The following is a 112,646-nucleotide window of genomic DNA, read 5'->3' as shown; positions in this document are numbered from 1 at the left end:
CAGCTCCTGTCGGCGTTCTGGATGACCATCAAGCTGGCCGCGTTCTCCGCCGTGATATCCCTCGTCGTCGGGACGGTTGTCGCCATCATGCGGCTCTCGCCGGTCAAGATCTTCCAGTCGGTCGGCACTGCCTACGTCACGCTCCTGCGGAACACGCCCCTGACCCTCATCGTGATCCTCTGCAGCCTCGGCATCTGGGGTCAGCTCAACATCGACCTCGCCTCGAGGGAGTCGAGCACCTTCCTGGTCGACAACAACTTCCGGTGGGCCGTGGCGGGCTTGTCCGCCTATCACGCGGCCTTCGTCTGCGAGGCCCTGCGCAGCGGGGTGAACACGATCCCGCTGGGACAGGCCGAGGCGGCACGGTCCATCGGGCTGACCTTCGCCCAGAGCATGCGCCAGGTGATCCTCCCCCAGGCGTTCCGGGGCGCGATCACACCACTGGGCAACGTGCTGATCGCCCTGACCAAGAACACCACCGTCGTGGCGGCCATCGGCGTCGCCGAGACGGCCTACCGGATGAAGGCCCTCGCCGAGTTCGAGCCCGCCCTGCTGATGGTGGGCTTCGCCATCGTGGCGCTCGGCTTCGTCATCCTGACCCTGCCGATGGGCATGCTGACCAGTTACCTCTCCGGCCGACTGGCGGTGAAACGATGAGTGACACCACGCGGGTCCTGTTCGACGCCCCGGGCCCGAAGGCTCGGCTCCGTTACCTGATCATGACGGTCATCGGCGTCCTGCTGGTCCTGGCCTTCCTCTATGTCATCTACGGACGGCTCGAGGAGAAGGGCCAGCTGTCCGCGGCGCGCTGGGACTGGGTCCTGACCTCCAGCGCCTGGACCAACTACCTCATCCCGGGGATCTGGGACACGGTCCGCGCAGCCGCCATCTCGATCGTGCTGTCGATGATCCTGGCGCTCATCCTGGCCATGGCGCGGATGTCGGATCTCGGTCCCCTGCGCTGGGTGGCCAGCGTGATCGTGGAGTTCTTCCGGGCCGTCCCGGTCCTGATCATGATGCTGTTCGTCTTCTACTTCCTGGCGCACCGTGGCTGGTTCCCGGACACGCTCAACCCGATGATCGGCGTGATCTTCGGGCTGACGATGTACAACTCCTCCGTCCTGTGCGAGGTCATCCGGAACGGGGTCGCGTCCCTGCCGGCAGGGCAGCGCGAGGCAGGCCTGTCGATCGGGCTCTCCCCCGCGCAGGTGCGTCGCTCGATCCTCATCCCGCAGTCGTTGACCGCCATGCTGCCGACCCTGGTGAGCCAGGTCATCGTCATCACCAAGGACACCGCCCTCGGCTACCTCATCCTCTATCCCGAGCTGGTCACCCGTGGCCGGCAGGTCGGCTCCGCCGAGTCCGCGACGCTGCCCGCCTACATCGTGGCGGCGCTGCTGTTCATCATCATCAACTACACCCTGAGCAAGGTCGCCGAGGCCCTCGAGAACCGCCAGCGTCGGCGCAAGCGCACAGCCGGCCCCGTGGCCCACGCCGACGAGACTGTCGACCCGGGCGCGGTCGCCGTGGGTCGCGGCGCAGCCTGACGGTCAAGGGCGGCAGGCCAGTCACGGGGTGCTGCCCGCTCAAGGACGTGCTTTGCAGAGAGAAGAACGGCCCGGATCTAGAGTCCAGATCCGGGCCGTTCTCGTGTCCGGGAAGGGGCCCGGTCGGCTTGCTCCCCCGGTTGGACTCGAACCAACAACCTGCCGGTTAACAGCCGGCTGCTCTGCCAATTGAGCTACAGGGGAATGTGCACACCCCGAAGGTGGCAGCGAGGAGAGACTCTATCACGCACCCAGGGGTGGAAGGCCAGTCTGGTCCCGCAGGGTGGTGCGGGCCACGGCGACCTGATCACGGAGCTCGTGGTCGTCCGGGCGGACCCCACGGCCCGGCACGACCTGGTCGACCAGCTCCCGGGTCGCGAGGTCCTTGCGGATGGCGACGCGGGTCCTGCGCCCGGGTCCCAGGTCGACCTCGCGCACCAGCACCACGCTGGCGTTGACCCGGTCACGGAAGACGTCGGTGAACGTGTGCGCCCCGGGGCCGGTGAACTTCCAACGGGTCGGCGTCGTGCCGTCCACCCAGGTCACCCGCAGCACGTCGGAGTCGGGGTCCCACGCGCCGCCGTCGACCTCCAGCCAGCGCCGTGACTGCCGCACCTCGCCGTCCTGGGCCACGACCGCCAGCCTCGTGCGGCTCGCCAGCACCCACGCCTGGGTGAGCTCGTCCCACGCCGCCGCCGCGAGTCTGTCGCGGGCCGGCACCCCGGCGGCCACCACGACTCCGGGCGGCCCCTCCTGCGTCTTCCTGCCCCACGCCAATGTCCTCACTCCATCCCGGCGCGCAGCCGCGCCCGCTCGCGGAACAGCACGGTGAGCTGCTCGTTCAGGGCCCGCTCCTGGGAGCTGCCCGGCTCGGCGCGCTGCAGCGCGCTCATCGAGTCCGAGATGCGGCGCGCCAGCCCGGCCTCCAGCACCCGGTCCACCAGGGAGTCCACGTAGCGACGCGGCGGCTGCCCTGTGCCGGCGTCGAGGGTGACCGGCAGGGACGCCACGGCGAGCTCATTGACCAGGCCGCGTGCCTCCTCCCGGGTGGCACCGGACACCGCGGCCGCCCAGCCCTGCGTGCTGAGGGTGCGAGCGGTCGCCAGTCCCCCGCCTGCCAGGATGCCCTCGAGCACGGCACGGTGGGCCGGTGCGCGGAGCCCGTCCGGGGGAAGTGCGGTCAGGGCCTGGTCGTCGAGCGTGGTGGGGAACTGCAGGGCGACCTGCAGGAGCTGGCGCTCGGCCGCGACGAGAGGGTCGCGCAGGTCGGGAGCGGGCAGGACCGGTGCCTGGGGTGGTCCGTCCGGAGGCGGCGGGCCGCCGTGGGACGGCTGGCCGTATGCCGGACCGTGGCCGCCCGAGGGTGCGTGCCCGTTCGCAGGTCCCGCCGGGGGCATCGGCCCCCTGCCGTTGGTGCGCCCCTGGGGCGCCCGACCGGCGCGCGCCACCTCCGCCCCCACCCGCTCGACGGGCATGCCGAGCCAGCCGGCCACGGTGCGGACGTACTCCGGGCGCAGGGCCGTGTCGCGGATCCCCGCGAGGATCGGTGCCGCCGCCCGCATCGCCGAGACCCGCTCCTCGGCGCGGTCCAGGTCGTAGGGCCGGATGGTGGAGCGCACCGCGAACTCGAACAGCGGCACCGCGCTCTCGACCAGCTCGCGGACCGGCTCGTCACCGCCCGAGAGACGCAGGTCGTTGGGGTCCTGCCCGGCAGGTGCGACGGCCACGTAGGACTGGCTGGCCCACCGCTGGTCCTCGGCGAAAGCGCGCATGGCGGCCTTCTGACCGGCAGCGTCGCCGTCGAAGGTGAACACGACCCGCGCGGGCGACAGGCTCGGCTCATCGCGCAGGATCCGGCGCAGCATCTTGATGTGGTCGATGCCGAAGGCGGTGCCACAGGTCGCGACCGCGGTGTCGACGCCGGCCAGGTGGCAGGCCATGACGTCGGTGTAGCCCTCGACGACCACCGCCCGACGCTGCTCGGCCATCGACTTCTTGGCCAGGTCCAGGCCGTAGAGCACCGAGGTCTTGCGGTAGATGGGGGTCTCGGACGTGTTGAGGTACTTCGCGGCGATCCGGTCCTCGTCGAAGATGCGCCGCGCACCGAAACCCACCGTGTCGCCGGTGATGTCACGGATCGGCCACAGCACCCGCCCGCGGAACCGGTCATAGAGGCCGCGGCTCCCCCGGGCGGACAGACCGCCGATCACCAGCTCGTCGTCCGTGAACCCCTTGGCGCGCAGGTGGCGGGTCAGGGCCTCGCCGGACTGCGGGGCGTAGCCGACCTGGAACCCGGCCGCGTCGTCGTTGCTGAAGCCCTTGGCGTGCAGGAACTCCCGGGCCGTCTGACCCTCGGGACTCTCCGCGAAGGCGGTCGCATAGAACTCCGCGGCGGCGCGGTGCGCCTCCACCAGTCGCGCCCGTCGCCCGAGCCCACCCTCGCCGTCGCGACGACCACGACCACCGGTGCTCTCGTCATACCGCAGCTCCATGCCGAGCTTGCCGGCGAGCCGCTCGACCGACTCGGCGAAGCTCAGGTGGTCGATCTTCATGACGAACGAGATGACGTCGCCCCCCTCGCCGCAGCCGAAGCAGTGCCAGGCGCCGACCGCAGGACGCACGTTGAAGGAGGGACTCTTCTCGTCGTGGAAGGGGCACAGGCCCTTGAGGGAGCCCGTGCCCGCCGTGCGCAGGGTGACGTGCTCGCGCACCACGTCCTCGATGGAGGTGCGCTCCTTGACGGCCTGCACGTCCTCGGGCCTGATCAGTCCGGCCACCGACCCTCCTTCACCTCTGCCGTGAGTCTAGGCCGTGCCGCCGTCACTCCAGGAAGCCGTGCACATCCTGCACGAATCGCACCGGGTGCTCCAGGTGCGGTGAGTGGCCGCAGTCCTCGTAGACCAGCTCGGTGACCTCGCCCGCACCCTCCAGCACGGAGCGCAGCTGGCTGACCATCGGCTGGGGCGGTGCCACCTCCTCACCCGGGTAGCCGGGAACGGCGCCCAGTGCGCCGAGCTGGGCGAGGTCGAACATCGAGGTGTCAGAGACGATCTGGTCGTCCGCGCCACGGATCCACAGCACCGGCGGCGCCGGATCCAGGTCGGCGAAGGCGCTCTGGTCCAGATACTTCGGCGACAGCGCGTTGTTCATCCCGGTCGTCCCGGGGGCCGGGCCGGGCCAGTTGTCGGACGGGGTGCTGTCACCCGGGTAGACGTCGTCACCCACGCTGGTCGCCAGCATCCCGTCGAGGTAGCGCTGCTCCACCTCGGGGTCGAAGGTGAAACCCGGACGGACGTAGAACGACCGCAGCGTGGTGAGCGGGCTGGCCGGTTCCTCGCCCCGGTCGCCCGCCGCGAGCCGCTGGCAGAAGTCCGGGTTGGCGGTGCCCCCACCGCTGCCGGCGAAGTCCTCGGCGTTGGGGGTGCCGTCGGTGCCGTGGGTGCCCCCGAAGCCGTAGGGCGAGCCGCACGCCTCCAGGACCAGCCTGCGGACCCGGCCGGGGTGGTCGATGGCCAGCTGCAGCACGATGTTGCCGCCGGCGGACCAGCCGAGCAGGTCGACCGGTCCGGTGATCTCCAGCGCGTCCAGCAGCGCGACGAGGTCGTCGGAGAAGTCCGCCATCCCCCGCGTCGCGTCGATCGTCCGCCGCTCCGAGCCGCCGTAGCCCCGGTAGTCGGGCGCGATGACGCGGTAGCGGTCCGACAGCTCGCTGATCAGCGCGTCGAAGAACACCGAGGAGCTCACGTTGCCGTGCACCAGCACGAGCACGGGCGCCGTCGGGTCACCGGCCTCCCGCACGAACGTGTTGAGACGATCGGTCTGCACCATGCGGGTGGTTGCCTTCATGGTGAATGATCTTGGCATGGCCGCGTCGTCCAGGACACCCTCCACCGAGCTCCGGGTGGGCGAGCGCACGGTGCGCATCTCCAACCCCGAACGGGTCTACTTCCCCGAGGGCGGGCACACCAAGCTCGACCTCGCGAACTACTACCTGTCGGTCGGCGACGGGATCGTCAACGCGCTCCGGGAGCGGCCCTGCATGCTGCACCGGTTCCCCGAGGGCATCGAGGGAGAGAAGGTGCACCAGAAGCGGCTCCCCCGCGGGGCGCCGGACTGGGTCGAGACCGCGCACGTGACCTTCCCCCGGTGGAACCGCACGGCCGACGAGCTGTGTGTCACCGAGCTGGCCAGCGTGATCTGGGCGGTGCAGATGTCGACGGTCGAGTTCCACCCGTGGAACAGCCGGCGCGCCGACGTCGAGCGGCCCGACGAGTGGCGCATCGACCTCGACCCCGGCGAGGAGTGCGACTTCGCGACGGTCCGGCGGGTGGCCGGCGTGGCGCAGGAGGTCCTGGACGAGCTGGGCGCGACCGGCTGGCCCAAGACGACGGGCAGTCACGGTCTGCACGTCTATGTGCGGATCCCGCCGGACCACGGCTTCGGTGACGTGCGGCGGGCCGCCCTGGCCTTCGCCCGCGAGGTCGAGCGGCGCGCCCCCAAGGACGCCACGACCACGTGGTGGCGCAAGGACCGCGACCCGACGGCGGTCTTCGTCGACTTCAACCAGAACGCCCGGGACCACACGATCGCTGCGGCCTACTCCGTGCGTGGTCGGCCGGACGCCCGGGTCAGTGCACCCCTGACCTGGGACGAGGTGCCGGACGTGGACCCGGCCGACTTCACGATCACGACCATGCCGGAGCGCTACGCCGAGGTGGGTGACCTCCACGCCGGCATCGACGAGGCGGTCTTCGACCTGGCACCGTTGCTGGAGTGGGCCGATCGCGACGAGGCGGCGGGGGCCGAGCCGGCCCCTGACCCGGAGGACTGACAGGAGGTATGCCGAGGGCCCCGGGCGCGTGCGCCAGGGGCCCTCGTCAGTGGTCCGGAGACTGCGTCAGCAGTTCTCCTCCTCCCAGGCGGTCAGCTCCGCGACAGCGGTGTTGAGCGCGTCGACGTCGATGCTGGTCGGGTCCTCCTCCACGAGCCGGAGCTGCTCGATGATCACGTCGACGTCGTCCCGGATCTCGTCCGGCGCCTCGTCGGCGACCTCCTCGAGAGCGGCCTGCATGGCGGCCGGGTCGTTGGTGTCGACGTCCTCCGGCGCGGCGTCGCAGAAGCTGTTGCCCCCACCGCAGGCTGTCAGGGCGGGCACCAGCAGGGCAGCCGCCAGGACACCACTCATCACACGCTTCATGTTTCCTCCCACGTGAGCCGGTGCGGCGACGAGATGCCCCCTGGAGCACCGACTCCCGGCGAGTACTTTAACGACAACTGGGAGCGCGGTGCGAGTTCGCTGGACCCAGCCCGCCCCAGGGCAGCCCCGGTCCGCCAGGCCCGCAGGGCCGGGCCCCTAGGGACGCAGCGCGGTGTGCAGCACCAGCGCCCGGGCGTCGGAGAGGGAGGCCACCTGGTCCACCACGGCACGGAACTCCCCCGAGTCGTCGCCCGCCGCACGAGCCTGGTCACGGGCATGCCGGTGCAACGGGTCCATCGTCTCCGGCTGCTCCAGGAAGTGCCGCACGAGGTCGCCCACGATCTCCCGCTGCCGGTCCATCAGGTCGCGGCGCTCGTGGCTGCGCATGACGAAGTGTGCGGCCGTGGCCTTGAGCACCGCCGTCTCGGCCCGGACGCCGTCCGGCACCACCAGGTCCGCGGCATACCGCGTCAGCACCCCGCTGCCGTGACGGGCCCGGGTGCTCTGCTCGACCGTGCGGACGAATCGACCGATCAGGCGGCTGGTCATGTCCTTGAGGGCAGCGAGGTCAGCGCGGCTCCCGTCGTGCGACTCCGGCACCCATCCGGACCCCAGCAGTCGCTCCAGCGCGCCGCCGAGCTCGTCGGTGGACAGGTCCGACGCATACGTCTCGCGGGCGACATCGAGGACGGCCTGCTGCTCGCGTGCCGAGCGCAGGGCCGCTGGGTCCACACGACCGGACGCGATCGCGTCCTCGACGTCGTGCACGCAGTAGGCGACGTCGTCGGCCCAGTCCATCACCTGCGTCTCCAGGCACCGCCGCCCCGGCTCACCGGGGGCGCCGGCACGCAGCCACGTGAAGACCTCCACGTCGTCGGGGTAGACGCCGAACTTCGGCGTGGGCCGCGGTCCGGCCCCGCGCGGCCAGGGGTACTTGGTCGCCGCGTCCAGGCTGGCCCGGGTCAGGTTCAGGCCGGCCGGGCGCCCGTCGGCGTGTGAGCGCTTGGCCTCCAGGCGGGTGAGCACCCGCAGGGTCTGGGCGTTGCCCTCGAAGCCGCCGATGTCGCGGGCCAGCTCGTCCAGCGCCGCCTCGCCGTTGTGACCGAAGGGCGGGTGCCCGATGTCGTGCGCCAGGCAGGCAGTGTCGACCACGTCCGCCGAGCAGCCCAGTGCCTCGCCGAACTCACGACCGATCTGGGCGACCTCGAGGGAGTGCGTCAGACGGTTGCGGACGAAGTCGTCTGAGTCCGGCGCGACGACCTGGGTGGTGGCCGAGAGCCGGCGCAGTCCCGCCGAGTGGATGACCCGGCCGCGGTCGCGGGCGAAGTCATCTCGGTCGAGCCGCTTCTGTGCCGGGTCCTCGGCGACCCAGCGCTCCCGGTCGTGCGCGGTGTAGCCGGCGATGCTGGCTCCGGTGCCCTGTGCGCCGGCGTCACCCTGCGGCATACCGCTGCCCGGTCTCCGTTCCTGTGCTCCCACGGACGCGAGCCTAGGCACCCGGGCGCACCACGCCCGACTCGTAGGCATAGACCACGGCCTGGGCCCGGTCACGCAGCCCCAGCTTGGCGAGCACCTTGCCGACGTGGGTCTTCACGGTCTGCTCAGCCACGAAGAGCCGCTGCCCGATCTCGCTGTTGGACAGGCCCGCTGCCACCAGCTCCAGCACCTCGCGCTCCCGCGGGGTCAGGGTCGCCAGCTCGGCGGTGGGGCGGACGTCGGACCGGCGCCGGGTCACCTCCTCGATCAGCCGCCGTGTCACGGAGGGCGCCAGGAGCGCCTCCCCCGCCGCGACCAGCCGGACCGCCCGGATCAGCTCCTCGGCCGGCGCGTCCTTGAGCATGAAGCCGCTGGCGCCGAGCCGCAGTGCCTCGTAGACGTAGTCGTCGATGTCGAAGGTGGTGAGCATCAGGACGCGGGGGGCCGGGTCCAGCCGACGGCGGAAGATCTCGGCTGCGGCGTCCAGCCCGTTGAGCTCGGGCATCCGCACGTCCATCAGCACGACGTCCGGGCGCAGCCGCACGACCTCGCGCACGGCGGCGGCGCCGTCCGGAGCGTCGCCGACGACCTGGATGTCCGGCTGCGCGGACAGCAGCGCCCCGAATCCCTGCCGCACCATGGCCTGATCGTCGGCGATGAGCACGTTCACCATGACCTCACCCTACGGCCGGGACGAGAACGGGGCGGACGCCGTGAGTCCGGCGACCGCCCCGCTTCCCAGATCGGCTCAGCCGACGAGCACGCGCTCCTCGGAGCCGGTGGTGGCACCGGTGCGCTCACCCGCGCGCAGGACGAACCCGTCGACGCTCCAGCGACCGGCGCCGAACGCCGCGACCGCGACCAGGGCGGCCGCAATCGACAGCACCAGCTCGTAGCCGTTCGCCGTGACGAAGACGCCGTTGGCCAGGTGCACGAGGAAGAACGCGCCCACCATGCTCAGCAGGTTGAGCAGCGCGAAGACCGGCGTCAGCACGCCCAGGACGAGCGCGGCGCCGCCGATGATCTCGGCGAGCATGGTGTACCACGCGACCAGGCCGGCGGCCGGGACGCCCATCTCACCGAAGGCACCAGCCGTGCCGGCCGGGGTGAACTCGTAGGCCTTCTGCCAGCCGTGAGCGAACAGGACGACGCCGACGGCGACCCGCGCGACGAGCAGCGCGAGATCGGTCAGGCCGGTGAGGTGGCGGGCGGGGGCGAGCAGGCGGGTCATCGAGATCTCCATTAGTTGACGCAACAATAGTTGATTCGGCAATCAGTATGGAGGGTAGCCGTGGCCCGAGGCAAATCGCGCACATCGGACCGCACGGGTTCTGTCCGGCTGGGTGGCGCTCAGTCCGCGTCCGGTGCCCCTGCCCGCAGGGTTGCGCTCAGCCCGTGACCGGCGCCCGTGCCGGCAGGGTGGCGCTCACGACCCACGTGCCGTCGGGGGCCGGCCCCGCGCTCAACCGGCCGCCGACCGCTTCGGCGCGCGCCGTCATACCGGGTATGCCGTGTCCCCCGGTGCCGGAGACGTCCCGCGGACGACTCCGGCCGGGCCCGCTGACCACCCGCACGTGCACCTGCTCGCCGTAGTCCAGCTCGACGCGGACCGGCCCGCCCGGCGCGTGGCGCGAGGCGTTGGCCAGGGACTCCTGCAGCACGCGGTACAGGACCATGGCCGTGGCCGCCCCGCACGGCGTCTCGCCGGTGACCGACCAGGTGAGGTCGACGCCGGCCTGGCTGCTGGACCGCAACAGCCGCAGCACGTCCTCGGCCCCGGGCTGGGGTGCCTGCTCGGGGGCGTGCTGCTCGCTGCGCAGCACGCCGAGCATCACCCGCACCTCGTTGAGGGCCTCGCGCGCCTGGCCGGCGACGGACTCGAACTCCGCGGCCACCTCCGGCGTGACGCCGCCGAGCCGGTACTGCGCGGACTGGGCCTGGACGACCACCATCGACATCCGGTGTGCCACCACGTCGTGCAGGTCCCGCGCGATCCGGGTCCGCTCCTCGGCGAGGACCGCCCTGGCCTGCTCCGTCTCCGCGCGCAGAGCCTGCTCCGCGGCCTCCCTGCGCGACCGGAACAGACCCCGCAGCAGCAGGCCGAGGCCGAGGAAGGCCGCCGCCCCGAAGACCCAGCCCGGGGTGATGTCCGGGGGCAGGTGAGCCAGGAACAGCAGGACCGTGCCCACGAAGGTGACCCCCACCCGGGCGGGCGTCTCCCGCACACCGACGGCGACCAGGAGGGCCAGGAGCACCAGGAAGGCCGTGACCTGCCAGGGAAAGGCGTCCTGGGTGCTGGCGAACTGGGCGGACGGGTCGACCCCGACGGGGCCCAGCGGGCTGTCGACGCGGACGGTGCTCTCGACCGGCCCCGACCGGCTCGGCCGGGGCTGGAAGACGAGCGGGACCACGGCGTTCGGCACCACCCACAGCAACCAGCCCAGGAACGGTGCGTTCCGCAGGCAGAGCAGCGGCAGGACGCCGAGGGCCGCGACGACCGGCCACAGGCTGCCTGGCACGTCGTGCGTGAGCCCGACCGTGGGCCAGGCGATCGCCATCATGACCGCCGTCGCCAACCAGACGAGCAGCTCGCCGTGCCGGGTCGCAAGGTCGAGGGACCGCGTGCCGAGCCAGCGCGCCGGCCGGACCGCGAGCCACCTCACCGGGCGCACCGTGACCCAGCTCAGGGCACGCCCCGTGCCGCGCGCTGCGCGCCCCAACTGCCTCCGCATAGACCGACGGTAGCCCGGGCGACCCGGCGGCGTGTCATACCCAGGAGTGAGTCCCGACCGCACCGACCGGGTGAGGTCCCGCCCGGTCCGCACCGGCGCGGCGGGCACAGATTGGCTCCCTCGGGGGACCCGTTGCAGCACAGCGCGTTCCTAGCGTCGGAGCATGCTCACCAGGACCCCTCTGCTCACTGCCGGCCCCGGCCGGGACCGTGCCGCCCTCGCCGCTGCCGGGCGTCTGCGCGACCGCCTCCCTGCACCGCCGGTCGGCGCCACGCTGACCGTCGGATCCGCACTGGTCCTGTCCACGATCCCCTCCCTGCTCCCCCGCCCCGCCCTGACCCAGGGGCTGCTGACGGGCTCCCTCGTCCTGCTGGCCCTGGCCGTCCTGGCGCTGACGCGGGTGATCGTGACCCGCCGAGCGCGGGTCGTCTCCCCGGGGAGTGCGCGAGCACGCTGGACGGTGGCGGCCGGGACCGCCAGCGCCGTGGCCGGCACGGCCTGGTCCGCCCAGCTCGGCCTCGGCCAGCACGCGGCGGGCCTCGCGATGGCCGTGCCGGGACCCACCTACTGGCTGACTGCCGGCGGCTGGGCACTACTCGTGGTCGGGCTGGGGCTGACTGCCGCTGCCGGTGCCCGCCGCCTGGGCGGGATCACCTGGCGCCGCTCCCCGCTCCCGCTCGCCGCCGCCCTCCTGGCCGGCGTGACGGTGACCAGTGCCGCGGCCGGCCCAGCGGACGTCCTCGCTCCGCTGCGCAAGGACCTGGCGGCCGACCACGTGATGCTCACCGAGTCACCCCTGGGCGCCTCGCGCTCCTTCGCCCGGGCCGGTGAGTCGCCGACGCCCGAGGCGGGTGCGGAGCTGGCCGTCGACCGGTTGGTGGCCGAGGGCGGGCTGCGTCGCTCCGCGATCGTCATCGCCCTGCCGACGGGCAGCGGCTGGGTCAACGGCGAGGCGGTCTCCGCGTTCGAGGCCCAGCTCGACGGAGACGTCGCCGTGGTCTCGGCGCAGTACGGCGACCTGCCCAGCTGGTGGAGCTACCTGGTCGACCAGGAGCCTGCCCTGCGTTCGGCGGAGGCGCTCCTGGACGAGGTGGTCGAGCGGGTCGGACAGCTGCCACCCCCGGACCGACCGGACGTCTATGTCTTCGGCGAGTCCCTGGGGGCCCTCGCAGGACAGGCTGCCATCGCGGGTGCCACCGCGAGCTCGGTATGCGGTGTGGTCTGGTCCGGCGCGCCCGGCGGCGCGGTCTCGGGGCACCCGAGGGAGCGGAGCCTGCACAACGTCGACGACCCCGTCTACTACCTCGCCGCCGACACCGCGCTCCGACAGCCGGACGACTGGCCGACGACGTGGCTGCCGGGCCTGAGCTACGGCACCACCGTGCTCGACCTGGCCGTGTCGCTCGCCCCCGACGACGGGCACGGCCACACCTACGGGCCGGAGCAGGACTGGACGCTGCCCGCGTGCTGACCCGGTGCCGGGTCAGCGCCCGGTGCCGACGTCGCCTCCGGTGTCCGCCGTGCGGCGGCCGACGACGAACGCCACCGCGCGACGAGCCCCCGCGGCGATGACCGGCATCAGCGGCCGCGGTGGGACGTCGTCGTAGCCACCCTTGACCAGGTCGGCGCTGCGCTCGAAGAAGGAGTAGGACGCGCGGTCACCCGTGCGCAACCACGACCAGCCCACCGAGGCGAGGTAGAGCGGCAGGAACGGCAGCCCGAGGCAGGCCATCCACTGGCGGCTGTGCGCCTCCTCGTGCTCCAGCAGGTGGGGGCGTCGCGCACACAGGTCGTCGATGTCATGACGCGTGATCACCACGTCCCCCACGGTGAAGGCGCTGCCGGTCGGGAACCGCCAGCGGTAGTGCTCGGCCAGGTAGAGCTTGCGCGGACCGCGCCGCACGTCCGCGCCGCCGAGCGTCGCCACCCCCATGCCGAGGAGCGTCGAGAGGTTCAGCCAGTTGAGCTGGTGGCGCACGCGCACGGCGGTGGGCAGCTGGTCCGGCGGCGTCGGTGTCAACGGGTCCGGCGCCGACGGGTCACTGTCTGGCTGCGGGGCACTCATGGTGCTCACGCTAGCGGCCGACCACCGGCCCGGGCGACGGATCCGTGGCCCCGGCTCCACGGCATACGGAAGGGGTGCGCCAGTCTGACGCCCGTGGCATCGTGGACCCCATGTGCCGCAACATCCGCCCGTTGAACAACTTCGAGCCGCCGGCCACGACCGAGGAGGTCCGTGCCGCCGCCCTGCAGTACGTCCGCAAGATCGGGGGCGCGAGCAGGCCCTCGACCGCCAACCAGGCCGCCTATGACCGCGCGGTCGAGAAGATCGCGCTGGCCAGCCAGGAGCTGCTGGACTCGCTGGTGACGACGGCCCCGCCCAAGGACCGCGAGGTCGAGGCGGCCAAGGCCAGGGCACGCTCGGCCGCCCGGTTCGCCAGCTGAGCCGCGGGCCGTAGGCTCTGGCTGTGTCCGACCTGCTGATCGACCCCGCCGAGCTCGCCGAACTCCTCGCCTCCGACGACCCCGAGGAACGGCCCGTGCTGCTCGACATCCGGTGGAGCCTCGGCACCCCCACGGATGAGCACCGCGCCGAGTACCTCGCCGGTCACCTTCCCGGCGCCGCCTTCGTCCCGATGAAGGGCGGCCTGGCCGGGGAGGAGGCCCCCGACGGACGCGGCGGCCGGCACCCGATGCCTCGACTGCTCGACGCCCAGGAGGCGTTCCGCGAGGCTGGTGTGACCGCCGTGCGCCCGGTCGTGGTCTATGACGGGGCCACCTCGGTCGGTGCCGCGCGGGCGTGGTGGCTGCTCACCTACTACGGCAAGAGCCAGGTCCGCGTCCTGGACGGCGGGTATGCCGCGTGGCTGGCTGCCGGCTTGCCGACCGAGACCGGTGAGCCCGAGATCGAGCCCGGCGACATCGTGCTCACCCCGGGCGGACGACGGCTGCTGGACGCCGACGGCCTCGAGCACTACCTCGACCGGCACCAGGTGGTGGACTCCCGGCCCGCGGAGCGCTTCCGCGGCGAGCAGGAGACTGTTGACCCGGTGGCCGGCCACATCCCGGGTGCGATCAGCATCCCGGCGCTGAAGAACGTCGACGAGTCCGGGAGGTTCCTGCCGGCCGACGACCTCGAGCTGCGCTTCACCGCGCGGGGGATCCAGCCGGACAAGCGCACTGCGATCTACTGCGGTTCGGGGATCCAGGCGTGCCACATGGCGCTCGCCATGGAGGTCGCCGAGGTCGGCGTCTACGACCCGGCGATCTACATCGGGTCCTGGAGCGACTGGATCACCGACCCCGAGCGGCCCATCGCGACCGGTCCCTGAGTCGCGTCGAGGTCACCTGGACGAGGGTCAGGCTGTCCCGCTCGTCTGGCTGGCACCCTGCCGCGTGGCGCTGGTCCTGCACGAGGGCTGGTTCATGTTGGTGTGGGCGTGAGTCTGCGTTCGTGCCAGGTGCCGTCCTTGCCTCCGAGGTGCCCCGGATCGGCGGGACCGACTGCGACAAAACCTGCCTTGAGCAGGACGCGACGCGAGGCGGGGTTCGCGTGGGACACGGCGGCACGCACCGTGTGCAGCCCGTGACGGGTCGCCGCCAGCCGGCACAGATCCCTGACTCCAGCCGTCGCCACGCCCTGCCCAGCGACCTTCCGCGCGACCCGGAACCCCACCTCGGCACATCCCTCAGCCAGGTCGACCAGGTTGAACCTGCCCAGGACCGAGCCGTCCTCGTCCAGGAGCACGTAGAACGCACAGGTCCCGTCCCGCTGCTCCTGGAGGAGAGCCTCGAAACGGTCGGAGAACTCCGCGAAGTACTGGTCTCCCCGGTCCGAGACCGTCCGGGCGAAGGAGGCACGGTTCGTCACCTCGAGATCCAGCACCGCGTCGTGGTGCCTCGGATGGAGAGGAGTGAGCTCGGGCATGGGCCAACCCTAGGCCGCTCATAGGATCCGGTCAGCCGGTTTCCCGTGGGTGACGGGGGGCACAAATGCCGTTTGCGCTGGTCAGCACACTGTCGGTGGTCGCACGTATGTTTGATTCATGGAGCAGCAGAGCAGTCTTCGTGGCGGTGGGTTGACCGCTGCCGAGCTGGCTGCGCTCGCGGGCGCTGGCTCGGGGCGGGCGCGGTATGCGCCGGTGATCGGGTCGGGGCCGTTGCGGGAGGTTTCGGTGGCTTCGGGGCCGTTGGTGCCGGAGCCGCCGGAGGACGCGCCGTGGGCCCAGACCGGTACCGCGGACCGTGCGGGCACCGCGGGTGCCGCGGAGGGGGCGGCAGTGGATCGGGGGGTGGTGTTGACGGGGTCGGGGCATGAGGTCCCGGAGTTCCTGGCCGGTAGTGCGCACATGGTGCAGATGCTCGCGGCGGAGTTCCCGCTGGCCACGCTGCCGGAGCAGGCCCTGGGTGAGACGGTCGGCGCGGCGCAGGCCCTGGTGGCGGCTGCGCAGTCGTTGCTGACCGCGGCCACGCACGAGGCGATCGGGCGGGGCCTGCCGGCCCAGTCCGGGCACAGTGTGCCGGACTGGCTCGGGACGTGGGCCCCGGGCATCGACCGGCCCGAGGCGTTAGCGACCGCCCGGGTCGCCGCGGGCCTGGATGATGCCCGGTTCGAGGCGCTCAGCGCCAAAGTGCTCGACGGGAGTGCGCGGGTGGCCCGGGCGAATGTGATCGTGCGGATGACCCAGGACCTGACCCCGCTGGCGACGCCGGAGTCGTTGCAGGCGGTGACCGACCTGATGACCGACGTGGTCGAGACCACCGGGCTGGCCGGGTTGTCCCGGATCGCTGCGGCCGCCAAGGAACGGCTGGTCGAGCCCGACGAGGACGAGAAGGACGACCACGCCCAGGCCTCACGCCGGTTGCTGCGGCGGGTCGGGACGGTGGCCGGGCTGGCCGAGTGGCAGCTGCTGCTGGATGAGGAGGGCCAGGCGATCCTGACCGCGGCCCTGGATCCGCTGTCCGCGCCGCAACCCGGCGCCGACGAGCACGGGGCCCACCGGTTGGACCACCGCACCGCCGGGACCCGCCGGGCCGACGCCCTGTTGGAGATCATCGGCCGGGGCGTGGCCGCCCCCGAGGGCACCACCCAGACCGAGAAGGCCAAGATCGTCATCACCATCGATCACGACGCGTTGGCCGGGAAGGTCTGCGGCGGCGGGAGCACCGACACCGGGCAGCACCTGTCCGCCGGGGTGATCCGCCGCCTGGCCTGCGACGCCCAACTCATCCCGCTCGTCCTGGGCGGGCCCTCCGAAGCCCTCGACGTCGGGGCCACCCGACGGTTGTTCACCCCCGCCCAACGCCGGGCGGTCCTGCTGCGGGACAAGGGCTGTTCCTTCCCCGGCTGCACCCGCCCGGCAGGATGGACCGACATCCACCACGTCATCCACTGGATCTTCGGCGGGGCCACCGACCTGTCCAACGCCGCCGCCCTGTGCCGGCGCCACCACGTCATCGTCCACCGCTACGGCTACACCGCCACCATCACCCCCACCCGGGTCATCTGGCACCTGCCCGGCGGCACCACCGAACCCCTGGACGACACCTGAGCACCACGCCCCACACCCCGCCCACCCGGCCGGGGCCACAAGCACGCCCCGACAGGGTCCACCCACCAGGCCACACGCACACCCTGAGCCTGCACCACGCAGGCTCAGAGGCAGGAAGCACCCTCATTCACCGATGGTCCTCGGACAGGGGGACTGCTCCACCGAGGCGCCCTCCCCGATGACAACGGCAGCCGCGCGCGCTCGTCCCAGATTCCATCCGAGAGCGTCGTCCTGCTCAGCAGGCACGCCCCCGCGGAGGACGCACTGCGCCAGGTCGTTCGGCAGGTTCTCGGCGATGACGGGGGCGGCGTCGTCGCCGAGCGAGGACAGGTAGGCGAGGTCCAGCCGCCCGGACTCGTGGTATCGCTCGATGTTCTGCTCAGCCACCCAGGCCTCAGGGTTAGCGAGCCCGATGACCAGCAGGAACGCCGCACCCGAGAGCACAGCCGCCCGCGGCAGCCAGCGCCCTCGCAGGCGGACCCCGGCGACCATGACGAGGACGACGACGAGGCCGAGCCACAGCTCGAAGGCATCGACCAGGAGCCGGAGCACCGTGTAGCCGTAGGCTTCCTGGTACAGCGACATCCGATAGAGCGCAGAGCCGACGACCACCAGCGTGAGCAGGCAGAGGGCCCCCAGCATGAGGCGGAGCACCCGCCGCTCGTGGACGGTCGCTCTGGACGCCTTCCGCACGGTGGCCGCGATGGTCACCAGCGTGAGGATCGTCGCCACGACGAGCTGCCCGAACCCCTGGTGCACATACTCGGCGTAGGTCAGCCCGGTGGTCCGCTGGAGGTAGTCGTGTCCGCCCCACATCGCCGTCGCCTGGGCGACCAGGAACGCGGCGAAGACGGCGATGACGACCCCCACCGGCACCTGCCACTCCCAGGACCGCCGGACCGGGCGGGGCTCGCCCAGTGCGACGGCCTCGACGCGTGGCGGGTTCAGCGCCAGGTAACACGCGGCCAGGACGATGCCACCGATCATGAACCAGGTGAACACCCGGAGCACCAGCGTGTCCGCGATCGTGATGTCGGGGAGTATGCCGGACACCCAGCTCCCGAAGAGAGCGTCGCCGGAGGCGAACAGGCCGACGAAGACCACGAGCAGCACCAGGGAGAGTGCGGTGGTCCGCAGGACCGGCCACAGGACGTGGTGTTGGCTGGTGGCGGTGAGCGTGCGGCCCAGCAGCGGCAGGCCGCGCAGCCCGCTCAGCACCCAGGAGACGGCGCCCGCGGCGATGGCCAGCGGTCGGCGCGCATCAGTCAGTGCCGTGGTGACCAGGAGCCCGGCTGCCAGGATCCCGAGGAGCGCCAGCCACTCGGCGGCACGCAGGAACAGGAAGGCACCTAGCCCGACACACAGGGCGGCGGAGACGAGGGTCCACGGCCGGGCGCGGTGGACGGACATGCGCAGGACCAGTCCCCCGGCGAGCAGGAGCACGAGGAAGGTGCCGATGCTGAACGCTCGGTCGGGGACCACCACAGCGCCGATGAACCCTGCAACGACAGATCCGAAGAGTGCGACCGGTGCGGTCCGGAGCTCGTCCCGCTCCGGCCACAGGCCACCGAACACCGCCTCGATCATGCTGGCGTTGGAGGCTGTGGCTGCTGGACGCTCGGTGGGCGTGGTGGTGTTCACCATGGTCTCCTCGGGTGGGCGCGGTGCGCTCGTGGCTGGCGTCATGGCGACGGTCTCTCCGGGATCGTGGGGAGAGCTGGTCGGTGCGGGACGGTTCGCCGAGCTGGTCGGTGCGGGACCGTCCGGCGAGCTGGTCGGTCCGGGACGGCCGGTCCAGTCGGCCGGGTCCACCGGCAGGACGGCGCGGATCCGGGCACCCGTCTGCCCGTCCTGCGGAGCCAGGGCTGCGATGGTGCCACCGTGGAGCTGGCACACCCAGTTGGCGATCGCCAGCCCGAGCCCGGTGCCCCCTCCGGCAGAGTCGCCGGCACCGAAGCGCGCGAAGAGGGTCGCCGCCTGCTGGGGCGGGATCCCGCTTCCCTGGTCGGAGACCTCCAACGACCAACGACCCTGATCGAGCATCGCCGCGGCGCTGACGGTGACCACTCCCTCGGCAGGGCTGTGCCGGGAGGCGTTGTCGAGCAGGTTCGCCACGACCTGGTGGAGCCGTGCGGAATCAGCGCGCACCTCGAGATGCGGTGGGCTGACGGAGACCGCGTACCGGACGTTCCGCCCTCCGACCTGCGCCTCCCCCACGGCTCGCTCCAGCAGGTCCGAGACCCGGATGGTGGCCAGATCGAGCGGCACGGCGCGGCCATCGATCCGACTGACGTCGAGCAGATCCTCGACCAGGCTGCTGAGTCGCTCCGACTGGGCCAGGGCAGCCTGCAGGGTGGCGTCGTCCGGACGAATCACTCCGTCGACCAGGTTCTCCAGCAGGGCACGCTGCCCGGCCAGCGGGGTGCGCAGCTCGTGGGAGACCGTGGCGACAAGCTGTCGGCGCTGCTGGTCAGCCGTGGCAAGATCCTCGGCCATCGTGTTGAAGGCCCGACCGAGCTGCCCCACCTCGTCCGCCGAGGTGGCCGTGACCCGCACGTCGTGGTCACCACGTGCCATCCGTCCCGCAGCAGTCGTCATCTCCCGCAGAGGCGCCGTCATCCCGCGGGCCAGCCACTGGGTGACCCCCAGCGCGGCCGCCACCGTCACCGGCAGGGTGAGCCACATCGGCACGCCTGACCGGGTGCCGATCTGGAGCACCAGAGCGGCCGCGAGGATGCTCAGGGCCACCAGCAGACCGATCTTGATCTTGATCGAGCCCACCGGGTCCAGGGGTCGCTCACGGTCGAGGTCAGCCACGGCACGCCGCCTGAACAGGGGCGATCCGGGCGCCATGCACGTCGAGGTCAGCCATGGCTCAGGCCTCGAGGGCGTAACCGACGCCGTGCACCGTGCGCACGCGCTCGGCGCCGATCTTGGCGCGCAACGACTTGATGTGGCTGTCCAGCGTCCGCGTCCCCCGGGCATCGGCCCAACCCCACACGCCGGACATGAGCTCTTCCCGCGTCCGGACCGCGCCGGGCTCGGCAGCGAGGGCGGCCAGCAGGTCGAACTCCAGTGGTGTCAGGTGGACCTCGTCCTCCCCCACCCGCACCCGTCGGGCACCACGGTCGAGCTGCACGTCACCGACACGAAGTAGCGCCTCGGGGGTGTTGACCAGCTCCCGTGCCCGCTCCACCCGACGCAGGAGCGCGCGCACGCGGGCGACGACCTCTCGCATCCGGAACGGCTTCGTGACGTAGTCATCGGCACCCACGCCGAGCCCCACCAGCACGTCGGTCTCCTCGACTCGCGCGGTGAGCATCATCACCGGCACGGGGCGGTCTGCCTGGATCCGTCGGCACACCTCCAACCCGTCGTAGCCGGGCAGCATGACGTCGAGCAGGACCAGGTCGGGTTCGTGCTCGGTGAAGGCCTCGACGGCGCCGGGGCCGTCGAACGCGCGGACCACCCGGAAGCCCTCAGCGGCCAGTCGGTCGCTGAGGGCCTGGTTGATGGTGGGATCGTCCTCGACGACGAGCAGGGTGTGCCCGGCAGGAGGTCCCGGCGGGGTGGGTGCGGTCATGACACCGAGCCTAGGACTCCGGTGCTGGTCAGCGAGGGTGTGACGTGTGCAGAGATTGTGAAGATCTGCTCAGCCAGCGCCGGCTCAGGCACCACTGCCGGGTCATCACTGTCCAGACATCACTGCCTGCGTGGCCAGAGGAGGAGGGCAGCGGGCACCAGACCGAGCAGGAAGCCGCTCGGGCCGACGATCCAGACGCAGAGCAGCACCCAGCCGGTGAGCAGCCGACCGACATACCGCGGCATCACCTCCCCGCGCCGTCCCGCGCCGATCATCAGCAGCCCGAGGACCGCGAGAGGGATCACGAAGCCGCCGGGGAGCGCCCAGAAGATGGTGGCCGCCTCCTGAGGGAAGACCTCCGCTCGCGCCGGCCCTGCCAGCCACAGTCCCCAGTAGGGGTGGAACGCGAAGTAGACCGTGTGCAGGACGGCGATCGTCACGGTGGTCCAGCCCGCGGCGAGCGTTCGCCGGTCGGGACGCCGGTGGGACGCGGAGAGGGCCTCAGTGGCCCCGGTGGCCCCAGTGGCCCCGGTGGCCGCGGTGGCCGCGGTGGTCCCGGTGGCCGCGGTGATGGTGTCGGTCGTGTCGGAGGTCGTCATGTTCCGATCCTCGGGCGGGACAGACGTCCCCGACTCCTCCGCGAGGGGGGACGCGGCCACCCGCACGGGTGATCCTGGGCCGCGTCCGGGAGGGAGCCGGGCTGCCCGGCACCCACGACCCGGCCGGCGTCACCGGCAGATCAGGCGCGTGCTCAACCGCCGTCGGTGACCGAGGTCTCGGCCGCCGCGACGGTCGCCAGCTGGGTGTCGTCGAGCTCCTGGGAGCGCAACCATCCGTCGGGCAGCGCGACGACCCGCGCGGAGCCGGCACGTCCCCGCTGGCCCTCGGCCGCCTCGCCGGGCCACGGCATACTGCCGTCGAGCCCGCCGATCAGGTCATCGAGCGCGGCCAGGGAGTCGACGAGGGCCAGCGTGTTGCGGAAGGCACCACCGACCGGGAACCCCTTGAAGTACCACGCGATGTGCTTGCGGATGTCGCGGCAGCCCTTGCCCTCGTCCTGGTGGAAGTCCACGAGGTACTCCGCGTGGCGGCGCAGGGTCTCCCCCACCTGGCCCAGGGTCGGGCGGATCCTCAGGTCGGACCCAGCGAAGGCAGCGGCGAGGTCGGCGAACAACCACGGCCGGCCCAGGCAACCGCGGCCCACCACGACGCCGTCGCACCCGGTCTCGGCCACCATGCGGACCGCGTCCTCGGCCGACCAGATGTCACCGTTGCCGAGCACCGGCACGCTGGTCACCACCTGCTTGAGCTCCCGGACACGGGACCAGTCCGCCTGACCGGAGTAGGCCTGGCTGGCCGTCCGGGCGTGCAGCGCGACCGCTGCCGCCCCCTCACCCTCGGCGATCCGCCCCGCCTCCAGGTAGGTGATGTGGTCGGCGTCGATGCCGACCCGCATCTTGACCGTCACCGGGACGTCGTAGGGCGTCGCCGCCCGGACAGCGGCGGAGACGACACCGCGGAACAGGTCGGTCTTCCACGGCAGCGCCGCGCCGCCGCCCTTGCGCGTGACCTTGGGCACCGGGCAACCGAAGTTGAGGTCGATGTGGTCGGTGCGGTCCTCCGAGACCAGCATGTCCACGGCCCGTCCCACCGTCACGGGGTCGACGCCGTAGAGCTGGATCGAGCGGGGCTGCTCCTCCGGGCCGTGCTCGATCAGCTTCATCGAGACCGGCGTCCGCTCGACCAGTGCGCGGGAGGTGATCATCTCGCTGACGTAGAGCGAGGTGGCTCCGCTGGCGGGCTGGCCAGCTGCCCCCGCCTCGCGACAGAGCCGACGGAAGGCACGGTTGGTGATGCCGGCCATCGGCGCCAGGACCACCGGTGAGTCGATGGTGTGACGTCCGATCCGCAGCGGGGGCAGCAGGCGCTGCCCCGTCTCGGGGGCAGCGGTCTCGGGCAGGGCGGACGTGGTCGTGGCAGTCATGTCGCCACAGATTGTCCCACCACTCACCGAGAGCGACGGCATCCGTGGCTCACGTGCCACCGCTCCCGGGCCGCGCCTATGCGGTCTGGGCCTCGTGCTGTCCCTCGCCGATCTCCTCGACCAGCTTGGCGTTGAACGCCGGCAGGTCGTCGGGCGTGCGGCTGCTCACCAGCCCCTGGTCGACGACGACCTCCTCGTCCACCCAGTCGGCGCCCGCGTTGCGCAGGTCGGTCCGCAGGCTCGGGTAGGACGTCATCGTGCGGCCACGGACCACGTCGGCGTCGGTGAGGATCCAGCCGCCGTGGCAGATCACGCCCACCGGCTTGCCGGCCTCGAAGAACGCCCTGGTGAAGGCGACCGCGTCCTCGTTCATCCGGAGCTTGTCACCGTTCACGACGCCGCCGGGCAGCACCAGGGCGTCGTAGTCGCTGGCCGAGGCCTCCGTGACGCCCAGGTCAACGGTCGCCTCGTGGCCCTTCTTGCCGGTCAGGGTGCCGGACTCGGGTGACACGAGCACCGCCTGGGCGCCGGCCTCCGTGACCGCGCCCCAGGGTGAGGTGAGCTCGCTGTCCTCGAATCCGTTCGTGAGCAGGAATGCGACCTTCTTGCCGTCGAGTGCAGTCATGGTTTCTCCTCCTGAGGTCCGGGGATCGGGGTCATCTCCACCCTAGGTGCGCACCGTCAGGTGGGCACGCTGGGCCGTGCGGTCGCGCCCGAACAGCTCGCGCTCCTGTGCGGCCCACTGCTCCCAGTGCGGTGCGAAGGTCTCCCCGTCGCGCTCGATGCCGCGCCGGTGCCGCACCTGCTCATCGGCATCGACCCAGACCCGCAGCGCGGCATACTCCCCCGCACGTCCGACACTGCTGCCGCAGCCCTCCAGGACGATCAGATCGGCGGCCGGCACGGTGGCGGTGCGGCCCCAGTCCCCCAGCGCCCAGTCCCAGACCCGGTATGCCGCGCGCTCACCTCTCGCGAGCGGCTCCAGCACCTGGTCGGTCACCAGGTCGACGGCCGCAGCCAAGCCGTCCCAGCCGGGGTAGAGGTCATCCATGTGAACGACCGGGCAGCCGAGGTCCTGGGCCACGGCCTGCGCGAGCGTGGTCTTGCCCGAACCACTCGGCCCGTCGATGGCGACGATTCTGGTGGCACCGCGCACGGGCGCGGCGGGCACGGCGTCCACGATGCGACGGACGGTCTCCTCGTCGACGGGGGCCTCGTCCACGAGGGGTCCCTCGCGGTGCTCCCGGCGCTGCAGGTCCAGGGCGAGGTCGACCTGCCGGCTGCAGGGCAGGCTGGGCAGGTCCTCCAGCGGAACCCACCGGACGTCCTCGGTGCTGCCGTCGAGCTCGGGCACCAGCTCGCCACCGGTGATCTCCGCGGCGTAGACCAGGTGCACGAGCAGCAGGGGACGCTCGGCCGTGACGAGGCGGTCCGCGGTGGCGACCACCGCGGTGCCGGTGCCGAGCAGACCGGTCAGCCGCACCGCATACCCGCTCTCCTCGGCGACCTCGCGGACGGTGGCCTGCTCGCAGGACTCGTGGGCCTCGAGGCCGCCGCCGGGCAACGTCCAGCAGGGCCGCACGTGCCGGCCGTCAGACCCGGTCCACCCCGCTGCCAGCGCGAGCAGCACCTGACCGTCCTGCTCGATCCAGGCATAGCAACCCACGCGGGTGTCGTAGTCCACCGACCAACCTTAGGTGAGGGTCATCTGTGTCAGGCATCCTCAGGGTTCCGACCCTGAGGATGCCTGACACAAGCGCCCGCGCTGCGGTGGATCAGCGCAGCTGGTCGCCCAGGAGCTGCGCGAACGGGGTCAGCGACTCCTCACTGATCCGGTCGACCTTGCCGACCTCGTCGACCGCGGGGGCCGTGAAGCCGGGGACCGCGCCGGACGTGGAGACCAGGAGGGCGCCCAGCTCGCCAGCGGCTCGGGCCACGCGCCGGTCCAGCCCGTCCTCGCCGTCCCGGCCGCCGGAGCCACCGAAGTCCTCGGTGGCGGCGAACACCCCTGTGGGCACGACGACGGCCCGCAGGTAGCTGAAGAGCGGCCGCAGGGCGTGGTCCAGGACCAGCGAGTGCCGCGCGGTGCCCGCGGTCGCCGCGATGAGCACCGGCTTGCCGGTCAGCGCGTCGGTGTCGAGCAGGTCGATGAACGACTTGAACAGACCGGAGTAGGACGCCGTGAACACGGGCGTCACCGCCACGACCGCGTCCGCGGACGACACCGCGGCGAGCGCCTGGCGCAGGGCGGAGGGTGGCATGCCGGAGACCAGGTGGTCGGCGATCTCCCGCGCCAGGCCGCGGAGCTCCACGACCTCCACGTCGAGGGCCTCGCCGCGGGCGGAGACCTCGCGCTGCACGGCGCCGCTGATCCGGTCAGCGAGGAGCCGGGTGGAGGAGGGGACGCTCAGGCCGGCGGAGATGACGACGAGCTTGCGGGCCATCAGTTGCTCCCTGCCTGGACCCGGCTGACCGGGCCATGCTTCGCGTTCGGGTGGTCGTCGCCGGCCTCCACGAGGCTGGCGTGGGTGGGCGGGTCCGAGGGCACACCGGCGGGGCGACGGGCCTCGAACTCCTTGCGCAGCACCGGGACGACCTCGGAGCCGAGGATCTCGAGCTGCTCGAGCACGACCTCGAGGGGCAGACCAGCGTGGTCCATGAGGAACAGCTGGCGCTGGTAGTCACCGACGGCGTCGGCGAAGCCGAGCGTCCGCTCGATGACCTGCTGCGGGCTGCCGACGGTCAGCGGCGTGGCCCGGGTGAACTCCTCGAGGCTGGGACCGTGACCGTAGACGGGTGCCACGTCGAAGTAGGGGCGGAACTGCTTGACCGCGTCCTGGCTGTTCTTGGCCATGAAGACCTGGCCGCCCAGGCCGACGATCGCCTGGTCGGCGCGGCCGTGCCCGTAGTGCTCGAACCGACGACGGTAGAGGTCAACCATCCGGGCGGTGTGGTCCATCGTCCAGAAGATGTTGTTGTGGAAGAACCCGTCGCCGTAGTAGGCCGCCTGCTCGGCGATCTCCGCAGAGCGGATCGAGCCGTGCCACACGAACGGCGGGATGCCGTCCAGGGGCCGCGGCGTGGCCGTGAACCCCTGGAGGGGGCTGCGGAACTTGCCCTCCCAGTCCACGACGTCCTCACGCCAGAGCCGCCGCAGCAGGTGGTAGTTCTCCACCGCCAGCGCGATGCCGTTGCGGATGTCCTGACCGAACCAGGGATAGACCGGGCCGGTGTTGCCGCGCCCCATCATGAGGTCGACGCGCCCACCGGACAGGTGCTGCAGCATCGCGTAGTCCTCGGCGATCTTCACCGGGTCGTTGGTGGTGATCAGCGTGGTCGCGGTAGACAGCTGCAGGGTCGTGGTCTGCGCGGCGATGTAGCCCAGGAACGTCGTGGGAGAGGAGGCGAAGAACGGCGGGTTGTGGTGCTCGCCGGTGGCAAACACGTCCAGGCCGACCTCCTCGGCCTTGAGCGCGATCTTGACCAGGTCCTGGATCCGCTGGGCGTCGGTCGGGGTCCTGCCGGTCGTCGGGTCAGTGGTGATGTCACTGACGCTGAAGATGCCGAACTGCATCGGTGCTACCTTCCCTCGGGCCGACCGCTTCGCCGGCAGTTGATTGAATGCTCAACCGAAAGAACAGCGGGCCTGCCCGATCCATTCCATCGCTGGCCCGGCGACCGCTCCGGACGTCCGGAGGAGGTCGTGGCGTGGGCCTGACCAGCTCGAACGCCGCCGGCGGGTCACCCTGCCGGCGGCGCTCGATGGGGACGCTCAGTCGACCTTCAGCTCGCCCATCTCGTCCCAGCCGTCTCCCTCGACCTGGCGGGAGACGATCTTCGGGGTGGCGGTGAGGTACTGCGGGAACTCCTCACGCATCCGTGCGAAGTGCTCGGACTGCACGTGCGGACCGGCGCCGTCGTCGGTGAACGCCTCCACCAGGACGTACTCGTTGGGGTCCTTGAGGCTGCGGGACCACTCGAACCACATGTTGCCCGGCTCGGCCTCGGTCGCCTCGGTGTAGGCCCGGACCAGCTCGGGCCACTGCTCGGCATACTCCGGCTTGATGGGGAACTTGACGACGATGAAGTACATGGAAGGGTCCTCTCGGTCGGGGTCGGTCCTGTCCGCCATCCAAGCCGACCCGGCCCGCAGGCGCACGCGCGGGTCGCCGACGTTTTCACAGGGTGAGAAGCCCGGCCCGGAGGCGACTGCCAAGATGACCGTATGACGGACCCTCGCCCGATCACCAGACCTCCCCTCAGTGGTGGGTCGGGGGACGACGGTGAGCAGCGCGGCAGCCTCATCCAGCGGGCCGTCACGGTCCTGGAGCACGTCGCCGAGGCCGGCGGGGCGAGCGCGCGCGACATCGCCGACGTCACCGGCATCCCGCTGCCCAGCGTCTACCGCATCGCTCAGGAGCTGGTGCAGGTCGGCTACCTGGTCCACCTGCGGGAGGAGAAGCGCTTCGCGCTCGGCTACAAGCTCCACACCCTCGGTGCGCGCCTCCACGACGACCTCGGGGTGCCGCGCGAGCTGAAACAGGAGATCGCCCGGCTGCACGCGGACACCAGGATGGCCGCCTACCTGGCGATCCACCGCGGCGCGGACTTCGTGGTGGTCTTCGTGGCCGACTCCCCCGCCTGCCCTCGCCTGGAGCCGATGGAGTTCGGCTTCCACGAGACACCCCACGCGACCGCCTTCGGGAAGCTCGGTCTGAGCGAGTACACGCCCGAGCAACGCCGGAGCTATCTCGCGCCGCACCAGCCGCACCGGCTCACCCCCTCAACGATCACCGACCCGGCGGAGCTGGAGGTTGCCCTGGCCAGGATCGCTGCCGAGGGCATCGCCTGGGAGCACGAGGAGTTCCAGGTCGGGACCGCCTGCGCCGCCGTGCCGATCCGCGCCGACGACGGCCTGCTGATCGGCTCGGTGGCCGTCTCGGCCCCGGTCGGCTGGTACGCCGGGCAGATGCGCCACATCGAGCACCGGCTCCGCGCGTGCGCCTCCCGCGCCGGGCGGATCTACCGCCTCGGCAACCGTCCCGCCTGACCCGCACCACGACACGCCGGCCCGACGTCCACCCGGGTGACGCCGTCCCGCGAGCCGCGCCTCCGCATACCCCCTGCCGCCCTTCTCGCCCCGTGAGAAGCACCCCTACCGCGACCTCCACAGACCTCCCTACGGTGACCAGCACCAGCGTCGCAACTGCAAGGAGGCAGTGATGGGCTATCCCGAGAAGTACCCGGCGAAGTATCCGCAGCTCAACGAGATGGAGTTCACGGACACCGCCCGGCGGATCCTGATCCGCATCCTGCGGGTCGCCTTCCCGCACGAGGGGTTCCCCGACGGGCCCTATGAGCGGCAGGCCGACCAGATCTTCGAGCTGGCGAACGAGTCGACCTGGTTCCGGATCAAGCTCACCCAGGGCATCGCCACGCTCAACGACCTCGCCGGCGGCTCCTTCCTCGGCCTGGACGACCAGAGCGCCACCAAGGTCCTCAAGCACGTCGAGCACACCGACTTCTTCGGGTTCATCCGCCGCACGACGATCCTCAACATGTACGAGGACGAGGCGGTGTGGGAGGTCCTCGGGTACGAGGGCCCGTCGTTCGACAGGGGCGGCTACCTCGACCGCGGCTTCAACGACCTGGACTGGTTGCCCGACCCGCGGGTGGAGGAGAGCGACGAGCCGTTCGTGGAGGTGGTCTCCGACCTGCCCGTCCCCTCCCGGGCGGCCCCCGGCGCCGACCAACCCACCGGGGAGGCTGCCCAGGCGTCGCACCCCGGCCTGGCCTCGACCACTGCCGACCAGAACCTGACGGAGGACAACTGACATGGCCGAGATCAGCCAGGACGAGGCGAGCGTCGTCATCATCGGCTCCGGCGCCGGCGGCGGCACCCTGGCCTACGAGCTGACCAGGGCCGGGATCCCGGTCGTGGTGCTCGAGGCGGGTCCGCACCTGCGCAACGAGGACTACATGAACCTGGAGTGGGAGGCGTTCAACCAGATGGCCTGGCTGGACCCGCGCACCACCTCCGGGAGCTGGCGGATCGCGACGGACTTCCCGAACCTGCCTGCGTGGGTCGTCAAGGCCGTCGGTGGCACCACCACCCACTGGTCCGGCGCCACCCCGCGGTTCAGGGCGCACGAGTTCCGCACCCGTTCGGTCTACGGACGGGTGGAGGGCGCGAACCTGCTCGACTGGCCGATCACCCTGGAGGACCTCGCCCCCTACTACGACCGCGCCGAGAAGGCCATGGGCTCCACCCACCGGCACGGTCGCCCACCGCTGCCGGCGAACAACAACTACAAGGTGCTGGCCGGCGGTGCGGAGAAGGTCGGTTACCGGCACTACGCCACGGGCCCCTATGCGACCAACGCCGAGCCGTATGACGGACGGCCGGCCAGCATCCAGGACGGCTTCAACTTCCAGGGCGACAAGAACCGGTCGAAGTGGTCGACGCTCGTGCGCGAGCTCCCCCGGGCGCAGGAGACCGGCCTGCTGGACCTCCGGCCGGAGAGCCAGGCCGTGCAGATCACGCACGGCAAGGACGGCCGGGTCGACGCGGTCATCTACCTGGACTCCGAGGGCAACCTGCACCGGCAGGCCGCCCAGGTCGTCTGTGTCGCGGGCAACTCGATCGAGACCCCGCGCCTGCTGCTGATGAGCGCCTCCTCCCTGTTCCCCGACGGGCTGGCCAACTCCTCCGGCCAGGTCGGCCGCAACTACATGCGTCACACCACGGGCAGCGTCTACGCGCGCTTCGAGAAGGAGGTGCGGATGTACCGCGGCGAGACGATGGCGGGCCTCATCGCCGACGAGGCCCGCCATGATCCCTCCCGCGGCTTCGTGGGCGGCTACTACCTGCAGATGATCTCGCTGGGTCCGGCCTTCCTCGCCAGCTTCATCGAGCCCGGCGCGTGGGGCAGGGAGTTCACCGAGCTCATGGACGCCTACGCCCGGACAGCGGGCCTGTGGATCGTCGGGGAGGACATGCCGCAGGAGTCCAACCGGGTGACCCTCAACAGCACGGTGCAGGACAGGTACGGGCTCCCGGTGCCGGACGTGCACTTCGACGACCACCCCAATGACGTGGCGATGCGTGAGCACGCCTACGCCCAGTCGGACCGCGTCTACGAGGCGGTCGGCGCGCTGGGGACCCACCACACACCGCCCTACCCCTCGACCCACAACCTGGGCACGTCCCGGATGAGCGAGCGCCCGGAGGACGGCGTCACGGACCGGTGGGGTCGCACGCACGACGTGCCCAACCTGTTCGTCTCCGACGGGTCGCTGTTCACCACGGGGGCGGCGGCCAACCCGACGCTGACCATCGTCGCGCTGGCCATCCGACAGGCGGAGTACCTCGTGGACAAGCTGAGGACCGGGGGCCTGTGACCCGGCGGCTGCGGGTGGTCAGCAGCCCACGAGGCGCTGTGCCAGGTAGCCCTCCACCTTGTCCAGGGAGACCCGCTCCTGGCTCATCGAGTCGCGCTCCCGGACGGTGACCGCGTCGTCCTCGAGAGTGTCGAAGTCGACGGTCAGGCAGAACGGTGTGCCGATCTCGTCCTGGCGGCGGTAGCGGCGACCGATCGCGCCGGCGTCGTCGAAGTCCACCATCCAGTTCCTGCGCAGTGCGGCCGCCAGGTCGCGGGCCTTGGGCGTCAGGTCGGCGTTGCGCGACAGCGGCAGCACGGCGGCCTTGATGGGCGCCAGGCGCGGGTCGAGTCGCAGGACGGTCCGCTTGTCGACGCCGCCCTTGGTGTTGGGTGCCTCGTCCTCGTGGTAGGCGTCGACCAGGAAGGTCATCAGCGACCGTCCCAGGCCGGCTGCGGGCTCGATGACGTAGGGCGTGTAGCGCTCCCCCGTGGCCTGGTCGAAGTAGGTCAGGTCCGCCCCGGAGTGCTCGCTGTGCGTCTTCAGGTCGAAGTCGGTCCGGTTGGCGATGCCCTCCAGCTCGCCCCACTCCGAGCCGGCGAAGTTGAAGCGGTACTCGATGTCCACCGTGCGCTCGGAGTAGTGCGACAGCTTGTCCTGCGGGTGCTCGTAGTGACGCAGGTTGTCCCGGTTGATCCCCAGGTCGACGTACCAGTTGGTGCGCTCGTCGATCCAGTACTGGTGCCACTCCTTGGCCGTCGACGGCTCGACGAAGAACTCCATCTCCATCTGCTCGAACTCGCGCGTGCGGAAGATGAAGTTGCCCGGAGTGATCTCGTTGCGGAAGCTCTTGCCGGTCTGGGCGATGCCGAACGGCGGCTTCTTGCGGGCCGCCCCCATGACGTTGGCGAAGTTGACGAAGATGCCCTGGGCCGTCTCCGGCCGCAGGTAGTGCAGACCCGACTGGTCCTCGACGACACCGAGGTAGGTCTTGAGCATCATGTTGAACTCGCGCGGCTCGGTCCAGGCACCCTTGGTGCCGCAGTTGGGGCAGGCGACGTCGGCCAGGTCGACATCGTCGGGGTTGACCTCCTTGCCCTTCCGGGCGGCCTTGTCGGCGACGGCCTCCTGCAGGTGGTCGGCCCGGAAGCGCTTGTGACAGGACTGGCACTCGGTGAGCGGGTCCGAGAACGCACCGACGTGTCCGGAGGCGACCCAGGTCTGCGTCGGCAGGATCACCGAGGAGTCCAGGCCCACGACGTCATCACGGGTCTGCACCACCGAACGCCACCACTGGCGCTTGATGTTGTCCTTGAGCGCCACCCCGAGGGGGCCGTAGTCCCAGGCCGACCTGGTGCCGCCATAGATCTCCCCGCACGGGAACACGAAGCCGCGGCGCTTGCAGAGGTTGACGACGTTATCGACGGTAGAGGTGGGAGCCATGCCGCCGAGTTTAGGCGGTCCGGCGGTTAGGCTCGGACCGTGTCCAACCCGATCCACTCTGCCGACCCGCACTACCACTCGTCCGGCGCCCGGGCGGCGGTCGAACGAGCCAGCCTGCCGGTGCTCACCCGGCTCGCCAAGCTGCCGACCTGGCTGCCCATGGTGGTGACCGCGGCACTCATCCTGGTCGGGGCGTTCCTGGGCGGCGTCCTCGGCGCCGTCCTGGTCGGTGTGGCTCTGCTGGTGCTGCTCTGGCTGCTCTACCTGAGCTGGCCGCACCTGACGCTGTCCCTGCGGCTGATGAGGGTCGCGGTGCTGGTGCTGCTCGTCGCGATCGTCGTCACACAGTTCGTGCCGAACTGATTTGACAATGGTTCTCACTAGAGGTGAGAATCATTTCCATGAACCGACGTCCTCTCGCTCTCGCCGCGGCAGCGACCGCCGCCACCCTGCTCACCGCCTGCGGGTCCGGCGACAACCCTGCCGAGGGAGGGGATGTGCGCGTCGTGACAGCCTTCTACCCCTTGGAGTTCGCTGCGCAGCAGGTCGCTGGTGACGTCTCCGGCGTCAGCATCGAGACCCTGACCGCGCCCGGGGTGGAGCCCCACGACCTGGAGCTGACCCCGCGGCAGGTCGGTGCGGTCAGTGAGGCGGACCTGGTCATCTACTCCTCGGGCATGCAGGCCGCCGTGGACGAGGCGGTCGGAGCACAGGCGGCCGACCACAGCCTGGACACCACCACCGTGGTCGACCTGGCGGAGACCGGTGACGAGGACGAGCACACGGACGGCGAGGCGCACACTGCTGACGAGCACGAGGACGAGCACACGGACGGCGAGGCACACACCGCTGACGAGCACCAGGGCGAGGAGCACGCGGACGAGGAGCACGTGGACGAGGAGCACGCGGACGAGGGGGGCCACGACGGTCACGACCACGGCAGCCTCGACCCGCACTTCTGGCTCGACCCGGAGCGCTATGCCGCGGCCGCGAACGCGATCGCCGAGGAGCTGTCCGCCCTCGACCCGGACAACGCCGAGACCTACCGCGCCAACGCCGCGCAGTTCGCGGACGAGCTGACGGCCCTGGACACCGAGTTCGCCGAGACCCTTGCCGGCTGCGAGCAGGACACGCTCGTCACGACCCACGAGGCCTTCGGCTACCTGGCCGACCGCTACGGCCTGCACCAGGTCGGGATCACCGGCATCACCCCGGACGCGGAGGCCACGCCGGCCCGCGTGGCCGAGATCTCCCGCACCGTCGACGAGCTCGGGGTCGGCGCCATCTACGCCGAGTCGACCCTCGGCGGAGACCTCGCGGACGTGATCGGCGCCGAGACCGGCGCCGAGGTGCTCGTGCTCGATCCCATCGAGGGGATCACGGACAACTCGGCCGGCAGCGACTACTTTGAGGTGATGCGAGCCAACCTCGAGTCGTTGCGGCAGGGCCAGGGATGCGCGTGACCGCGGTCCACCAGGACTCCCCACTGCGGGGGGCGCCCCCCGCCATCCGCCTCGACCACGCCTCCTTCGGCTACGGCGGCCGACCGTTCACCGAGGGCGTGAACCTCTCCGTGGCGCAGGGCGAGGTGGTCGCGCTGCTCGGGCCCAACGGGTCCGGCAAGTCCACCACCGTCCGCGGCCTCCTCGGGCTCACCGACCACATCGCCGGCAGCGTGGAGGTGCTGGGGACCCCCCTTCAGGACCTCGCGGACCGCAGCCGGCTCGGTTACGTGCCCCAGCGGCATACCCTCTCCTCCTCCGTGCGCTCCACGGTCCGCGAGGTGATCGCCACCGGGCAGCTGGCCAGCCGCCCGTGGTGGCGCCGGGCCACGGCCGCCGACCGCGCCACGGTGACGGAGGCGGCAGACACGGTCGGCCTGGCCGACCGGCTCGACAGTGACGTCGCCACGCTCTCCGGTGGCCAGCAGCGCCGCGTGCTGATCGCTCGTGCCCTGGCCTCCCGTCCGGACGTGCTGATCATGGACGAGCCGACCGCGGGTGTCGACGCGGCCAACCAGGTGGTCCTGGCGACGGTGCTGCGCCGGCTCGCTGCCCTCGGCGTCACGATGCTGGTGGTCACCCACGAGCTCGCTGCGCTGCGAGGCATCGTGGACCGTATCGTCGAGATGGATGCGGGGCACGTGAGCTTCGACGGCACGCCACGGCAGTATGCCGAGCACCGGGCCGCCGTGTCCCGCGCGGCCGATGCGGGCCACCACCACCACTACGACGTGCACCACCACGACGACGAGCACGACGAGCCCAGCGGTGTCCTGCTCAGTGGCGCAGGTCCGATGGACGGCCCCGTCGAGGACGGTGAGTCGTGATGCCGGAGATCCTGTCCTACGACTTCATGCGCAACGCGCTGCTGGCAGCGCTGCTGGTCGGTGCCGTCGCCCCCCTGGTGGGCATCTTCCTGGTGCAGCGGCGACTGTCCCTGATCGGTGACGGACTGGGGCACGTGGCGCTGGCCGGCGTGGCCGTCGGCGTGCTGCTCGACAACCAGCCGATCATCACCGCGCTCATCGCGGCGGTGTTCGCCGGCGTGGCCATCGAGCTCATCCGCGTCAGGGGCCGGACCAGCGGCGACATCGCCCTGGCGGTGATGTTCTACGGCGGCATCGCCGCGGGTGTGGTCATCATCAACCGGGTGGACGGCAGCCAGAGCTCCAACCTCACCAGCTACCTCTTCGGCGCGATCACCACCACCTCGACCGGCGACCTGATCGTCTTCGGCGTCCTGTCCGCCGTGATCATCGGTGTCACGCTGGCCCTGCGCCACCGGCTGTTCCTCGCCGCCGGGGACGAGGAGTACGCCCGCGCCAGCGGGCTGCCCGTCATGGCCCTCAACATCACGCTGTCCGTGCTCACCGCGGTCACGGTGGTCGTCTCCATGCGCGTGGTCGGGCTGCTGCTCATCAGCGCCCTCATGATCGTGCCCAACGCCGCGTCGCAGCAGGTCGCCCGCAGCTTCCGCTCGGCCACGCTGTGGGCCGTGCTGTTCGGGATGCTCTCGGCCGTGGGAGGGGTCGTGACCTCCTTCTACGCCGACACCGCAGCCGGCGGCACGATCGTCCTGCTGGCGATCGCGATCTTCCTGCTGGTCGCCGCGGTCGCGGCCCTGGTCACCGTGGCCACGGCGCACCGTCACCGGGTGTCCGAGCGGCACCCGCACGAGCACGGCCCGGGATGCGGTCACGAGGCGGTTCCACACGGCGACCACGTGGACTACGTCCACGGCAGTCACCTCCACGCCCCCCACGGTGGGCACTATGACGAGCACGCCGACCACGCGACCTACCCTGGGGCCACCGACCCGTCTGATCAGGAGCACGTGACCCGATGACCCCGACCCGGCGCCGGCAGACCCGGCAGCAGGCCGCCGTGGCCGCAGCACTGCAGGAAGTCCAGGACTTCAGCTCCGCGCAGGAGCTGCACGCGCGCCTGCGCGAGGCGGGCGACAGCGTGGGGCTGGCCACCGTCTACCGGACCCTGACGGGCCTGGCCGAGGCCGGCGAGGTCGACGTCCTGCGCACCGACGAGGGTGAGGCCATCTATCGGATGTGCAGCACCGGGCACCATCACCACCTGGTGTGTCGTGAGTGCGGTCGCGCCGTCGAGGTCGAGGGCCCGGCCGTGGAGCGCTGGACCGACCAGGTGGCTGCCGAGCACGGCTTCACCGACGTCTCGCACACGCTGGAGATCTTCGGCACCTGCGCCGAGTGCGCCCGCGGCTGAAGACCCGGCCAACCGGCCCGCGCCACCGGCAGGCCGCGCATCGACGGGCGGTTGGGCTCGTCGGTGGGCTAGCGGCTCGTCGGTGGGCTGGCGGCTCGTCGGTGGGCTAGCGGGTCTGCTCGTCGGCGCGATCGACGGCGCCACCGTAACGCCGGTCGCGCGCGGCATACGTCTGGATCGCCTGCCACAGGTGCCGGCGGTCGTAGTCGGGCCACAGGGTGTCCTGGAAGACCATCTCGGCGTAGGCGCTCTGCCACAGCAGGAAGTTGGACGTGCGCTGCTCCCCCGAGCTGCGCACGAAGAGGTCGACGTCGGGGACGTCGGGGTGATAGAGGTAGCGCCCGATCGTGCGCTCGTCGATGCCCCGCGGTGCGAGCCGACCCGCCCTGACGTCCTCACCGATCCGGCGCACCGCGTCGGCGACCTCGGCGCGACCGCCGTAGTTGACGCAGAAGTTGAGGGTGATGACGTCGTTGTCACGGGTGCGGCGCTCGGCGTCCTGCAGCTCGGAGATGACCGACTTCCACAGCCTCGGCGTCCGACCCGACCACACGACCCGCACGCCCCAGCTGTCGAGCTCGTCACGCCGCCGGTGGATCACGTCACGGTTGAAGCCCATCAGGAACCGGACCTCGTCGGGGCTCCGGCGCCAGTTCTCGGTGGAGAAGGCGTAGGCCGACAGGCACTTCACCCCGATCTCGATGCCTCCCGCGATGACATCGAGCAGGCTGGCCTCCCCTGCCTCGTGCCCCTCGGTGCGCCGGAGGCCGCGCTGGTTGGCCCACCGCCCGTTGCCGTCCATGACGATCGCCACGTGCCGGGGCACCAGCTCGGCCGGTATGACGGGTGGCCGGGCGCCGCTGGGGTGCGGAAAGGGTGCCACCGGTCCGGTCCCGCCACGAGCAGGAGGGTCGGGGCGTCGGGCCATCACACCCGCTCCACCAGGCGCAGGGAGCGCACTCCGCGCTCCAGGTGCCAGTGCACGTGCGCGGAGGCCAGCTTGCTGGCCTCGCGCCGGTGCCGCGTCTCGCTGGCGTCAGCCACCGCCCAGTCACCGGTGAGCAGCGACGCCATGAGCTCCAGGGTCTGGGGCGCCGGTGCCGCGCACCCGGGCGGACGGCATACGGGGCACACCGCACCTCCGGAGGCGACGTCGAACGCGCGGTGCGGCCCCTCGGCCCCGCACCGCGCGCAGTCGTGGAAGCTGGCCGCCCAGCCGGCGATCGCCATCGACCGCAGCAGGTAGGAGTCGAGCACCAGCCCGGCCTCGTGCGTCGCACCGGCGAGGGAGCTGAGCGCACCGGCGAGCAGCACGAACTGCTGGACGGCGGGCTCCCCCTCCTCGGTGAGCCGGTCACAGGTCTCGAGCATCGCGTTGGCCGCGGTCCACGCCTCGTAGTCGCGCGAGATCGCCTCACCGTAGGAGGCCAGCGACTCCGCCTGGGTCACGGTGTCCAGGTTGCGACCCTCGTAGCACTGCAGGTCCACGACCATCCCCGGCTCCAGCCGCGCCCCGAACTTCGACCTGGTGCGCCGCACCCCCTTGGCCACCGCCCGGACCTTGCCGCGCCCGCGGCTGAGGAGCGTGACGATGCGATCGGCCTCGCCCAGCTTGTGGGTGCGCAGGACGATCGCGGCGTCCCGATAGAGCGGCATGCGCCCAGTCTCCCATCCGGCACCGTCAGGGCGCCGGACCCACACCGTGCGCCCTCTCGGGTCGCACAGGTCCGGCGCAGCACGGCAGCACCGGAGAGCCAGAGGTGTTCCCCGGAACACTGGACCTGACTGGCACACCTGTTCTACACTCGAACACATGTCCGTCGCACTCCAGGGTTCCCTGCTCGACCAGGTCGACGAGGTCGGCCTGCGGCCACTGACCGGCGCGGTCCAGCGCACCACGCTCACCCGTGGGGCGTGGGTCGACGTCCGGCCGGGTTGGGTCACCGGCTCCGACGAGCTGTTCACCCGGCTCGCCCTGGGCGGCCCGGCCGGCGTCGAGTGGCGCGGTGAGCGGCGCGTGATGTGGGAGCAGGAGGTCGACACCCCGCGACTGCTCCGGTTCTACGGCGAGGACGAGCCACTCCCCGACCCGGTGCTGACCCTGGCACGCGACCAGCTCAGCGCCTACTACCGTCGCGAGCTCGGTGAGCCGTTCCGCACCGCCGGGATGTGCCTCTACCGCGACGGCCGGGACAGCGTGGCCTGGCACGGCGACCGGTTCGGCCGGGGCAGCTCGCAGGACACGATGGTCGCCATCGTCTCGATCGGTGCCCCGCGTGCCCTGCTGCTGCGCCCCAACGGTGGCGGCGCCGGACGCACCATCCGCCGGGTGATCGGCCACGGAGACCTGCTGGTGATGGGAGGCTCGTGCCAGCGCACCTGGGAGCACGCCGTGCCCAAGACGGCCAAGCCGGTCGGACCACGGATCAGCATCCAGTTCCGGCCGCGCGGCGTGCGCTGACCATCGAGCCGCCGGTGCGGCCACCCACCGCCCGCGCCGCGTCGGGCCGCGACAGCGCTCACCTGCCGTCGGTGCGGTCGACGCACTCCGTCACGAGGCACTCTGTGACGAGCCCACCCGACGCGCCAGCTCGCGCACGTCGGCAGCGGAGTCGGCCCTCAGCGCCCGCGCAGCCAGGTCCTGCAGGTCGGTCAGGGTGACCCTGCGCAGCGCGTCCTTGACGGCGGGCACGGAGGCTGCGGTGGCGCTGAGCTCGCTGACACCCAGTCCGACCAGCAGCAGCGCCAGGTCGGGGTCGCTGGCCGCGTCGCCGCAGAGGCACACGTCCACCCCCTCGGCCACCCCGGTCACCGTCTCGTGGATCAGCCGCAGCACCGCCGGGTCGGCGACGTCGGCCAGCTCGGCCACCGTGGGGCTCCCCCGCTCGGCGGCCAGGGTGTACTGCGTGAGGTCGTTGGTGCCGATGCTGACGAAGTCCAGCAGCGCCGACAGCGACTCGGGGCGCAGGGCCGCAGCCGGGACCTCGATCATGATGCCGACCTCGAGTGCGTCGGGCCGCTCCTCGGGCAGCCGGCCCGCTGCCTCGTCCAGACGTGCGAGGGCCCAGTCCACCTCCTCGACCGTGGTCACCATCGGGAACATCACGCGGACCCGTTGCTCGCGGGCGACCCGGCACACGGCCTCGAGCTGGTCCACCAGCAGGCTCGGGTCGTCCCGGAAGGCCCGGAGCCCGCGCCGGCCCAGGAACGGGTTGGCCTCCACCGGCTGGGGGTGGAACGGCAGCGGCTTGTCGCCGCCGACGTCCCAGGTGCGGATGGTGATCATCGCGCCGGAGAGCTCCTCGGCGATCCGCTCGAAGGCCCTGACCTGCTCCGCGACGCTCGGGGCGGTCTCCCAGTCACCGAAGAGCGCCTCGGTCCGCACCAGTCCCGAGCCCTCGGCCCCGCAGCCCGCCGCCAGTCCGGCATCGTCGACACTGGCGACATTCGCCTTGACCAGCACCCGCGTGCCGTCCAGGGTGACGGCGGGGTCGTTGGCCGCCTCCAGCATCCGGCGGCGGGCGCTGGCCCGATCGGCCAGCAGGGCCTCGAACTCCCCACGCACCTCCAGGTCCGGGTCGACGACGAGTCGCCCGGACCGCGCATCGAAGGCGACCAGTGTGCCGTCGCCGACATCGCGGACCGCCGCCGCACCGGTCATCACCGGGACGCCCCGGGCGCGTGCGAGGAGCACACCGTGGCCGGTGGCTCCACCTCCGACGGTGATCACCCCGAGCGTCTCCCGCAGGTCCAGGAGCACCGCCGTGGCCGGGTCGAGCTCCTGCACCACGAGGATGCCCGGCGCCTCGCGCCGCACCTCGCCGCCGCCGCTGAGGGCGTGCAGCACGCGGTCCCCGACGCTGGTGACATCGGCTCCCCGCTCGCGCTGGTAGGGGTCGCTCAGCCCCTCGAACTGCTGTCGCAGCTCGGCGGTGCGGGTCGTCACCGCCTCGGGCGCGCTCTGCCCGGACCGTATGCCGTCACGCACCGGGTCCTGGAGCGCGGGGTCATCGAGCATAGCCAGGTGGGCGTCGAAGACCGCCGCCTCATCGGCGCCCAGCTGCTCGCTGGTCCGGGTGACCAGCTCGGCGAGCTCCTCACGTGCCTGCTGGACCGCTCGGTCCAGGGCCGCGAGCTCGTGCACGGCGTCGCCGGCGTGGTAGCTGTCGAGGGAGACCCGACCATCGGCGCGGACGACGCGGCCCACGGCAGCGTCGAGCCCGAAGGTGGGGCCGGTCGAGGACCCGGCGTCGCCCGGGGCGGGCCCCTGTGCAGCGGCTCTCCCCCGGGCCGGTCCGCGTGCGGGAGAGACAGTGGGTGCACCAGCCCTCTGGGCGGTGCGGGCCGGCCCGGCCGGCGGCTCCAGGTCACCGAAGCCCGTGCCGGCCAGGCGCGCGAGCTCCTCCAGCAGCACGGCCGCGCCCGGGCCCGTGGCGGTGACCTCGAGGCGGTGGCCCTGCCGCGCGTCCAGCGTCGCGATGCCGGTCAGGCTGCGCGCGTCGACCGCTCCTCCACCACGGTCCAGGTTGCGGACCGCGACCCGCACCTGCGGGTGGGCACCGACCTCGCGAACGAATCGGGCGGCCGGGCGGGCGTGCAGCCCGTGCGGTGCGCTGACGACCAGTTGGGCGGTCAACGACTCACCATCCGAGCCGTCCTGTGCCGACGCACTACCCGCACCGGAGGCGCCGGGTGCCGACGCACCATCCCCACCGTCGGCGTCGGACAGCGGTCCGGCCCCCTCACCGGGCCCGTCGGGTCGGGGACCGCCGGCTGGCGTGCCCGTGCCCAGGTGCTGGGTCTTGGCGACCAGTCCCTGCTCGGCCTCATCGGCCGCCGTCGCCAGGTCGGCCCCCGCGCCGGCCGCCACCGCCGCCCCCACCAGACCCTCGACCAGCGGCGCGCTGGACAACCGCACGCGCTGGGCCACCTCCGGGTCCAGGAACTCCAGCGCCATCTCAGCCGACAGCACGGCGCTGCCCAGGTCGAGCAGCACCAGGACCCCGTCACCGCCGTCGGCCGCGGCGATCGCCTCGGAGACGGCGGCGGCGTCGGTGCCGAACGTCTGGTCGTCCAGGCCGGCGGCGACCTTGATGACCGGCCGGTTGTCCGGATCGGTCATCTCCGACGCGAGCAGCACCGCCGCCTCCGCGAGCGCACGGCTGTGACTGACGACAACGATCCCGATCACGGGTCAGGCCAGGGTGCGTGCGGCCGACTCGAGCAGCATCGTCGAGCTCGTCGCGCCGGGGTCGATGTGCCCGCGGCTGCGCTCGCCGAGATAGCTGGCCCGGCCCTTGCGGGCGACCAGTCCCTCGGTCTCGTCGCGTCCCTTCGCTGCCGCCTCGGCCGCCGCGGCGAGTGCAGCGGCCAGGTCGCTGCCGGACCCGACGGCAGAGTCGAACGCCTCCAGGGCGGGTGCCCAGGCGTCATACATGGTCTTGTCACCGACCTCCGCCTTGCCGCGGGCCAGGATGCCCTCCACCCCGGCCCGGAGCCCGGCAGCCACCTCGGTCACGCCGGCCTCCTCGACGCCGGTGAACGCGCCGGCCATCCGGAGGAAGAAGGTGCCGTAGAGCGGTCCGCTGGCCCCGCCGACGTTGCTGACCAGGCTCATGCCGACCTTCTTGAGGTAGGCGTCGATCGCGGTGAACTCCTCCTGCTCGGTCAGCAGCGCCACCTTGCCCATGCCCCGCGCCATGTTGGCACCGTGGTCGGCGTCGCCGATCGCGCGGTCCAGGTCGGTCAGGTAGTCGGCCTGGTCACGCACCACGCCGGCATAGTCGGCGATCCAGTCCGTGAACGACTGCAGCGTCGCCACCCTCACACCCCCCAGCGCAGGCCGGGGGTGTTGACCGGTGCGTCCCACAGCCCGACCAGGTCGTCGTCGGCCCGGAGCACCGTCACCGAGCAGCCGGCCATCTCCAGGCTGGTGATGTAGTTGCCGACCAGGCGGCGGGCGATCGTCACCCCGGAGCGCTCCAGGATCTGCGCGACCTCGGCATACATCAGGTAGAGCTCTATCAGCGGCGTGCCGCCCATGCCGTTGAGCATCACGATGGCACCGGTGTCACCGGTGAAGTCCAGGTCGGTGAGCACCGGCTCGACGAGCATCGCGGCGACCTCCCTCGCCGGTGCCAGGGGCACCCGCTTGCGGCCCGGCTCCCCGTGGATCCCGATGCCCACCTCCATCTCGTCCTCGGCCAGGTCGAAGGTGGGCTTGCCGGCGGCCGGGACGGTGCAGGACGTGAGCGCCATGCCCATCGACCGACCGTTGTCGTTGACCTTGGTGGCCAGCGCGGCGCAGTCCGCCAGGGAGCGGCCCTCCTCCGCCGCCGCGCCGACGATCTTCTCCAGCAGCACCGTCGTGCCCACCCCGCGACGGCCGGCGGTGTACAGCGAGTCCTGCACCGCGACGTCGTCGTCGACCACGACCGACTGCACCTCCGTGCCGGCCTCCGCGGCGGCCAGCTCCGCCGCCATCTCGAAGTTCATCACGTCGCCGGTGTAGTTCTTGACGATGTGGAGGACGCCCGCACCGCCGTCGACCTCCTTGGTCGCCGCCATCATCTGGTCGGGCACCGGGGAGGTGAACACCTCACCGGCACAGGCGGCGTCGAGCATGCCGAGACCGACCAGACCACCGTGCATCGGCTCGTGGCCCGACCCGCCGCCGGAGACCAGCCCGACCTTGCCGGACCGGATCGGGTCCTTGCGGTAGACGACCTTGTTCTCCAGATCCACCCGGAGCCGGTCCGGGTGGGCCGCGGCCATTCCTCGGAGCGCCTCGACGACGACGTCGGCGGGGTCGTTGATCAGTTTCTTCATGCCCACAGCCAACCACCGAACGCGGCTGCCCACCAGAGGGGGACCACCCGGCCGATGGCGACTCCCCCGGTCACAGCGCGGGCAGCTCCGTGCCCCCCTCACCCAGGGCCCGCCGCGCCGGCCGGGGTCAGAAGCCGAGCCGCTGCAGCTGCTTGGGGTCGCGCTGCCAGTCCTTGGCCACCTTGACGTGCAGGTCGAGGAACACCTTGTGGCCGATGATCGCCTCGATGCCCGTGCGTGCCCGGGCCCCGACGTCACGCAGCCTGGAGCCACCCTTGCCGATGATGATGGCCTTCTGGCTCGGCCGCTCCACGAAGATGTTGACGCGCACGTCGGTCAGCGGCCGGTCGGCGGGCCGGTCCGCGCGCGGCACGACCTCGTCGACGACGACCGCCAGGGAGTGCGGCAGCTCGTCCCGCACCCCCTCCAGCGCCGCCTCGCGGACCAGCTCGGCGATCATGACGATCGTCGGCTCGTCGGTGAGCACGTCGTCGGGATAGAGCTTGGGCGAGGCGGGCAGGTAGGACGCGAGCACCTCGGCGACCTCGTCGACCTGGTCACCCTTCGCCGCGGAGCACGGGACGATCGCGTCCCAGGTGCCGAGCTGGTCGATGGCGATGAGGTGCTCGGCCAGCCGCTGCCTGTCGACGGTGTCCGACTTGGTGGCCAGGGCCACGACCGGGACGCGCTTGGCGCGCTGCAGGTCGCTCAGGTCCCGGGCGATGAACTGGTCGCCGGGGCCGGGGCGCTGGTCGGCGGGCAGACAGAACCCGATGACGTCGACGTCGAGCAGCGTCTCCCGCACCAGGTCGTTGAGCCGCTGCCCCAGCAGGGTGCGCGGGCGGTGCAGCCCGGGCGTGTCGACGAGGATCAGCTGGTAGTCCTCGGTCGTGCGCACTCCCCGGATCGCGTGCCGCGTGGTCTGCGGCTTGCTGGAGGTGATGGCGACCTTCTGCCCGACCAGGGCGTTGGTCAGGGTGGACTTGCCGGCGTTGGGCCGGCCGACGACGCAGGCGAACCCCGCCCGGTATGCCGTGGGCTCAGCGGGCTGCTCGACCTCGCCGGGGTGCTGGTCCGGTCGGTGGGGCTGCGGCTCGTTCACTCGGTGTCCTCTGGCTCGTGCTGGGCGCCACCCGGTGCGGTGGTCTCCTCGTGCTCGTCCTGCTCCGGCTCCACCCGGGTGACCAGGACCGTCGCCACCCGACGGCGCCGACCCGCCATCCGCTCGGCCGTCAGGCGCAGACCGGCCAGCTCGGCCCAGGACCCCACGATGGGGACCATACCGATCTCGGCGGCCAGCAGCCCGCCGACGGAGTCGACGTCCTCGGTCTCCAGGTCGACGTCGAACATCTCGGCCAGGTCGTCCACGGGCATCGTCGCGGGCACCCGGACGCTGCCGTCCTCCAGGGTCTCCACCTCGACGACGTCGCGGTCGTACTCGTCGGTGATCTCGCCGACGATCTCCTCGAGGATGTCCTCGATGGTGATCAGGCCCGCCGTCCCACCGTACTCGTCGATGACGATCGCGATGTGCAGCCGGTCGCGCTGCATCTCCCGCAGCAGGCCGTCCACGGACTTGGACTCGGGGATCCGCTGGACCGGTCGCATCAGCTCGGTCACCGGCTCCCGGGCATTGGCTGCGTTGGCGTTGACGGCGCGGGCGACGTCCTTGAAGTAGAGGATCCCCAGGACGTCGTCGCTGCCCTCACCGATGACGGGGACCCGGCTGAAGCCGGAGCGCAGGAACAGGGACATCGCCTGGCGCAGCACCCGGTCCTGACGGATCGAGACCATGTCCGGGCGGGGCACCATCACCTCGCGCGCGACGGTGTCGCCGAGCTCGAAGATCGAGTGGATCATCTCGCGCTCCCCGGCCTCGATGACCGAGGTCTCGCCCGCCAGGTCGAGCAGGTCACGCAGCTCGGCCTCGTTTGCGAAAGGACCCTCGGCGAACCCGCGCCCGGGGGTGACCGCGTTGCCGAACATCACCAGCACCTTGGCGAGCGGGCCCAGCAGGATCCGCAGCACCCGGATGACCGGCGCGGACATGAGCGCGACCTTCTCGACGTGCTGACGACCCAGGGTCCGTGGGGAGACGCCCACGATGACGAAGGAGATGACGGTCATGATGCCGACCGCGAACAGCGCGGTGCGCCAGTGACTGTCCGTCTGGGTGTCGACCGCGACGGTGACGGCCACCGCGGTCGCGGCCTCGGCCGCAACCTTGGTGAACGCGGCCACGGCCAGGTAGGGGGACGGGTCGACGACGATCCGCGCCAGGGCGTCGGCTCCGCGCTGCTCGTCCTCCTGCAGCTGCTCGACCCGGTGCCGGGAGACCCTCAGCAGCGCGGTCTCGCTGGCGGACAGCAGGAAGGCCACCAGGGTCGCCACAACGGCCACAACGATCAGGGTGATCACAGGTGCCTCGCCGCTCAGTGCCCGGGGGGCGCATCGGGCGCCGCAGGAGTGCTGCCGGCCTCCGGTGCCGCGGTGGTGGTGCGACCGCGCTGGGCCAGGTAGGTCAGCAGCAGGGTGCGCTGCAGCTCGAACATCTCCCGCTCCTCGTCCGGCTCGGCGTGGTCGAAGCCGAGCAGGTGCAGGATCCCGTGCGTGGTGAGCAGCAGGATCTCGTCCTCGACGCTGTGTCCGGCAGCCCTGGCCTGCGCGCGCGCCACGGAGGGACAGAGCACAACGTCCCCGAGGACGCCCTCCGCGCTCTCCGAGTCGGAGCCGGGACGCAGCTCGTCCATCGGGAAGCTCATGACGTCCGTGGGCCCGGGCAGGTCCATCCACTGCACGTGCAGGGCCGTCATGGCGTCCTCGTCGACCAGCGTGATCGCCAGCTCGGTCCGCGGGTGCACCCGCAGCTGGTCCAGCACGTAGCGCGCGAGGTCGTGCAGCTCCTGCTCGGCGACCGGTGCCGGCACCTCACCTGACTCGTTGAGCACCTCGATGCTCACTGCTCACCGCCCTCGGTATGCCGAGGTGCCGGGTCTCCCGGCCCGCGCCGGTCGGGCGCACGGCCGGCAGCGGCGCGGCCGGCAGCCCCGCTCGCGGGCTCGGAGCGCTGCCGGCTGGCGTCGTGCTTGCCGTAGGCCTCGACGATCGAGCTGACCAGCCGGTGGCGCACCACGTCGGCGGAGGTGAGCGTGGCGAAGTAGATGTCCTCGACGCCGGCCAGGATGTCGCGCACGACCCGCAGACCGGAGCTGGTGCCGGTCGGTAGGTCGACCTGGGTGACGTCTCCGGTGACCACCATCTTGGAGCCGAACCCGAGCCGGGTGAGGAACATCTTCATCTGCTCCGCGGAGGTGTTCTGGGCCTCGTCCAGGATGATGAACGCGTCATTGAGCGTTCGCCCCCGCATGTAGGCCAGGGGTGCGACCTCGACGGTGCCGGAGGCCATGAGGCGCGGGATCGAGTCCGGGTCGACCATGTCGTGCAGCGCGTCGTACAGCGGGCGCAGGTAGGGGTCGATCTTGTCGTTCAGCGTGCCGGGCAGGAACCCCAGCCGCTCCCCCGCCTCGACGGCCGGTCGCGTGAGGATGATCCGGTTGACCTGCTTGGCCTGCAGCGCGGCCACGGCCTTGGCCATCGCCAGGTAGGTCTTGCCGGTGCCCGCAGGGCCGATCCCGAACACGATGGTGTGCTTGTCGATCGCGTCGACATAGTGCTTCTGGTGCAGCGTCTTGGGCCGGATCGTGCGACCGCGGTTGCTGATGATGTTCATCGTCAGCACGTCCGCGGGGCGCTCCGCGGAGGCGCTGCGCAGCATGCCGATGGAGCGTTCGACGGCGTCGCGGTTCAGCGGCTGCCCGGCGGCGACGATCACGACGAGCTCGTCGATGAGCCGCTCGATGATCGCCACGTCCCCGGACGGACCGGCGAGGCGGAACTCGTTGCCCCGCACCATCACGTCGACGTGCGGGAACGAGCGCTCGATCGTCCGCAGCAGCTCGTCACGCGGCCCCAGCAGGGCCGCCATCGACGTCTCGGGCGGGATCACGACCGTGTGGGTGGGGGCGGCTGCCCCGTCGCGGCCGGCGGTGTCGGTCAGGTCGGTGGTCGGGGGCGCGGCCTCCGCCGCCCCCGGATGCTCAGGTTCTGTCATCAGGGGCCCGAGTCTAGCCGCGACCGGGGCCGACCGGCCCGAGCTCTTGTGCCCCGAGCACGTGCACGTGCACGTGGAACACCTCCTGGCCTGCATCGGGCCCCACGTTGCTCACCACCCGGTAGCCGCTCTCCTCGATCCCCTCGAGGCGGGCGACCTCCCGCGCCGCGGTGAACAGCTCGGCCACTCCGGCCGGGTCGTCGGCAGCCATCTGGCCGAGGGTGTCCTCGTGGCTCTTGGGGATCACCAGCGCGTGGACGTTGGCCCGCGGGGTGATGTCCCGGAAGGCCAGGACGGTGTCGGTCTCGTAGACCGTGTCGTTGGGGATCTGCCCGGCCACGATCTTGCAGAAGAGGCAGTTGCTGTCAGTCGCCATGCGCCCACGGTAGCCGCCTGGTCCGCCGGCCCCACGGCATACTCCCCTGCCTGTGCGGAGGGAGCCTCAGGCGGGCCTGGAGCGGGCCGACGTCGCGACCGCGCCCGCCCCGGCCAGGACCGAGGCGACGGCCACGGCGAGGAAGGCGGCCTGCATCGAGCCGGCGTACAGGGCCGTGAAGACGGCACCGGCGACGGCGAGCGCGACGGCGGAGGCGAGCGCCTCGCTGACCTGGAGGGAGGAGGAGTTGCGCCCCAGCACCTCGGGCGCGGAGAGCCGCATGGTCAGCACGGAGGTGGTCGGGTAGGCCACGCCGACGCCGGACTGCGTGATGCCCCAGACCACCAGGACGGTCCACCCGGGCCAGTCCAGGCCCACCGCTGCGACGAGCAGCCCGGTGCCGAGCAGGATGATGGTGCAGCCGGTCACCATGACGCGCACGCGGTCCACGGTGTCGCGCAACCGGCCCTGCAGCCACGAGCCGCCAGCCCAGGTGACCGCACCGACCGCGAGCGCGGCCCCGGCCTCGGCGGGGCTGTAGCCGTGCAGGTCCTGCAGCAGCAGCGGCAGGTAGGCCTCGGCCGCCATGAAGGAGGCGCCGATGGCGCCGCGGGCGGAGAGCACCGAGGGCAGCCCGCGGCCGAACGTGAGGGTGCCCGGCGGGAGCAGGCGCCACGCCGCGATGCCCAACGCGATCGCGAAGGGCAGACCGACCAGTGCGTCCCGCACCGAGATCGACTCCCCGCCGAGGTTGAGCACACCCACGCTGGCGGCGGCGACGACCGCCCACAGGATGGTGGCGACCCCGAGGTGGGGGGCGTCCTCCCCCGGTTCGGTGCGCCCGAGCGCCGGCAGCAGCACCGCGATGCTCACCAGGACCAGGGGGACGACGCCCAGGAACACCCACCGCCACCCGGCGTGCTCCACGAGGAAGCCGGTCAGGACCGGTCCGACCAGGCCAGGGACCACCCAGGCCGCCGCGAGCAGGGAGAACATCCGGGGGCGCAACAGGTCGGGGATGCCCTGCGCGATGATGACGTAGATCGCGACGATCGCCATGCCACTGCCCAGTCCCTGCAGGCCACGGGCCGCGACGAAGAGCTCCATGCTGGTGCTGAGACCGGCCCCCAGCAGCCCGGCGGCGAAGGTGCTCGTTCCCGCGAGCAGGACCGCTCGGGGGCCGGACCGGTCGGACCACCAGCCGCCCAGGATCATCCCGATGACACTGGCCGCGATGGTCGCGCTGAAGGCGAGGGCATAGAGCCCCAGGCCGTCCAGCTCGCGGGCCACGGTGGGCATCGCGGTGCCGACCGCGATGTACTCGACGGCGAACAGCGAGATCAGCGCCGTCGTGCCGATCGACACCGGCCGGGTCCCCGGTGCCAGGAGGGAGAGTCGGGGCTGATCGGGCGTGCTCACGCCCATCGCGACCGACCGCTCAGCAGAGCGATGGCCGCCGCACCGGCGGTGGAGGTGCGCAGCACCGTGTCCCCCAGGCGCACCGAGCGGGCTCCGGCACCGAGGAAGGCACGGTGCTCCTCGGGACTGATGCCACCCTCGGGCCCCACGACGAGGACGACCTCACCCGATGGCGGCAGGTCGACCGCGGCCAGCGGCTCGGTGGCCTCCTCGTGCAGCACGAGCGCGAGATCCGCGCCTCGCAGCCGCTCCACGACGGTGGCCCGGTCGGCGAGCCCGGCGACGACAGGCACCCTGGCCCTGCGGGCCTGCTTGGTCGCGGCCAGCACTGTCCGCTCCCACTTGGCACGCGCCCTGGCCGCGCGGTCGCCGCGCCAGACGACGACGCTGCGTGCCGCGGCCCACGGCACCACCTCGTCGACGCCGAGCTCGGTGCCGGTCTCGATCGCGAGCAGGTCGCGGTCCCCCTTGGCGAGGGCCTGCACCAGGGTGAACCGGGGGTCCGGCAGCGGCACGTCCCTCAGGTCGTCGACACGCAGCTCCAGCTCGTCCCGGCCGACGGCGGTGACCCGGCCCCGGGCCACGCGGCCGGACCCGTCGGCGGCCAGGAGCTCCTCGCCCACGGCGAGGCGTGTGACGGTGGCGGCGTGGCGCCCCTCGGGCCCCTCGAGGCGGAGAGCGTCACCGACCGTGACATCGGTCAGGACACCCTCGCCGACGAAGAACAGGGGTGCGCTCACCGTGGTGAGAAGGCTTCCCTGAGCTTTCCGAACAGGCCGGAGTTGGCCGGTGCCATCCGGCCCTCGGGTCGGGACTCGCCCCGCTCCTCGGCGAGCTGGGCCAGCAGCTCCCGCTGCCGGTCGTCCAGCTTGGTCGGGACCCGGACGTCGAGGTGGACGATGAGGTCACCGCGGCCGGTTCCGCGCAGGTGGGTCACCCCCTGGTCCTCCAGGGTGATCGTGTCCTGCGGCTGGCTGCCGGCTCTGAGGTCGACCTCGGTGGGCCCGTCGAAGGTCTCGACCGTCAGGGTCGCGCCGAGCGCGGCCGCTGTCATCGGCACCTGGACCGAGCAGTGCAGGTCGTCCCCGCGACGACGGAAGGTCTCGTGCGGCCGCACCGCGATCTCGACATAGAGGTCGCCGGGGTCGCCCCCGCCCGGACCGACCTCGCCCTCGCCGGCGAGCTGGATCCGGGTGCCCGAGTCGACGCCACCGGGCACCTTGATGGTCAGGTCCCGCCGGGCACGCACCCGGCCCTCGCCGGCACAGTCGACGCAGGGCTGCTCGATGAGCTCACCGAAGCCGCGGCACTCCGGGCACGGCCGGGTGGTCATCACCTGGCCGAGGAAGGACCGCTGCACGGACTGGACCTCACCACGCCCCGCGCAGGTGGTGCAGACACGCGTGCCCGTGCCCGGCTGGCTCCCGGAGCCGGTGCACGTGGCACAGCGGGTCGCGGTGTCGATCACGACGGTCTCCTGACCGCCGAAGACCGCGGTCCGCAGGTCGATGTCGAGGCGCACCAGCGCGTCCTGCCCGCGCTGCGTGCGCGAGCGGGGGCCACGTCCCCCGGCGGCGGCCCCACCGAAGAAGGCGTCCATGATGTCGGTGAAGCTGAACCCCTGGCCGAAGTTCTGGTTCGCCCCGGCATACGGGTCCTGGCCCCGGTCATAGGCCGCACGCTTGGTGGAGTCGGACAGCACGTCGTAGGCCTGGCTCACCTTCTTGAACTCGGCCTCCGCCTCGGGTCCCGGGTTCACGTCAGGGTGCAGCTTGCGCGCCTGGCGGTGGTACGCCCGCTTGATCTCCTGGGCGGTGGCTTCGCGGGACACGCCGAGATCGGCGTAGTAGTCGTTCACTCAATACCTCTCTAGCTGTCCAGGATCTCGGACACGTAGTGCGCCACAGCCCGCACGGACGCCATCGTCGTCGGGTAGTCCATCCGCGTCGGCCCGACGACCCCCAGGCCGCCGGCGGCCCCGTAGGTGGTCGCCACGACGGACGTCGAGCGGAACCCCTCATACGGGTTCTCGGCGCCGATGCTCACCGCAACGGCGTCGTCGTCGATGAGGGTGCTCATGCTGGACATCAACTTCAGGAGGACCACATGTTCTTCCAGGGCCTCCAGCACGGGCCCGATGGAGCGCGGGAAGTCGGTGACCACGCGGGCCAGGTTGGCGGTGCCGGCCAGGACCACGCGCTCCTCAGTCTGCGCCAGCAGGGCGTCGCCGAGCGAATCGACAACGGCCTCGGCCACCCCACGGTCCGCCTCGGACACGGTGCCCATCGCGGCCTTGAGTCGCCCCTGCACCTCGGGCAGGGGCCGGCCGGCGGCCTCGGCGTTGAGCATCGCGCGGATGTCCTGGATGGTCTGCTCGCCGGCCAGCCCGGTCATCTCACGGTCGACCTCGACCACGCGCTGCTCCACGCGGCCCGTGTTGACGATCAGCACCACCATCAGCCGCGACCCACCGATCGCGACGAGCTCCACGTGCCGGACCGTCGAGCGCGACAGGGAGGGGTACTGCATCACCGCGACCTGGTTGGTCAACGAGGCGAGGAGGCGCACGGAGCGGCCCACGACGTCATCCAGGTCGACGGCGCCGGCCAGGAACTCCTCGATCGCCCGGCGCTCGGCCCGGGTCATCGGCTTGATGGTGGCCAGGCGGTCCACGAAGACGCGGTAACCGGCGTCGGTCGGGATCCGCCCTGCGCTCGTGTGGGGGGCCGCGATGAGCCCCTCCTCCTCGAGCACGGCCATGTCGTTGCGCACGGTTGCGGCGGAGACGCCGAGGTGGTGCCGCTCCAGCAGCGACTTGGACCCCACGGGTTCTGAGGTCTGCACGTAGTCCTGCACGATGGCGCGGAGCACCTCCAGCCGTCGGTCATCGTTGCTCATCTGGGGGTCACCTCCTCCACCACGCCCAGCGCGGTGACGGCCCTCGCCGCCACCTCTAGCACTCTATTGGCCCGAGTGCCAGTCTACGTGGTCGCCGACGATCGGGCGTCCTCGTCGGGCACAGCCCGGGGCAGTGGGGCCCGGTTGCGCGCCGGTCACGCGGACCTGAGGTGGTGTGAGTTTGGCGACACGCCGCCCCCGTGGTTGGCACCGGGGGCGGCACTGCCGCTACAAATGATGTGGCTGCCCTGCCTGGTATGAGCCTGCAGGGACTCCACGGCTTGTCCAGAGCCGTCACAGATGAGGTGTGGGCCCTTCGCAAAGTATGAGTTTGCGAAGGGCCCACGGTGTGTCCGGCGTGATGTCCGAACGACCAGCAAGGAGTCGGTTGGCTCGCGCCACCTCATCACCGGTGGTGGTCACCAGGACGAACCTGGATCGCGAATCCGCGACGGTGCCTTGCGGTCAGCGCCTCGTCTCCGAGGTGCGTAGGACAGTTCTAGCCCCCTTCTCTGACAAGCGCAAGGGGTCCGCGCAAAAAACTTCAGAAACTTTGGCGGACACCGGCGTGTCGTGTCGCTCCTGTCCGCCGGACGTGCATCGGGAACCCGATGATCTGACGGCCCGGCGGGTCTGCCGGCTCCGGGGAGCAGCGCTTCCTAGGCTGGTCCGGTGAGCGATCGATACGGCACCGATGTCCTGTCCGGCGACTGGCGCGCCCCGCGCGGCGGACGCGCCGTCGCCACGGAGGCCGAGCACGGTCTGGTCGTCGAGGACGTGCAGACCGGCTTTGTCGGGGCAGTCGTCCGGGTCGAGAAGGCCGGCGGTATGCACGTGGTCCATCTGGAGGACCGCCGTGGGCGCACGAGGGGCTTCCCCCTGGGGCCCGGGTTCCTGCTCGACGGCAGACCGGTCGTGCTGACCGCCCCGACGGCGGCGGCGCACCAGGCCCTGGCCGAGGCCCGGGCGAGAACGTCGCGCACGGCCAGCGGCTCCCGCGCGGTGGCGCACTCCCCCGCCAAGGTCGCCGCGGGCTCCCGCATCTTCGTCGAGGGTCGTCACGACGCCGAGCTCGTCGAGAAGATCTGGGGCGACGACCTCCGCGTCGAGGGGGTCGTCGTCGAGCTCCTCGAGGGCGTGGACGACCTGTCCGCGGTGATCCGTGACTTCGCGCCCACCCGGGAGCGGCGGATGGGCGTGCTCGTGGACCACCTGGTGCCGGGCACCAAGGAGGACCGGATCGTCCGTGCCGCTGAGAAGCTCCCGCAGTCGCGGTGGGTGCGGATCCTCGGCCACCCCTATGTCGACGTGTGGCAGTCCGTCCGTCCGGCACGGCTCGGCCTCGACGCCTGGCCGGTCATCGAGCGGGGGCGGCCGTGGAAGCAGTCCGTCCTGGCCGAGCTCGGTCTCGCACACAGCACGCAGGCCGATGTTGCGCGAGGATGGAAACAGATCCTGGCCACCGTGCGTTCCTACAGTGACCTCGAACCCTCGCTGCTGGCCAGTGTCGAGGAACTGATCGACTTCGTCACCGTCCCCCAGGAGGACTGACATGACCGACAACCCGCAGTGGCAGCCGGGCCAGCCCCCACCGCCGCCCTCAGACCCCTCCCAGCAGCCGTATGCCGGTCAGCCTCAGCAGCCGTATGCCGGTCAGCCTCAGCAGGCCTACCAGCGCCGGCCCGAGGGCGAGGAGCGCACCTGGATGATCCTCGCGCACCTGTCGGCCCCGATCGCCATGATCGTCAGCGCCGGCTGGCTGACCATCCTCGGTCCGCTGCTGGTGTGGCTGTTCAAGAAGGACAGCAGCCCTGCCGTGCGCCAGGCCGCCGCGGGCGCCTTCAACTTCAACCTGTCGTTCTGGGTGATGACGGTGATCGGCTGGATCTGCTTCCTCACGATCATCCTGATCCCGGTCGCCGTCGTCATCTGGATCATCGTGTTCCTGGTCGCCCTCTACGCGCACCTGCGCGGCGCCTGGCTTGCCTCGAAGGGACAGGTCTACACCTACCCGTTCCAGCTGCCGGTCCTCTCCTGACCCATTCTTGGGGAGGATCGGACCGCCTGCAGCGTGATTTTGGGGAGGATCGGACCGCCTGCAGCGTGATTTTGGGGAGGATCGGACCGCCTGCAGCGTGATTTTGGGGAGGATCGGACCGCCTGCAGCGTGATTTTGGGGAGGATCGGACCGCCTGCAGCGTGATTTTGGGGAGGATCGGACCGCCTGCAGCGTGATTTTGGGGAGGATCGGACCGCCTGCAGCGTGATTTTGGGGAGGATCGGACCGCCTCGTGCATCACTGCGGGGAGGATGAGAGCACTCGCGCCCGGAGCGACCGGTTGTTCCGATCGTCCCTCACGATGGGCGACGAGCGTTCCCACTCTCCCCAAAAATGGGCGACGAGCGTTCCTACTCTCCCCAAGAATTGGCGACGAGCGTTCCCACTCTCCCCAAAAATGGGTCAGCTGGCGAGAAGGCGGTGCACGACCGTGTCGGCCAGGAGCCGCCCGCGCACGGTGAGGACCGCCCTGCCCCGCAACGCGGCGCGGCCGTCGACCAGGCCGTCGGCGATCAGGCCGGCGACCGTCGCACGGCCCGCCCCCTCGATGAGCCCCAGGTCCAGGCCCTCGACCAGACGGACCCCCAGCAGGACCTCCTCGTCGTGGCGCTGGGTCGGGGTGAGGACCTCGCGGCCGGCACCGGGGGAGACACCTGAGGCGACCCGATCGGCATACGGCGCAGGGTGTTTCACATTCCACCACCGCACGCCGCCGACGTGGCTGTGCGCGCCCGGGCCGATACCCCACCAGTCCGCCCCGCGCCAGTAGTTGACGTTGTGCAGACAGCGGTTGTGCTCGGCCCGGGCCCAGTTGCTGATCTCGTACCAGCCGTAGCCGGCGCCGCTGAGCAACCGGTCGGCCAGCTCGTACTTGTCCGCCTCGTCATCGTCGTCCGGCATCGTCACCAGGCCGCGCCGCACCTGGGTCGCCAACCGGGTCCCCTCCTCGACCACGAGCGCGTAGGCAGAGACGTGGTCCGGCTCCAGCGCCACGACCGCGTCCAGGCTGGCCCGCCAGTCCTCCAGGGACTCCCCCGGCGTGCCGTAGATGAGATCGAGGCTCACCTGCATCCCCGCACCCCGCACGGCGGAGACCGCCGTGCGCACGTTGGCCGGGTCGTGGGTGCGGTCCAGCGTCGCCAGGACGTGTGGCACGGCCGACTGCATGCCCAGGCTCACCCGGGTGAAGCCCCCAGCAGCCAGCTCCTCGGCCACGGCCGGAGTGATCGTGTCCGGGTTGGCCTCGGTCGTCACCTCCGCGTCAGGGACCAGGCCGAACTCCTCGCGGATGCCGTCCAGCACCCGGACCAGGTCGCGCGGCGGGAGCATCGTGGGTGTGCCGCCTCCCACGAAGACGGTGCTGACCGCCGGGACCACAGCGCCCGCTCGCCCGGTGCTGTGCGGCTCCTCGCCGCGGCCGTCCTCCAGGACCGCACGCGCCAGCCGCAGCTCGGCCAGCGCCGCGTCGGCGTAGGTGTCGACGGTGGCGCCGTGACCGCCCAGCTCCGGCACGGTGTAGGTGTTGAAATCGCAGTAGCCGCACCGCACCCGGCAGAAGGGGACGTGCACGTAGATGCCGAGAGGCCGCTCCCCCACTCCGGCGGTCGCACCCTCCGGGAGCCGACCGTCCACGGGCACGGGCTGACCCACTGGCTGTGCTGACGGCATACCCCATTGTCTCAGGTGCGGAGCGGTTGCCAGACGCTTTCGAAACGGTGCCGTCGCCCGCCGTTCACCGAGGTCTTCTACCCTGCCCGCGTGCAGCAACAGCTACGTGAGTACATCGACCGCCTGCGCGCAGAGGGTTACACCGTGCGCGACGACCACGGCTCCGACCCGGACCTGATCGCCCCGGACGGGCGCGCGGTGGACACGTGGCGGGAGGACTACCCGTACGACAGCCGCCTGTCACGTAGCTACTACGAGGTGGAGAAGTGGCTGCTCCAGGTCGAGCTGCTGAAGTTCCAGTACTGGCTCAAGGACATCGGCAAGCGCGCCGTCATCGTCTTCGAGGGGCGGGACGCGGCCGGTAAGGGCGGGGCGATCAAGCGGTTCATGGAGCACCTGAACCCACGTGGCGCACGCGTGGTCGCGCTCACCAAACCCACCGAGAAGGAGCGTGGCCAGTGGTACTTCCAGCGGTACGTCGAGCACCTGCCGACGGCCGGTGAGATCGTCCTGTTCGACCGGTCCTGGTACAACCGCGCCGGCGTCGAGCGGGTGATGGGCTTCTGCACCGACGACGAGTACGAGACGTTCATGGGGCAGGCGCCGGTGTTCGAGCAGATGATCGCCGACAGCGGCACCCACCTCACGAAGTTCTGGTTCTCGGTGACCCAGTCCGAGCAGCGCACGCGCTTCGCCATCCGCCAGCTCGACCCGGTGCGCCGCTGGAAGCTCTCCCCGATGGACCTGGAGTCGTTGGACAAGTGGGAGTCCTACACCGCGGCCAAGGAGGAGATGTTCCGCCGCACGGACTCCGACCACGCGCCGTGGACCACGATCAAGAGCAACGACAAGAAGCGTGCCCGCCTCAACGCGATGCGCTCCTTCCTGGGTCAGTTCGACTACGCCGACAAGGACCACAGCGTGGTGCTGCCGCCGGACCCGCAGCTGGTCAAGCGGGCCAGGTTCACCACCGGCGACTGACACCGATCTCCCGGCCGGGAGTCGCTGCTGCAGGGCGGCGGGGACCTGGCACCTGCTCCGTGCTCAGAGCAGCCCGCGGTCCCGGGCCAGCGCGGCAGCCTCGGTCCGACCGTTGGCACCGAGCTTGGCCAGGATGTTGGACACGTGCACGCTGACCGTCTTGGTGCTGATGAACAGCTGCTTGCCGATCTCCCCGTTGGTGCGTCCCTGCGCCACCAGCGTCAGGACCTCGCGCTCGCGCGGGGTGAGGTCGGCTGCGGACGCACCCGACCGGGGCGCCCCGGCCTGGTCCAGCTGGGCCAGCTCGGCCAGCAGCGGGAGGGCCCCCAGCCTCGCCGCGGTGGCGTGGGCCAGCTCCACCTGCTCCCGGACCCGGGCGGTGTCGCCCAGGGCGCGCAGCACCGCCGCCAGCCGGGCCCGGGACCGCGCCACCTCGAACGGGTGACCCAGCGCCTCGAAGGCGTCCACGGTCTCCTCCCAGGCGCGGCGCAGCTCCTCGACCTCCGGTGCGTCGACCCCCGCCAGCCAGCGCACCCTCAGCACCTCGGCCTGCAGGCGCTCCTGCCAGGCCCGGCCCTCCGGACCCTGCGGCCGGTCGGCGTCCCCACCGGTGGGTTGCTGCGCAGCCGCCGTGACCCGCAGCGCACGGGCGACCACGTCGGGGCGCGCGGACTGCGCCACCGTGCTGATGTTGGCGCCGAGCTGCCCGACGAGCAGGGCCGCCAGGCGGACCTGCGCGTGGAACCACGGGACGCCCCACTGGTTCGCCACGCCCGCAACGACCTCGTCGTGGGCCTCGGCCGCCCGGTCCACCCGCCCGTCGTCACCGTAGGCGTCGATGGCAGCGCCACCGGCCAGGATGCCGTTCCAGCCGTCCTCGGTCCAGGTGCGGCGAGACCGGTCGGCCATGCTGATGGCCGCGGGGTCCCCCCTGCCGGCGGCGACCTGCAACCGGAGGGACTCCAGGAGGACGCGCAGTGCAGGGGGCGCCACCTGCCCGGTGGTGTCCGCGATCCGCTCGGCGGCCACCCAGTCCCCCAGCATGTAGGACGTGAGTCCGGCCAGCAGCCGGGCATCGAAACCGTAGGGTGCCCAGACCCTTCCGGTCCGACGGGCCAGCGCAGCGGCATCGCTGTAGGCCGACCGGGCGGCCGGCAGGTCACCGGTCTCCATCAGGGCACCGCCGAGCTGGTGGAGCCCGCGCACGAGCGCCGAGGGCTCCCCACTCTCGCGGGCCTGCGCCACGACGTCCGAGAGCGCCTCGACCGAGGCCTCCGGGTCGCCCAGGAACTGCTGCAGGCGGGCCAGCGTCGTGGCGGCGTCGACCGCCGTGCCCGGCAGTCCCAGCTCGTCGGCGAGGTCCAGCGCTGCCTGGGCGGACCGGACCGCATCATCGAAGTGGGAGGCCCGGACGTGCGCCCGGGCGTGCACGGCGAGGGCGGTCGCCCGCAGCGGCCGCGGCTCGTCGCCGATGAGCTCCAGCGCCTGCGTGGTCGAGGTGAGCGGGCTCACGCTGTCGTCGTCGTCGAGCAGGGCCGCCCGGGCGTACTGCAGGAGGAGCAGCGCGTGGTCGTCCCCGTCCTGCGGCGCCCGCGCCGGCTCGAGGGCCGCCCTCAGCAGGGCGGCGGAGCGCAGGGCATGGCCGGAGTCGAGCAGCGCCTCCCCCGCCCGGAGCGTCAGGTGCAGCCGGTCGACCTGCGTCTGCTCGGCCAGCGCCGGGTCCTCCAGCAGCTGGAGCGCCAGCTGGTAGTGCTCGGCCGCCTCGTCCGGACCGCCCACCACCATGGCGTCGTCGCCGGCCTCGATGCTCGCCGTCACCGCCGTCACCAGGTCGTGGGCCGCCCTGGCGTGCCGGGCCAGCTCGGCCGAGGCACCGAGGGCCCCGCGACCGGTCAGCGCGGTCACGTAGGCCCGGTGCAGCCGGCTGCGCTCCCCGGGCAGCAGGTCGTCGTAGACGGCCTCGGCCAGCAGCGCGTGCCGGAAGGAGTAGGCGGCACCGTCGGGCACCAGGACGTTGGCCTCCACCGCCGCGCGGAGGGCGGTGTCCAGGTCGCTGTCGCTCAGCTCGACGACCGCGGCCAGCAGGTCGTGGCTCACCCGGCGACCGGCCACTGCGGCGGCGCGCACCAGGGCCTGTCCCGACGCATCGAGCCGGTCCAGGCGCAGGAGCAGGATGTCGGCGAGGTCTGCGGGCAGGGAGGTGCGGTCGCTCTCGCTGGCCTCCAGCAGCTCCTCGGCGAAGAAGGCGTTGCCCTCAGCGCGCCGGACGATCTCACGCACCCGGTCCTCGGGCAACGCCCCTCCGTGCGTCTGCGCCTCGTGGGCCGTGCGGACCAGGGTGCGCACGTCCGCGTCCGGCAGCGCCTCCAGGTGCAACCGCTCGACCCCCGGGATGCGCCCCCACTCGGTGACCGCGCTCCGCAGGGGGTGCCTGCGGTGCAGGTCGTCGCTGCGGTAGGACACGACCAGGCTCACCGGCGTGTCGAAGCCACGCCCGAACAGGAAGGAGATCATGTCGCGGGTGGACCGGTCGGCCCAGTGGGCGTCCTCCAGGACCACCAGCACCGGCGCCTGCTCCCCCAGGTCCTGCAGCGCCCCGTGCACCGCCTCGAACAGCTCGCCGCGCGCCATCCCGTCGTCCCCCGAGCCTCCCCCGGGTCCCCCCGAGCCTCCCCCGGGTCCCCCCAGGCCTCCCCCGGGCCCCCCACCGACCGGCTGGCTCGCGGCGACCCCTCCGGACGGCATACCCCCTCGCAGTCGTCGTCCCGGCTGCAGCCGGTTGATCGCCGGGCGTGCCTCGTGCAGCAGCCCGGCGCGCTCGGGCGCCAGCGCCGCCAACCGGCCGAACACCTCGGTGAACGGCAGGTAGGGCAGCCCGCTGTCGCCGAAGTCGAGACAGTGGCCGACCAGCATCGTCCACCCGGCGAGCTGCGCCCGGTCACCGACCTCCCGCAGCAGCCGGGTCTTGCCGACACCGGCGTCGCCGCCGAGCACGACAGCAGCCGACACCGGGTCGCTCCCGATGCCGGCTGCCGCCGTCAGGTGATCGATCTCGCGCGCCCGCCCGACGAGCGGGGTCTGCGTCTGGGGTGTGGCCACGTCCTCCATCATCGCTGCCCCCACGGGTCAGCGCGCAAGAGCCACGCGGCCAGAGCCCGGGGTCGACTGCCGAACTGCCCGGCGGCGCCGCACGGGGCGACCCCACGAGCGCCGCAGCTCCTCGCGGCGGTAGTCGATCTCGCTGCTCAGGTAGGGCTGGTAGGTGGTGAACATCTGGTGCTCCGATCCGGTTCGCGGATCCCTGGTGGACCCTGCTCATCCAGAGTCGGCCGCTGAGGTAGGCCACCACATCGGAGGAACTCCCTAACTGTCGGTGGCCGGCTACCTCAGATCGGATGTCTGCGCAGGTCGCGGCTACCTCAGGCGCCGGATCGCTCACTCTCCAGCAGCCTCTTGAGCCGCGCGAGGTCCTTGGTCGTCGCGGCCCTCATCGCCCGGGCCATGACGCCGGCGCCGACTGCCGCGAAGCCGGTCGGGCGACCGGAGTTGGCCAGGGTCATCCGGGTGCCTCCCGCGCCGGCTGGCTCCCAGGTGTAGGTCGTGCGCATCGGGAACGGCCTCCCGTCGGTCTCCATGACGAGCCGGGTGCCGGGCACGTGCTCGGTGACCTCGTAGACGTACGCCAGGCGCCGGCCGAGGAAGTGCGCGACGAAGGCGAACCGGCTGCCGACCAAGAGGGGTGGGGCCGTCCGCCACTCCACGCTGCGGATGTTGGCGTACCACCGGGGTGCGTTCGAGGGGTCACCGGCGAAGGCACTGACCTCGGCCAGCGGGCGGTCGATCACGGTCTCGACGAGCACGTCCACGGCCATGAGCCCAGTGTCTCACCAGCGGCCCCGCGACCTCTCAGCGGCGGCGGTAGGCCAGGTCGGTGATCTCGCGCCCGACCGCGGTGCCCTTCCGCTCGAACCGGGTCACCGGCCGCAGCGGGGCACGCTCGGTCGACACCAGCTCCAGTCGTGGCTCGGCGTCGAGCACCTGCCGCATGTGGGCGGCGTAACCATCGATGTCCGTGGCCAGCCGCCACAGGCCACCCTGCTGCAGCACCCGGCAGACCGTGTCGGTGAACTCTGGCCCGACGAGGCGGCGGTGCTGCTGCCGGCGCTTGGGCCAGGGGTCGGGGAAGTAGGTCCACAGCTCTGCCACCGAGCCCTCCCCCAGCATCGTGGACAGGGCCACCGCCGCGTCGACCTCGATGAACCGCAGGTTGGGCAGGGGCTCCTCGAGCAGCCGGTGCAGGCACTGCCCGATGCCGGGACGCCACACCTCCAGGGCGAGGAAGTCGGTGCCAGGCAGTGCCCGCGCGCCGGCGAGCAGGGCGTCACCGGAGCCGGCGCCGACCTCCACGATCAGCGGCGCCTCCCGTCCGAACACCTCTGCGACGTCGAGGGAGTATGCCGCGTCGACCGTTGTCGAGCCACCGTCCCGTGGGACGTCGATCACGTACTGCCCGGAGAGCGCGTCGTAGGCGTCCTGGTGGCGCGGGGGCATCCGTCCCCCGCGCCGGGTGAAGGATCGCGTGCGGGACAGGTAGCCGGTGGGCACGCCCCGCTCCGTCGTCAGCTGCGCGGTCCGGGGGCTGTCGGTCGCGTCGGGTGCCGCGTTCACTTCTTGGCCTTCTCGGCCCCACCGCCGTCCTGGGACAGCGCGGCGATGAAGGCCTCCTGGGGCACCTCGACCGAGCCGACCATCTTCATCCGCTTCTTGCCCTCCTTCTGCTTCTCCAGCAGCTTGCGCTTGCGGCTGATGTCACCGCCGTAGCACTTGGCGAGCACGTCCTTGCGGATCGCGCGGATGTTCTCACGGGCGATGACACGGGCGCCGATGGCGGCCTGGATCGGCACCTCGAACTGCTGCCGCGGGATGAGCTCCTTGAGCTTGCCGGCCATCATCACCCCGTAGGCGTAGGCCTTGTCACGGTGCACGATGGAGCTGAAGGCGTCGACCGCCTCGCCCTGCAGCAGGATGTCGACCTTGACCAGGTCGGCCTCCTGCTCCCCGTCGGGCTCGTAGTCCAGGGAGGCGTAGCCCCTGGTGCGGGACTTCAGGGCGTCGAAGAAGTCGAAGACGATCTCGGCCAGCGGCAGGGTGTAACGCATCTCGACGCGCTCCGGGGACAGGTAGTCCATGCCCCGCAGGGTGCCGCGCCGGTTCTGGCACAGCTCCATGATGCTGCCGATGAACTCGCTCGGCGCCAGGATCGTCGCCCGCACCACCGGCTCCGTGATGGTGGCGACCTTGCCGCCCGGGAACTCGCTGGGGTTGGTCACCTCGATCTGCGTGCCGTCCTCCATGCCCACCTGGTAGACCACGTTGGGCAGGGTGGAGATCAGGTCCAGGTCGTGCTCGCGCTCCAGCCGCTCCCGCACGATCTCCAGGTGGAGCATGCCGAGGAAGCCGACGCGGAAGCCGAAGCCGAGCGCCGCCGAGGTCTCCGGCTCGTAGACCAGGGCCGCGTCGTTGAGCTTGAGCCGGTCCAGCGCGTCCCGCAGCACCGGGTAGTCCGACCCGTCGATCGGGTACAACCCGGAGAAGACCATCGGCTTGGGGTCCTTGTAGCCCCCGAGAGCCTCCGAGGCCGGCTTCACCGCCGTGGTGACCGTGTCACCGACCCTGGACTGGCGCACGTCCTTCACACCGGTGATCAGGTAGCCGACCTCGCCGACTCCCAGCCCCTTGGACGGGATCGGCTCCGGCGAGCTGACGCCGATCTCGAGCAGCTCGTGCGTCGCCCGGGTCGACATCATCGCGATCTTCTCGCGGGGGCTGAGGTTGCCGTCGATGACGCGCACATAGGTGACCACGCCACGGTAGGTGTCATAGACCGAGTCGAAGATCATCGCCCGGGCCGGTGCGGAGTCGTCGCCGGTCGGGGCGGGCAGGGTGCGCACGATCGTGTCGAGCAGCTCGGTGACGCCCACGCCAGTCTTGCCGGACACCCGCAGGACGTCCTCGGGCTCGCACCCGATCAGCCCGGCCAGCTCCTCGGCATACTTCTCCGGCTGCGCGGCCGGCAGGTCGATCTTGTTGAGCACCGGGATGATGGCCAGGTCGTTCTCCATGGCCAGGTAGAGGTTGGCCAGGGTCTGCGCCTCGATGCCCTGCGCGGCGTCGACCAGCAGGACCGCACCCTCGCAGGCAGCCAGCGAGCGGCTCACCTCGTAGGTGAAGTCCACGTGCCCCGGCGTGTCGATCATGTTGAGGACGTGGGCGACCTCGCGGCCACTCTCGTCGGCCACGGCCCAGGGAAGTCGCACCGCCTGCGACTTGATGGTGATGCCGCGCTCCCGCTCGATGTCCATCCGGTCGAGGTACTGCGCCCGCATCAGGCGCTGTTCGACCACGCCGGTCTCCTGGAGCATCCGGTCGGCCAGGGTGGACTTGCCGTGGTCGATGTGCGCGATGATGCAGAAGTTGCGGATCAGCTCAGGCGGCGTCGCACTGGGCTGCGGCGCGGAGTGGACGATCGGTGACACGCTGGCGAACCTCGGGGTTGTCGGGACAGTCCCTCTAGTCTCCCACGTGCTGGCTAGGGTGATCGCCATGTCAGCCCTGGAACGTCTGCTGGACGCGGCCCGTCGTCTGATCGGGTCCGCGCGCACCCGCCGCCACCCTCCCGAGGACGTGCCGGCCACGAGCGGCTATGCCGGGGACTATGCGGGAACACCGCAGATCACCTACGCACCGGTGGAGGACGCGCTCCCGGATCCGGGCGAGGTCGTGTGGGCCTGGGTGCCCTACGAGGAGGACCACGGCAAGGGCAAGGACCGCCCGGTGCTGGTGATCGGCCGCGACGGTGACCTGCTGCTCGCGCTGCAGCTGAGCAGCCAGGACCATGACCGGGACGCCGCGGACGAGGCCCGGTGGGGACGCTACTGGGTCGATGTGGGCACCGGTGCCTGGGACAGCCGCAACCGCCCGAGTGAGGCACGGGTCGACCGGATCCTGCGGCTGGCCCCCACCGCCGTGCGCCGGATCGGCGCGCAGCTGGACCGCGAACGCTTCGACGAGGTGGCCGCCGGCGTCCGCGAGCACGCTAGGTAGTCCGGCGGAGCCGGTCGACGCGGCCGGTCCAGTACCCGACCCAGACCGTGCCCAGCAACCCGATGACGCCGGCGACCAGGCAGGCCACGACCAACGGCGTCACCGCGAGCAGGGCCGCGAGTCCGACCGGACCGCCCGTGGCCCCCACGTCTCCGGCGAAGCGCCAGGCACCGAGGAACTGGGCACGCCCCACCCGCGGGGAGGCGTCCGCGCCGAGCGTCATCAGGATCCCGGCGCCCAGACCGTTGCCCAGGGCCATCAGCAGCGCGACCGCGGTCACGGCGAGGACCCCGCCGGCCAGCGGCAGCAGCAGGGTGCCGACCGCCACGGCCAGTACGACCGGAACGGCCACGAACTGCCGGCCCCGGTGGTCCATCAGCCAGCCGGCCGGGTAGAACAGCAGCATGTCCAGCGCGGCGGCGACCCCGAACACCAGGGACGTCTCGGCCGGGGTCATGTGCACGTGCTCGGCCCACAGTGGCAGCAGGGTCGTGCGCAGCGCCCGGGACGCGGAGATGACCACCACGACACTGCCCAGCACGACCAGCACCCGGCGGTGGGCGCGCATCACCGACCACACCGACAGGTGCCCGGTGACGGCCTGCTCCCGGCGCCCCTCGGCCCCGGGGTCGGGCATCACCAGGGCGATGCCTGCAGCCACGACGGCCGCGCCGGCCGCCAGCCAGAAGACGCCCCGGATCCCCCACGGCTGGACCACGAGGGCTCCGAGGAGGGGCCCGACGAAGAGCCCGATCCGGTGCGACCCCCCGAGCATGGACAGCGCCCTGGCGCGGTAGCCCTCGGGAACGACCTCGATCATGAACTGCTGCCGGGCCAGGAGGAACACGGTCCACGTCATGCCGCTGAGCAACACCGCGGCACCCAACCACAGCACGGTCTCCGACAGCCCCGCACCGATCATCGCGACCGCGTCCAGCAGGCCGGCACCGACCAGGGCACGCCGCTCGCCGATGCGCGCGACGAGCGCACCGGCCGGCAGGGAGGCGAGCAGCTGTCCGATCCCCAGCAGCGCCACCACGAACGCCGCCGTGCCGAGGTCCGCCCCGAGCTCGCGGGCCCGCAGGGCGAGCAGCGGCAGGACCGCACCGTGGCCGATCGCGCTGACCACCGTCGGCCCGTAGGCGGTGACGGCCACGTCACGCAGCCGGAACTCGGGGCTCACCCGTCGCATCCTGTCACCACCCTCTGCCACGATGGGGCGATGGCACAGGACAGGCAGACCCTCGAGCGCTGGGAGGAGTTCGGCGGCGTATGGCGCGTGGTCGCCGCCGACGACCGGGCCGCCACGGTGTCGATGTGCCGGTGCGACGGGGGTGAGGAGGTGCAGCGCCTCACCACCGAGGATCCCGACCTGGTGGCCTGGCTGGTCGAGCACCCGGAGTCCGGCTGAGGTGAGCCGGGTCGGTGGGCTCACGTTCCGGTCCTCTCGCGCGTCTACCCGGTGATGAACATGATGCAGCCGTTCGAGCACGCCGTGACCGAGCACGGACCCACCGTCCTGCGGGTGGTCCGGGCGGTGCTCGGCCCCGGCCCCGATGCCGACGACGCCTGGTCCGAGACGTTCCTGGCGGCGTTGCGTGCCTGGCCGGACCTGCCGGAGGACACCAACGTGCAGGCCTGGCTGGTCCGCGTCGCGCACCGCAAGGCGATCGACGTCACCCGTGGGACTGCCCGCCGGGCCGTGCCCACCGACCTGGTCCCGGACCGCCCGTCGACCACCGGCCTGCCGGAGTCGGCCGAGCCCGACCTGTGGGCGGCCGTCGGTGCGCTGCCCGAGCGGCAGCGGCTCTCGCTGGCCTACCACTACCTCGGCGGGCTCCGGCACACCGAGACCGCCGAGCTGATCGGCGGCACACCCGAGGCCGTGCGCCGGGCCGCCGCCGACGGCATACGAGCCCTTCGCCGCACCTATGCCCCGGAAGGAGCACCCCGATGATGATGATGACGACGACTGATCCGACCAGCGACACCCAGGAGACCGGGCACCAGCACAGCGACAGCGACCTGCTGCACCGGCTGGCCACCCCGACAGAGCTGGCCGGCCTGCACCGGCTGCTGGAGATCCGCGCGGAGCAGGAGGGGCTGCTCGACGTGGCCTACCGCACGGTCGACTCCCCCGTCGGTGCCCTGCTGCTGGCGGCCACGGGCACCGGACTGGTCCGCGTGGCCTACGAGCGGGAGGACTTCGACGCCGTGCTGGAGACCCTGGCCGCTCGACTCGGGCCCCGCGTGCTGCGCGCACCGAGACGCCTGGACGGCGCCGCCGTCCAGCTCGAGGAGTACTTCGCCGGCGCTCGGACCCGCTTCGACCTGCCCCTGGACCGCACCCTGTCGAACGGCTTCCGCGGACAGGTGCACGCCTACCTGCCGCAGATCGGCTACGGCAGCACACAGTCCTACCGCGAGGTGGCGGCCCATCTCGGCAACCCGCGCGCGGTCCGGGCCGTGGGGAGCGCCTGTGCGACCAACCCGCTACCGATCGTGGTGCCCTGCCACCGCGTGCTGCGCAGCGACGGAGGCCTGGGCGGCTACCTCGGAGGCACCCAGGCCAAGACCACTCTGCTGGGGCTGGAGCACGCGGCGTGAGCGGACGGACCTACCAGCTGGTGGGGGCCGACGGCGGGACCTACGCCAGCCCGACACCGGGCACGGTCGGCGGGCACCGGCGCACCCGGGTGTACGGACGGCTCGACTGCCCGGCCGCCCAGCGGGCGATCGCCCGCGGCGGGTACGTCGGGCACCGCGTCTTCCTGGCTGACGAGGAGACGGCTGTCGCGGCGGGCTACCGGCCGTGCGCACGGTGCCTGCCCCGGCAGTATGCCGTGTGGCGGGCCGGGCGGTCCGCACTGTCGGTGGTCGGTGCAAGGATCCCTCACATGATGAGCACAGAAACGCCCCTGGTGGAGGGTGAGGACGGTCTGGCTCGTCCGGGGTGGGCCTCGGTCGATCCGATGCTGCGCGACTACTACGACACCGAGTGGGGCATGCCCGTCCGCGACGAGCGCGGACTCTTCGAGCGGCTCAGCCTCGAGGCCTTCCAGTCCGGGCTGTCCTGGGCCACGATCCTGCGCAAGCGACCAGCCTTCCGGGCGGCCTTCGACGACTTCGACCCCGACGTGGTGGCCGGCTACGGGGAGCGCGACGTCGAGCGGTTGATGGGCGACGCCGGCATCGTGCGCAACCTCGCCAAGATCCGCGCCACGATCACCAATGCCCGGGCGACGGTGCGACTGCGGGACAAGGGCGGCCTGGCGGAGTTCATCTGGTCGTTCCGGCCGGAGTGCACGCCCGAGCCACGCACCTACGACGAGGTGCCCACCACCTCGCCGGAGTCCGTCGCCCTGGCCCGCGCGCTGCGCCGAGAGGGCTTCGCCTTCGTGGGTCCGACGACGATGTTCGCCCTCATGGAGGCAGTGGGCATCGTGGACACGCACCTGGTCGGGTCTCACCGACGGGGCAGCTCCGGGGTGTGGCCCGCCTGAAGGTCGTCGGGCGCAGCCGCCAGCGGTGACGGCATCAGGCAGGATGTCCAGGGGCCCTGCCCGGGCCCGGTCGCATGCAACGGAGGTCTGGCGCGATGACTGTCGACACCCTCGACGATCTGCTCGACAGGGAGCTGACTCCGGCCGTCATGCGGGCGGCCTCCGAGATCGCCGCCACCCTCGGTGACGGCGAGGTCACCGACCTCGTGGACCGGCTGGCACCGGCTCGGGGTGCGCTGCTCTTCCGGGTGCTGCCCAAGGACCGCGCCCTCGCCGTCTTCGAGGGACTGGAGGCTGGCCACCAGGCCGACCTGATCTCGGCCCTGCGGGAGGCCGACGTCGTGGGCTTCTTCGAGGCCATGGACCCCGACGACCGGGTCACCCTCCTGGACGAGCTGCCCGCGAGTGTCGCCGAGCGGCTCCTGTCCGGGCTGGACCCACGTGAGCGCGACCTGACCGCCGTCGTCCTGGGCTACCCACGCCGATCCATCGGCCGCCGCATGTCTCCGGAGTTCGTCTCGGTGCACGTGCAGGACACCGTCGGGCAGGCCATGGCGCGGGTCCGTGCCCGGCTCCTGGACGCCGAGACCGTCTACACGGTCCCGGTGGTCGAGCAGGGCCGGGTGCTGGTCGGGGTGGTCGGGCTCCGTCGGCTGCTGGCCACCGAGCCCGACACGCCGGTGGCCGACGTGATGCGACCGGTCGAGTCCGGGTTGGTCACCGAGGACGCCGAGCGCGCTGCCCGCCGGTTCCTCGACCGCAAGCTGCTGGGCATGCCGATCGTCGATGCCGAGCAGCGCCTGGTCGGCATCGTGACCGTCGATGACGCCCTGGCGATCATCGAGGAGGCCGAGTCCGAGGACCAGGCGCGCCAGGGTGGTTCGGAGGCGCTGCGCCGCCCCTACCTGTCCACCGCGGTCACCGGGCTCGTGCGCTCGCGCATCCTCTGGCTCCTCGTGCTGGCCGTCTCGGCGGTCCTGACCGTGCAGGTGCTGGAGATCTTCGAGGCGACCCTCGCGGAGGTCGTGGTCCTGGCCCTGTTCATCCCGCTGCTCACCGGCACCGGCGGCAACACCGGCAACCAGGCCGCCACCACGGTCACCCGGGCCCTCGCCCTCGGTGACGTGACCCCCCGGGACATCGGCCGGGTGTTGTTCCGGGAGGTCCGCGTGGGTGCGCTGCTCGGTGCGGTCCTGGGAGTCCTGGGGTTCTCCGTGGCCACCCTGGTCTACGGCACGCAGATCGGGATCGTCATCGGGCTCACCCTGCTGTCCGTGTGCACCATGGCCGCTGTGGTCGGCGGCGCGATGCCCATCATCGCCCAGACCCTGCGCGCCGACCCGGCGGTCTTCTCCAACCCGTTCATCTCCACCTTCTGTGACGCGACCGGCCTGGTGATCTACTTCCTCATCGCCCGGGCCGTTCTCGGTCTGTGACGTCGCCCGGCTGAGCGACCCGCGACCGACAGCCTGCGCCTCGCCGCCCCGACCGGCTCAGCGACCCGCAATACCACGGCCGGGGGGCTTCGCCCCGGGGCTCCCCGGTGTGGGGCGGCCACGCCGGTCCGGGGAGACTCCCCGGGTGGACATCGTGTCAGTGATCATCCCGTTCTTTGCCCTGGTGCTGATCGGGTACCTCGCCGCGCGCAGCCGGGCCCTGCCCCTGGAGGCCGTGGCGGGACTGAACAGCTACGTGCTCTACTTCGCGCTCAGCGCCCTGTTGTTCCAGCTCGGGGCACGCACACCCGTGGTCGAGCTGCTCGACCCGGTCCTGATGCTGCTGTGGCTGGTCGCCGGGCTGCTGGTCATGGCTCCGGCCGTGGCGATCGCGCGCCGCAGTGGACGCGGGTGGCTCGATGCCTCCTTCGGTGGGCTCATCGCGGTGCTGCCCAACTCCGGCTTCATGGGGCTCCCTCTGATCGCGGCCCTCGTCGGTGCGGACTCGGGCGGACCGATCATCACCAGCCTGCTGGTCGACATCGTCCTCATGCAGTCGCTGGCGATCGCGCTCTCCCAACGTGCCCGCGGAGGTCACAGCGGCGTGCGGGCTCAGGTCGCGGCAGCGCTGTCACGCGTCTCCAGGAACCCGATGCCCTGGGCCATCGTGCTCGGTGCCGCCTGGGGCGTGACGGGACGACGCCTCCCGGGCCCGCTCGACGACGTCCTGACCATGCTGGCGGAGTCCGCCACCCCCGTCGCACTGTTCACCATCGGGGCCGTGCTGGCCCGTCAGCAGATGCGGGCGCGGGCCGCCGGCGAGCGTCCCACGGCGCTGCTGTCCGGGGACGTTCCCTGGCTCACCGTCCTCAAGCTGGCTCTCCACCCCGTCGCGGTCTGGCTCCTCGGCCTGGCCGCGATCGGGGCGGGACTGCCGCTGGAGGAGTCCGCCCTCGTGGTCCTGGTGCTGGTGGCCGCGCTCCCCTCGGCGACGAACGCGTCGATGCTGGCCGAGCGGCTGGGGGCGGACAACGGCAGGATCGCCTCGGTGATCCTGACCTCCACAGCCCTGGGATTTGCCACGTTCACACTCGCGGTCACGCTGCTGGTCTGAGGTCGGATCAGGCCGCGGCAGCCCACGAACGGAAAACGAGACCGCCTCGTCAACTGACGAGGCGGTCTCGTTGTCGTCCACCTGGGTGGAGCTGAGGGGACTCGAACCCCTGACCCCCTCCATGCCATGGAGGTGCGCTACCAGCTGCGCCACAGCCCCTTACGGAACCAGGAGAGTTTACCCATACGGCCCCCTGTTCCACCAAATCGCCGAGCCACCGCGGAGCGCTACCGCGTGAGCACCGCCGACACCGCGATCGACGTGTGGTCAGCGGTCGCTGGTGGAGACCACCGACTCGCTCACACCCACGTTCCAGGACAGCATCCGCCAGCCGGTGCGGTGCTCGGCGAGCTCAGCCCAGTGGCAGTTGCGCAGTCCTCCCATCGACAGCCACGCCTGGTGCTGGTCGAGACCGATGAGCGCCGCCACCAGGGTGCGCCCTGTGACGCCGTGGGTGACCAGCGCGAGGGTGCCGTCCGGGGGCAGCTCGGCCAGGAGCTCCCCGGTGACCTCCATGACCCGTTCCTGGACGTGTGCGACCGACTCGCCGTGCTCGCCACGGACCACGTCCTCCCCCCGGGAGATGGCGGCGACCGTCTCCGGGTACCTCTCCGCGACGTCGCCCTGGGTGAGTCCCTGCCAGGCGCCGACGTGGATCTCACGCAGGCGGGCGTCATACTCGACCGGCACCCCCGTGGTCTCCCCCAGCACGGCCGCCGTGTGCGCCGCCCGGCGCAGGTCACTGGAGACGATCCGGCTGGGCGCGAGGGTCGCCAGCGCCGTGGCGGCCTCGCGAGCCTGGGCCTCACCACGCACCGAGAGGTCGGTGTCGAGCTGGCCCTGCCAGATGCCACCGGCGTTGTGCTCGGTCTCCCCGTGCCGCCAGACGATCAGCCGCCGCACCACTCAGGCCTCGGGCAGCGTGACGACCGGGCAGTCCTTCCACAACCGCTCGAGGTCATAGAAGTCGCGCTCCTCGGTGTGCATCACGTGGACGACGATGTCACCGAAGTCCATGAGCACCCAGCGCCCCTCACGCTGGCCCTCGCGACGCAGCGTCTTGGCCCCCAGCTCGAGCAGACGCTCCTCGATGGCGTCCACGATGGAGGCCACCTGACGCTCGCCGGGGGCCGAGGCGATGACGAAGATGTCGGTCAGGGCCAGCTGTCCACTGACATCGAGACCGACGACCTCCTCGGCGAGCTTGTCCTGCGCGGCGTGGGCCGCGGCACGGGCGAGATCCAGGGCGCGTGCTGTCGCTGCCACTCACTGCTCCTTGTAGAGGTCGTACTTGCCGATGTACTGCACGACGCCGTCCGGCACGAGGTACCAGACCGGCTCGCCCTGCTGCGTGCGTTCGCGGCAGTCGGTCGAGCTGATGGCCATCGCGGGGACGTTGAGCAGGGTGACCCGGTCCTCGGGCAGTCCTGCGTCGGTGAGCTCGTGGCCCGGCCTGGTGACGCCGACGAAGTGCGCGAGCTCAAACATCTTGGCCGCGTCCTTCCACGACAGGATCTGGGCCAGGGCGTCGGCACCGGTGATGAAGTAGAGGTCGTCGTCGGGACGCTGCGAGCGCAGATCGCGCAGGGTGTCGTAGGTGTAGGTCGGACCGCCGCGGTCGATGTCGACCCGGGAGACGGTGAAGCGCGGGTTGGACGCGGTCGCGATGACCGTCATCAGGTAGCGGTGCTCCGGGGGGCTGACCCTGCGGTCGTCCTTGCGGTAGGGCTGTCCGGTCGGGACGAAGACGACCTCATCCAGCCCCAGGAGGGCGGCCGCCTCGCTGGCGGCGACGAGGTGGCCGTGGTGGATGGGATCGAAGGTGCCACCCATCACGCCCAGACGCATCAGTGGTGACTACCCGGGCGCCCGTCAGGGGCGCCGGAACCGAGGTCGTCGTGGTGGTGCGCGACCGGGTCGAGCGCCAGGCTGTTGCGGAAGGACCAGAGCAGGCCGAGGAGCGCCAGGGCGATCACGATGGTGATCACGCCGTACCAGATCGGGTTGAACGGGAGCTCCTTGCCGTGGTGGACGACCTCGGCACCCTGCAGCAACACATGCGTCATGGGCCCAGACTACCGTGCCGCCTACAGTTGCCCCATGCACCCGGAGCTGTCGGTCGTCATCCCGATGTATGACGAGGAGCAGGTCCTCCCCCTGCTCGTGGACCGGTTGCGCCCCGTGCTGGACGGCCTGGATGCCTCCTACGAGGTCCTTGCGGTGGACGACGGCTCCCGCGACCAGACTCCCGTGCTGCTACAGCGCTACCGCCGCGAGTGGCCCCAGCTGCGGGTGCTGCGCCTGCGCGCCAACGCCGGGCACCAGGCCGCGATCTCCGCAGGCCTGAGCGCCGCCCGCGGTGACTGGCTGGTCACCCTCGATGCCGACCTGCAGGACCCGCCGGAGCTGATCGCCGAGATGATGACGCTGGCCACCGGCGGCGAGGTCGATGTCGTCTACGGCATCCGCACCGACCGCCGCAGCGACTCCGCCTTCAAGCGGCTCACGGCCAAGGCGTTCTATGCGGGCATGCGTGCGGCCGGGGCCAAGGACCTGCCGGACAACGCCGGGGACTACCGGCTGATGTCCCGTGCGACGGTCGACGCCGTCAACGCGCTTCCCGAGCACCACCGGGTGCTGCGCCTGGTGATCCCCTCGCTGGGTTTCCCGTCGGCGAGCGTGGGCTACACCCGCGAGGCGCGCGCCGCGGGCGGCTCGAAGTATCCGCTCGCGAAGATGGTCCGCCTGTCGGTCGACAGCCTCACCGGCTTCTCCCTCACGCCCCTGCGCCTGGCGACCTGGTTCGGCCTCGGCGGCTTCCTGGCCGCGGTCGGGCTCCTGCTCTATGCGCTGATCGCCAAGCTGACCGGCCTGACCGTGGCCGGCTGGACCTCGACAGTGGTCATCGTCGCAGCCGTCGGGGCCGTGCAGCTGCTCTGCCTGGGCATCATGGGCGAGTACGTCGGCCGGATCTACACCACCTTGCAGCGCAGGCCGACCTACTACGTCGCCTACGACTCCCTCAGCGCGGGGGCCGACGAGCCGTCACGAACACCGACACGCCGGGAGCACGACTGACGGGGAGCAGCCGCTCGAGCCGCACCACTCCGGTGAGCGCGGCGTTGACCAGCGGGTGCGGCGCGTCCAGGTCGCTGCCCTGCGAGCGCCTGCGGTGCAGTGCCACGACCGGACGCAGCAGCACCATCCACGAGCGGGCCTCGAGGACCTCCAGCCCGGCCGCGGTCAGCAACCCCAGGAACTCCCTGGCCTCGTAGCGTCGCTCGTGGCCCACAGCGACGTCGTGCTCGGACCAGAGCCGCTGGTCCACGGGAACGGCGGCGACCAGCAGGCCGCCGGGTCGCAGGACGCGGTGGATCTCCGCTGCTGCGCGCTCGTGGTCCGGGAGGTGCTCGAGGACGTCGAGGGCGGTCACCAGGTCCAGGGAGCCGTCGGCGACGGGCAGCTGCTGGGCGTCGGCCCTGATCACCTGCAGTCCCCGCTCGTGGGCCACCTCGGCACCCTCGGCGCTGAACTCCAACGCGAGCACGTCCCAGCCCAGGGACTGCAGCACCCGGGTGTTGCCACCGCCGGCGGCGCCGATGTCCAGGGCCTGCCCCGGGGGCAGGTCACGGACCCGGCGGTGCACCAGGTGTCGTCGCTCGCGGTACCACCAGTGGTCGTCCTCGAGCGCGACCAGCTTGCGGATCTCGGCACCCTCCATGGAAGGGCATCCTGTCAGGTCACCAGAGGTAGGCGTCCCCACGCGGCGCGTGTCGCTCGAGGCCGGCATCCAGCGCCGCCAGGTCCTTGAGCGCCTCGGTCACCACGTCGGGGTCCTGCGAGCGCAGCTGCGCGACGAGCGCGGTGAGGCGTCCCGGCGGGATCCCGGCCGCCGCGGCTGCGCGCAGGTTCGCGGGGCTGGTCAGGTCCATGGCCAGGACGGCCCGAGCCTCCTGGTCCACCGAGGACTGGAAGCCCTGCGTGCTCGGCCCCGACGGGACGCCCGTGGCCGCCGCCGTGCCGGAGCCCGGCCAGAACGCGTCGGCATAGCCGATGTTGCCCGCGCGGTTCGGGTGGTAGGACTCCACGACCGGCCAGCTCAACCCGTTGACCCACTCCGCGTCGTCGCAGACGGCGTGCCCGGCGAAGGCACCCCGGGGGTCGACGTAGGTGTGCCCGGCGGCCGTGGTCTTCTGCTCCACGAGCGCGTCGAGCTCGTCGGTGGCGGCGTTGAGCTCAGCCATCTCCGAGGCGGAGAAGAACGTGGCCCAGTCACAGTCGTCGCCGTTGAAGAGCAGCGGGTAGCCACCGACCCGCACGTCGGCGTCCGGAGCACCGGCGCCGATGGCGGCCAGCACCGCGTCGTACCGGCCCGGCAGCTCGTGGACCAGGACCTCCCGGCCGTCCGCGATGGCCCCCTCGCAGTCGGACAGCCACCCCGGCAGGGCACACTCGGTGATCACGGCGGCGAAACCGACGTCGTTGCCTCCGATGGTCAGGGTGACCAGCGACGTCTCCGGACCGAGAGCGCTCACCTGCTCGGCCAGCACGTCCGCAGTGGTGGCGCCGCTGCAGGCCTGGTAGTCCAGCGCCAGACCCTGCGACTGCGCGATCAGCACGGGGTAGCCGTAGGGCGAGCGGTAGCAGGCGTCGGTCGAGGCGCGGGTGCCGGTGCCGGCGGAGAAGGAGTCTCCCAGGGCCACGTATGTCGTGTCGTCGGCCTGGGCGGGGACGGTGCCGGTGAGCACGAGGACGAGTCCTGCGGGAACGGCGGCGAGGGTGGTCAGCGGGCTGCGTCGGGTATCCACGCCGTGAGCATGGCGGTGCTGTGGCCCTCATCACAACCGGTGAGTAACAACCTTGGCCGGGCACTGGCCAAGTCTTTACGTGACCCTGCCCCTCGTCGCGGCTGCGACGCATCCGCGGCGAGGGACCTGGTCAGCGACCGGGCGTGTCAGCGGATCTGGCCGTCACCTTCCACGACCCACTTGGTCGTGGTCAGCTCGGGCAGGGCCATCGGACCGCGGGCATGCAGCTTCTGGGTCGAGATGCCGATCTCGGCGCCGAAGCCGAACTCGCCACCGTCGGTGAACCGGGTGGAGGCGTTGACCATGACCGCGGCCGCATCGACCTCACTGACCCACCGGCGGGCGGCCGCACGGTCCTCGGTGACGATCGCCTCCGTGTGGCCCGAGGTGTACTCCTGCACGTGGGCCAGGGCCCCGTCCAGGTCATCCACCACGGCGACACTCATCTCGAGCGCCAGGAACTCCGTGGCGAAGTGCTCGTCCGTGGCGGCGTCGTGCGCGATGCCCGCGGCGTCAGCGACCTCGCCCGCCCGCTCGTCGGTGTGCAGGACGACGCCCGCCCCGGCCAGCTCGGCCAGGGCCTTGGGCAGGAAGTCCGCCGCGACGTCCTGGTGCACCAGGAGGGACTCGGCCGCGTTGCAGACGCTCGGGCGGTGCGTCTTGGAGTTCATGGTGATGGCCAGGGCGGTGGTGAGGTCGGCCCCGGCGTCGACATAGACGTGGCAGTTGCCGACACCGGTCTCGATCACCGGGACGGTCGACTCCGTGACGACCGTCTGGATCAGGCTCGCCCCTCCGCGTGGGATGACTAGGTCGACCAGGCCGCGGGCGGTCATGAGGGCCCGGCCCGCGTCCCGACCACCCTCGCTGAGCAGGTTGACGGCGTCGGCCGGCAGGCCCTGCGCCGTCAGCGCCTCCCGGAGGGTCCCGACGAGCGCCTCGTTCGTGCGGCTCGCGGCGGACCCGCCGCGCAGGATCACGGCATTGCCGGACTTCAGCCCCAGACCAGCGGCGTCGACCGTGACATTGGGTCGGGCCTCGTAGATCATCCCGACCACACCCATCGGCACCCGGACCTGCCGGATGGTCAGGCCGTTGGCGAGCGTGGAGCCGCGGACGACCTCACCGACCGGGTCGGGGAGCGCTGCGACGTCCCGCAGCGCCTGCGCGACGGCCTGCACCCGCTCGGCCGTCAGAGTCAGGCGGTCGAGCAGCCCCTCGGCCATCCCGCCGGCACGTTCCCGCTCGAGGTCCTCGGCGTTGGCCGCAACCACCTGCGGCGCCGCCGACTCCAGGGCGTCGGCCAGAGCCTGGAGCGCGGCGTCCTTCTGACCGCGGGTCAGCAGCGCGAGCTCGCGGGACGCGACGCGGGCCCGGCGCGCGATGTCGTGGACGTAGTCGACGACCCGGGGGTCGATAGCCTCGGCGGGGGCAGCCATTCCGGTCTCCTACCTGTTCTTCCTCATGGTTCTCGTGCGTCCCCGGCTCCGTGTCGTCGGGAGCCTGACGCTCTGGGTCCGTGTCCTGGTCGTCACACCGCTGGCCCTACAGGACCACCAGGTCGTCGCGCCGGATCACGGTGCGCGGAGCGGGGCTGGACCCCCGGCTCCGGGCGCTGGCGGTCCCTGCGTCGAGCCTCCGGCCCACCACACGGGCCAGGTCGGTGGAGTCGTAGCCCACCAGCCCCCTGGCCACCACGTGGCCGTCCGGGTCACACAGGTCGACCGTGTCGCCGGTGTGGAACACGCCCTCGACCCGGGTCACACCGACCGGCAGGAGCGAGGTCTGCCGCTGCACGACGGCTTCCACCGCGCCGGCGTCCAGGACGAGACGTCCGTTGACGTTGCTGGCGTGCGCGAGCCACCTGCTGCGGGCCCGACGCTTGCGACCGGTGGGCGTGAAGATCGTCCCCACGTCGTCCCCGGCGAGGGCCTGCGCGGCCTGTTCCGCGGAGGTGAGCAGCACGGTGATGCCCTCGGCGGTGGCGAGCTGGGCCGCAGCGACCTTGGTGACCATGCCTCCGGTGCCGACGGCCGAGCCGGTGGCGGAGATATCCACGGCCGCGATCTGGTCCATCGAGGTGACCACCGGGATCCGGGAGGTGCCCGCCTGACGGGGGTGTCCGTCATACAGGGCATCGACATCGGTGAGCAGCACCAGCGCGTCGGCATCGATCAGGTGCGCCACCAGCGCGGCGAGCCGGTCGTTGTCGCCGAAGCGGATCTCGTCGGTCGCCACGGTGTCGTTCTCGTTGACGATCGGCACGATCTCCAGCTCGAGGAGCCTCTCCAGCGTGCGGCTGGCGTTGACGTAGTGCGAGCGGCGGTGCATGTCATCGGCGGTGAGCAGCACCTGGCCGGTGTGCAGACCGTGCAGCTGGAAGGCGTGGGTGTAGGCGGCCACCAGGCCCCCCTGCCCGGCGCTGGCCGCGGCCTGCTGGGTGGCCAGGTCCTTGGGTCGCTTGGTGAGTCCGAGCGGCGTCATGCCGGCGGCGATGGCCCCCGAGGAGACGAGCACCACCTGGTCACCGGCCAGCCAGCGCTTGGCGATCACCCCGGTGAGCGCCTGGAGCCGGTAGAGGTCGACGCCGCCCTGCGGTGCCGTGATCGAGGACGAGCCGATCTTCACGACGACGCGGCGGGCCTCCCTGATCGCGTCACGGGGTTCGGCCATGAAAGCATACTAATCCATTACTCTGTATGTTCATACATCGGGTGCCTCAGGGCGACCCACACGGACGGCCCAGCGCCCCTCCAGGACGGTCCTCACGGGCGCTCCCGTCACGGGCCCCTACTCGTCGTCCGGGTCGGTCCAGACACCCGAGCGGCGGTCCTCCTCCAGCTCGGCCCGGGCCCGGGCAGCCGCGTCCATCTTGCCGTGGAACGCCTCGCGCTTCTCGCTGCGCGTCGGGCGATGGCGGTCCTCGAGCCGGATGTCGGTGCCGCGCTGACCCAGCAGCTCGGCCCCCGCCGAGATCGTCGGCTGCCAGTCGAAGACGACGGCGTCGTCCTCCGGCCCGATGAGCACCGTGGAGCCCGCGACCGCGCCGGCACTGAGCAGCTCCTCCTCGACGCCGAGACGGTTGAGCCGCTCGGCCAGGTAGCCCACGGCCTCGTCGTTGCCGAAGTCGGTCTGCCGCACCCAGCGCGTGGGTCGGTCGCCGATGACCCGGAAGACCTCCCCGTCGGCAGTGGTCTCCCGGCGGACGTGGAACCCCGTGTCATCGATCGCCTTGGGCCGCACGACGACCCGTGGCGGCTCGAGGACGATGTGCTCGGACCGCGCCCGTGCCACGGCGGCGGCCAGCGCGAAGGTGAGCTGCCGCAGGCCGGTGTGGGCGACGGCGGACACGATGTGGACCTCCAGCCCGCGGGCCTCCAGGTCGGGCTTGACCATCTCGGCGAGCTCGCGGGCCTCGGGCACGTCGGCCTTGTTGAGCACCACCATGCGCACGCGGTCGGCCAGCGGCATCCCTCCCAGCGAGGCGTCCGGCACGTACTCAGCCAGCTCGTGCTCGATGACGTCCAGGTCCGTCAGCGGGTCCCGGCCCGGCTCGAGGGTCGCGCAGTCGATGACGTGCACCAGCACGTGGCAGCGCTCGACGTGCCGCAGGAAACGCAGTCCGAGCCCCCTGCCCTCCGAGGCGCCGGGGATGAGCCCCGGCACGTCGGCGACGGTGAAGCGCTCGCCACCGGCCGTCACCACGCCGAGGTTGGGCACGAGCGTGGTGAACGGGTAGTCGGCGATCTTCGGCCGCGCCGCGGACAGCACCGAGACCAGGCTGGACTTGCCCGCCGAGGGGAAGCCGATGAGGGCGACGTCGGCCAGCGTCTTCAGCTCCAGGACGACCTCCCGGGCCTCCCCCGGCTCGCCCTTCAGCGCAAAACCGGGTGCCTTGCGCCGCTGGCTGGCCAGCGCCTTGTTCCCGAGGCCGCCGCGGCCGCCGCGGGCCGCGACGTACTCGGCTCCGGCACCGACCAGGTCGGCCAGGACCTCACCGTCGCGGGTGCTGACCACCGTGCCGTCGGGCACCGCGAGCACGAGGTCGGCACCCTGGGCGCCGTTGCGCTCGTCCCCCTCCCCGGGGCGGCCGCTGGGGGCGCTGCGGTGGGGGCCGTGGTGGTACTCCAGCAGCGTGGTGACCTGGGGGTCCACGCGCAGGATGATGTCCCCACCGCGGCCGCCGTTGCCGCCGTCAGGGCCGCCGAGCGGCTTGAACTTCTCGCGGTGGATAGAGGCCACGCCGTGGCCCCCGTTGCCCGCGGCAAGGTGCAGTACGACGCGGTCGACGAAGGTGGCCATGGTTGATCCTCTCAGGGGCGGAGCCCCGGTGTGCCGGACAGCAGAACGCCGGTGGTTGCCCTCGGGCAACGCACCGGCGTCCGGAGTATGTCGTGTGCTCGCCTCAGGCGGGCTGGTCCGCGGTCTGTGCCGCAGTGACGATGTTGATGACCTTGCGGCCACCCTTGGCTCCGAACTCGACGGTGCCCGCGGTCAGCGCGAACAGCGTGTCGTCCTTGCCCCGGCCCACGCCCGCACCGGGGTGGAAGTGGGTGCCGCGCTGGCGGACGATGATCTCGCCGGCGCTGACGACCTGTCCGCCGAAGCGCTTGACGCCGAGACGCTGTGCGTTTGAGTCGCGACCGTTCTTGGTCGAGGACGCACCCTTCTTGGTTGCCATCTGTCAATCCTCCTGAAGGAAAGCTCGTCGCCGACGCTCAGGCGTCGATCGCGGTGATCTTGACCTGGGTCAGCGGCTGGCGGTGGCCCTGGCGCTTCTTGTACCCGGTCTTGTTCTTGTACTTCTGAATGATGATCTTCGGCCCCTTGGCGGCCTGGACCACCTCGGCGGTGACCTTGACCTTGGCCAGGGCGTCACCGTCGGTGGTGACGGTGGTGCCGTCGACAACCATCAGCGGAGTGAGCTCGACGGCATCGCCGGCCTCGCCGCTCACCTTGTCGATGATGAGGACGTCGCCGACGGAGACCTTCTCCTGGCGGCCGCCAGCGCGGACGATCGCGTACACGTTCAACTCACTTCCTGCAGATCCTGGTGGGGGTCGGATGATCCAGACCCGGGAGCGGGGCGACACACCCCGATAACGCCGACGCGGCGCACCGAGGAGATAGCGTACCCCGATCCCGGCTCCGGAGACAAACTCACTGGCTGTCGCCCGTGGCCGGCTCTGCCGTGGCGCTCGTGACCTCGGCCTCGCCGCCTCCGGGCGGACCGGCGGGGGCCACGACACGTCCACGACGTCGTCGCGGCCGCGGCGCGGACTGGGGGTCCGGTGCGCTCACCGGAGCCGTCTCCGGGTCCCGTGCTGCTGCGGCGGCGGGGATCGTCTCCGGCGTGTCCTGGGTCGGCCTCGGCGCCTCCGCCGGCGCTGCGGCGGCCGCGGTGGCACGGCCCCGGCTGCGGCCCCGTGACGTGCGGGCCGCTCCCGTCGCCGATGGCGCCGTCGCACCCTCAGCCGGCACGGTCGCTGGCGTCGTCCCTGCTGCCGTCGCTGCCCCTGGGGTGGCGACCTCAGCCTCTCGGGACCCGGCGGCAGTGGCCTCGGCCGGCGCGGTCTCTGCGGCCGGCGCGGTCTCTGCGGCCGGCACCGGCTCCGCCGGGGAGGTCGGTGACTGGGCCGGTTCGTCGGCAGCCTGCCCGGACCCGGCCATCGCCGCGGCATGGGCGGCTGCCGCGATCTGGGCAGGGGTGGGGCCGCCCGGCGCCGGTGTCGGGCGCGCGGGTGCGGCGTCACCGCCGGTGCCGGAGCGTCCGCGACCGCGTCGCCCACCTCCACCGGAGCCACCGTGGTTGTGACCGTTGCCGTCGGGCTTGTCGATCGGCTCGGAGTGGACCACGATGCCGCGCCCGTTGCAGTGGACACACGGCTCGGAGAAGACCTCGATCAGGCCGGCTCCGACCCGCTTGCGGGTCATCTGGACCAGCCCCAGGGAGGTGACCTCGGCGACCTGGTGCTTGGTCCGGTCGCGGCCCAGGCACTCCAGGAGACGCCGGACCACGAGGTCACGGTTGCTCTCCAGGACCATGTCGATGAAGTCGATGACGATGATGCCGCCGATGTCGCGCAGCCGCAGCTGGCGCACGATCTCCTCGGCCGCCTCGATGTTGTTCTTGGTGACCGTCTCCTCCAGGTTCCCGCCGGAGCCGACGAACTTCCCGGTGTTGACGTCGACGACCGTCATGGCCTCGGTCCGGTCGATGACCAGGGAGCCACCCGAAGGGAGCCACACCTTGCGGTCCATCGCCTTGGCCAGCGCCTCGGTCACCCGGTAGTGGGTGAACACGTCCGTGGTGCCGGTCCACTTCTCCAGGCGGTCGGCCAGGTCGGGGGCGACCCCGTTGAGGTAGTCGCTGACCTCGCTCCAGGCCTGCTCGCCGGCGACGACGACCTTGGCGAAGTCCTCGTTGAAGACGTCGCGGATGACCCGGACCGTCATGTCCGGCTCGCCGTGCAGCAGCGCGGGGGCGCTGGCACTCTTCTGCTTGCCCTGGATGCGGTCCCACATGCCGGTCAGGCGCTCGACGTCGGCCCGCAGCTCGGCCTCGCTGGCGCCCTCGGCGGCGGTGCGGACGATGACGCCGGCCCCCTCGGGGACGACCTCCCGGAGGATCTTCTTCAGCCTCGCCCGCTCGGTGTCTGGCAGCTTGCGCGAGATCCCCGTCATCGAGTTGCCCGGCACGAGCACGAGGTAGCGGCCGGGAAGGGAGACCTGTGAGGTCAGCCGGGCGCCCTTGTGGCCGATCGGGTCCTTGGTCACCTGTACCAGGACGGAGTCACCGGACTTCAGGGCGTTCTCGATGCGCTTGGGGGCGTTGCTCTCCAGCCCGGCGGCGTCCCAGTTGACCTCGCCGGCGTACAGCACGGCGTTGCGGCCCTTGCCGATGTCGACGAACGCGGCCTCCATGCTGGGCAGCACGTTCTGGACCCGGCCGAGGTAGACGTTGCCGACCATGGTGGTCTGGGTGGCGCGGGAGACATAGTGCTCGACCAGGACGCCGTCCTCCAGGACGCCGATCTGGGTGCGGTCCTCCAGGCCCCGCACGACCATGGTGCGCTCGACACTCTCGCGACGCGCCAGGAACTCGGCCTCGGTGATGATCGTGCGGCGCCGGCCCGCCTCGCGGCCCTCGCGCCGGCGCTGGCGCTTGGCCTCCAGCCGGGTGGATCCCCGGACGCCGGTGACCTCCTCGCGGGCCCGGCGGGACTCACGGGCCTCGCCGTCCTCGCCGCGGCGGTTGCTGCGCCGACGGCGACGCACGGTGCCGGTGGAGGAGTCGGTGTCCGCGCCGTTGTCGGCGTCCTCGGCGGAGTCCGACTCGTTCGCGGTCTCCGTTCCCCCGCCGGTGTCGCTGTCGTTGTCGCCCTGGTCCTCGCCGCTGCTGCCGCGTCCGCGGCGTCCCTTGCCGCCGCGCCGGCGCCTACGCCGCCCCTGCGCGTCGCTCTCGTCCGAGCCGTCGTCGGACTGCTCCTCCGGGGGTGCCCCGGCGGCCTCCTGCTCCTGGTCGTCGGCAGCGGTCGTCCGAGCCCTCTGGCTGCCTCCGTCGCCACCGCCGCTCTCGGGGCCGGTCTGGCCCGTGCCGCCCCGGCCGGTGCGGCGGCCGCGCTGGACCCGTGTGGCACCGCCCGTGCTGCTCGACTCGTCGGACTCCTCCGTGTCGCTGTCGGGAGCCTCCGCCGGGCGACGGCGCGCAGGACGGGCCTGGACAGCGCTGAGGTCGGGCGCCTGGAAGAGCATGCCGAAGGGGGACGGCGAGGTGGCCACCGCGCTCTCGTCCGCATCCTCCTCGTCAGTAACTGTCGCCCCCGTGTCCTGCTCCTGGGCGTCCTGCTCCTCGGCGGTCGCCTGGGTCTCCCGCTCCTCGCCGGCCGGAGGCGTGGGCGCCCCGGTGTCCTCCGCGCCACTGGCCTCGCCAGTCGCTGTCTCGTCCGAGGCGGGGGCACCGTCGTCGGCGGTCGTGCTGCTGGTGGCCGACCTCCGGGTGGCGGTCGTGCTGCTGGTGGCCGACCTCTGGGTCCTGCGGGCCGGGCGGCTGGACGTGCCGGTGGTCGCCGCGCTGCTGGCGGTCCGCCGTGCCGGGGACTTCTTCGCGGGCGCGGGCGGCTGGCCGTCCTCGACATGGGAGAACAGGGCGCCGTAGGCCGTCGCTCCCCCGGTCGCCGGTCCGTCTGCTGCTTCGCCGGGTGTGTCGGGGTTCTGGTCCATGGTGACCATGGCTTCCTCTCGTGGCTCGCAGGGAGTCCACACCGGACCCGGGGGCCCACTCCCGCGAGGCGCGGGTTGCGTCGTCTCGGGCAGGCGGTTGCCTGCCGGACGGAAGTCGTCCTGGTTACGCCGGGCGGCTCGCGCACTTCGCGCGTCACCGAGGCGGCGCCGACCAGATCCGTGCGCGACCGTGGCCGCTCACTCGCGTGCCGGCTCTTCGGGCCGCACAGCGGGAGATCGTGTCGGGTTGGGCGGCTGGTGTGGCCGGTCGCACAACCATGGCCACTATCTCACACGGACGCCCGATCCCCCGTTATGCCAGCGGGTCGAGCACGGCGTGGTCCTCTCCCAACGGCCCCTGCGCCAGTCGGGTGCTCGCCGGGCGCGGGAGGTCGAGTCCGCTCACCTCGCGCAGCGCCGCCCAGAGCTCTGCGGGTCGCACGGTCGGCGTCGTATGGCGCACGGTGAGCAGGAGCACTGCCTCGGGGGCCTCACCGGTCACCGGCTGGTCACTCACCTCCGCGACGAGCACCGGTCCGCGCACGTCGATGGCGCGCGGGCCCTGCTTCATCATCCGGGTGACCTCCACCGCGTCCCGGGCCAGGAACGGGTCCAGTGCCTGGCGCAGGCGCTCGACCGGCACACCGGGGAAGACCAGCTGCCAGCGGCTGGCCTCCAGGCGGTCGGCGAGCGCACCCGGCTCCGCCTCGCGGACCTCCACGATGTCGAGCCCGTCCGGGAGGGCCGCGCTCAGCACGGGCCCCACCCGGGCGGGGTCCACCACCCGGGAGACCGACAGCTCGACATACTCCGCCTCCGACGCGACCCCGGTCGGCGCGGCGTTGGCATAGCTGATCCGGGGGTGCGGATGGAACCCGGCGGAGTAGGCCATCGGGATCTCGGCGAGGCGCAGCGCCCGCTCGAGGGCCCGTTGGAAGTCTCGGCTGGACGTGAACCGCATCCGGCCGCGCTTGGCATAGCGGACGCGCAGCTTCTGCACCGCCGGGTCGGGTGCCGGTCCCTCGGGGACGCGCCGTGCTGCTGCCATGGCAGGCAGACTAACCACCGGCGGCGGGACCAGGTGTGGCGCATTGCATAGCCAGTGGCTCTTGGGCGCAACGGAGGCAAAGTCGTACAGTCGGCGCAACCCCAATGTTGCTGGCCGCACTCAACGAGGCGTTGCGACCGCTTCGAGACCGACCCCACCGATCACGGAGGTCCTCCCCAGTGCGTGTCCACAACTTCGCCGCCGGCCCCGCCGCACTCCCGCTCGAGGTGCTCGAGCGCGCCCAGTCCGAGCTCACCGACTTCAACGGTCTCGGCATGTCGGTGATGGAGATCAGTCACCGCAGCAAGGACTTCGTCGCCGTCGCCTCCGAGTCCGAGGCGCTGCTGCGCGAGCTGCTCGGCGTGCCGGACAACTACACGGTGCTCTTCCTGCAGGGCGGCGCCACCGGCCAGTTCGCCGCGATCCCGCTGAACCTCACCGCTGCCGGGGCGACCGTCGACTACATCAACACCGGCTCCTGGTCGAAGAAGGCGATCGCCGAGGCCGGGAAGTACGCGCAGGTCAACGTCATCGCCGACGAGACGGCCTCGAACTACTCCACCACCCCCGCCGCCGAGGACCTCGCGGTCAGCGAGGGCGCGGCCTACCTGCACTACACCGCCAACGAGACCATCGGTGGGGTCGAGTTCGGCTACGTGCCGGACTCGGGCGAGGTGCCGCTGGTGGCGGACTTCTCCTCGACGATCATGTCCCGGCCGCTGGATGTCTCGAGGTTCGGGCTGATCTATGCCGGCGCCCAGAAGAACCTCGGTCCGTCGGGGATCACCGTCGTCATCGTGCGCAACGACCTGGTGGGCTCGGCCCGTCCGGAGACGCCGTCGGTCCTGGACTACGCCGCCATGGCTGGTGCGGACTCCATGCTCAACACCCCGCCGACCTTCGGCTGGTACCTGCTCGGACTGAACCTGCAGTGGATCCGCGACAACGGCGGGCTGCCCGGCATGGCGGAGCGCAACGAGCGCAAGGCCAGCACCCTCTACGGGGCCATCGACGGGTCGGCCTTCTACTCCAACCCGGTCGAGCCCGCGTCCCGCTCCTGGATGAACGTCCCCTTCCTGCTGGCGGACCCCGGCCTGGACAAGGAGTTCCTCAGCCAGGCGGAGGCCGCGGGACTGACCAACCTGTCCGGGCACCGCTCCGTGGGCGGCATGCGCGCCAGCATCTACAACGCCACCTCCCAGGAGTCGGTCGACGCCCTGGTGTCCTTCCTCAAGGAGTTCGAGCGCACCCATGGCTGAGACCTTCCGCATCCAGACCCTCAACGCCATCTCGCCGCTGGGCCTGAACCGCCTCGACCGCGAACGGTTCGACCTCGGCACCGAGTTCACCGAGCCGCGGGCCATCCTGCTGCGCTCGGCAGACCTCCACTCCTACCAGGTGCCCCCGAGCCTGTATGCCGTGGCGCGGGCGGGTGCCGGGACCAACAACATCCCGGTGGACAAGCTCGCGGCCCTCGGCGTCCCGGTGTTCAACACCCCCGGCGCCAACGCCAACGCCGTCAAGGAGCTGGTGATCGCCGGCATGCTGCTGGCCGCCCGCAACCTCTACCACGCGGCCGACTACACCAAGGACCTCGTCGCCGAGCAGCACCTGTCCGGCAAGGACCTGGACAAGCAGGTGGAGGCCGGCAAGAAGCAGTTCGCCGGGTTCGAGCTGCCGGGACGGACCCTGGGCGTCATCGGTCTCGGAGCCATCGGCGTCCTGGTCGCCAACGCGGCGCAGAGCATGGGCATGAAGGTGCTCGGCTACGACCCGGCGATCACCATCGAGCGGGCCTGGCAGCTCTCCCCCTCGGTCGAGCAGGTCACGAGCGTGGAGGAGCTGTTCGCCCGCTCCGACTTCGTGACCCCGCACGTGCCGCTGGTCGAGGGCACCAGGGGCCTGGTCAGTGCGGAGCGGATCGCTGCCATGCCGGAGGGCGGTGTGGTGCTCAACTTCGCGCGCGGCGGCGTCGTCGACGAGGAGGCCGTGATCGCGGCCCTGGACTCGGGTCACCTGCACGCCTACGTGAACGACTTCCCCTCCGAGGCCGGGGCGGTTCACCCCAAGGTGATCGCCCTCCCCCACCTGGGGGCCTCCACGTCCGAGGCCGAGGACAACTGCGCCGTGATGGCGGTGGACCAGCTCTCGGACTTCCTGCTGCACGGCAACATCCGCAACTCGGTGAACTTCCCCGAGGTGGTCATGTCCCGCACACCGGGCACGACGCGGCTCGGCATCTTCAACGAGAACAAGCCGAACATGATCGGCCAGATCACCGCCGTGCTGGGTGAGGCCGGACTCAACGTCAGCGAGTTCACCAACAAGGCGCGCGGCGAGTACGCCTACACGCTGGTGGACGTCGAGGGCGAGATCGGCAGCGACCTCAAGGAGCAGATCCTGGCGATCGACGGGATCATCCGCGCCCGCAGGATCGAGGGCTGAAACCGGCTGCGCGCGCTGCTTCCGGGCGCTAGTCTGCCCGGATGAGGTTTCCGTCCGGCGAGAGTTGAGCCCGGTCCGTGCCGGAGCCGGCTCAGGCCGGTGTCGGTGCCCTGGCCCGACGGGTCATCCTCTTCCGTGGCTCGCGTGAGGCGGTCCCGCTCTTCGCGCTCTATGCCCTGCTGTTTGCCGACCACGGCCTGAGCACGGCACAGATCGGTCTGCTGCTGGCGGTCTGGTCGGTGAGCAGCTTCGTCCTGGAGGTGCCGTCCGGCAGCTGGGCCGACCTGGTCGACCGCCGTCGACTGCTCGTCGCCTCGGGGCTGGTCTACGCGGGCGGCTTCGCCACCTGGCTGGTCTGGCCGTCCTACCCCGGGTTCCTGACCGGCTTCGTGCTGTGGTCGCTCTCCTCGGCGCTGATGTCGGGCACGTTCGAGGCCTACCTGTTCGACGAGCTGACCGCTGCCGGTCGCCCCGACCTCTACGGCCCCCTGAGGTCTCGCGCCGAGAGTCTGGCGGTCCTGGTCATGGCCGCCTCGATCGGCGTCGCCGGCCCCCTGTATGCCGTGGGGGGCTACCCGTTGGTGGGCTGGGTCTCGGTCGGGCTGGCCCTGCTGCATACCTCGGCTGCGGTCGCCCTGCCCAGGGTGACCGCCCGCAGGGCGACGGCGGAGGTGCCGGCCGAGGGCCCGGCATCCGTGCGGTCCTGGCTCCGCACGGTGCGCACCGGTGCGGCCGAGGCGGGACGCAGCCGGTCGGTGCGAGCGGTGCTGCTGGCCTACGGCTCGGTCGTCGCCCTCGTCGGCTTCGACGAGTTCTTCCCCCTGGTCCTCGAGGAGGGCGGCGCACCGGTCAGGACCATCGCCGGCGTCCTGGCCGGTATCTCGCTCCTGCAGGCGGCCGGCACCTGGGCGGCCGGTCGCGTGGCGCGGCTGACCGGCACCGCCCACGCCGCGCTGGTGGCCGTGGGTGGCCTGTTGCTGGCCGCCGGCGTCTGGTGGACCGGGCCGGTCTCCTACGCGGCGCTCGCCGTGGGCTACGCGTTGACCTCGGCGGCCTACGTGGCAGGCGACGTCCGGCTGCAGCACGCGATCACCGGGGACGCCCGGGCCACCACGACCTCGGTCGCCGGTGTGGTCGCCGAGCTGGGCTTCCTGCTGACCCTCGGGGTGGTCGCGCTCGCCACCCTGCGGTTCGACCTCGCCCCGGTCTCGGCGCTGGCGGCCCTGTGCCTGACCGTCCCGGCGGCCATCGCCGCCTACCGTGCGCCCGGGGCCTAGACGACCGTCAGCGGCAGCAGCTTCTTGCCGGTCGGGCCGATCTGGATCTCGGTGTTCATCTGGGGGCAGACGCCGCAGTCGAAGCACGGTGTCCAACGGCAGTCGTCGACCTCACGTTCGTCGAGGGCGTCCTGCCAGTCGTCCCAGAGCCACTCCTTGTCCAGGCCGGAGTCGATGTGGTCCCAGGGCAGCACCTCGGTCTCACCGCGCTCGCGGGTGGTGTACCACGCCACGTCCAGGCCGTGGTCCGTGAGCGCCTGCTCGGCAGCAGCCATCCAGCGCTCGTACGAGAAGTGCTCGCTCCAGCCGTCGAACCGGCTCCCAGCACGCCAGACCTCCTCGATGACGCCGCCGACGCGACGGTCGCCGCGCGACAGCAGCCCCTCGACGATGCCCGGCTGCCCGTCGTGGTAGCGGAAGCCGATGGCCGACCCGTAGCGGCGGTCCGCACGGATCGCCTCGCGGAGCCGGGCGAGCCGGGCGTCGGTCTCCTCCGCACCCAGCTGGGCCGCCCACTGGAACGGGGTGTGCGGCTTGGGGACGAACCCACCGATCGAGACGGTGCACCGGATGTCCTTGCGACCGCTGACCTGCCGGCCGGTGTCGATGACCTTCTTGGCCAGCTCGGCGATCTCCAGGACGTCCTCGTCGGTCTCGGTCGGGAGACCGCACATGAAGTAGAGCTTCACCTGCCGCCAGCCCGCGCCGTAGGCCGCGGCGACGGTGCGGATCAGGTCCTCCTCACTGACCATCTTGTTGATCACCTTGCGCAGCCGCTCGCTGCCACCCTCCGGCGCGAAGGTCAGCCCCGAGCGGCGGCCGTTGCGGGTCAGCTCGTTGGCCAGCTCGATGTTGAAGGCGTCGACCCGGGTCGAGGGCAGCGACAGGGAGGTGTTGGTGCCCTCGTAGCGGTCGGCCAGCCCCTTGGCGACGTCGGCGATCTCGCTGTGGTCGGCCGAGGACAGCGACAGGAGCCCGACCTCCTCGTAGCCGGTCGCGTCGAGCCCCTGCTGGACCATCGCGCCGATGCCCTCGATCGACCGCTCGCGGACGGGTCGGGTGATCATGCCCGCCTGGCAGAACCGGCAGCCGCGGGTGCAGCCGCGGAAGATCTCCACGCTCATCCGTTCGTGCACCGACTCCGTCACCGGCACGAGCGGGGTCTTCGGGTAGGGCCAGGAGTCCAGGTCCATCACAGTGTGCTTGGAGACCCGCCAGGGGATGCCCGGACGGTTGGGCACCACGCGCTGGATGCGCCCGTCGGGCAGGTAGTCGACGTCGTAGAAGGCCGGCACGTAGACCCCACCGGTGCGGGCCAGGCGCAGCAACAGCTCCTCCCGCCCCCCGGGGCAGCCCTCGGTCTTCCAGCCTCCGATGATCGCGGTCGCGGCGAGCACCGCCTCCTCGCCGTCCCCCACGATGGCGGCGTCCAGGAAGTCGGCGACGGGCTCGGGGTTGAACGCCGCGTGGCCACCGGCGATGACGATCGGGTGCTCGTCCGTGCGGTCGGCAGCGTGCAGCGGGATCCCGGCCAGGTCCAGGGCAGTGAGCATGTTCGTGTAGCCCAGCTCGGTGGAGAAGGACAGCCCGAGGACGTCGAAGTCACTGACCGCCCGGTGGCCGTCGACCGTGAACTGCGGCACCCCCTCGGCGCGCATCAGCTCCTCCAGGTCGGGCCACACCGAGTAGGTCCGCTCGGCCAGCGCCGTCGGCTGCTCGTTGAGCACCTCGTAGAGGATCATGACGCCCTGGTTGGGCAGACCGACCTCGTAGGCGTCGGGGTACATCAGCGCCCACCGGACCGTGAGCTCCTGGCCGTCCGGTCCGTGCCCTGCCACGTGCCAGTCCTTGACGCGGGAGTTCAGCTCACCCCCGACATACTGGACCGGCTTGCTGACCTGCTCGAGCAACGGCTCGAGGGCGGGGAAGATGCTGTCGCCGGGCTGGTGCACACGGGCCTGGTCGGTGGCAGTCATGGCTCCAAGGGTATGCCGAGTGCTGGGGTCCGGGTGTCCCTCACCCGGTCGTGCGGGCCTGGAACTCGCGGAACCGGTGCCCGCCGGTCTCGTGGTCGTGGTAGTGCATCGCGGCCATTGCGACGTCCTCGAACGATGGCGAGTCGGCCGGGCGCGAGTAGGCCAGGTCGTTCGTGGCCCAGCTGAACATCCGCTCCAGCAGCGGCGCCTTCCCCTGCGGCAGCTTCGCGCGGGCCGGCGGGTGCAGGTCGAAGCGCAGGATCTGTGAGCGCCCCAGCCCGGCCCCGCGGGAGAGCACGCTCAGGTCCTGGACGTCCGTCCACGGCACCCACAGGTGCTGCGTCTTGTGCAGCACCCGGAACTGCTGGCGCTGCAGGATCAGGGCCGGCTCGGCCTGCAGGTAGGTGCTGCGCTGCCAGCGCAGGCTCAGCGCGCCCAGGCCCACGCCGAGCAGGCCGCCGAGCACGGCACCGATCCGGTAGCCGGTGTCGTCACCGAGCAGCGCGACCGCCAGGCAGACGAGGGCGATCACGCCCAGCGCCACCCCGGTGAGGAGGAAGCGGCGCTGGTAGCGTGCCCGGTCGGGCCGCACGACGATCTCGTCGGGCAGGGCGAGGGCAGGATGAGTCGAAGGTGTCCCCATGGACCCCAGTATTCCGCACGCACCCGCCCCCTGTGCCCTACTCTGCGGACATGACACCTGCCCGCTTCTGGCACACGGTGACCCTGATGGTCGTGGCGGGAGCACTCGTCCTGCAGACGGCCCTGGTCGTCTCCGGAGCGTCGGTCCTCGATGAGACCGCTGCGCCCGCGCTGGGCACCCGGCTGTTCCAGATGGTCTGCTACTTCACCATCCAGTCCAACCTCCTGGTCGTGGTCGCGGCAGTTGGTCTGGTCGCCGATGCGCGGCGCGACGGGCCGGTATGGCGCGTGCTGCGGGCCGATGCCGTGCTCGGCATCACCCTCACCGGGCTGGTCCACTTCGTCCTGCTGCGGCCCCTGCTGGACCTCACCGGCTGGTCCGCGGTGGCCGACACCGGTCTGCACCTGGTGTCACCGGCCCTGGTGGTCATCGGCTGGTTGCTGTTCGGCCCCAGACCACGGCTGGACGTCCACACCGTCTGGTGGTCGCTGGCCTGGCCCGTCGCCTGGCTGGTGGTCACCCTGGGCCTCGGCGAGGTCCGCGGCTGGTACCCGTACCCGTTCCTGGACGTCGGGCTGCACGGTTACCCGCAGGTGCTGCTCACGTGCGCCGGTGTGACGGCCCTGTTCCTGGCCCTGGTCGGGGTGGTGCGGGTGGCCGAGCGGTTCCTGCCGGCCGCACCACGGGACACCTCGGCCAGCCACGACGCACCGGCGACTCAGTCCGTGTAGAGCGCGTCCAGCTGGTCGGCGTACTTCTTCGTGACGACGCGCCGCTTCAGCTTCATGCTGGGTGTGAGGTCGCCCTCCTCGATGGTCAGGTCGTGGTCGAGGATGACGAACTGCTTGACCTGCTCCCAGCGGTTGAGCTGCATGTTGAGCTCGTCGATATAGCCCTGCACCATCTCGCGGCAGGCCGGGGAGGTGACGATCTCGGCATACTCCTTGCCACCCAGTCCGTGCTGCTCGGCCCAGCCGGCGATGGCGTCCGGGTCGAGGGTGACGATGGCCGACACGAACTTGCGCCCGTCCCCCTCGACGACCAGCTGGCTGGCGTAGGGGCAGACCCCCTTGAACATCGACTCGATGACCGAGGGCGCGACGTACTTGCCGCCCGAGGTCTTGAACAGGTCCTTCTTGCGGTCGGTGATGCTGAGGAACCCGCGCTCGTCGACCTCACCGATGTCACCGGTGTGGAACCAGCCGTCGGCGTCGAGTGCCTCCGCCGTGGCGTCCTCGAGCCCGTGGTAGCCGCTGGTGACGCCCGGCCCACGCAGCAGGACCTCGCCGTCGGCGGCGATCTTGACGTCGGTGCCGGGTAGAGCCCAGCCGACGCTGCCGAACTTGTAGCCACCGGCGTGGGGGCGGTTGACGAACGAGGCGGCGCTGGTCTCGGTGAGTCCGTAGCCCTCGATGATCCGCAGGCCGACGGCGTCGAACCACTCGGCGACGTCGCGGTTGAGCGCCGCGGAGCCGGAGATGAAGAAGCGGACCCGGCCGCCGAAACGCTCCTGGACCTTCTTGAGCACCAGGGCGTCGGCCACCTTGTGCTGCACCGCGAGGACACCCGAGGGCTCCTTGCCCTGCTGGCGCACCGCGCTGACCCTGCGGCCGACACCGGTGGCCCACTGGAAGAGCTTCTCCTTGACGCCGCCCTCCTCGGCCATCATCATCGTGATCCGCCCGTAGGCCTTCTCGAAGATGCGCGGCGCGGCCCCCATGAAGGTCGGCCGCACGATGCCGACGTTCTCGACGATCTTGTCGACGCGGCCGTCCACGGCGGTCGGGAAGCCGATCTGCAGCGGCAGCACCAGCAGCACCTTGCCGAAGACGTGGGCCAGGGGCAGCCAGAGGTACTGGAGGTCGTCCGGGCTCAGGATGTTGATCGAGTCGACGGACGCCGCCTCGTAGGTCCACGCCGAGTGCGGCAACCGGACTCCCTTGGGACGACCGGTCGTGCCCGAGGTGTAGATGATCGTGGCCAGGTGGTCGGGAGTGAGCTGGTCGATCCGGTCGTTGACCAGGTCGGGCTCCGCTGCGAGACGTGCCTGGCCCCGCTCCTCCAGGTCCGACAGGGAGATCACCCAGTCGCCGTCGCCCTCGCCGTCGATGACCACGACCCGGGAGACCTCCGGCATGTCGGGGCGGTTCTCGCGCAGCTTGGCGACCTGGACGTCGTCCTCGGCGATGACCACCTTGCTGCCCGAGTCGGCGACGATGTAGGCGACGTCCGCGGACAGCGTCGTGGGGTAGATCGTGGTCGTCGCGGCCCCGGCCGACATCACCGCGAGGTCGGCCAGGACCCACTCCAGCCGCGTGGCCGAGCAGAGCGCCACCCGCTCCTCGGGAGCGACGCCGAGATCAACCAGCCCGGCGGCCAACGCGTTGGCCCGGGTGGCGGTCTCCGCCCAGGTGAGCGACTCCCACGACTCGCCCACGGGGTAACGGAAGGCCTCCGCGTCAGGGGTCCTGGCCACCCGGTCGCGGAACAGGTGCCCCACACTGGCGGCGCGATCGTCGATCGTTGCCTGGTCAAAAGCTTCGTCACGGGCGGACAGTGCCATTCCTCGTCCTTCGTCGGGCGGGTGTAGGCCACCGATCTTGTCAGGTCCGGCCGCGTTTTGGGTAGAGCCGCGCGCTCTCCCGCGAGACCAGCGTCGCGCTCACCCCGCGACCGGGGAACGTCTCGAGCGGCCGCTGGCACGCCGCCACCACGCCGACCGCCAGCCAGCACGCGAACATCGAGGACCCGCCGTAGGACAGGAACGGCAGCGGGAGCCCGGTGACCGGCATCAGCCCCAGGTTCATGCCGACGTTCTCGAAGGTCTGGAAGAGCAGCCAGCAGGCGACGCCCACCGCGACGAGCCGGGCGAACGGGTCCTCGGTGCGCAGCGCGACCCAGAGTGCGCGCGCCACCACGAACAGCAGCAGCCCCAGGATGCCCAGGCTGCCGACCAGGCCAAGCTCCTCCCCCGCGATGGAGAAGACGAAGTCGGTGTGCTGGAAGGGGATGAACCCACCCTGGGTCTGGGTCCCCTGCCCCAGCCCGGCGCCGTCCCACCCTCCCGAGCCGATCGCGAGGCGCGCCTGCCTGGTCTGGTAGCCGATGCCCTCCGGGTCCCGGGTCTGGTCCATGAACGCCAGGAGCCGGTCCAGCTGGTAGGGGTCCAGCAGGGGGATCCGGATCGCGGCCACCACGGCCAGGGCCGCACCGGCAACCGCGGCGAGGGTCCACCGCACTGCGGCACCGGAGGCGGCGACCACCCCGACGGTCAGGAAGCCCAGGACCAGGGCGGTGCCGAGGTCCGGTTGGAGCAGGATCAGCCCGATCGGTATGCCGGCCAGCACCCAGGCGGTGAGCACCTCCCGCCACGTGGGTGGCCGGGTGGTGTCCCTCCCCTCCGCGAGGATCATCGCCAGGCCGACGCAGAGCGCGATCTTGGACAGCTCGGCGGGCTGCAGCGAGAAGCCTCCGGGCAGGTGGATCCAGGAGCGGGAGCCGTTGATGCTCACGCCGAGCGGGCTGAGCACGAGCAGCAGCCCGAACAGGCCGCTGAGGTAGAGCCAGGGCGCGGCCGCCCGGATCCACCGGACGTCGCAGAGGAGCAGCAGCACGGCCATCGTGACGCCGATGCCGGTGTTGATCAGGTGCCGGACCGCCAGCGCGGGACCGACGTCCGCGTGCGTGCCGGACCAGACCAGCAGTGCGCCGACCAGGCTGAGCCCGAGCGCGGCGACATAGAGCCCCCAGTCGATCCGCCACCAGGCCATGGCGCTACCCGAACAGGATCGACCGGCTGACGTCGACGTCCTGGCCGATCCGGGTGAGCAGCTCGTCGACGGATCCGAACCGCACGTTGCCGCGCAGCCGCTCCACGAAGTCCACGCCGACCTGCTCGTGGTAGAGGTCGAGGTCGGTGCGGTCCAGCACGTGCGCCTCGACGGTCCTGACCAGCACGTCGTCGAAGGTCGGGTTGGTGCCGACCGAGATGGCCGCGGGCAGTCGTCGCTCGGCGTCGCCGGCCGGCAGGTCAAGGCGCTCCAGCCAGCCCGCATACACCCCGTCCGCCGGCACCAGACCGCCGGTCTCCTCCGCCAGGTTGGCCGTGGGGAACCCCAGCGCACGGCCGCGGTGGTGCCCGTGCACCACCTCACCGGTGACCCGGTGTGGCCGGCCCAGGATCTCGGCCGCCTCCGCCACGTTGCCCTCCGCGAGGAGCCGCCGCACGTGGGTGGAGGACCAGGTGCGCGCGCCGGCGGTCGTCTCCCCCACCGCCGCCAGCTCGACCACGTCGAAGCCGTAGCGCTGACCCAGCTCCCGCATGGTGTCGATGTTGCCGGAGTTGCGCACGCCGAACCGCGAGTCGGAGCCCAGCACGACGGCGCACGCGCCGAGTCCGTCGACGAAGACCTCCCGGACGAACTCCTCGGGCGTCATGGCCGCCAGCTGGTGACTGAACTCGAGGAGGAGGACGGCGTCGAGGCCGGTGCCGGCCATCAGTTCCAGGCGGTGCTCCAGGCCGGCGATCTGCTCGGGCGCACGCTCGGGGTGCAGCACCGCCAGGGGCGGGGGGTCGAAGGTCACGGCGACCGCGGCGGCGGTGCGCGCGTCGGCCTCCCGGACGACGGTCCCCAGCAGGGCACGGTGGCCACGGTGCACCCCGTCGAAGTTGCCGAGGGTCACGACGCTGGGTCCGAAGCCGGACGGGATCTCCTGCAGGTCGGTCCAGCGCAGCACGGGGTCCACTCTAGGGTGCCGGGAAGACGACATGGCTGCGCGCCACCTCCCCGGTCTCATCCAGCATGGCCACCAGCCGGCCGTCCGGGCCGATCGCGGCCACCGGCTCGGAGCGGCCCGGCGCGCTCGCGGGCAGGCGCTTGCCGTGGCCGAGGTCGATCGCCTCCTGGGCGCTGAGGTGCCGCACCGGGAACGTTGCGGCGGCCGCAGCCGCCAGGGGGATGAGGTGGCTGGCCGCACCGTCGCGCTCGAGCTGCTCGAGGGTGGCGGCACCAGCCAGCCCGAGGTCCCCGACCCTGGTGCGACGCAGCGCCGTCAGGTGTCCACCGACGCCCAGCCGGGTCCCGAGGTCACGGGCCAGGGCACGCACATAGGTCCCGGAGCTGACCTCCACCTCGACGTCCACGTCGGTGTGCCGCGGGCCGGGCCGCACCGCCAGCACGTCGAAGCGGTGCACGGTGACGGGACGGGCGGGCAGCTCGACGTCCTCGCCGGCCCGCACGCGGGCGTAGGAGCGCCGGCCGGCGATCTTGATGGCGCTCACCGCGCTGGGCACCTGCTCGATCGCTCCGGTGAGGGTCGCCACCGCCTCCTCGATGCGGCCCCGGCCCAGGGTCGAGGCGTCCACGGTCGCGGTGACCTCCCCCTCGGCGTCGTCGGTGACCGTGCTGACGCCGAGCCGGACCGTCGCCGTGTAGGTCTTGTCGGCCCCCACCAGGAAGGTGAGCAACTTGGTCGCCCGGTTGACACCGAGCACCAGCACACCCGTCGCCATCGGGTCCAGGGTGCCGGCGTGGCCGACCCGGCGCGTGGCGCACAACCGCCGGGAGCGGCCCACCACGTCGTGGCTGGTCCACCCGGCAGGCTTGTCGACGACGAGGAGTCCGTCACCCACCGGTTCCGGGCCGGGCCCCCCACGCGGCGGGCGCCGGGCCTCAGTCCCGCCCGTCGGCATACTCGTCTGTCTGTTCGCCCGCGTCGTCGTTCGTCACTCGGCCGGCCGTCCCGGCTCCGGTGTCCTCGGGCGGGTCGCCCAGCGGCTCCGGCTCGTCGTCGGGCTCGTCGCCCAGCGGCTCCGGCTCGTCGCCCAGCGGCTCCGGCTCGTCACCCAGCGCATCCGGCTCGTCACCCAGCGCATCCGGCTCGTCGCCCAGCTGCTCCGGCTCGTCGTCGGGCTCGTCACCCAGCGGCTCGCTCTCCCGCGGCTTGCGGTAGGGGTCCTCCTCGCCGGCGTAGGCGCCCTCAGCACGGCTGGCGGCCAGCGCGGCGTCCCGCTCCTGCACCTGCCGGAAGATGTCCTCCAGATGGGCGGCGTCCTCCGGGAGCGCGTCGGGCACGAACTCCAGGGTCGGGGTCAGTCGGATCCCCAGGCCCTTGCCCATGTGGGAGCGCAGTCGTCCCCGGTAGGTCTGCAGCACCTCGGCGGCGTCGGCCCGCTCCTGGTCGCCACCGAGCACGGTGTAGAAGACCGTGGCCTGCTGGAGGTCACCGGTGACCCGGACGTCGGTGATCGTCACGAATCCCAACCTCGGATCCTTGACCAGCGTGTCCAGGCCCTGGGCCATCAGGACCTTGATGCGCTCGGCGACCTTGCGGGCGCGTGCGGGATCAGCCATGTCTCCTCCTCGGTCGGGCGTGCAACGAGCCAGTCTAGGTTGCCCCGTGGCCGGACCCGCGCACGGTCCGGGTGGTGCGGGCAGCGCTCCTGCGGGTGCAGGGCACGACGGGCCTGCCGGTGCTGTCAGTGGTTCCTGACGCACGAGAGCCCGGGCGCGGTCGCTGCGCCCGGGCTCTCGTATGGCCGTCGTCGATCAGGTGCGCGGGATCTCGCGCATCTCGTAGGTCGTGATGAGGTCATCGACCTGGACGTCGTTGAACGACCCCAGGTTGATGCCGCACTCGAAGCCCTCGCGGACCTCGGTGACATCGTCCTTGAACCGCCGCAGACCTGCGATCTCCAGACCCTCGGTGACGACCACGCCGGCCCGGGTGATCCGTGCCTTGGCACCGCGGCGGATCTCGCCGCTGCGGACCAGGGACCCGGCCACGTTGCCGAACTTCGAGGAGCGGAAGATCTCGCGGATCTCCGCGGTGCCCGTCTCGATCTCCTCGTACTCCGGCTTGAGCATGCCCTTGAGCGCGTTCTCGATGTCCTCGATGGCCTGGTAGATCACGCCGTAGTAGCGGATCTCCACACCCTCGCGCTCGGCGACCTCGGCGTTCTGCCCCTCGGCCCGGACGTTGTAGCCCAGGATGATGGCATCCGAGGCCGCGGCCAGGTTGATGTTGTTGAGGGTGATCGCACCGACGCCGCGGTCGATGATCCGAAGGTCGACCTCGTCGCCCACGTCGATCTGCAGCAGGGCGTCCTCGAGCGCCTCGACCGAGCCCGACACGTCGCCCTTGAGGATCAGGTTGAGCGTGTCGACCTTGCCCGCGGCGAGAGCCTGGTTGAGGTCCTCCAGGCTGATCCGCTTGCGCGCCTTGGCCAGCGAGGCCTGCCGGTCGGCAGCCTCCCGCTTCTCGGCGATCTGGCGCGCGGTCCGGTCGTCCGGGGCCACCAGGAAGGTGTCACCCGCACGCGGCACGGACGCCAGCCCGAGCACCTGCACCGGACGCGACGGCGTCGCCTCGTCCACGTTGTTGCCGTGCTCGTCGAGCATGGCGCGCACGCGGCCGTGGGAGGAGCCGGTGACGATCGCGTCGCCGACCTGCAGCGTGCCCTGCTGGACCAGGACGGTGGCCACGGGGCCCCGCCCACGGTCCAGGTTGGCCTCGATCGCCACGCCACGGGCGTCCTTGTTGGGGTTGGCCCGCAGGTCCAGGGCGGCGTCCGCGGTCAGCAGCACCGCCTCGAGCAGCGTGTCGATGTTCTGGTCGTTGCGCGCGGACACGTCGACGAACATCGTCTCGCCGCCGTACTCCTCGGCGATCAGGTTGTACTCGGTCAGCTGCTGACGCACCTTGGCCGGGTTGGCACCGTCCACGTCGATCTTGTTGACCGCGACGACGATCGGCACGTCCGCCGCCTGCGCGTGGTTGAGCGCCTCGATCGTCTGCGGCATCACACCGTCGTCGGCCGCGACCACGAGGATCGCGATGTCGGTCACCTTGGCACCGCGGGCACGCATGGCGGTGAACGCCTCGTGACCCGGGGTGTCGATGAAGGTGATCGGACGGTCGTCGCCCTCGTGGTGCGTGTGCACCTGGTAGGCACCGATGTGCTGGGTGATGCCACCGGTCTCACTGGCCCCGACGTCCGCCTTGCGGATGGCATCGAGCAGGCGCGTCTTGCCGTGGTCGACGTGACCCATCACGGTGACGACCGGCGGCCGCGCCTCCAGGTCCTCGTCGGTCTCGGCCTCGGACTCGGCGTCCAGGTCGATGTTGAAGGAGCTGAAGAGCTCGCGCTCCTCCTCCTCCGGCGAGACGACACGGATGTCGTAGCCCAGCTCCGAGCCGAGCACACCGAAGGTGTCCTCGTCGAGGGACTGGGTCGCGGTGGCCATCTCACCGAGGTGGAACAGCACCGTCACCAGCGAGGCCGGGTCGACGTTGATCTTGTCGGCGAAGTCGGTCAGCGAGGCGCCACGGCGCACCGTGATGCTCTGGCCGTTGCCGCGAGGGATGCTGACGCCACCGATGGTGGGCGCCTGCATCTGCTCGAACTCGGCGCGCTTCGCCCTCTTGGACTTGCGCCCGCGGACCTTGCCGCCTCCACGACCGAAGGCACCCTGGGTGCCGCCACGACCCCTCGGACCGCCGCCACCGGGGCGTCCGCGGAAACCACCTGCGGCGCCGGCGCCGGGACCACCGGGGCCTCCGGCACCACCGGGACCGCCGCCACCGGGGCGACCGCGTCCACCGGGGCCACGTGCCGGGCGCTCGCCGGGCCGCGGCACGGCGGCACGGTCGGGCATCATGCCCGGGTTCGGGCGGGGTCCGCCCGGACGGGGACCGCCGGGACGCGGGCCACCCGGCCCGGCCTGGCCGCCACGCGTGCCACCGGGACGGGGCATGCCCTGCGAGGGCGCGAACGGGTTGTTGCCTGGACGCGGGGTGCCGGTCCGGTCGCCGCCGCGGTCACCACGGTCAGCGCGGGTGCGCTCCCGGCCCATGCCCTGCGAGGGTGCGAACGGGTTGTTGCCCGGACGCGGCCCGGGCTTGCCGCCGGGACGCGGCGGTGCCGGCCGGTCAGCCGCCGGACGCGCCTCGGGGCGCTCGGTCGGCGTGTCGGGTGCGGCGGCAGCGGCGGCCTCGCCCGGCTTGGGTGCCGGCTTCTCGGCCGCGGGCTTGGGCGCCGGGGTGCCCGGCGCAGTGGGCTGCGCCGCGGGAGTGCTCGGCGCGGGCTGCGCCGCCGGGGCGCTGGCCGCCGGGGCGCTGGCGGCCGGGGTGGTGGCCGGCTTTGCCGGGCCAGGCTTCACACCGGGTGCACCGGGGGTCGGCCCCGCAGGCCTGCTGTCGGCCGGGGCGCTGGGCGCCGCGGTGCCGGCAGCAGCGGCGGCCGGCTTGGCGGCCCCGCCCGTGCTCGTGCCGCCCTTGGGGGCAGCAGTCTTGGCGGCATCGGCGGCCTTCGCCGCTGCCGGGGGGTTCTCTCGTATCTTGCGGACCACGGGAGGCTCGATGGTCGACGATGCCGACCGGACGAACTCTCCCTGCTCCTTCAGGTGGGCGAGAAGCTCCTTGCTCTCGACCCCGAGCTCCTTTGCGAGCTCGTAGACCCGAACCTTAGCCACAGTTCTCCTTCGTTGGGCGTCTCGGTCCGAGCCTGTTCAGGGCGCACGACCGGGACTATTGCTGGTGGGTGCTCATTGCTGAGTACTCATCGGGTGCTCATCAGCGTCAAACCCGCTTCCGGTTCCTCGATGACAGGGCCGCACGGCCCCGCCTGTGAGCGGTCGGACCTGGTGGTCCGCCCATCTGGCGTCCGACCCGGGTGGGTCGGACGGTCCCGTTGTGCCCGGTCAGTCCTGCTGACCGAGCAACGCCATCAGCCTCGTGGAGTCGGGCCGGCCGGACGCCCGAAGGGCCCGGCCGAACGCACCACGCTGGATGGCAGCCGTCACGCACTCCGGTGTGAGGTGCACATAGGCACCCCGCCCCGGCCGCCGTCGTCGTGGATCCGGGACCAGCACCCAGCCCTGCGAGGGCTCGGTGTGGTCGGCGACGACGCGCATCAGTGCGGTCTGCTCCGCGCGGCGCCGACACCCCAGGCAGGTGCGCACCGGAGTGCGCGGTCCCGACGGGCCGTCGGTCGGCGGAACAACCTGCACCACTCTACAGGGTCACTCGCTCGGGACCGCGCGGGACGGGGCCGGACCCGCCGCGCCACCGGCGGGCGTGTCGGGCCGGATGTCGATCTTCCAGCCGGTCAGCTTGTGGGCCAGACGCGCGTTCTGCCCCTCACGTCCGATCGCCAGCGAGAGCTGGTAGTCGGGGACCACGACGCGCGCCTGACGTGCCCGCTCGTCGACGATCGTCACCGACTGGACCCGGGAGGGCGACAGTGCCGAGGCGACGAACTCCGCAGGGTCGTCGCTGTAGTCGACGATGTCGATCTTCTCGCCCTGGAGCTCGTTCATCACGGCGCGCACCCGCTGGCCCATCGGGCCGATGCAGGCGCCCTTGGCGTTGACGCCGGGGATGCTGGCCCGGACGGCGATCTTGGTGCGGTGGCCGGCCTCGCGGGCCAGCGCCTCGATCTTCACGGTGCCGTCGGCGATCTCGGGCACCTCGAGGGCGAACAGGCGGCGCACCAGGTTGGGATGGGTGCGCGACAGGGTGATCTGGGGACCGCGGGGCCCGCGCTTGACGCTCACGACGAAGGACCGCAGCCGCTGCCCGTGCTCGTAGGACTCACCCGGCACCTGCTCGGAGGTCGGGAGCTCGCCCTCGATCGTGCCGAAGTCGACCAGCACGTGCCGCGGGTCGTTGGACTGCTGGATGACTCCGGAGACGATGTCGCCCTCGCGGGCGCGGAAGTCACCCAGGATCGCGTCGTCCTCGAGCTCGCGCATGCGCTGCACGATGACCTGCCGCGCCGTGGCGGCCGCGACGCGCCCGAAGCCCTCCGGGGTGTCCACGAACTCCGGCCCCGGCTCGCCGCGCAGCCCCGTCTCCTCATCGACCACGCCCGGCTCGCGGGCCCAGACGGTGACGTGGCCGGACTTGCGGTCGAGCTCGACGCGCGCGTTCGGGAAGTGGCCCTCCACGCGCTCGTAGGCCATGAGCAGTGCCTGCTCGATCGCCTCCACGATCGTGTCGAACGGGATCTCGCGCTCCCGCTCCAGCTGCCGTAACACGGCGATATCGATGTCCATCAGTCGTCCTTCCCACCCGGGCGGGTGAACTCCACCTGCACCGTGGCCGCGGAGATGCGGTCGTAGGGCAGGAGATCGTGGGGGGCGTCAGCGACGCGTATGCCGTCGGGTCCGGCCTCGACCAGGCGCGCGACCACCACGCGGGCTCCGGGTCCCCCGGCCGGGCCGGTCTGCTCGTCACCGGACGGCCCGGCCTCGTTCGCCCCGTCGGCGGGGGGCTGCTGCGGGTCCGTCGAGGGGTCCTGACCGGCGGGCGACTCGCTCACCGTGAGCTCGAGCAGACGGCCCACGTTGCGGCGGAACTGGGCGGGGGTGCTGAGCGGGTGGTCGACCCCGAGCGAGCTGACCTCCAGGGTGTACGGGGCGGCGCCCATCGTGTCCGCCTCGTCCAGGGCGGCTCCGACGGCGCGGCTGGCGTCGGCGACCTCGTCCAGGGTGAGCGGCTCGACGGTGCTGGTCAGGTCGTCCGCGAGGAGGTCGGAGACGTCTCGTGCCACCCCGACCCGCACCAGGCGTCGCTTCCCGGCCGGGTGCACGGCAACGTCCTCGATGACCACACCGCTGCCGGCGAGCGCGGCGGCTGCCGCCTCCCGGATACCTTCGGCCAGTCCCATCGTGGGTGCCTCCCTCTTCTGCTGTCGCGATCGCAGTTCTGATCGTGCCGGGTCAACCCCGGAACGGCCACTCTAGCCGCTCCGGTGTGTCAGGATCGCCGTCATGGCCGCTGTCCTCACCCGTCGCTCCGTGCTGTCCGCACTCGGAGTGGGTCTCGGTGTCGTGCTCGTGGGCTGCGACAGTGACCCCGACCCGACGGTCACGACGGCGACACCGGGGCCGAAGCCCCCTGGAGAGCCGGCCGACCCGACCGCCGCCGGCCCGGCGGACACCCCGGACACCGCGGCCCTGCTGCTCGCGCTCGACCGCGCCCGCCACCTGGCCACCAGGTGCCGGGCCATCACCGGCGCCGAGGGTTGGCGGCTGCAGACGCAGGAGCAGGTCCAGGTGGCGCTGGACGAGCAGGCCCGGGTCCTGGAGGAGGTGCTACGGGCCGGCGCGGTGGCGGTTCCCGAACCGACGTCGCCACCGGCCGGATCCGGCGACACCGCCGGCTCGACGGACGCCGGGACGGCGACGGGCTCACCGGACACCTCGACCGGCACGGGCGATGTGTCACCCACCGGCGGGGACGCCGCGCAGGACACGGCTGCTGTCGCGGCCGAGCGGGCCGCGACCGAGCTGCTCGGCCTGGGCGAGGACTGTCTGCAGGACGTCTCCCCCACGGCCCTCACCGCTCTCACCGAGGTGTCGGCGGCCAACCTGCCCATGCTGCTGTCGGTCGCGGGGCAGCGCGGTGCCGCTGCGCAGCTCCTCGGTCAGGAACCGCAGTGGGAGGTGCTGGAGGGCCCGACGGGGGCGCCGGCCGCCGAGCTCCTTGACGCGTTCCGTCCGGCGGTCTACGGCTTCGAGGTGCTGGCCGCACGTGCCCGCGGCGAGGAGCGAGCGGTATACGAGAGGGTGCTCACTCCCCTGCGTCAGGCGACCCGGCAGATCACCCAGCTCGCCGGTGAGTCCGCCTCACCGGCACCCCTGGGCTACGGGCTGCCGGGCGGCACCGGGAGCCCGGACGGGCGGGCGCGGCTCGCGGGCGAGCTGCTCGCGGTCCTGCCGCCGACGATCATGCTGCAGACCACGGACCTCGCCGGTGACCGGGCCTCGGTTGCCGGTTCGGTGCGGCTGCTGGCGGACGCGGTGCGACTGGCGCGGCCGTGGAACGCGCTGACGGCGTTCCCCGGGATGCAGGTCCCGGGTGCCTGAACCGGCTGGGCACCTGCCGCGCGCCGTGACCGATCTGGTCCCACCAGGCCTGATCGCCCGCCTGCAGCAGCACGTCCCCGCGCCCGGTCATCGCAGCGGCACGGAGTGGTTGTCCACCATCCCGGAGCTGGTCCGCGACCTGCTGGCCGCCTGGGAGCTGACCCTGAGCGGGCCGGCGAGCCACGGCTACGCGGCGCTCGTCCTGCCCGTCGATGGTCCCGGCGGTCCAGCGGTGCTCAAGGTCGCCTGGCCCCACCCCGAGGCACGGGACGAGCACCGCACGCTGCGCACCTGGGGTGGTCACGGCGCCGTGCGCCTGCTGGCCGCCGACCCCTCGAGGTGGGCCGTCCTGCTCGAGCGGCTCGACCCCCGCGATCTCAACGCACCCCCGGTGGGCGTCCTCGAGTCCTGTGAGCAGATCGGCCGGCTGGCAGCGCTCCTGGACCGGCCCGCGCCGCCGTGGGTGTCGCTGCGGGCCAGTGACCACCTCGACACCCTCGTCGCCGACCTCGACGCGCTGTCGGAGACTAGGCACGCGGGCGCGCTGCCGCGACGGCTGCTGGAACGGGGCCGCTCCCTGGCCGTGGACCTGGCGGCCGAGCCCGACATCGACGCCCGGCTCGTGCACGGCGACCTGCACCAGGAGAACGTGCTCTGGCGGCCCGACCCCGGTGAGTGGGTGGCGATCGACCCGCAGTCGATCGCCGCCGACCGGGCATGGGTGGTGGCGCCCGCCCTCTGGAACCGGTGGGCGGAGGCGGTGGCGGCGCACGACACGCGGGTGCACCTCAACCTCCGGCTGGAGGTGCTGTGTGAGGAGGCCGGGATCGACCCGGACCGGGCCAGGGCGTTCGCCGAGGTGCGCATGCTGCGCAACGCGGTCTGGGATGTGCAGGAGGACGTGCCAGACCTGACGGAGGCGCTCACCCGCCATGTGACGATCATCAAGGCCCTCCAGCCCGCCTGACCGTCGCCGGGCGCGGTGGCCCTGTCGAGGGGGGTCACATGGTGGAGTAGCGCGCCCGGGCGAAGGAGTAGAGGCCGTAGGCGGCCAGGCCGACGGCGACCAGGATCAGCAGGACCGTGCCCAGCGGCTGGTCCCGCAGCGTCTTCAGGGCGGCGTCCAGCCCGGTCGGCTGGCTCGGGTCGGCCTGCACGGCGGCGGTGAGGACCAGTGCACCCACGACACCCAGGGCGACACCCTTGGCCGCATAGCCAGCGACCCCGAGCACCTCGACCGCCCGACCCACCTCCCGACGGCCGGTGCCACCCAGGTCCTCGAGGAACCTGCGCCGCAACCCCTTGTGGACGTGGTAGCCGGCGACCCCCAGGACCACCAGACCCACCACGCCCACCAGGAGTCGACCTGCGGGTGCCGACATCAGGCTCCCGGTCGCCTCGGTCGTCGTCTCTCCGCTGTCGGCCCCGGTGCCCGTGATGACGCGGAAGGCCGTCCAGCCCAGGGCGCCGTAGACGACGGCCTTGCTCACGGACCGGGCGCGCTCCAGGAGCTGCTCGCGAGCCGCACCGCGGTGGGGAACCACCGTCTCGATCAGGTGCCACACCGCCAGTGCCGCGAACCCGGCGGCACACACCCACAGCAGGACCGCACCGCCCGTCGAGGACCCCAGCTGGTGGAGCGCGCCCGCCTCGTCGGCCTCACCGGAGGAACCGAGGGCGACCCGACCCGCGATCCAGGCGATCAGCACGTGCACGAGGCCACTGCCGGCATACCCGATCCGCGCCAGGAGCTCGAGGGAGTCGCTGTTGCTGGCCTGCGCAGCCAGGTCCTGCACGTCGTTGCCCACCTGCAGATTCCACCAGACCCGCGACGAGGGGGCCAGCAGGTTCGGCGTGTCGTGCTGGCGTCCCTCTGCGTCGGGGCGGGAGATCAGGCGTGTACCCAGGCCCTGAAGAGCTCATCCTCGTAGAAACCATCGTCCCAGACCTTGATGCGCACCGGCTCCCCCTCCGGGATGTTGCCGAGGTCGCGAACCGTCCCACCACCGCTGGGCACCTTGATGCCGTATTCCTCGTGCTCGCCCCAGGTCACGGTCACGTAGAGCGCGTCCCCGTTCGCCTTGGTGTCGTAGACCCAGAGTTTCTCGCCGTACGGATGAAACTCGACCTTTCCGACGAGCTCGCCACCTGAGTAGATACGACCCCGGAAGGCCTCACCTCCGACGTCTCGCTGGAAGTAGGTCCCGTCGTACTCGTCCCAGAGGTAACACGGGCACTCAGACGTGTCCCGCCATTCCAGGACGCTCGATCTGTTGTCGTGCGCCTGCGCCATGGGCGCCGGTGCCACCACGGCGGCGCCGGCCATGAGTGGGACCGCGAGCGCGGCGCCCGTGAGTCTGCGGATCCTGCTGCGACGAGTCGTCATGGTGTCTTCCCCTTGCTGGAGATCGGTTGTCTGACGGCACCCACACTGCGGGCCACCGCTGTCACCTCACTTGCGCTCCTCTTTCATGTCGGTGCTGTGCGGTACACGTAGGCCATGACCACCACGGCCCCACCTCCTGAACTCGTCCTGCCACCCTTCACCGTGACGCGCGCCGCCATCAGTCAGATCGAGGCGCTCGGCGGCTCGCTCCGCATCGACGCGGAGGACGGCGGGTGCAGCGGCACGACCTACGAGTTCGCAGCGCACGGCCGGGTGCGCGCCGACGCAGAGACGCTGGAGACCGACGCGCGCTACGGGTGTCCTGGTGCCTGGCTCCTCGTCGGTGAGCGCGCGGCCGGGGTCCTTCCGGGCGCGACGCTCGACTACTCGGCCAGACTCCGTCCCCCGAGGTTCCGGGTCATCAGGAACCCGAACACCCCGGACACCTGCCCGTGCCGGCGGTCGTTCGGCGCGCCCTGGCCGGGCCCGGGTCAGCCCACCTGTCGCTCCTACGACCCCATGCCCTGGGACAGTGAGGACGACTCACCGCGTCACCCGAGGAGGCAGACCGGCTCCGGGGGGACCGACCAGCCCTGAGGCGGGGGACGCCCCCCGGGTCCTCTCGCGGCGCACTGGTGGCAGGGTGGAGGCATGGCGAACCGACTAGCCGACAGCACCTCGCCCTACCTGCTCCAGCACGCGGACAACCCCGTGGACTGGCGCGAGTGGGGCGAGGCCGCCTTCGCCGAGGCACGCGAGACGAACCGCCCGATCTTCCTGTCGATCGGCTACGCCGCGTGCCACTGGTGTCACGTGATGGCGCACGAGTCCTTCGAGGACGAGGGGGTCGCAGACCTGCTCAACGCCGGCTACGTCCCGGTCAAGGTGGACCGGGAGGAGCGTCCGGACGTCGATGCCGTCTACATGGACGCCACGGTCGCGATGACGGGACAGGGTGGATGGCCGATGACCTGCCTGCTCACCCCCGAGGGCGAACCGTTCTGGTGCGGCACCTACCTGCAGCGACCCCAGCTGCTCCAGCTGCTCGGCGCGATCAGCGACGCCTGGTCGGAGCAGGAGGGTCGGGTCCGGTCCAGTGGCCGAGCGGTGGTGGATGCGCTCACCGGGGCGCAGGCCGGACCCGGACAGTCCCTCGCTCTGGACGCCGAGCTGCTCGACGGCGCGCTCGCCAGCCTCAGCCGCTCGTTCGACCAACAGCACGGGGGCTTCGGGCTCGCGCCGAAGTTCCCGCCGAGCATGGTGCTGGAGTTCCTCCTGCGTCACCACGCCCGCACCGGCAGCAGCTCGGCGTGGACCATGGTGGAGCAGACGGCGGTTGCCATGGCCCGGGGCGGGATGTATGACCAGGTCGGCGGCGGTTTCGCCCGGTATGCCGTGGACCGGGCCTGGGTGGTCCCGCACTTCGAGAAGATGCTCTACGACAATGCCCAGCTGCTCCGCGTATACGCCCACCTGTGGCAGGCCGCCGGGGCCACCGACGACGGCCGGGCCACCCACGCCCTGGCCGAGCGCGTGGTGCGGGAGACCGCGGACTTCCTGCTCAGGTCGCTGCGCACGCCCGAGGGTGGCTTCGCCTCCTCCCTGGACGCCGACACCGAGGGTGTCGAGGGGGCCACGTACGTCTGGACACGGAGGCAGCTCGAGGAGGTCCTCGGCGCCGAGGACGGTCGCCGTGCCGCCGAGCTGTTGGTGGTCACCCGCGACGGCACCTTTGAGCACGGCTCCTCCACGCTCCAGCTCCCGGTGGACCCGGACGACGAGCAGTGGTGGGCGCGCACCCGTCAGCGGCTCCACGAGGCCCGGGCCCGGCGCCCCCAGCCCGCCCTGGACGACAAGGTCGTCACGGCCTGGAACGGTCTGACCATCGCGGCCCTCGCGGAGGCGGGATGGCTGTTCGGTGAGCCCTCGTGGGTGGCGGCAGCGACCGACGCCGCCCGCCTGGTCACCGACCTGCACCTTGTCGACGGACGCCTGCGCCGCAGCTCCCGTGGTGGCCGGGTCGGAGCCGCCGAGGCGGTCGCCGAGGACTACGGAGACCTCGTCGAGGGCCTGGTGACCCTGCACGCGGTCACCGCGGACACCGAGTGGCTCACGGTCGCCGGGATGCTGCTCGAGGACGCGGTAGCCAGGTTCGGCGACGGCGACGGCGTCTTCCACGACACGGCCTCGGATGCTGAGCGGCTCGTCCTGCGTCCGCGGGCCCGCGGTGACAACGCCGAGCCGTGCGGCCAGTCCGCCCTCGCGAGCGCCCTCCTTGCCCACGGCGCGGCGGCAGGGTCCGCCGAGCACCTGGCGCTGGGCACGAGGGCGCTGGCTCCGATGGGCCCGATCGCCCAGCGGGATCCACGGTTCGCCGGGTGGGCGCTGGCCGCCGGCGAGGCTGCCCTGAGCGGTCCGCTGCAGGTCGCGATCAGCGAGGGTGACGGGCAGGGCGCCCTCGTCGAGGTCGCCAGGAGCGCGGCCACCAGGGCGCTTGTCGTCGTCGGCCGCCCCGGCCAGGAGCCGCCACTGCTGCAGGGACGTCCGGCCGTCGGGGGCCGCGCCGCCGCCTACGTCTGCCGGGGCACGGTCTGCGACCTCCCGGTCACCTCACCGGAGGAGCTGCGTGCCGCGCTGGGACCCCGCGGCTCAACCCACGCGACACCGGGCTGACGTCCGCGCGTGGCCACGCCCGGTCGCCGAGCGACCGACTGACTGGGCCGATGCCCGCGTGGCCCGGCCCCGGACCCAGGGTCTCGCCCTACAGTTCCTGCATGTCCACGCGAGACGGCACCCCGCTGCATACCCGCGTCCTGGCCCTCGCCGTCGCACCCCTCCTGCTGCTGGCGGCCTGCGGAGGAGACAGCGACGAGGGACTGGCGCCCCCGCCGAGCGGGGCCGGCAGTACGGCACCGGACGACACGGGGACAGCCGACGCCAGCACCACGCCATCGGAGGCTGACGACGCGGACGACACCGGCACGGCGACCAACCCCGTGCAGGACGGGTTCAACTCGGCCACGGGCGGCGGCGGTCAGGACCCGCCCGGGGAGACTACCGAGGAGCCAGGCGAGCCCAAGGAGATCACGATCGGCGCGGCCGGCGACATCCTGCCGCACGCACCCGTGCTGGCTAACGCCCAGATCAACGCCGGCGGCGAGGGCTACGACTTCTCACCGATGTTCGCCGACGTGACCTCGCTCCTGGGCGACAACGACCTGACGATCTGCCACATGGAGACGCCCCTGTCGGTGGACAACACCAACCTCACCGTGCCGCGGGTGCTGGTGTTCAACAGCCCGCACCAGGTCGCTGACGCGCTGGTCGGCGCCGGCTACGACGGCTGCGACTTCGCCTCCAACCACACCTGGGACCAGGGGCTGGGCGGCCTCGCCGAGACACAGCAGGTCATCGAGGAGGCCGGGTTGCAGTATGCCGGACCGGTCGCCGACGAGGCCGACGTCGGGCAGCACGCGACCTACCAGGTCGGCGACGTCACCGTGGCCCAGCTGGGCTACACCTACACGATCTACAACTCCGGCCAACCGACGACCGACGTCCCGCCCGAGGCACCGTGGCTGGGTGACTACCTCTGGCCGGTGGTCGGCGCAGAGGGCATCATCGCGGACGCGGAGGCGGCCCGGGACGAGGGCGCCGACTTCGTCGTGGTGAGCATGCACTGGGGCAACGAGTACTGGACGGACCCGACGGACCAGCAGCGCGAGATCGCGGCCGAGCTCCTGGAGTCCGACGCCGTCGACCTGATCCTGGGGACGCACGTCCACGTCATCCAGCCCTGCGAGAAGATCAACGGCAAGTACGTGATCTACGGGCTGGGCAACTTCCTGTCGAACCAGTCCCCCGACACCACTGCCGGCAAGCTGCGCCCCGAGACCCAGGAGGGCATGATCGCCCGGTTCCACCTGGCCAGGGACGAGCAGGGCGACGTCACCTCGCGGATGGAGTTCCAGCCGACCCGCGTGCAGATCGACAACCACGTGATCCGGCTGGCGACCCCCGAGCAGAACCCGCAGACCTATCAGCGCGTCGTGGAGACGATGGACCGGCTGGGCGAGGACGCCTGTGACGCCGAGCCCATGAGCTGACGAGGCTGGACGGTGTCGGGCCCCTGGCTCTCCCTCAGCCGGTGAACTGCGCGATCGTGTCGTAGCCGATCTTGAGGATGAAGGCGACGAGCAGGACGACGAAGACCGTCCGCACGAACCCGCTGCCCCGGGCCACGGCGGTGCGCGCCCCGAGATAGGCGCCGAGCATGTTGCACACCCCCATGAGCAGACCGACCTTCCACATCACCGCCCCCATCGGAATGAACACGCACAGCGCGGCCAGGTTGGTCGCCCAGTTGGCGATCTTGGCCTTGGCGCTGGCCTGCAGGAACCCGTAGCCCAGCAGCCCCACCATCGCGAAGACGAAGAAGGAGCCGGTCCCCGGACCCAGCGCCCCGTCATACACGCCGATGACCAGGCCGATCAGGCCGGCGACCGCCAGGTGCGCCCGCCCGGAGAACCGCAGCTGGGAGATCTGGCCCATGCTCGGCTTGGCGAGCGTGTAGGCACCGACCGCGACGAGCACGACCAGGATGATCGGGTTGAAGGCGGACTTGGGGATCAGGCTGGCGAGCAGGGCGCCGGCAAGCGACCCGACGAACGCCAGCAGGGCCAGCGGCAGGGCCGTCGACAGGTCCGGCCGCACCCGGCGGAAGTACGTCAGCGAGCTGACCGTGGTGCCGCAGATCGAGCCGAGCTTGTTGGTCGCCAGGATCTGCACCGGGCTGGCCCCCGGGAAGCCGAGCAGCAGGGCCGGCAGCTGGATCAGCCCACCACCCCCGACGACCGCGTCGATCCAGCCGGCGGCGAGGGCCGCCAGGGCCATCAGGACGTAGAGCCAGACGGAGGGGTCATCCACCGGGGCCGCCGGCGTTCCAACCCCTGACGATGCCCGCGATCTCGGCCAGCGAGTGCGCCACGGCGTCCGGCCTGGTGTCCACCTCGACCCGCTGCTCCGCGGGGATGTCGCTGTGCGGCACCCAGACGGCACGCATCCCCACCTGTTGGGGGCCGTGCACGTCCTCGAACATCCGGTCGCCGACGTAGACGCAGTCCTCGGGCGCTGTGTCGACGGCTGCCGCGGCGGCGCGGAAGGCCTCCGGGTGCGGCTTGGTCCACGGGATCTCGCTGCTGTAGACGTCGCCATCGATCAGGTGCAGGACCCCGTCGCGCTCGAACAGTCCGCGGTGGTAGTCCCGGCTCCAGATGGTGTTGGACAGCACACCGACCCGGATGCCGTTGTCCCGCAGCCATTCCCACAACGGCCGGACCTGTTGGTCGGTGATCGTGTGCGGCTCCCAGAACTGTTCATAGGCGCTCCGCGCCCGGGAGTATGCCGGGTGCGCGGCCCCGAGACCGAGTCCCGTGAGCAGCTCGTCCAGCCGGGCACTGCGGTGATCGGTCCGGGCCGCGTGCCAGGCCGCCGACTCGGCACGGAGGATCTGCTCGGCGAGGGCGGCCACCTCCTGCGTCGAGGAGGCGACCTCACCGGCGAACGCGTGCCACTGGGCGGCCGTGTCGATCGTGTGCCAGGGAGTGAGGGTGCCGCCCCAGTCGAACAGGACCGCCCGGACCGGGCGCATCAGACCGGGGCGCCGGGGCGCACCTCGGCGAGCACCTCACGCGCTGCCTCGGCCACGGGCACCTCGCGGCGCTCCCCCGTGCGACGGTCCTTGATCTCGATGGTGCCGTTCGCCAGCCCCTTGCCGATCACGACGATGGTGGGGACACCGATCAGCTCCGCGTCCTTGAACTTCACCCCGGGAGAGACCTTGGGGCGGTCGTCATAGAGCACGGTCAGCCCCTGGGCCTCCAGCTCGGCGGTGAGCGTCTCGGCCGCGTCGAAGACGGCCTGCTCCTTGCCCGTCGCCACGAGGTGGACGTCGGCCGGGCTGATCTCCCGGGGCCAGCACAGGCCGATCTCGTCCAGCGTCCCCTCCGCCACGGCAGCGACGGCACGACTGACGCCGACACCGTAGGAGCCCATCGTCACGGTGGTGAGCTTCCCGGACTCGTCGAGGACCTGCAGACCCAGCGCCTCGGCATACTTGCGACCGAGCTGGAAGATGTGGCCCATCTCGATCCCCCGCGCCAGGGTCAGGGTGCCGCGCCCATCCGGGCTGGGGTCACCCTCTCGGACCTCGGCGGCATGGATGACCCCGTCCGCGGTGAAGTCGCGGCCGTACACCAGGTTGAAGACGTGCTTGCCGTGCTCGTCGGCGCCGGTGACCCACGAGGTGCCCTCGCCGATGGTGGCGTCGAGCAGGTAACGGATGCCCGAGGCCTTCTCCTCCCCCAGCACCCCCGGGCCGATGTAGCCCTTGGCCAGGGAGGGGTGCGCCGCAAAGTCCTTGTCCTCGAAGGGGCCCGGCTCGGCGGGGGCGACCTGGGCCTCGAGGCGCTTGGCGTCGACCTCACGGTCACCGGGGACACCGATGGCGAGCGGCTCGCGGGTGCCGTCCGGGTACGTGAGCATGACCAGGACGTTCTTGAGGGTGTCCGCCGCTGTCCACTCCCGGCCGTCCTCGCGCGGGTGGTCGGCGTTCGCGGCAGCGACGAGGGTCTCGATGGTGGGCGTGTCCGGAGTGTCGTGCACCTGGGCAGCAGGCACCGCGGAGGCGTCCACGGCGGCAGGGGTGGGCATGTGCACGGCCTCGACGTTCGCGGCGTACTCGCCCGTGGTGCTGCGCACGAAGGTGTCCTCGCCGTGCGGGCTGACCGCGAGGAACTCCTCGCTGGCCGAGCCGCCCATGGCCCCGGAGTCCGCGTGCACGATGACGTAGTCGAACCCGAGCCGGTCGAACATCCGGACGTACGCCTCGCGGTGCCGCTGGTAGGCCGCCTCGAGCCCCTCGTCGGAGACGTCGAAGGAGTAGGAGTCCTTCATGATGAACTCGCGTCCGCGCAGCAGACCGGCGCGGGGACGCGCCTCGTCGCGGTACTTGGTCTGGATCTGGTAGAGGCTGACCGGCAGGTCCTTGTAGGAGGAGAACAGGTCCTTCACCGCGAGGGTGAACATCTCCTCGTGCGTGGGGCCGAGCAGCATGTCGTTGCCCTTGCGGTCCTGGAGCCGGAACAGGTTGGGTCCGTACTCGGTCCACCGGTTCGTCGCCTCGTAGGGCTCCCTCGGCAGCAGCGCGGGGAAGCTCAGCTCCTGCCCACCGATGGCGTCCATCTCCTCGCGCACGATGGTCTCGACGTTGCGCAGCACCCGAAGGCCCAGCGGCAGCCAGGAGTAGACGCCGGGCGCGGCGCGGCGGATGTAGCCCGCACGGACCAGCAGGCGGTGGCCCGGCAGCTCCGCGTCCGCCGGGTCCTCGCGCAGGGTCCGCAGGAACAGGGTCGACATCCGCAGTGCCACAGGGGCTCCTTCTCGCAGGGTGCACGCCTGGCGTGCAGGGACAGGACGGTCTGCCGGAACGCCGGCACACCACCCACGAGGATAACGGCCGGGGCCAGCACGGCTGACCGCCGCGCTGTCCCGCCGTAGGCGGGGTGCCGGCTCGCGCGTCGGATCATGGGTGCCGCCGGTTAGCCTGCCGTCGTGACCGCTTCCACCGGCCCGGGCCGGCTCCGTCGTTACCCCCGTCGCAGAGGGGTCGTCGGCGACCTGCGCGTCTGGCGGGACGTGGCCCTGCCCGGCCTGGACCGCCGCAGCGATATCTACGTCTGGCTCCCCCCGGCATACGACCGGGATCGGCAGAGCCGCTATCCCGTGGTCTACCTGCATGACGGCGGGAACCTCTTCGACCCGCGGGTCTCCTTCGCCGGGGCCACCTGGTCGGCCGACCGGGCACTCACGGCCCTGCACGAACAGGGCACCGACGTCATCGCGGTCGGCATCCCCTGCTCCCCCGACCACCGCATCGAGGAGTATGCGCCCTACCTCGGCCACCGGGTCAGGGCCGACCATCCCGATCTGGGCACTGCCCACGCGGACGCCTATGTCGCCTTCCTGACCGATCACCTGAAACCGTGGGTCGACTCCTCCCTGCGCACCCGTCCCGACCGCGAGCACACCCTGGTGGCGGGCTCCTCGATGGGCGGCGTGGTGAGCATGCACGCGTGGGTCCGCCGGCCGGACGTCTTCGGGGGCGTCGGCGCCTTCTCCTCTGCGTTCTGGGTGCCCGGCGAAGCACATCTGCGCGACATCGAGGCGGCCGTGTCTGCACCCCACCCACCGTCGCGGTTCTACCTCGATGTGGGCGGGCGCGAGGAGCCGGAGGACCCTGCGGCTCAGTCGGCCTACCTGCGGGACACCGAGCGTGTCGTGGCCGCGTTGCGGGCCAGCGAGACACCGGTGCGTTACGTGTACGACTCGCAGGCCTACCACTTCGAGACGGCGTGGGCGGAGCGGCTCCCCTCGGCGTTAGCCTGGCTCTCCACCGGGTATGCCGTCACCCGGCCAGGTGCACCTGTCACCACCAAGGGTCGGCTCCGCCGCGCGGCGAAGGGGCTGGTTCGCGCGTTCAGGCGCTGACGGACGCGCGTCTCAGGGGCTGAGCGGTGCGCTCAACGGCTAGGTGCACCGTGGGGCGCCCTGGCTGCCTCGCGCGACTACTCCCGGCTCACCACCCGTGCACGAATCCACAGGTCCTGGCGTGTTGCCGACACGGCGTCGGACGCCTGTGCTAATTTGGGGAGTAGTTGGAGAACGGTTCGCGACGGGGCGACCGGAAGGGGGACGTGATGGACACCAAGATCGTGCAGCAGCGACTGCGGGCAGGCCTGCGCCGGCCTCCTGTTGTCCGGTCCCGTCCGGCCCGCCCG

107 protein-coding genes, 2 tRNA genes and 1 pseudogene (1 of these 110 running past the window's edge) are annotated in these 112,646 nt (G+C 71.7%); 38 read left to right on the top strand and 72 right to left on the bottom strand.

All coding sequences use genetic code 11. From position 1 onward, the window contains the following. Positions 1-657, top strand: partial view of an amino acid ABC transporter permease gene (locus DA085_RS13775; protein ID WP_109473554.1) — the 3' portion only. 24 nt of this gene lie to the left of the window's left edge; the window shows 657 of its 681 coding nt (coding positions 25-681); its start codon lies beyond the left edge, outside the window; the stop codon is at positions 655-657. Beyond that, a complete protein-coding gene (locus DA085_RS13770; protein ID WP_109473553.1) occupies positions 654-1,547 on the top strand; it encodes an amino acid ABC transporter permease in 894 nt (297 codons plus the stop codon). Before DA085_RS13775 ends, DA085_RS13770 begins: the two co-directional genes overlap by 4 nt. A 131-nt stretch (positions 1,548-1,678) precedes the next feature. Here DA085_RS13770 and DA085_RS13765 read toward each other — a convergent pair. The 4 genes from DA085_RS13765 to DA085_RS13750 form a co-directional block, all read right to left on the bottom strand. Continuing rightward, positions 1,679-1,751 (bottom strand) — tRNA-Asn (locus tag DA085_RS13765). Positions 1,752-1,790: 39 nt separating this feature from the next. Further along, positions 1,791-2,324, bottom strand: coding sequence for a hypothetical protein (locus tag DA085_RS13760; protein WP_154402203.1), 534 nt, complete (start codon positions 2,322-2,324; stop codon positions 1,791-1,793). Positions 2,325-2,329: 5 nt separating this feature from the next. Further along, positions 2,330-4,324 (bottom strand): DNA primase, encoded by a 1,995-nt coding sequence (gene dnaG, locus DA085_RS13755; protein WP_109473551.1) that lies wholly within the window; start codon positions 4,322-4,324, stop codon positions 2,330-2,332. Positions 4,325-4,367: 43 nt separating this feature from the next. After that, entirely contained in the window at positions 4,368-5,393 is a 1,026-nt protein-coding gene (locus DA085_RS13750; RefSeq protein WP_202619240.1) for an alpha/beta fold hydrolase, read from the bottom strand. A 16-nt stretch (positions 5,394-5,409) separates the two neighbouring features. Between DA085_RS13750 and ligD the strand changes: the two genes are divergently transcribed. Next, the gene (ligD, locus tag DA085_RS13745) at positions 5,410-6,378 is read left to right on the top strand and encodes a non-homologous end-joining DNA ligase (RefSeq protein ID WP_109473549.1); all 969 of its coding nucleotides are present in this window, start codon (positions 5,410-5,412) and stop codon (positions 6,376-6,378) included. Positions 6,379-6,444: 66 nt separating this feature from the next. Here ligD and DA085_RS13740 read toward each other — a convergent pair whose 3' ends face one another. The 5 genes from DA085_RS13740 to DA085_RS13720 form a co-directional block, all read right to left on the bottom strand. After that, positions 6,445-6,744, bottom strand: coding sequence for a hypothetical protein (locus DA085_RS13740; RefSeq protein ID WP_109473548.1), 300 nt, complete (start codon positions 6,742-6,744; stop codon positions 6,445-6,447). A gap of 156 nt (positions 6,745-6,900) precedes the next feature. Beyond that, positions 6,901-8,190, bottom strand: coding sequence for a deoxyguanosinetriphosphate triphosphohydrolase (locus DA085_RS13735; protein ID WP_109473547.1), 1,290 nt, complete (start codon positions 8,188-8,190; stop codon positions 6,901-6,903). Between the two features lie 43 nt (positions 8,191-8,233). Beyond that, the gene (locus DA085_RS13730) at positions 8,234-8,893 is read right to left on the bottom strand and encodes a response regulator (protein WP_109473546.1); all 660 of its coding nucleotides are present in this window, start codon (positions 8,891-8,893) and stop codon (positions 8,234-8,236) included. A gap of 75 nt (positions 8,894-8,968) precedes the next feature. Beyond that, positions 8,969-9,451, bottom strand: coding sequence for a DoxX family protein (locus tag DA085_RS13725; protein ID WP_109473620.1), 483 nt, complete (start codon positions 9,449-9,451; stop codon positions 8,969-8,971). A 157-nt stretch (positions 9,452-9,608) separates the two neighbouring features. Beyond that, positions 9,609-10,952: a sensor histidine kinase gene (locus tag DA085_RS13720; RefSeq protein WP_202619239.1), complete on the bottom strand. Its 1,344-nt coding sequence runs from the start codon at positions 10,950-10,952 to the stop codon at positions 9,609-9,611. Between the two features lie 163 nt (positions 10,953-11,115). Here DA085_RS13720 and DA085_RS13715 point away from each other — a divergent pair, with 163 nt between their 5' ends. After that, the gene (locus tag DA085_RS13715; RefSeq protein ID WP_109473545.1) at positions 11,116-12,423 is read left to right on the top strand and encodes an alpha/beta-hydrolase family protein; all 1,308 of its coding nucleotides are present in this window, start codon (positions 11,116-11,118) and stop codon (positions 12,421-12,423) included. A 12-nt stretch (positions 12,424-12,435) separates the two neighbouring features. Here DA085_RS13715 and DA085_RS13710 read toward each other — a convergent pair whose 3' ends face one another. Beyond that, complete coding sequence (locus DA085_RS13710; RefSeq protein WP_237565512.1) at positions 12,436-13,017, bottom strand: hypothetical protein; 582 nt, start codon at positions 13,015-13,017, stop codon at positions 12,436-12,438. Positions 13,018-13,127: 110 nt separating this feature from the next. Here DA085_RS13710 and DA085_RS13705 point away from each other — a divergent pair, with 110 nt between their 5' ends. Continuing rightward, positions 13,128-13,397, top strand: coding sequence for a DUF2277 domain-containing protein (locus tag DA085_RS13705; protein ID WP_109473616.1), 270 nt, complete (start codon positions 13,128-13,130; stop codon positions 13,395-13,397). 23 nt (positions 13,398-13,420) lie between these two features. Further along, entirely contained in the window at positions 13,421-14,284 is an 864-nt protein-coding gene (locus DA085_RS13700; RefSeq protein ID WP_237565511.1) for a sulfurtransferase, read from the top strand. Between the two features lie 92 nt (positions 14,285-14,376). On the opposite strand, the gene DA085_RS13695 is transcribed toward DA085_RS13700, so the two are convergent. Further along, positions 14,377-14,880, bottom strand: coding sequence for a GNAT family N-acetyltransferase (locus DA085_RS13695; protein ID WP_109473544.1), 504 nt, complete (start codon positions 14,878-14,880; stop codon positions 14,377-14,379). 118 nt (positions 14,881-14,998) lie between these two features. On the opposite strand from DA085_RS13695, the gene DA085_RS13690 reads away from it, so the two are divergent. Continuing rightward, positions 14,999-16,504, top strand: a complete 1,506-nt coding sequence (locus DA085_RS13690; protein WP_109473543.1) for an HNH endonuclease signature motif containing protein — start codon at positions 14,999-15,001, stop codon at positions 16,502-16,504. A gap of 123 nt (positions 16,505-16,627) precedes the next feature. On the opposite strand, the gene DA085_RS13685 is transcribed toward DA085_RS13690, so the two are convergent. The 9 genes from DA085_RS13685 to DA085_RS13645 all read right to left on the bottom strand — a co-directional run bounded on the left by DA085_RS13685 (position 16,628) and on the right by DA085_RS13645 (position 26,164). Next, positions 16,628-19,321 carry a DUF4153 domain-containing protein gene (locus tag DA085_RS13685; RefSeq protein ID WP_237565510.1) on the bottom strand — a complete coding sequence of 898 codons (2,694 nt, stop codon included), beginning with the start codon at positions 19,319-19,321 and terminating at the stop codon, positions 16,628-16,630. A 58-nt stretch (positions 19,322-19,379) separates the two neighbouring features. Continuing rightward, complete coding sequence (locus DA085_RS13680; protein ID WP_109473541.1) at positions 19,380-20,087, bottom strand: response regulator transcription factor; 708 nt, start codon at positions 20,085-20,087, stop codon at positions 19,380-19,382. A 119-nt stretch (positions 20,088-20,206) separates the two neighbouring features. Continuing rightward, entirely contained in the window at positions 20,207-20,686 is a 480-nt protein-coding gene (locus DA085_RS13675; RefSeq protein ID WP_109473540.1) for a hypothetical protein, read from the bottom strand. Between the two features lie 152 nt (positions 20,687-20,838). After that, positions 20,839-22,071 carry a tRNA dihydrouridine synthase DusB gene (gene dusB, locus DA085_RS13670; protein ID WP_109473539.1) on the bottom strand — a complete coding sequence of 411 codons (1,233 nt, stop codon included), beginning with the start codon at positions 22,069-22,071 and terminating at the stop codon, positions 20,839-20,841. Between the two features lie 76 nt (positions 22,072-22,147). Beyond that, the gene (locus DA085_RS13665) at positions 22,148-22,696 is read right to left on the bottom strand and encodes a type 1 glutamine amidotransferase domain-containing protein (RefSeq protein WP_109473538.1); all 549 of its coding nucleotides are present in this window, start codon (positions 22,694-22,696) and stop codon (positions 22,148-22,150) included. Between the two features lie 42 nt (positions 22,697-22,738). Further along, positions 22,739-23,755, bottom strand: a complete 1,017-nt coding sequence (locus DA085_RS21670) for an NUDIX domain-containing protein (RefSeq protein ID WP_109473537.1) — start codon at positions 23,753-23,755, stop codon at positions 22,739-22,741. A gap of 91 nt (positions 23,756-23,846) precedes the next feature. Continuing rightward, a complete protein-coding gene (locus DA085_RS13655; protein WP_109473536.1) occupies positions 23,847-24,515 on the bottom strand; it encodes an FMN reductase in 669 nt (222 codons plus the stop codon). Further along, positions 24,515-25,645 carry an LLM class flavin-dependent oxidoreductase gene (locus tag DA085_RS13650; protein ID WP_109473535.1) on the bottom strand — a complete coding sequence of 377 codons (1,131 nt, stop codon included), beginning with the start codon at positions 25,643-25,645 and terminating at the stop codon, positions 24,515-24,517. Before DA085_RS13650 ends, DA085_RS13655 begins: the two co-directional genes overlap by 1 nt. Positions 25,646-25,843: 198 nt before the next feature. After that, a complete protein-coding gene (locus tag DA085_RS13645; RefSeq protein WP_109473534.1) occupies positions 25,844-26,164 on the bottom strand; it encodes a putative quinol monooxygenase in 321 nt (106 codons plus the stop codon). A 132-nt stretch (positions 26,165-26,296) separates the two neighbouring features. Here DA085_RS13645 and DA085_RS13640 point away from each other — a divergent pair, with 132 nt between their 5' ends. The 3 genes from DA085_RS13640 (at position 26,297) to DA085_RS13630 (ending at position 29,472) form a co-directional block, all read left to right on the top strand. Next, on the top strand, positions 26,297-27,121 hold the full coding sequence (locus DA085_RS13640) for an IclR family transcriptional regulator (protein WP_109473533.1): 825 nt from the start codon (positions 26,297-26,299) through the stop codon (positions 27,119-27,121). Positions 27,122-27,293: 172 nt separating this feature from the next. Further along, positions 27,294-27,905 (top strand): hypothetical protein, encoded by a 612-nt coding sequence (locus tag DA085_RS13635; RefSeq protein WP_202619238.1) that lies wholly within the window; start codon positions 27,294-27,296, stop codon positions 27,903-27,905. 1 nt (position 27,906) lies between these two features. After that, positions 27,907-29,472 (top strand): GMC family oxidoreductase, encoded by a 1,566-nt coding sequence (locus DA085_RS13630; RefSeq protein ID WP_109473532.1) that lies wholly within the window; start codon positions 27,907-27,909, stop codon positions 29,470-29,472. Between the two features lie 18 nt (positions 29,473-29,490). Here DA085_RS13630 and DA085_RS13625 read toward each other — a convergent pair whose 3' ends face one another. After that, positions 29,491-30,894 carry a glycine--tRNA ligase gene (locus DA085_RS13625; protein WP_109473531.1) on the bottom strand — a complete coding sequence of 468 codons (1,404 nt, stop codon included), beginning with the start codon at positions 30,892-30,894 and terminating at the stop codon, positions 29,491-29,493. A gap of 39 nt (positions 30,895-30,933) precedes the next feature. On the opposite strand from DA085_RS13625, the gene DA085_RS13620 reads away from it, so the two are divergent. The 5 genes from DA085_RS13620 to DA085_RS13600 are packed head-to-tail and all read left to right on the top strand — an operon-like array spanning position 30,934 to position 34,634. After that, a complete protein-coding gene (locus DA085_RS13620; protein ID WP_109473530.1) occupies positions 30,934-31,257 on the top strand; it encodes a DUF6703 family protein in 324 nt (107 codons plus the stop codon). Between the two features lie 38 nt (positions 31,258-31,295). Beyond that, complete coding sequence (locus DA085_RS13615) at positions 31,296-32,357, top strand: metal ABC transporter substrate-binding protein (protein WP_109473529.1); 1,062 nt, start codon at positions 31,296-31,298, stop codon at positions 32,355-32,357. Next, positions 32,354-33,223: a metal ABC transporter ATP-binding protein gene (locus DA085_RS13610; RefSeq protein WP_237565509.1), complete on the top strand. Its 870-nt coding sequence runs from the start codon at positions 32,354-32,356 to the stop codon at positions 33,221-33,223. Before DA085_RS13615 ends, DA085_RS13610 begins: the two co-directional genes overlap by 4 nt. After that, the gene (locus tag DA085_RS13605) at positions 33,223-34,242 is read left to right on the top strand and encodes a metal ABC transporter permease (RefSeq protein WP_109473527.1); all 1,020 of its coding nucleotides are present in this window, start codon (positions 33,223-33,225) and stop codon (positions 34,240-34,242) included. Before DA085_RS13610 ends, DA085_RS13605 begins: the two co-directional genes overlap by 1 nt. Continuing rightward, a complete protein-coding gene (locus DA085_RS13600) occupies positions 34,239-34,634 on the top strand; it encodes a Fur family transcriptional regulator (RefSeq protein WP_109473526.1) in 396 nt (131 codons plus the stop codon). Before DA085_RS13605 ends, DA085_RS13600 begins: the two co-directional genes overlap by 4 nt. Positions 34,635-34,740: 106 nt before the next feature. On the opposite strand, the gene DA085_RS13595 is transcribed toward DA085_RS13600, so the two are convergent. Next, positions 34,741-35,562: an isoprenyl transferase gene (locus DA085_RS13595; protein ID WP_109473615.1), complete on the bottom strand. Its 822-nt coding sequence runs from the start codon at positions 35,560-35,562 to the stop codon at positions 34,741-34,743. Beyond that, a complete protein-coding gene (gene recO, locus DA085_RS13590) occupies positions 35,562-36,290 on the bottom strand; it encodes a DNA repair protein RecO (protein WP_109473525.1) in 729 nt (242 codons plus the stop codon). The genes DA085_RS13595 and recO overlap by 1 nt, the downstream gene beginning before the upstream one ends. Before the next feature lie 157 nt (positions 36,291-36,447). Here recO and DA085_RS13585 point away from each other — a divergent pair, with 157 nt between their 5' ends. Then, positions 36,448-37,095 carry an alpha-ketoglutarate-dependent dioxygenase AlkB gene (locus tag DA085_RS13585; RefSeq protein WP_109473524.1) on the top strand — a complete coding sequence of 216 codons (648 nt, stop codon included), beginning with the start codon at positions 36,448-36,450 and terminating at the stop codon, positions 37,093-37,095. A 90-nt stretch (positions 37,096-37,185) separates the two neighbouring features. On the opposite strand, the gene ptsP is transcribed toward DA085_RS13585, so the two are convergent. The 12 genes from ptsP to hrcA form a co-directional block, all read right to left on the bottom strand. Further along, positions 37,186-39,825 (bottom strand): phosphoenolpyruvate--protein phosphotransferase, encoded by a 2,640-nt coding sequence (gene ptsP, locus DA085_RS13580; protein ID WP_109473523.1) that lies wholly within the window; start codon positions 39,823-39,825, stop codon positions 37,186-37,188. A 3-nt stretch (positions 39,826-39,828) separates the two neighbouring features. Then, the gene (gene dhaL / locus DA085_RS13575) at positions 39,829-40,455 is read right to left on the bottom strand and encodes a dihydroxyacetone kinase subunit DhaL (protein ID WP_109473522.1); all 627 of its coding nucleotides are present in this window, start codon (positions 40,453-40,455) and stop codon (positions 39,829-39,831) included. A gap of 2 nt (positions 40,456-40,457) precedes the next feature. After that, the gene (gene dhaK / locus DA085_RS13570) at positions 40,458-41,462 is read right to left on the bottom strand and encodes a dihydroxyacetone kinase subunit DhaK (RefSeq protein WP_109473521.1); all 1,005 of its coding nucleotides are present in this window, start codon (positions 41,460-41,462) and stop codon (positions 40,458-40,460) included. A 127-nt stretch (positions 41,463-41,589) separates the two neighbouring features. Further along, on the bottom strand, positions 41,590-42,564 hold the full coding sequence (gene era / locus DA085_RS13565; RefSeq protein WP_109473520.1) for a GTPase Era: 975 nt from the start codon (positions 42,562-42,564) through the stop codon (positions 41,590-41,592). Continuing rightward, positions 42,561-43,862, bottom strand: coding sequence for a hemolysin family protein (locus tag DA085_RS13560; RefSeq protein WP_237565508.1), 1,302 nt, complete (start codon positions 43,860-43,862; stop codon positions 42,561-42,563). Before DA085_RS13560 ends, era begins: the two co-directional genes overlap by 4 nt. Before the next feature lie 32 nt (positions 43,863-43,894). Then, positions 43,895-44,422, bottom strand: coding sequence for an rRNA maturation RNase YbeY (gene ybeY / locus DA085_RS13555; RefSeq protein WP_109473518.1), 528 nt, complete (start codon positions 44,420-44,422; stop codon positions 43,895-43,897). Then, complete coding sequence (locus tag DA085_RS13550) at positions 44,419-45,573, bottom strand: PhoH family protein (protein WP_109473517.1); 1,155 nt, start codon at positions 45,571-45,573, stop codon at positions 44,419-44,421. The genes ybeY and DA085_RS13550 overlap by 4 nt, the downstream gene beginning before the upstream one ends. A gap of 13 nt (positions 45,574-45,586) precedes the next feature. Further along, positions 45,587-45,949, bottom strand: a complete 363-nt coding sequence (locus DA085_RS13545; protein WP_109473516.1) for a histidine triad nucleotide-binding protein — start codon at positions 45,947-45,949, stop codon at positions 45,587-45,589. Positions 45,950-46,015: 66 nt separating this feature from the next. Further along, positions 46,016-47,374, bottom strand: coding sequence for an MFS transporter (locus tag DA085_RS13540; protein WP_109473515.1), 1,359 nt, complete (start codon positions 47,372-47,374; stop codon positions 46,016-46,018). Further along, the gene (locus DA085_RS13535) at positions 47,365-48,108 is read right to left on the bottom strand and encodes a 16S rRNA (uracil(1498)-N(3))-methyltransferase (protein ID WP_109473514.1); all 744 of its coding nucleotides are present in this window, start codon (positions 48,106-48,108) and stop codon (positions 47,365-47,367) included. The genes DA085_RS13540 and DA085_RS13535 overlap by 10 nt, the downstream gene beginning before the upstream one ends. Then, positions 48,105-49,226 (bottom strand): molecular chaperone DnaJ, encoded by a 1,122-nt coding sequence (dnaJ, locus tag DA085_RS13530; protein ID WP_109473513.1) that lies wholly within the window; start codon positions 49,224-49,226, stop codon positions 48,105-48,107. Before dnaJ ends, DA085_RS13535 begins: the two co-directional genes overlap by 4 nt. Before the next feature lie 11 nt (positions 49,227-49,237). Then, complete coding sequence (gene hrcA, locus DA085_RS13525) at positions 49,238-50,266, bottom strand: heat-inducible transcriptional repressor HrcA (protein WP_109473512.1); 1,029 nt, start codon at positions 50,264-50,266, stop codon at positions 49,238-49,240. 672 nt (positions 50,267-50,938) lie between these two features. On the opposite strand from hrcA, the gene DA085_RS13520 reads away from it, so the two are divergent. Then, positions 50,939-51,817, top strand: coding sequence for a DUF3097 family protein (locus DA085_RS13520; protein WP_109473511.1), 879 nt, complete (start codon positions 50,939-50,941; stop codon positions 51,815-51,817). Position 51,818: 1 nt separating this feature from the next. Next, positions 51,819-52,304 (top strand): DUF4870 domain-containing protein, encoded by a 486-nt coding sequence (locus DA085_RS13515; protein ID WP_109473510.1) that lies wholly within the window; start codon positions 51,819-51,821, stop codon positions 52,302-52,304. Positions 52,305-52,727: 423 nt separating this feature from the next. Here the strand turns inward: DA085_RS13515 and hemW are convergent, their stop codons facing one another. Continuing rightward, the gene (gene hemW, locus DA085_RS13510) at positions 52,728-53,993 is read right to left on the bottom strand and encodes a radical SAM family heme chaperone HemW (RefSeq protein WP_109473509.1); all 1,266 of its coding nucleotides are present in this window, start codon (positions 53,991-53,993) and stop codon (positions 52,728-52,730) included. 90 nt (positions 53,994-54,083) lie between these two features. Between hemW and ppk2 the strand changes: the two genes are divergently transcribed. Continuing rightward, positions 54,084-54,974: a polyphosphate kinase 2 gene (ppk2, locus tag DA085_RS13505; RefSeq protein WP_109473508.1), complete on the top strand. Its 891-nt coding sequence runs from the start codon at positions 54,084-54,086 to the stop codon at positions 54,972-54,974. 63 nt (positions 54,975-55,037) lie between these two features. Here ppk2 and DA085_RS21875 read toward each other — a convergent pair whose 3' ends face one another. The 5 genes from DA085_RS21875 to lepA all read right to left on the bottom strand — a co-directional run bounded on the left by DA085_RS21875 (position 55,038) and on the right by lepA (position 61,510). Then, positions 55,038-58,073 (bottom strand): helix-turn-helix transcriptional regulator, encoded by a 3,036-nt coding sequence (locus DA085_RS21875; protein WP_202619237.1) that lies wholly within the window; start codon positions 58,071-58,073, stop codon positions 55,038-55,040. A 27-nt stretch (positions 58,074-58,100) separates the two neighbouring features. Then, on the bottom strand, positions 58,101-58,247 hold the full coding sequence (locus DA085_RS20990) for a hypothetical protein (protein ID WP_154402202.1): 147 nt from the start codon (positions 58,245-58,247) through the stop codon (positions 58,101-58,103). A gap of 146 nt (positions 58,248-58,393) precedes the next feature. Then, positions 58,394-58,846: an SRPBCC family protein gene (locus DA085_RS13495; RefSeq protein WP_109473506.1), complete on the bottom strand. Its 453-nt coding sequence runs from the start codon at positions 58,844-58,846 to the stop codon at positions 58,394-58,396. Between the two features lie 34 nt (positions 58,847-58,880). Further along, positions 58,881-59,642, bottom strand: coding sequence for a tRNA (guanosine(46)-N7)-methyltransferase TrmB (gene trmB, locus DA085_RS13490; protein WP_237565506.1), 762 nt, complete (start codon positions 59,640-59,642; stop codon positions 58,881-58,883). Further along, on the bottom strand, positions 59,639-61,510 hold the full coding sequence (gene lepA / locus DA085_RS13485; RefSeq protein ID WP_237565505.1) for a translation elongation factor 4: 1,872 nt from the start codon (positions 61,508-61,510) through the stop codon (positions 59,639-59,641). Before lepA ends, trmB begins: the two co-directional genes overlap by 4 nt. A gap of 67 nt (positions 61,511-61,577) precedes the next feature. Between lepA and DA085_RS13480 the strand changes: the two genes are divergently transcribed. After that, positions 61,578-62,078, top strand: coding sequence for a type II toxin-antitoxin system PemK/MazF family toxin (locus DA085_RS13480; protein ID WP_109473504.1), 501 nt, complete (start codon positions 61,578-61,580; stop codon positions 62,076-62,078). Here the strand turns inward: DA085_RS13480 and DA085_RS13475 are convergent. Next, complete coding sequence (locus DA085_RS13475) at positions 62,071-63,270, bottom strand: MFS transporter (RefSeq protein WP_109473503.1); 1,200 nt, start codon at positions 63,268-63,270, stop codon at positions 62,071-62,073. The two genes, DA085_RS13480 and DA085_RS13475, sit on opposite strands and share 8 nt — an antisense overlap. Before the next feature lie 30 nt (positions 63,271-63,300). On the opposite strand from DA085_RS13475, the gene DA085_RS13470 reads away from it, so the two are divergent. The 7 genes and pseudogenes from DA085_RS13470 (at position 63,301) to DA085_RS13445 (ending at position 68,131) form a co-directional block, all read left to right on the top strand. After that, on the top strand, positions 63,301-63,489 hold the full coding sequence (locus DA085_RS13470) for a hypothetical protein (RefSeq protein ID WP_109473502.1): 189 nt from the start codon (positions 63,301-63,303) through the stop codon (positions 63,487-63,489). Positions 63,490-63,549: 60 nt separating this feature from the next. Then, the gene (locus tag DA085_RS13465) at positions 63,550-64,035 is read left to right on the top strand and encodes an RNA polymerase sigma factor (RefSeq protein ID WP_109473501.1); all 486 of its coding nucleotides are present in this window, start codon (positions 63,550-63,552) and stop codon (positions 64,033-64,035) included. Positions 64,036-64,037: 2 nt separating this feature from the next. Then, complete coding sequence (locus DA085_RS13460; protein WP_419866511.1) at positions 64,038-64,685, top strand: methylated-DNA--[protein]-cysteine S-methyltransferase; 648 nt, start codon at positions 64,038-64,040, stop codon at positions 64,683-64,685. Next, positions 64,682-64,897, top strand: a pseudogene (locus DA085_RS21870) (metal-binding protein); the annotation flags it as partial. The gene DA085_RS13460 and the pseudogene DA085_RS21870, both read left to right, overlap by 4 nt. An 81-nt stretch (positions 64,898-64,978) precedes the next feature. Then, positions 64,979-65,581: a DNA-3-methyladenine glycosylase I gene (locus tag DA085_RS21650; protein WP_272914492.1), complete on the top strand. Its 603-nt coding sequence runs from the start codon at positions 64,979-64,981 to the stop codon at positions 65,579-65,581. Between the two features lie 95 nt (positions 65,582-65,676). Then, positions 65,677-67,017 carry a magnesium transporter gene (gene mgtE / locus DA085_RS13450; RefSeq protein WP_109473499.1) on the top strand — a complete coding sequence of 447 codons (1,341 nt, stop codon included), beginning with the start codon at positions 65,677-65,679 and terminating at the stop codon, positions 67,015-67,017. A gap of 145 nt (positions 67,018-67,162) precedes the next feature. Then, positions 67,163-68,131, top strand: a complete 969-nt coding sequence (locus DA085_RS13445; protein ID WP_109473498.1) for an AEC family transporter — start codon at positions 67,163-67,165, stop codon at positions 68,129-68,131. Positions 68,132-68,217: 86 nt separating this feature from the next. On the opposite strand, the gene DA085_RS13440 is transcribed toward DA085_RS13445, so the two are convergent. The 5 genes from DA085_RS13440 to DA085_RS13420 form a co-directional block, all read right to left on the bottom strand. Then, a tRNA-Ala gene (locus DA085_RS13440) sits at positions 68,218-68,290 on the bottom strand. Positions 68,291-68,398: 108 nt separating this feature from the next. Then, the gene (locus tag DA085_RS13435; protein ID WP_237565502.1) at positions 68,399-69,037 is read right to left on the bottom strand and encodes a histidine phosphatase family protein; all 639 of its coding nucleotides are present in this window, start codon (positions 69,035-69,037) and stop codon (positions 68,399-68,401) included. Beyond that, positions 69,038-69,397 (bottom strand): ribosome silencing factor, encoded by a 360-nt coding sequence (gene rsfS, locus DA085_RS13430; protein WP_109473497.1) that lies wholly within the window; start codon positions 69,395-69,397, stop codon positions 69,038-69,040. Then, positions 69,398-69,979: a nicotinate-nucleotide adenylyltransferase gene (gene nadD, locus DA085_RS13425; protein ID WP_272914490.1), complete on the bottom strand. Its 582-nt coding sequence runs from the start codon at positions 69,977-69,979 to the stop codon at positions 69,398-69,400. Continuing rightward, positions 69,979-70,197: a hypothetical protein gene (locus DA085_RS13420; protein WP_154402201.1), complete on the bottom strand. Its 219-nt coding sequence runs from the start codon at positions 70,195-70,197 to the stop codon at positions 69,979-69,981. The genes nadD and DA085_RS13420 overlap by 1 nt, the downstream gene beginning before the upstream one ends. A 34-nt stretch (positions 70,198-70,231) precedes the next feature. Here DA085_RS13420 and DA085_RS13415 point away from each other — a divergent pair, with 34 nt between their 5' ends. Next, positions 70,232-71,209, top strand: a complete 978-nt coding sequence (locus DA085_RS13415) for a glycosyltransferase family 2 protein (protein ID WP_109473495.1) — start codon at positions 70,232-70,234, stop codon at positions 71,207-71,209. Here DA085_RS13415 and DA085_RS13410 read toward each other — a convergent pair. The 9 genes from DA085_RS13410 to DA085_RS13370 all read right to left on the bottom strand — a co-directional run bounded on the left by DA085_RS13410 (position 71,154) and on the right by DA085_RS13370 (position 82,210). Then, positions 71,154-71,852, bottom strand: coding sequence for a class I SAM-dependent methyltransferase (locus DA085_RS13410; RefSeq protein ID WP_109473494.1), 699 nt, complete (start codon positions 71,850-71,852; stop codon positions 71,154-71,156). The two genes, DA085_RS13415 and DA085_RS13410, sit on opposite strands and share 56 nt — an antisense overlap. Before the next feature lie 19 nt (positions 71,853-71,871). Then, positions 71,872-72,939: an SGNH/GDSL hydrolase family protein gene (locus DA085_RS13405; protein WP_202619236.1), complete on the bottom strand. Its 1,068-nt coding sequence runs from the start codon at positions 72,937-72,939 to the stop codon at positions 71,872-71,874. 146 nt (positions 72,940-73,085) lie between these two features. Next, positions 73,086-74,378, bottom strand: a complete 1,293-nt coding sequence (locus DA085_RS13400; RefSeq protein WP_109473493.1) for a glutamate-5-semialdehyde dehydrogenase — start codon at positions 74,376-74,378, stop codon at positions 73,086-73,088. 106 nt (positions 74,379-74,484) lie between these two features. Further along, positions 74,485-75,612 carry a glutamate 5-kinase gene (gene proB / locus DA085_RS13395; protein WP_109473492.1) on the bottom strand — a complete coding sequence of 376 codons (1,128 nt, stop codon included), beginning with the start codon at positions 75,610-75,612 and terminating at the stop codon, positions 74,485-74,487. A 117-nt stretch (positions 75,613-75,729) separates the two neighbouring features. Then, the gene (gene obgE, locus DA085_RS13390) at positions 75,730-77,241 is read right to left on the bottom strand and encodes a GTPase ObgE (RefSeq protein ID WP_109473491.1); all 1,512 of its coding nucleotides are present in this window, start codon (positions 77,239-77,241) and stop codon (positions 75,730-75,732) included. A 103-nt stretch (positions 77,242-77,344) separates the two neighbouring features. Beyond that, positions 77,345-77,620 carry a 50S ribosomal protein L27 gene (gene rpmA / locus DA085_RS13385; RefSeq protein ID WP_109473490.1) on the bottom strand — a complete coding sequence of 92 codons (276 nt, stop codon included), beginning with the start codon at positions 77,618-77,620 and terminating at the stop codon, positions 77,345-77,347. 37 nt (positions 77,621-77,657) lie between these two features. Further along, entirely contained in the window at positions 77,658-77,966 is a 309-nt protein-coding gene (gene rplU / locus DA085_RS13380; protein WP_109473489.1) for a 50S ribosomal protein L21, read from the bottom strand. Positions 77,967-78,099: 133 nt separating this feature from the next. Next, positions 78,100-81,171, bottom strand: a complete 3,072-nt coding sequence (locus DA085_RS13375; RefSeq protein WP_237565501.1) for an Rne/Rng family ribonuclease — start codon at positions 81,169-81,171, stop codon at positions 78,100-78,102. Positions 81,172-81,475: 304 nt separating this feature from the next. After that, positions 81,476-82,210 (bottom strand): TIGR03936 family radical SAM-associated protein, encoded by a 735-nt coding sequence (locus DA085_RS13370; protein ID WP_109473488.1) that lies wholly within the window; start codon positions 82,208-82,210, stop codon positions 81,476-81,478. 179 nt (positions 82,211-82,389) lie between these two features. Between DA085_RS13370 and serC the strand changes: the two genes are divergently transcribed. The 3 genes from serC to DA085_RS13355 all read left to right on the top strand — a co-directional run bounded on the left by serC (position 82,390) and on the right by DA085_RS13355 (position 85,932). Continuing rightward, the gene (serC, locus tag DA085_RS13365) at positions 82,390-83,469 is read left to right on the top strand and encodes a 3-phosphoserine/phosphohydroxythreonine transaminase (RefSeq protein ID WP_109473487.1); all 1,080 of its coding nucleotides are present in this window, start codon (positions 82,390-82,392) and stop codon (positions 83,467-83,469) included. Continuing rightward, positions 83,462-84,655 (top strand): phosphoglycerate dehydrogenase, encoded by a 1,194-nt coding sequence (locus DA085_RS13360; protein WP_109473486.1) that lies wholly within the window; start codon positions 83,462-83,464, stop codon positions 84,653-84,655. The genes serC and DA085_RS13360 overlap by 8 nt, the downstream gene beginning before the upstream one ends. Positions 84,656-84,732: 77 nt before the next feature. Continuing rightward, positions 84,733-85,932: an MFS transporter gene (locus tag DA085_RS13355; RefSeq protein WP_109473485.1), complete on the top strand. Its 1,200-nt coding sequence runs from the start codon at positions 84,733-84,735 to the stop codon at positions 85,930-85,932. Here DA085_RS13355 and DA085_RS13350 read toward each other — a convergent pair. Together DA085_RS13350 and DA085_RS13345 are read right to left on the bottom strand one after the other, a co-directional pair. After that, on the bottom strand, positions 85,929-87,908 hold the full coding sequence (locus DA085_RS13350) for a TIGR03960 family B12-binding radical SAM protein (protein WP_109473484.1): 1,980 nt from the start codon (positions 87,906-87,908) through the stop codon (positions 85,929-85,931). The two genes, DA085_RS13355 and DA085_RS13350, sit on opposite strands and share 4 nt — an antisense overlap. A 40-nt stretch (positions 87,909-87,948) precedes the next feature. After that, a complete protein-coding gene (locus tag DA085_RS13345; protein ID WP_154402200.1) occupies positions 87,949-88,551 on the bottom strand; it encodes a hypothetical protein in 603 nt (200 codons plus the stop codon). A gap of 50 nt (positions 88,552-88,601) precedes the next feature. Between DA085_RS13345 and DA085_RS13340 the strand changes: the two genes are divergently transcribed. Continuing rightward, complete coding sequence (locus DA085_RS13340; RefSeq protein ID WP_154402199.1) at positions 88,602-89,282, top strand: Pr6Pr family membrane protein; 681 nt, start codon at positions 88,602-88,604, stop codon at positions 89,280-89,282. Here DA085_RS13340 and DA085_RS13335 read toward each other — a convergent pair. From DA085_RS13335 to DA085_RS13295, 9 genes are all read right to left on the bottom strand, one after another. Next, positions 89,270-91,114: an AMP-dependent synthetase/ligase gene (locus tag DA085_RS13335; RefSeq protein ID WP_109473481.1), complete on the bottom strand. Its 1,845-nt coding sequence runs from the start codon at positions 91,112-91,114 to the stop codon at positions 89,270-89,272. The genes DA085_RS13340 and DA085_RS13335 overlap by 13 nt on opposite strands. Before the next feature lie 40 nt (positions 91,115-91,154). After that, positions 91,155-92,321 carry a rod shape-determining protein RodA gene (gene rodA / locus DA085_RS13330; RefSeq protein WP_109473480.1) on the bottom strand — a complete coding sequence of 389 codons (1,167 nt, stop codon included), beginning with the start codon at positions 92,319-92,321 and terminating at the stop codon, positions 91,155-91,157. A 4-nt stretch (positions 92,322-92,325) separates the two neighbouring features. Beyond that, positions 92,326-93,288 (bottom strand): bifunctional riboflavin kinase/FAD synthetase, encoded by a 963-nt coding sequence (locus DA085_RS13325; protein ID WP_109473609.1) that lies wholly within the window; start codon positions 93,286-93,288, stop codon positions 92,326-92,328. A 10-nt stretch (positions 93,289-93,298) separates the two neighbouring features. Beyond that, positions 93,299-94,243 (bottom strand): tRNA pseudouridine(55) synthase TruB, encoded by a 945-nt coding sequence (gene truB / locus DA085_RS13320; protein WP_109473479.1) that lies wholly within the window; start codon positions 94,241-94,243, stop codon positions 93,299-93,301. Next, positions 94,224-94,904 (bottom strand): 30S ribosome-binding factor RbfA, encoded by a 681-nt coding sequence (gene rbfA / locus DA085_RS21945; protein WP_109473478.1) that lies wholly within the window; start codon positions 94,902-94,904, stop codon positions 94,224-94,226. Before rbfA ends, truB begins: the two co-directional genes overlap by 20 nt. A 195-nt stretch (positions 94,905-95,099) precedes the next feature. Further along, positions 95,100-98,024: a translation initiation factor IF-2 gene (gene infB / locus DA085_RS13310; protein WP_109473477.1), complete on the bottom strand. Its 2,925-nt coding sequence runs from the start codon at positions 98,022-98,024 to the stop codon at positions 95,100-95,102. A 228-nt stretch (positions 98,025-98,252) separates the two neighbouring features. Then, positions 98,253-98,465, bottom strand: a complete 213-nt coding sequence (locus tag DA085_RS13305; RefSeq protein WP_109473476.1) for a DUF448 domain-containing protein — start codon at positions 98,463-98,465, stop codon at positions 98,253-98,255. 108 nt (positions 98,466-98,573) lie between these two features. After that, complete coding sequence (gene nusA, locus DA085_RS13300) at positions 98,574-99,608, bottom strand: transcription termination factor NusA (protein ID WP_109473475.1); 1,035 nt, start codon at positions 99,606-99,608, stop codon at positions 98,574-98,576. Continuing rightward, complete coding sequence (locus DA085_RS13295; protein WP_109473474.1) at positions 99,608-100,222, bottom strand: ribosome maturation factor RimP; 615 nt, start codon at positions 100,220-100,222, stop codon at positions 99,608-99,610. Before DA085_RS13295 ends, nusA begins: the two co-directional genes overlap by 1 nt. 103 nt (positions 100,223-100,325) lie before the next feature. Between DA085_RS13295 and DA085_RS13290 the strand changes: the two genes are divergently transcribed. Both DA085_RS13290 and DA085_RS13285 read left to right on the top strand, forming a co-directional pair. Then, on the top strand, positions 100,326-101,423 hold the full coding sequence (locus tag DA085_RS13290) for a DUF4439 domain-containing protein (RefSeq protein WP_109473473.1): 1,098 nt from the start codon (positions 100,326-100,328) through the stop codon (positions 101,421-101,423). Then, entirely contained in the window at positions 101,416-102,390 is a 975-nt protein-coding gene (locus tag DA085_RS13285) for an aminoglycoside phosphotransferase family protein (RefSeq protein ID WP_109473472.1), read from the top strand. Before DA085_RS13290 ends, DA085_RS13285 begins: the two co-directional genes overlap by 8 nt. A 34-nt stretch (positions 102,391-102,424) precedes the next feature. Here the strand turns inward: DA085_RS13285 and DA085_RS13280 are convergent, their stop codons facing one another. Both DA085_RS13280 and DA085_RS13275 read right to left on the bottom strand, forming a co-directional pair. Next, positions 102,425-103,231, bottom strand: coding sequence for a DUF1206 domain-containing protein (locus DA085_RS13280; protein WP_237565499.1), 807 nt, complete (start codon positions 103,229-103,231; stop codon positions 102,425-102,427). 83 nt (positions 103,232-103,314) lie between these two features. Continuing rightward, positions 103,315-103,809: a hypothetical protein gene (locus DA085_RS13275; RefSeq protein WP_154402198.1), complete on the bottom strand. Its 495-nt coding sequence runs from the start codon at positions 103,807-103,809 to the stop codon at positions 103,315-103,317. A 114-nt stretch (positions 103,810-103,923) separates the two neighbouring features. Between DA085_RS13275 and DA085_RS13270 the strand changes: the two genes are divergently transcribed. The 3 genes from DA085_RS13270 to DA085_RS13260 all read left to right on the top strand — a co-directional run bounded on the left by DA085_RS13270 (position 103,924) and on the right by DA085_RS13260 (position 107,915). Further along, positions 103,924-104,406 (top strand): HesB/IscA family protein, encoded by a 483-nt coding sequence (locus DA085_RS13270; protein WP_161958502.1) that lies wholly within the window; start codon positions 103,924-103,926, stop codon positions 104,404-104,406. A gap of 54 nt (positions 104,407-104,460) precedes the next feature. After that, positions 104,461-106,482, top strand: a complete 2,022-nt coding sequence (locus tag DA085_RS13265) for a thioredoxin domain-containing protein (protein WP_109473469.1) — start codon at positions 104,461-104,463, stop codon at positions 106,480-106,482. A 101-nt stretch (positions 106,483-106,583) separates the two neighbouring features. Then, positions 106,584-107,915 (top strand): CapA family protein, encoded by a 1,332-nt coding sequence (locus DA085_RS13260; RefSeq protein ID WP_161958501.1) that lies wholly within the window; start codon positions 106,584-106,586, stop codon positions 107,913-107,915. 34 nt (positions 107,916-107,949) lie between these two features. Here the strand turns inward: DA085_RS13260 and DA085_RS13255 are convergent, their stop codons facing one another. Genes DA085_RS13255 through DA085_RS13245 form a run of 3 tightly spaced genes read right to left on the bottom strand, consistent with a single transcriptional unit; the run spans position 107,950 to position 111,237 of the window. Further along, positions 107,950-108,735, bottom strand: a complete 786-nt coding sequence (locus tag DA085_RS13255) for a TSUP family transporter (RefSeq protein WP_419866510.1) — start codon at positions 108,733-108,735, stop codon at positions 107,950-107,952. Beyond that, entirely contained in the window at positions 108,728-109,459 is a 732-nt protein-coding gene (locus DA085_RS13250; protein ID WP_109473467.1) for an HAD family hydrolase, read from the bottom strand. Before DA085_RS13250 ends, DA085_RS13255 begins: the two co-directional genes overlap by 8 nt. Next, the gene (locus DA085_RS13245) at positions 109,459-111,237 is read right to left on the bottom strand and encodes a proline--tRNA ligase (RefSeq protein ID WP_202619234.1); all 1,779 of its coding nucleotides are present in this window, start codon (positions 111,235-111,237) and stop codon (positions 109,459-109,461) included. Before DA085_RS13245 ends, DA085_RS13250 begins: the two co-directional genes overlap by 1 nt. Positions 111,238-111,420: 183 nt before the next feature. Between DA085_RS13245 and DA085_RS13240 the strand changes: the two genes are divergently transcribed. Further along, positions 111,421-112,356, top strand: a complete 936-nt coding sequence (locus DA085_RS13240) for an alpha/beta hydrolase (protein ID WP_109473466.1) — start codon at positions 111,421-111,423, stop codon at positions 112,354-112,356. The last annotated feature ends 290 nt before the right edge of the window (positions 112,357-112,646 follow it).

It is taken from the genome of Ornithinimicrobium cavernae, assembly GCF_003121625.1.
Lineage (GTDB): Bacteria > Actinomycetota > Actinomycetes > Actinomycetales > Dermatophilaceae > Ornithinicoccus > Ornithinicoccus cavernae.
This window is presented reverse-complemented; position numbering and strand designations above follow the sequence as displayed.

What these genes read in the sequence shown, in the direction of transcription:
- DA085_RS13635 (WP_202619238.1), top strand. Translation starts at nt 27,294, where the DNA reads ATGGGCTATCCCGAGAAGTACCCGGCGAAGTATCCGCAGCTCAACGAG.
- DA085_RS13335 (WP_109473481.1), bottom strand. Translation starts at nt 91,114, where the DNA reads ATGGCACTGTCCGCCCGTGACGAAGCTTTTGACCAGGCAACGATCGAC.
- DA085_RS13340 (WP_154402199.1), top strand. Translation starts at nt 88,602, where the DNA reads ATGACACCTGCCCGCTTCTGGCACACGGTGACCCTGATGGTCGTGGCG.
- DA085_RS13680 (WP_109473541.1), bottom strand. Translation starts at nt 20,087, where the DNA reads ATGACCGCACCCACCCCGCCGGGACCTCCTGCCGGGCACACCCTGCTC.
- DA085_RS13595 (WP_109473615.1), bottom strand. Translation starts at nt 35,562, where the DNA reads ATGGCCCGACGCCCCGACCCTCCTGCTCGTGGCGGGACCGGACCGGTG.
- DA085_RS13735 (WP_109473547.1), bottom strand. Translation starts at nt 8,190, where the DNA reads ATGCCGCAGGGTGACGCCGGCGCACAGGGCACCGGAGCCAGCATCGCC.
- DA085_RS13750 (WP_202619240.1), bottom strand. Translation starts at nt 5,393, where the DNA reads ATGAAGGCAACCACCCGCATGGTGCAGACCGATCGTCTCAACACGTTC.
- DA085_RS13630 (WP_109473532.1), top strand. Translation starts at nt 27,907, where the DNA reads ATGGCCGAGATCAGCCAGGACGAGGCGAGCGTCGTCATCATCGGCTCC.
- DA085_RS13265 (WP_109473469.1), top strand. Translation starts at nt 104,461, where the DNA reads ATGGCGAACCGACTAGCCGACAGCACCTCGCCCTACCTGCTCCAGCAC.
- DA085_RS13715 (WP_109473545.1), top strand. Translation starts at nt 11,116, where the DNA reads ATGCTCACCAGGACCCCTCTGCTCACTGCCGGCCCCGGCCGGGACCGT.
- rbfA (WP_109473478.1), bottom strand. Translation starts at nt 94,904, where the DNA reads ATGGCTGATCCCGCACGCGCCCGCAAGGTCGCCGAGCGCATCAAGGTC.
- DA085_RS13260 (WP_161958501.1), top strand. Translation starts at nt 106,584, where the DNA reads ATGTCCACGCGAGACGGCACCCCGCTGCATACCCGCGTCCTGGCCCTC.
- DA085_RS13370 (WP_109473488.1), bottom strand. Translation starts at nt 82,210, where the DNA reads ATGGCAGCAGCACGGCGCGTCCCCGAGGGACCGGCACCCGACCCGGCG.
- DA085_RS13545 (WP_109473516.1), bottom strand. Translation starts at nt 45,949, where the DNA reads ATGGCGACTGACAGCAACTGCCTCTTCTGCAAGATCGTGGCCGGGCAG.
- DA085_RS13415 (WP_109473495.1), top strand. Translation starts at nt 70,232, where the DNA reads ATGCACCCGGAGCTGTCGGTCGTCATCCCGATGTATGACGAGGAGCAG.
- DA085_RS13550 (WP_109473517.1), bottom strand. Translation starts at nt 45,573, where the DNA reads ATGACAGAACCTGAGCATCCGGGGGCGGCGGAGGCCGCGCCCCCGACC.
- mgtE (WP_109473499.1), top strand. Translation starts at nt 65,677, where the DNA reads ATGACTGTCGACACCCTCGACGATCTGCTCGACAGGGAGCTGACTCCG.
- DA085_RS13725 (WP_109473620.1), bottom strand. Translation starts at nt 9,451, where the DNA reads ATGACCCGCCTGCTCGCCCCCGCCCGCCACCTCACCGGCCTGACCGAT.
- DA085_RS13410 (WP_109473494.1), bottom strand. Translation starts at nt 71,852, where the DNA reads ATGGAGGGTGCCGAGATCCGCAAGCTGGTCGCGCTCGAGGACGACCAC.
- DA085_RS13305 (WP_109473476.1), bottom strand. Translation starts at nt 98,465, where the DNA reads ATGCGCGTCGTCGCCGACCACACCGAGCCCTCGCAGGGCTGGGTGCTG.
- DA085_RS13360 (WP_109473486.1), top strand. Translation starts at nt 83,462, where the DNA reads ATGGCTGAGACCTTCCGCATCCAGACCCTCAACGCCATCTCGCCGCTG.
- DA085_RS13605 (WP_109473527.1), top strand. Translation starts at nt 33,223, where the DNA reads ATGCCGGAGATCCTGTCCTACGACTTCATGCGCAACGCGCTGCTGGCA.
- DA085_RS13695 (WP_109473544.1), bottom strand. Translation starts at nt 14,880, where the DNA reads ATGCCCGAGCTCACTCCTCTCCATCCGAGGCACCACGACGCGGTGCTG.
- DA085_RS13740 (WP_109473548.1), bottom strand. Translation starts at nt 6,744, where the DNA reads ATGAAGCGTGTGATGAGTGGTGTCCTGGCGGCTGCCCTGCTGGTGCCC.
- hemW (WP_109473509.1), bottom strand. Translation starts at nt 53,993, where the DNA reads ATGCCGTCAGCACAGCCAGTGGGTCAGCCCGTGCCCGTGGACGGTCGG.
- DA085_RS13690 (WP_109473543.1), top strand. Translation starts at nt 14,999, where the DNA reads ATGGAGCAGCAGAGCAGTCTTCGTGGCGGTGGGTTGACCGCTGCCGAG.
- DA085_RS13375 (WP_237565501.1), bottom strand. Translation starts at nt 81,171, where the DNA reads ATGGTCACCATGGACCAGAACCCCGACACACCCGGCGAAGCAGCAGAC.
- DA085_RS20990 (WP_154402202.1), bottom strand. Translation starts at nt 58,247, where the DNA reads ATGTTCACCACCTACCAGCCCTACCTGAGCAGCGAGATCGACTACCGC.
- DA085_RS21650 (WP_272914492.1), top strand. Translation starts at nt 64,979, where the DNA reads ATGAGCACAGAAACGCCCCTGGTGGAGGGTGAGGACGGTCTGGCTCGT.
- DA085_RS13480 (WP_109473504.1), top strand. Translation starts at nt 61,578, where the DNA reads ATGTCAGCCCTGGAACGTCTGCTGGACGCGGCCCGTCGTCTGATCGGG.
- DA085_RS13460 (WP_419866511.1), top strand. Translation starts at nt 64,038, where the DNA reads ATGATGACGACGACTGATCCGACCAGCGACACCCAGGAGACCGGGCAC.
- DA085_RS13650 (WP_109473535.1), bottom strand. Translation starts at nt 25,645, where the DNA reads ATGCAGTTCGGCATCTTCAGCGTCAGTGACATCACCACTGACCCGACG.
- DA085_RS13470 (WP_109473502.1), top strand. Translation starts at nt 63,301, where the DNA reads ATGGCACAGGACAGGCAGACCCTCGAGCGCTGGGAGGAGTTCGGCGGC.
- obgE (WP_109473491.1), bottom strand. Translation starts at nt 77,241, where the DNA reads ATGGCCACCTTCGTCGACCGCGTCGTACTGCACCTTGCCGCGGGCAAC.
- DA085_RS13655 (WP_109473536.1), bottom strand. Translation starts at nt 24,515, where the DNA reads ATGGCCCGCAAGCTCGTCGTCATCTCCGCCGGCCTGAGCGTCCCCTCC.
- DA085_RS13645 (WP_109473534.1), bottom strand. Translation starts at nt 26,164, where the DNA reads ATGTACTTCATCGTCGTCAAGTTCCCCATCAAGCCGGAGTATGCCGAG.
- DA085_RS13585 (WP_109473524.1), top strand. Translation starts at nt 36,448, where the DNA reads ATGTCCGTCGCACTCCAGGGTTCCCTGCTCGACCAGGTCGACGAGGTC.
- nusA (WP_109473475.1), bottom strand. Translation starts at nt 99,608, where the DNA reads ATGGACATCGATATCGCCGTGTTACGGCAGCTGGAGCGGGAGCGCGAG.
- DA085_RS13475 (WP_109473503.1), bottom strand. Translation starts at nt 63,270, where the DNA reads ATGCGACGGGTGAGCCCCGAGTTCCGGCTGCGTGACGTGGCCGTCACC.
- dhaK (WP_109473521.1), bottom strand. Translation starts at nt 41,462, where the DNA reads ATGAAGAAACTGATCAACGACCCCGCCGACGTCGTCGTCGAGGCGCTC.
- nadD (WP_272914490.1), bottom strand. Translation starts at nt 69,979, where the DNA reads ATGCGTCTGGGCGTGATGGGTGGCACCTTCGATCCCATCCACCACGGC.
- truB (WP_109473479.1), bottom strand. Translation starts at nt 94,243, where the DNA reads ATGCCGACGGGCGGGACTGAGGCCCGGCGCCCGCCGCGTGGGGGGCCC.
- DA085_RS13600 (WP_109473526.1), top strand. Translation starts at nt 34,239, where the DNA reads ATGACCCCGACCCGGCGCCGGCAGACCCGGCAGCAGGCCGCCGTGGCC.
- DA085_RS13495 (WP_109473506.1), bottom strand. Translation starts at nt 58,846, where the DNA reads ATGGCCGTGGACGTGCTCGTCGAGACCGTGATCGACCGCCCGCTGGCC.
- rpmA (WP_109473490.1), bottom strand. Translation starts at nt 77,620, where the DNA reads ATGGCAACCAAGAAGGGTGCGTCCTCGACCAAGAACGGTCGCGACTCA.
- DA085_RS13295 (WP_109473474.1), bottom strand. Translation starts at nt 100,222, where the DNA reads ATGGGACTGGCCGAAGGTATCCGGGAGGCGGCAGCCGCCGCGCTCGCC.
- ligD (WP_109473549.1), top strand. Translation starts at nt 5,410, where the DNA reads ATGGCCGCGTCGTCCAGGACACCCTCCACCGAGCTCCGGGTGGGCGAG.
- DA085_RS13345 (WP_154402200.1), bottom strand. Translation starts at nt 88,551, where the DNA reads ATGGGGACACCTTCGACTCATCCTGCCCTCGCCCTGCCCGACGAGATC.
- DA085_RS13730 (WP_109473546.1), bottom strand. Translation starts at nt 8,893, where the DNA reads ATGGTGAACGTGCTCATCGCCGACGATCAGGCCATGGTGCGGCAGGGA.
- DA085_RS13420 (WP_154402201.1), bottom strand. Translation starts at nt 70,197, where the DNA reads ATGACGCATGTGTTGCTGCAGGGTGCCGAGGTCGTCCACCACGGCAAG.
- dusB (WP_109473539.1), bottom strand. Translation starts at nt 22,071, where the DNA reads ATGACTGCCACGACCACGTCCGCCCTGCCCGAGACCGCTGCCCCCGAG.
- DA085_RS13710 (WP_237565512.1), bottom strand. Translation starts at nt 13,017, where the DNA reads ATGAGTGCCCCGCAGCCAGACAGTGACCCGTCGGCGCCGGACCCGTTG.
- DA085_RS13665 (WP_109473538.1), bottom strand. Translation starts at nt 22,696, where the DNA reads ATGACTGCACTCGACGGCAAGAAGGTCGCATTCCTGCTCACGAACGGA.
- DA085_RS13270 (WP_161958502.1), top strand. Translation starts at nt 103,924, where the DNA reads ATGACCACCACGGCCCCACCTCCTGAACTCGTCCTGCCACCCTTCACC.
- DA085_RS13400 (WP_109473493.1), bottom strand. Translation starts at nt 74,378, where the DNA reads ATGGCTGCCCCCGCCGAGGCTATCGACCCCCGGGTCGTCGACTACGTC.
- proB (WP_109473492.1), bottom strand. Translation starts at nt 75,612, where the DNA reads ATGGCCGAACCCCGTGACGCGATCAGGGAGGCCCGCCGCGTCGTCGTG.
- DA085_RS13705 (WP_109473616.1), top strand. Translation starts at nt 13,128, where the DNA reads ATGTGCCGCAACATCCGCCCGTTGAACAACTTCGAGCCGCCGGCCACG.
- DA085_RS13625 (WP_109473531.1), bottom strand. Translation starts at nt 30,894, where the DNA reads ATGGCTCCCACCTCTACCGTCGATAACGTCGTCAACCTCTGCAAGCGC.
- DA085_RS13275 (WP_154402198.1), bottom strand. Translation starts at nt 103,809, where the DNA reads ATGACGACTCGTCGCAGCAGGATCCGCAGACTCACGGGCGCCGCGCTC.
- DA085_RS13465 (WP_109473501.1), top strand. Translation starts at nt 63,550, where the DNA reads ATGATGCAGCCGTTCGAGCACGCCGTGACCGAGCACGGACCCACCGTC.
- DA085_RS13515 (WP_109473510.1), top strand. Translation starts at nt 51,819, where the DNA reads ATGACCGACAACCCGCAGTGGCAGCCGGGCCAGCCCCCACCGCCGCCC.
- DA085_RS13350 (WP_109473484.1), bottom strand. Translation starts at nt 87,908, where the DNA reads ATGACTGCCACCGACCAGGCCCGTGTGCACCAGCCCGGCGACAGCATC.
- DA085_RS13290 (WP_109473473.1), top strand. Translation starts at nt 100,326, where the DNA reads ATGGCCGCTGTCCTCACCCGTCGCTCCGTGCTGTCCGCACTCGGAGTG.
- DA085_RS13250 (WP_109473467.1), bottom strand. Translation starts at nt 109,459, where the DNA reads ATGCGCCCGGTCCGGGCGGTCCTGTTCGACTGGGGCGGCACCCTCACT.
- DA085_RS13640 (WP_109473533.1), top strand. Translation starts at nt 26,297, where the DNA reads ATGACGGACCCTCGCCCGATCACCAGACCTCCCCTCAGTGGTGGGTCG.
- recO (WP_109473525.1), bottom strand. Translation starts at nt 36,290, where the DNA reads ATGCCGCTCTATCGGGACGCCGCGATCGTCCTGCGCACCCACAAGCTG.
- DA085_RS13720 (WP_202619239.1), bottom strand. Translation starts at nt 10,952, where the DNA reads ATGCGGAGGCAGTTGGGGCGCGCAGCGCGCGGCACGGGGCGTGCCCTG.
- DA085_RS13770 (WP_109473553.1), top strand. Translation starts at nt 654, where the DNA reads ATGAGTGACACCACGCGGGTCCTGTTCGACGCCCCGGGCCCGAAGGCT.
- rodA (WP_109473480.1), bottom strand. Translation starts at nt 92,321, where the DNA reads ATGGCCTGGTGGCGGATCGACTGGGGGCTCTATGTCGCCGCGCTCGGG.
- DA085_RS13615 (WP_109473529.1), top strand. Translation starts at nt 31,296, where the DNA reads ATGAACCGACGTCCTCTCGCTCTCGCCGCGGCAGCGACCGCCGCCACC.
- hrcA (WP_109473512.1), bottom strand. Translation starts at nt 50,266, where the DNA reads ATGAGCAACGATGACCGACGGCTGGAGGTGCTCCGCGCCATCGTGCAG.
- DA085_RS13675 (WP_109473540.1), bottom strand. Translation starts at nt 20,686, where the DNA reads ATGACGACCTCCGACACGACCGACACCATCACCGCGGCCACCGGGACC.
- DA085_RS13540 (WP_109473515.1), bottom strand. Translation starts at nt 47,374, where the DNA reads ATGGGCGTGAGCACGCCCGATCAGCCCCGACTCTCCCTCCTGGCACCG.